99 protein-coding genes, 1 tRNA gene and 15 pseudogenes are annotated in these 113,334 nt (G+C 69.8%); 70 read left to right on the top strand and 45 right to left on the bottom strand.

All coding sequences use genetic code 11. From position 1 onward, the window contains the following. Positions 1–256 precede the first annotated feature (256 nt). Complete coding sequence (locus ACFYUS_RS22735) at positions 257–964, top strand: NADPH-dependent F420 reductase (protein WP_388854836.1); 708 nt, start codon at positions 257–259, stop codon at positions 962–964. Positions 965–1,605: 641 nt separating this feature from the next. Here the strand turns inward: ACFYUS_RS22735 and ACFYUS_RS22730 are convergent. Continuing rightward, positions 1,606–2,352, bottom strand: a complete 747-nt coding sequence (locus tag ACFYUS_RS22730) for a DUF2071 domain-containing protein (protein WP_388854834.1) — start codon at positions 2,350–2,352, stop codon at positions 1,606–1,608. Then, positions 2,349–2,678: a metalloregulator ArsR/SmtB family transcription factor gene (locus ACFYUS_RS22725; RefSeq protein WP_388854831.1), complete on the bottom strand. Its 330-nt coding sequence runs from the start codon at positions 2,676–2,678 to the stop codon at positions 2,349–2,351. The genes ACFYUS_RS22730 and ACFYUS_RS22725 overlap by 4 nt, the downstream gene beginning before the upstream one ends. 266 nt (positions 2,679–2,944) lie before the next feature. On the opposite strand from ACFYUS_RS22725, the gene ACFYUS_RS22720 reads away from it, so the two are divergent. Continuing rightward, positions 2,945–3,421, top strand: a complete 477-nt coding sequence (locus ACFYUS_RS22720) for a RidA family protein (protein WP_388854829.1) — start codon at positions 2,945–2,947, stop codon at positions 3,419–3,421. Between the two features lie 65 nt (positions 3,422–3,486). Here the strand turns inward: ACFYUS_RS22720 and ACFYUS_RS22715 are convergent, their stop codons facing one another. The 5 genes from ACFYUS_RS22715 to ACFYUS_RS22695 all read right to left on the bottom strand — a co-directional run bounded on the left by ACFYUS_RS22715 (position 3,487) and on the right by ACFYUS_RS22695 (position 9,863). Next, entirely contained in the window at positions 3,487–4,326 is an 840-nt protein-coding gene (locus tag ACFYUS_RS22715) for a PhzF family phenazine biosynthesis protein (protein ID WP_388854826.1), read from the bottom strand. Between the two features lie 98 nt (positions 4,327–4,424). After that, positions 4,425–5,255, bottom strand: a complete 831-nt coding sequence (locus tag ACFYUS_RS22710) for a proline hydroxylase (RefSeq protein ID WP_388854823.1) — start codon at positions 5,253–5,255, stop codon at positions 4,425–4,427. 45 nt (positions 5,256–5,300) lie between these two features. Continuing rightward, positions 5,301–5,492 (bottom strand): hypothetical protein, encoded by a 192-nt coding sequence (locus ACFYUS_RS22705; RefSeq protein ID WP_388854820.1) that lies wholly within the window; start codon positions 5,490–5,492, stop codon positions 5,301–5,303. A 119-nt stretch (positions 5,493–5,611) separates the two neighbouring features. Further along, complete coding sequence (locus ACFYUS_RS22700; RefSeq protein WP_388854817.1) at positions 5,612–8,653, bottom strand: alpha/beta fold hydrolase; 3,042 nt, start codon at positions 8,651–8,653, stop codon at positions 5,612–5,614. A gap of 1,021 nt (positions 8,654–9,674) precedes the next feature. Next, entirely contained in the window at positions 9,675–9,863 is a 189-nt protein-coding gene (locus ACFYUS_RS22695; RefSeq protein WP_388854815.1) for a hypothetical protein, read from the bottom strand. Positions 9,864–10,553: 690 nt separating this feature from the next. Between ACFYUS_RS22695 and ACFYUS_RS22690 the strand changes: the two genes are divergently transcribed. Together ACFYUS_RS22690 and ACFYUS_RS22685 are read left to right on the top strand one after the other, a co-directional pair. Beyond that, the gene (locus ACFYUS_RS22690) at positions 10,554–10,988 is read left to right on the top strand and encodes a barstar family protein (protein WP_388854811.1); all 435 of its coding nucleotides are present in this window, start codon (positions 10,554–10,556) and stop codon (positions 10,986–10,988) included. Positions 10,989–11,200: 212 nt separating this feature from the next. Continuing rightward, positions 11,201–11,674, top strand: a complete 474-nt coding sequence (locus tag ACFYUS_RS22685; protein ID WP_388854808.1) for a diadenosine tetraphosphate hydrolase — start codon at positions 11,201–11,203, stop codon at positions 11,672–11,674. Positions 11,675–11,889: 215 nt separating this feature from the next. Here ACFYUS_RS22685 and ACFYUS_RS22680 read toward each other — a convergent pair whose 3' ends face one another. After that, entirely contained in the window at positions 11,890–12,456 is a 567-nt protein-coding gene (locus ACFYUS_RS22680; RefSeq protein WP_388854805.1) for a TetR/AcrR family transcriptional regulator, read from the bottom strand. 152 nt (positions 12,457–12,608) lie between these two features. Here ACFYUS_RS22680 and ACFYUS_RS22675 point away from each other — a divergent pair, with 152 nt between their 5' ends. The 4 genes from ACFYUS_RS22675 to ACFYUS_RS22660 all read left to right on the top strand — a co-directional run bounded on the left by ACFYUS_RS22675 (position 12,609) and on the right by ACFYUS_RS22660 (position 16,227). Next, positions 12,609–14,081 carry an MFS transporter gene (locus ACFYUS_RS22675; RefSeq protein WP_388854802.1) on the top strand — a complete coding sequence of 491 codons (1,473 nt, stop codon included), beginning with the start codon at positions 12,609–12,611 and terminating at the stop codon, positions 14,079–14,081. 170 nt (positions 14,082–14,251) lie between these two features. Next, positions 14,252–14,908, top strand: coding sequence for a CatB-related O-acetyltransferase (locus ACFYUS_RS22670; protein WP_388854799.1), 657 nt, complete (start codon positions 14,252–14,254; stop codon positions 14,906–14,908). Between the two features lie 35 nt (positions 14,909–14,943). Then, positions 14,944–15,813 (top strand): virginiamycin B lyase, encoded by an 870-nt coding sequence (locus ACFYUS_RS22665; RefSeq protein WP_388854796.1) that lies wholly within the window; start codon positions 14,944–14,946, stop codon positions 15,811–15,813. A 66-nt stretch (positions 15,814–15,879) separates the two neighbouring features. Next, the gene (locus ACFYUS_RS22660) at positions 15,880–16,227 is read left to right on the top strand and encodes a YciI family protein (RefSeq protein WP_388854793.1); all 348 of its coding nucleotides are present in this window, start codon (positions 15,880–15,882) and stop codon (positions 16,225–16,227) included. A 76-nt stretch (positions 16,228–16,303) separates the two neighbouring features. Here ACFYUS_RS22660 and ACFYUS_RS22655 read toward each other — a convergent pair whose 3' ends face one another. From ACFYUS_RS22655 to ACFYUS_RS22635, 5 genes and pseudogenes are all read right to left on the bottom strand, one after another. Beyond that, on the bottom strand, positions 16,304–16,492 hold the full coding sequence (locus ACFYUS_RS22655) for a hypothetical protein (protein WP_388854790.1): 189 nt from the start codon (positions 16,490–16,492) through the stop codon (positions 16,304–16,306). A 7-nt stretch (positions 16,493–16,499) separates the two neighbouring features. Beyond that, complete coding sequence (locus ACFYUS_RS22650; RefSeq protein WP_388854787.1) at positions 16,500–16,931, bottom strand: hypothetical protein; 432 nt, start codon at positions 16,929–16,931, stop codon at positions 16,500–16,502. Positions 16,932–17,016: 85 nt separating this feature from the next. Next, a pseudogene (locus ACFYUS_RS22645) lies at positions 17,017–17,737 on the bottom strand (transposase); the annotation flags it as partial. Between the two features lie 156 nt (positions 17,738–17,893). Then, positions 17,894–18,619 (bottom strand): hypothetical protein, encoded by a 726-nt coding sequence (locus tag ACFYUS_RS22640; RefSeq protein WP_388854784.1) that lies wholly within the window; start codon positions 18,617–18,619, stop codon positions 17,894–17,896. Positions 18,620–18,950: 331 nt separating this feature from the next. Continuing rightward, the gene (locus tag ACFYUS_RS22635; protein WP_388854781.1) at positions 18,951–22,577 is read right to left on the bottom strand and encodes an endonuclease/exonuclease/phosphatase family protein; all 3,627 of its coding nucleotides are present in this window, start codon (positions 22,575–22,577) and stop codon (positions 18,951–18,953) included. 732 nt (positions 22,578–23,309) lie between these two features. Here ACFYUS_RS22635 and ACFYUS_RS22630 point away from each other — a divergent pair. Beyond that, positions 23,310–23,456: pseudogene (locus tag ACFYUS_RS22630) on the top strand (IS5/IS1182 family transposase); the annotation flags it as partial. A gap of 999 nt (positions 23,457–24,455) precedes the next feature. On the opposite strand, the gene ACFYUS_RS22625 reads toward ACFYUS_RS22630, so the two are convergent. Then, positions 24,456–25,226: a GNAT family N-acetyltransferase gene (locus tag ACFYUS_RS22625; RefSeq protein WP_388855175.1), complete on the bottom strand. Its 771-nt coding sequence runs from the start codon at positions 25,224–25,226 to the stop codon at positions 24,456–24,458. Positions 25,227–25,793: 567 nt separating this feature from the next. Here ACFYUS_RS22625 and ACFYUS_RS22620 point away from each other — a divergent pair. Both ACFYUS_RS22620 and ACFYUS_RS22615 read left to right on the top strand, forming a co-directional pair. Then, a pseudogene (locus ACFYUS_RS22620) lies at positions 25,794–26,083 on the top strand (IS5/IS1182 family transposase); the annotation flags it as partial. Between the two features lie 225 nt (positions 26,084–26,308). Further along, positions 26,309–27,574: an alpha/beta hydrolase gene (locus ACFYUS_RS22615; protein WP_388854778.1), complete on the top strand. Its 1,266-nt coding sequence runs from the start codon at positions 26,309–26,311 to the stop codon at positions 27,572–27,574. A gap of 495 nt (positions 27,575–28,069) precedes the next feature. On the opposite strand, the gene ACFYUS_RS22610 is transcribed toward ACFYUS_RS22615, so the two are convergent. The 5 genes from ACFYUS_RS22610 to ACFYUS_RS22590 form a co-directional block, all read right to left on the bottom strand. Further along, complete coding sequence (locus ACFYUS_RS22610) at positions 28,070–28,945, bottom strand: IS5 family transposase (RefSeq protein WP_388854775.1); 876 nt, start codon at positions 28,943–28,945, stop codon at positions 28,070–28,072. Positions 28,946–28,958: 13 nt separating this feature from the next. Next, positions 28,959–29,126 carry a transposase gene (locus ACFYUS_RS22605; RefSeq protein ID WP_388855172.1) on the bottom strand — a complete coding sequence of 56 codons (168 nt, stop codon included), beginning with the start codon at positions 29,124–29,126 and terminating at the stop codon, positions 28,959–28,961. 345 nt (positions 29,127–29,471) lie between these two features. Continuing rightward, positions 29,472–29,849: a fic family toxin-antitoxin system, toxin component gene (locus ACFYUS_RS22600; RefSeq protein WP_388854772.1), complete on the bottom strand. Its 378-nt coding sequence runs from the start codon at positions 29,847–29,849 to the stop codon at positions 29,472–29,474. Further along, the gene (locus ACFYUS_RS22595) at positions 29,849–30,088 is read right to left on the bottom strand and encodes a hypothetical protein (RefSeq protein ID WP_388854769.1); all 240 of its coding nucleotides are present in this window, start codon (positions 30,086–30,088) and stop codon (positions 29,849–29,851) included. The genes ACFYUS_RS22600 and ACFYUS_RS22595 overlap by 1 nt, the downstream gene beginning before the upstream one ends. Positions 30,089–30,897: 809 nt before the next feature. Next, positions 30,898–31,530, bottom strand: a complete 633-nt coding sequence (locus ACFYUS_RS22590; protein WP_388854767.1) for a M15 family metallopeptidase — start codon at positions 31,528–31,530, stop codon at positions 30,898–30,900. A gap of 447 nt (positions 31,531–31,977) precedes the next feature. On the opposite strand from ACFYUS_RS22590, the gene ACFYUS_RS22585 reads away from it, so the two are divergent. The 5 genes and pseudogenes from ACFYUS_RS22585 (at position 31,978) to ACFYUS_RS22565 (ending at position 35,536) form a co-directional block, all read left to right on the top strand. Further along, the gene (locus ACFYUS_RS22585) at positions 31,978–32,565 is read left to right on the top strand and encodes a hypothetical protein (RefSeq protein WP_388854764.1); all 588 of its coding nucleotides are present in this window, start codon (positions 31,978–31,980) and stop codon (positions 32,563–32,565) included. Positions 32,566–32,800: 235 nt separating this feature from the next. Next, positions 32,801–33,225 (top strand): annotated as a pseudogene (locus ACFYUS_RS22580) (IS982 family transposase); the annotation flags it as partial. A 50-nt stretch (positions 33,226–33,275) separates the two neighbouring features. After that, a pseudogene (locus ACFYUS_RS22575) lies at positions 33,276–34,142 on the top strand (IS5 family transposase); the annotation flags it as partial. Between the two features lie 432 nt (positions 34,143–34,574). Beyond that, positions 34,575–34,994, top strand: coding sequence for a hypothetical protein (locus tag ACFYUS_RS22570; RefSeq protein ID WP_388854761.1), 420 nt, complete (start codon positions 34,575–34,577; stop codon positions 34,992–34,994). 53 nt (positions 34,995–35,047) lie between these two features. Then, on the top strand, positions 35,048–35,536 hold the full coding sequence (locus ACFYUS_RS22565; protein ID WP_388854758.1) for a hypothetical protein: 489 nt from the start codon (positions 35,048–35,050) through the stop codon (positions 35,534–35,536). Here the strand turns inward: ACFYUS_RS22565 and ACFYUS_RS22560 are convergent. Beyond that, positions 35,488–36,465 (bottom strand): ArsR/SmtB family transcription factor, encoded by a 978-nt coding sequence (locus ACFYUS_RS22560; RefSeq protein WP_388854755.1) that lies wholly within the window; start codon positions 36,463–36,465, stop codon positions 35,488–35,490. The two genes, ACFYUS_RS22565 and ACFYUS_RS22560, sit on opposite strands and share 49 nt — an antisense overlap. 89 nt (positions 36,466–36,554) lie before the next feature. Between ACFYUS_RS22560 and ACFYUS_RS22555 the strand changes: the two are divergent. The 3 genes and pseudogenes from ACFYUS_RS22555 to ACFYUS_RS22545 all read left to right on the top strand — a co-directional run. Then, a pseudogene (locus ACFYUS_RS22555) lies at positions 36,555–37,841 on the top strand (MFS transporter); the annotation flags it as partial. A gap of 213 nt (positions 37,842–38,054) precedes the next feature. After that, complete coding sequence (locus tag ACFYUS_RS22550) at positions 38,055–38,672, top strand: DinB family protein (RefSeq protein ID WP_388855169.1); 618 nt, start codon at positions 38,055–38,057, stop codon at positions 38,670–38,672. A 126-nt stretch (positions 38,673–38,798) separates the two neighbouring features. Beyond that, positions 38,799–39,245: pseudogene (locus tag ACFYUS_RS22545) on the top strand (IS5/IS1182 family transposase); the annotation flags it as partial. A 17-nt stretch (positions 39,246–39,262) separates the two neighbouring features. Here ACFYUS_RS22545 and ACFYUS_RS22540 read toward each other — a convergent pair. The 5 genes and pseudogenes from ACFYUS_RS22540 to ACFYUS_RS22520 all read right to left on the bottom strand — a co-directional run bounded on the left by ACFYUS_RS22540 (position 39,263) and on the right by ACFYUS_RS22520 (position 43,687). Beyond that, positions 39,263–40,092 (bottom strand): annotated as a pseudogene (locus ACFYUS_RS22540) (IS5 family transposase). Between the two features lie 218 nt (positions 40,093–40,310). Further along, a pseudogene (locus ACFYUS_RS22535) lies at positions 40,311–41,773 on the bottom strand (IS1182 family transposase); the annotation flags it as partial. 83 nt (positions 41,774–41,856) lie between these two features. After that, a complete protein-coding gene (locus ACFYUS_RS22530) occupies positions 41,857–42,414 on the bottom strand; it encodes a hypothetical protein (protein WP_388854752.1) in 558 nt (185 codons plus the stop codon). Between the two features lie 139 nt (positions 42,415–42,553). Beyond that, positions 42,554–42,736: a hypothetical protein gene (locus tag ACFYUS_RS22525; protein ID WP_388854750.1), complete on the bottom strand. Its 183-nt coding sequence runs from the start codon at positions 42,734–42,736 to the stop codon at positions 42,554–42,556. A gap of 180 nt (positions 42,737–42,916) precedes the next feature. Next, positions 42,917–43,687 carry a transposase gene (locus tag ACFYUS_RS22520; RefSeq protein WP_388854747.1) on the bottom strand — a complete coding sequence of 257 codons (771 nt, stop codon included), beginning with the start codon at positions 43,685–43,687 and terminating at the stop codon, positions 42,917–42,919. A 95-nt stretch (positions 43,688–43,782) separates the two neighbouring features. On the opposite strand from ACFYUS_RS22520, the gene ACFYUS_RS22515 reads away from it, so the two are divergent. Further along, positions 43,783–44,163, top strand: a complete 381-nt coding sequence (locus ACFYUS_RS22515) for a DUF6221 family protein (RefSeq protein WP_388854744.1) — start codon at positions 43,783–43,785, stop codon at positions 44,161–44,163. Between the two features lie 74 nt (positions 44,164–44,237). Beyond that, positions 44,238–45,113 (top strand): IS5 family transposase, encoded by an 876-nt coding sequence (locus ACFYUS_RS22510; RefSeq protein ID WP_388854741.1) that lies wholly within the window; start codon positions 44,238–44,240, stop codon positions 45,111–45,113. 9 nt (positions 45,114–45,122) lie between these two features. Here the strand turns inward: ACFYUS_RS22510 and ACFYUS_RS22505 are convergent, their stop codons facing one another. Together ACFYUS_RS22505 and ACFYUS_RS22500 are read right to left on the bottom strand one after the other, a co-directional pair. Beyond that, positions 45,123–45,581 carry a GNAT family N-acetyltransferase gene (locus ACFYUS_RS22505; RefSeq protein WP_388855166.1) on the bottom strand — a complete coding sequence of 153 codons (459 nt, stop codon included), beginning with the start codon at positions 45,579–45,581 and terminating at the stop codon, positions 45,123–45,125. A 133-nt stretch (positions 45,582–45,714) separates the two neighbouring features. Then, positions 45,715–46,101 (bottom strand): hypothetical protein, encoded by a 387-nt coding sequence (locus ACFYUS_RS22500; RefSeq protein WP_388854738.1) that lies wholly within the window; start codon positions 46,099–46,101, stop codon positions 45,715–45,717. 100 nt (positions 46,102–46,201) lie between these two features. On the opposite strand from ACFYUS_RS22500, the pseudogene ACFYUS_RS22495 reads away from it, so the two are divergent. From ACFYUS_RS22495 to ACFYUS_RS22485, 3 genes and pseudogenes are all read left to right on the top strand, one after another. Further along, positions 46,202–47,472: pseudogene (locus ACFYUS_RS22495) on the top strand (IS701 family transposase). Next, a pseudogene (locus ACFYUS_RS22490) lies at positions 47,388–47,735 on the top strand (transposase family protein); the annotation flags it as partial. The pseudogenes ACFYUS_RS22495 and ACFYUS_RS22490, both read left to right, overlap by 85 nt. Positions 47,736–47,872: 137 nt before the next feature. Continuing rightward, a complete protein-coding gene (locus ACFYUS_RS22485; protein WP_388854735.1) occupies positions 47,873–48,688 on the top strand; it encodes a hypothetical protein in 816 nt (271 codons plus the stop codon). A 42-nt stretch (positions 48,689–48,730) separates the two neighbouring features. On the opposite strand, the pseudogene ACFYUS_RS22480 reads toward ACFYUS_RS22485, so the two are convergent. After that, positions 48,731–50,022: pseudogene (locus tag ACFYUS_RS22480) on the bottom strand (NF041680 family putative transposase); the annotation flags it as partial. Positions 50,023–50,416: 394 nt separating this feature from the next. On the opposite strand from ACFYUS_RS22480, the gene ACFYUS_RS22475 reads away from it, so the two are divergent. Beyond that, positions 50,417–50,878, top strand: a complete 462-nt coding sequence (locus ACFYUS_RS22475; RefSeq protein WP_388854732.1) for a hypothetical protein — start codon at positions 50,417–50,419, stop codon at positions 50,876–50,878. Positions 50,879–51,003: 125 nt separating this feature from the next. On the opposite strand, the gene ACFYUS_RS22470 is transcribed toward ACFYUS_RS22475, so the two are convergent. Beyond that, entirely contained in the window at positions 51,004–51,627 is a 624-nt protein-coding gene (locus ACFYUS_RS22470; RefSeq protein WP_388854729.1) for a hypothetical protein, read from the bottom strand. A gap of 1,091 nt (positions 51,628–52,718) precedes the next feature. Here ACFYUS_RS22470 and ACFYUS_RS22465 point away from each other — a divergent pair. Beyond that, positions 52,719–53,789 (top strand): helix-turn-helix domain-containing protein, encoded by a 1,071-nt coding sequence (locus ACFYUS_RS22465; RefSeq protein ID WP_388854726.1) that lies wholly within the window; start codon positions 52,719–52,721, stop codon positions 53,787–53,789. 425 nt (positions 53,790–54,214) lie between these two features. Here ACFYUS_RS22465 and ACFYUS_RS22460 read toward each other — a convergent pair whose 3' ends face one another. Continuing rightward, positions 54,215–54,850, bottom strand: a complete 636-nt coding sequence (locus ACFYUS_RS22460) for a transposase (RefSeq protein ID WP_388854723.1) — start codon at positions 54,848–54,850, stop codon at positions 54,215–54,217. A 433-nt stretch (positions 54,851–55,283) separates the two neighbouring features. Here ACFYUS_RS22460 and ACFYUS_RS22455 point away from each other — a divergent pair, with 433 nt between their 5' ends. From ACFYUS_RS22455 to ACFYUS_RS22440, 4 genes and pseudogenes are all read left to right on the top strand, one after another. Then, positions 55,284–55,499, top strand: a complete 216-nt coding sequence (locus ACFYUS_RS22455; RefSeq protein WP_388854720.1) for a DUF6243 family protein — start codon at positions 55,284–55,286, stop codon at positions 55,497–55,499. A 497-nt stretch (positions 55,500–55,996) separates the two neighbouring features. Continuing rightward, positions 55,997–56,524: pseudogene (locus ACFYUS_RS22450) on the top strand (IS5 family transposase); the annotation flags it as partial. Further along, entirely contained in the window at positions 56,512–56,754 is a 243-nt protein-coding gene (locus tag ACFYUS_RS22445; protein ID WP_388854718.1) for a transposase family protein, read from the top strand. The pseudogene ACFYUS_RS22450 and the gene ACFYUS_RS22445, both read left to right, overlap by 13 nt. Before the next feature lie 111 nt (positions 56,755–56,865). Continuing rightward, positions 56,866–57,300, top strand: a complete 435-nt coding sequence (locus ACFYUS_RS22440) for an SMI1/KNR4 family protein (RefSeq protein WP_388854715.1) — start codon at positions 56,866–56,868, stop codon at positions 57,298–57,300. A gap of 107 nt (positions 57,301–57,407) precedes the next feature. Here the strand turns inward: ACFYUS_RS22440 and ACFYUS_RS22435 are convergent, their stop codons facing one another. Beyond that, the gene (locus ACFYUS_RS22435) at positions 57,408–57,767 is read right to left on the bottom strand and encodes a transposase (protein ID WP_388854712.1); all 360 of its coding nucleotides are present in this window, start codon (positions 57,765–57,767) and stop codon (positions 57,408–57,410) included. A 311-nt stretch (positions 57,768–58,078) separates the two neighbouring features. Here ACFYUS_RS22435 and ACFYUS_RS22430 point away from each other — a divergent pair, with 311 nt between their 5' ends. The 4 genes from ACFYUS_RS22430 to ACFYUS_RS22415 all read left to right on the top strand — a co-directional run bounded on the left by ACFYUS_RS22430 (position 58,079) and on the right by ACFYUS_RS22415 (position 60,131). Beyond that, entirely contained in the window at positions 58,079–58,261 is a 183-nt protein-coding gene (locus ACFYUS_RS22430) for a hypothetical protein (protein ID WP_388854709.1), read from the top strand. A gap of 17 nt (positions 58,262–58,278) precedes the next feature. Further along, complete coding sequence (locus ACFYUS_RS22425) at positions 58,279–58,416, top strand: winged helix-turn-helix domain-containing protein (RefSeq protein ID WP_388854706.1); 138 nt, start codon at positions 58,279–58,281, stop codon at positions 58,414–58,416. Between the two features lie 417 nt (positions 58,417–58,833). Further along, positions 58,834–59,007 carry a hypothetical protein gene (locus tag ACFYUS_RS22420; protein ID WP_388854704.1) on the top strand — a complete coding sequence of 58 codons (174 nt, stop codon included), beginning with the start codon at positions 58,834–58,836 and terminating at the stop codon, positions 59,005–59,007. A 191-nt stretch (positions 59,008–59,198) separates the two neighbouring features. Then, positions 59,199–60,131: a hypothetical protein gene (locus ACFYUS_RS22415; RefSeq protein ID WP_388854701.1), complete on the top strand. Its 933-nt coding sequence runs from the start codon at positions 59,199–59,201 to the stop codon at positions 60,129–60,131. A gap of 381 nt (positions 60,132–60,512) precedes the next feature. Here the strand turns inward: ACFYUS_RS22415 and ACFYUS_RS22410 are convergent, their stop codons facing one another. Both ACFYUS_RS22410 and ACFYUS_RS22405 read right to left on the bottom strand, forming a co-directional pair. After that, positions 60,513–61,721, bottom strand: a complete 1,209-nt coding sequence (locus ACFYUS_RS22410) for an FAD-dependent oxidoreductase (RefSeq protein ID WP_388854698.1) — start codon at positions 61,719–61,721, stop codon at positions 60,513–60,515. Continuing rightward, entirely contained in the window at positions 61,718–62,176 is a 459-nt protein-coding gene (locus ACFYUS_RS22405) for a hypothetical protein (RefSeq protein WP_388854695.1), read from the bottom strand. Before ACFYUS_RS22405 ends, ACFYUS_RS22410 begins: the two co-directional genes overlap by 4 nt. 100 nt (positions 62,177–62,276) lie before the next feature. Here ACFYUS_RS22405 and ACFYUS_RS22400 point away from each other — a divergent pair, with 100 nt between their 5' ends. The 11 genes from ACFYUS_RS22400 to ACFYUS_RS22350 all read left to right on the top strand — a co-directional run bounded on the left by ACFYUS_RS22400 (position 62,277) and on the right by ACFYUS_RS22350 (position 80,958). Further along, positions 62,277–62,891, top strand: a complete 615-nt coding sequence (locus ACFYUS_RS22400; RefSeq protein WP_388854692.1) for a PadR family transcriptional regulator — start codon at positions 62,277–62,279, stop codon at positions 62,889–62,891. 149 nt (positions 62,892–63,040) lie between these two features. Beyond that, positions 63,041–63,202 carry a hypothetical protein gene (locus ACFYUS_RS22395; protein ID WP_388854689.1) on the top strand — a complete coding sequence of 54 codons (162 nt, stop codon included), beginning with the start codon at positions 63,041–63,043 and terminating at the stop codon, positions 63,200–63,202. A gap of 1,222 nt (positions 63,203–64,424) precedes the next feature. After that, positions 64,425–66,446 (top strand): ABC transporter ATP-binding protein, encoded by a 2,022-nt coding sequence (locus tag ACFYUS_RS22390; RefSeq protein WP_388854686.1) that lies wholly within the window; start codon positions 64,425–64,427, stop codon positions 66,444–66,446. Then, positions 66,443–67,054, top strand: coding sequence for a hypothetical protein (locus ACFYUS_RS22385; protein WP_388854683.1), 612 nt, complete (start codon positions 66,443–66,445; stop codon positions 67,052–67,054). Before ACFYUS_RS22390 ends, ACFYUS_RS22385 begins: the two co-directional genes overlap by 4 nt. Beyond that, the gene (locus ACFYUS_RS22380; protein ID WP_388854680.1) at positions 67,051–68,472 is read left to right on the top strand and encodes an NUDIX domain-containing protein; all 1,422 of its coding nucleotides are present in this window, start codon (positions 67,051–67,053) and stop codon (positions 68,470–68,472) included. Before ACFYUS_RS22385 ends, ACFYUS_RS22380 begins: the two co-directional genes overlap by 4 nt. Further along, entirely contained in the window at positions 68,469–68,978 is a 510-nt protein-coding gene (locus ACFYUS_RS22375) for a GNAT family N-acetyltransferase (RefSeq protein ID WP_388854678.1), read from the top strand. The genes ACFYUS_RS22380 and ACFYUS_RS22375 overlap by 4 nt, the downstream gene beginning before the upstream one ends. Further along, positions 68,975–69,478, top strand: coding sequence for an NUDIX domain-containing protein (locus tag ACFYUS_RS22370; protein WP_388854675.1), 504 nt, complete (start codon positions 68,975–68,977; stop codon positions 69,476–69,478). Before ACFYUS_RS22375 ends, ACFYUS_RS22370 begins: the two co-directional genes overlap by 4 nt. Before the next feature lie 67 nt (positions 69,479–69,545). Continuing rightward, positions 69,546–71,915 carry a methyltransferase, FxLD system gene (gene fxlM, locus ACFYUS_RS22365; protein WP_388854672.1) on the top strand — a complete coding sequence of 790 codons (2,370 nt, stop codon included), beginning with the start codon at positions 69,546–69,548 and terminating at the stop codon, positions 71,913–71,915. Positions 71,916–71,963: 48 nt separating this feature from the next. Next, positions 71,964–72,560: an NUDIX hydrolase gene (locus tag ACFYUS_RS22360; RefSeq protein ID WP_388854669.1), complete on the top strand. Its 597-nt coding sequence runs from the start codon at positions 71,964–71,966 to the stop codon at positions 72,558–72,560. Positions 72,561–73,117: 557 nt separating this feature from the next. Beyond that, positions 73,118–80,353 (top strand): DNRLRE domain-containing protein, encoded by a 7,236-nt coding sequence (locus ACFYUS_RS22355; RefSeq protein WP_388854666.1) that lies wholly within the window; start codon positions 73,118–73,120, stop codon positions 80,351–80,353. A gap of 140 nt (positions 80,354–80,493) precedes the next feature. After that, a complete protein-coding gene (locus tag ACFYUS_RS22350; RefSeq protein WP_388854663.1) occupies positions 80,494–80,958 on the top strand; it encodes a DUF4240 domain-containing protein in 465 nt (154 codons plus the stop codon). A gap of 71 nt (positions 80,959–81,029) precedes the next feature. On the opposite strand, the gene ACFYUS_RS22345 is transcribed toward ACFYUS_RS22350, so the two are convergent. Beyond that, entirely contained in the window at positions 81,030–81,902 is an 873-nt protein-coding gene (locus ACFYUS_RS22345; RefSeq protein WP_388854660.1) for an oxidoreductase, read from the bottom strand. A 57-nt stretch (positions 81,903–81,959) separates the two neighbouring features. On the opposite strand from ACFYUS_RS22345, the gene ACFYUS_RS22340 reads away from it, so the two are divergent. Further along, positions 81,960–82,622, top strand: coding sequence for a DNA-binding response regulator (locus ACFYUS_RS22340; protein ID WP_388854657.1), 663 nt, complete (start codon positions 81,960–81,962; stop codon positions 82,620–82,622). 154 nt (positions 82,623–82,776) lie between these two features. On the opposite strand, the gene ACFYUS_RS22335 is transcribed toward ACFYUS_RS22340, so the two are convergent. Continuing rightward, entirely contained in the window at positions 82,777–83,769 is a 993-nt protein-coding gene (locus ACFYUS_RS22335; protein WP_388854654.1) for a LuxR C-terminal-related transcriptional regulator, read from the bottom strand. Positions 83,770–83,932: 163 nt separating this feature from the next. Between ACFYUS_RS22335 and ACFYUS_RS22330 the strand changes: the two genes are divergently transcribed. From ACFYUS_RS22330 to ACFYUS_RS22290, 9 genes are all read left to right on the top strand, one after another. Continuing rightward, on the top strand, positions 83,933–84,289 hold the full coding sequence (locus tag ACFYUS_RS22330) for a hypothetical protein (RefSeq protein ID WP_388854651.1): 357 nt from the start codon (positions 83,933–83,935) through the stop codon (positions 84,287–84,289). Positions 84,290–84,433: 144 nt separating this feature from the next. Beyond that, positions 84,434–84,595, top strand: coding sequence for a hypothetical protein (locus tag ACFYUS_RS22325; protein ID WP_388854648.1), 162 nt, complete (start codon positions 84,434–84,436; stop codon positions 84,593–84,595). A gap of 62 nt (positions 84,596–84,657) precedes the next feature. Continuing rightward, positions 84,658–85,497 carry a hypothetical protein gene (locus ACFYUS_RS22320; RefSeq protein WP_388854645.1) on the top strand — a complete coding sequence of 280 codons (840 nt, stop codon included), beginning with the start codon at positions 84,658–84,660 and terminating at the stop codon, positions 85,495–85,497. Positions 85,498–85,760: 263 nt separating this feature from the next. Continuing rightward, positions 85,761–87,041, top strand: a complete 1,281-nt coding sequence (locus ACFYUS_RS22315) for an FG-GAP-like repeat-containing protein (protein ID WP_388854642.1) — start codon at positions 85,761–85,763, stop codon at positions 87,039–87,041. Positions 87,042–87,174: 133 nt separating this feature from the next. Continuing rightward, on the top strand, positions 87,175–88,350 hold the full coding sequence (locus ACFYUS_RS22310) for a transglycosylase family protein (protein ID WP_388855163.1): 1,176 nt from the start codon (positions 87,175–87,177) through the stop codon (positions 88,348–88,350). Positions 88,351–88,503: 153 nt separating this feature from the next. After that, positions 88,504–89,811, top strand: coding sequence for a peptidoglycan DD-metalloendopeptidase family protein (locus ACFYUS_RS22305; RefSeq protein WP_388854639.1), 1,308 nt, complete (start codon positions 88,504–88,506; stop codon positions 89,809–89,811). Between the two features lie 9 nt (positions 89,812–89,820). After that, positions 89,821–91,566, top strand: a complete 1,746-nt coding sequence (locus ACFYUS_RS22300) for an FG-GAP-like repeat-containing protein (protein WP_388854636.1) — start codon at positions 89,821–89,823, stop codon at positions 91,564–91,566. Positions 91,567–91,923: 357 nt separating this feature from the next. Continuing rightward, positions 91,924–92,895, top strand: coding sequence for a formylglycine-generating enzyme family protein (locus ACFYUS_RS22295; RefSeq protein WP_388855160.1), 972 nt, complete (start codon positions 91,924–91,926; stop codon positions 92,893–92,895). Between the two features lie 26 nt (positions 92,896–92,921). Further along, entirely contained in the window at positions 92,922–94,184 is a 1,263-nt protein-coding gene (locus ACFYUS_RS22290) for a cation:proton antiporter (RefSeq protein ID WP_388854633.1), read from the top strand. A 112-nt stretch (positions 94,185–94,296) separates the two neighbouring features. Here ACFYUS_RS22290 and ACFYUS_RS22285 read toward each other — a convergent pair whose 3' ends face one another. From ACFYUS_RS22285 to ACFYUS_RS22275, 3 genes are all read right to left on the bottom strand, one after another. Further along, positions 94,297–94,704, bottom strand: coding sequence for a hypothetical protein (locus ACFYUS_RS22285; RefSeq protein ID WP_388854630.1), 408 nt, complete (start codon positions 94,702–94,704; stop codon positions 94,297–94,299). Between the two features lie 247 nt (positions 94,705–94,951). Continuing rightward, entirely contained in the window at positions 94,952–95,353 is a 402-nt protein-coding gene (locus ACFYUS_RS22280; RefSeq protein ID WP_388854627.1) for an SHOCT domain-containing protein, read from the bottom strand. Between the two features lie 28 nt (positions 95,354–95,381). Further along, positions 95,382–95,954 carry a hypothetical protein gene (locus ACFYUS_RS22275; protein WP_388854624.1) on the bottom strand — a complete coding sequence of 191 codons (573 nt, stop codon included), beginning with the start codon at positions 95,952–95,954 and terminating at the stop codon, positions 95,382–95,384. A 392-nt stretch (positions 95,955–96,346) separates the two neighbouring features. On the opposite strand from ACFYUS_RS22275, the gene ACFYUS_RS22270 reads away from it, so the two are divergent. From ACFYUS_RS22270 to ACFYUS_RS22260, 3 genes are all read left to right on the top strand, one after another. Next, positions 96,347–96,631 (top strand): hypothetical protein, encoded by a 285-nt coding sequence (locus ACFYUS_RS22270; RefSeq protein ID WP_388854621.1) that lies wholly within the window; start codon positions 96,347–96,349, stop codon positions 96,629–96,631. Positions 96,632–96,999: 368 nt separating this feature from the next. Continuing rightward, a complete protein-coding gene (locus ACFYUS_RS22265; protein WP_388854618.1) occupies positions 97,000–97,143 on the top strand; it encodes a hypothetical protein in 144 nt (47 codons plus the stop codon). Between the two features lie 864 nt (positions 97,144–98,007). Further along, positions 98,008–98,089: transfer RNA gene (locus ACFYUS_RS22260), tRNA-Ser, on the top strand. A gap of 679 nt (positions 98,090–98,768) precedes the next feature. Here the strand turns inward: ACFYUS_RS22260 and ACFYUS_RS22255 are convergent. Beyond that, positions 98,769–99,674: a S41 family peptidase gene (locus ACFYUS_RS22255; protein ID WP_388854615.1), complete on the bottom strand. Its 906-nt coding sequence runs from the start codon at positions 99,672–99,674 to the stop codon at positions 98,769–98,771. A gap of 56 nt (positions 99,675–99,730) precedes the next feature. Here ACFYUS_RS22255 and ACFYUS_RS22250 point away from each other — a divergent pair, with 56 nt between their 5' ends. Next, a complete protein-coding gene (locus ACFYUS_RS22250) occupies positions 99,731–100,273 on the top strand; it encodes an ArsR/SmtB family transcription factor (RefSeq protein WP_388854612.1) in 543 nt (180 codons plus the stop codon). A 193-nt stretch (positions 100,274–100,466) separates the two neighbouring features. Then, positions 100,467–100,877, top strand: a complete 411-nt coding sequence (locus ACFYUS_RS22245; protein WP_229315252.1) for a RidA family protein — start codon at positions 100,467–100,469, stop codon at positions 100,875–100,877. A gap of 57 nt (positions 100,878–100,934) precedes the next feature. Here the strand turns inward: ACFYUS_RS22245 and ACFYUS_RS22240 are convergent, their stop codons facing one another. Continuing rightward, complete coding sequence (locus tag ACFYUS_RS22240; RefSeq protein WP_388854609.1) at positions 100,935–101,519, bottom strand: IS5 family transposase; 585 nt, start codon at positions 101,517–101,519, stop codon at positions 100,935–100,937. 97 nt (positions 101,520–101,616) lie between these two features. Between ACFYUS_RS22240 and ACFYUS_RS22235 the strand changes: the two genes are divergently transcribed. After that, the gene (locus tag ACFYUS_RS22235) at positions 101,617–102,879 is read left to right on the top strand and encodes an ISL3 family transposase (RefSeq protein WP_388854606.1); all 1,263 of its coding nucleotides are present in this window, start codon (positions 101,617–101,619) and stop codon (positions 102,877–102,879) included. Between the two features lie 33 nt (positions 102,880–102,912). On the opposite strand, the gene ACFYUS_RS22230 is transcribed toward ACFYUS_RS22235, so the two are convergent. Beyond that, complete coding sequence (locus ACFYUS_RS22230; RefSeq protein WP_388854603.1) at positions 102,913–103,755, bottom strand: hypothetical protein; 843 nt, start codon at positions 103,753–103,755, stop codon at positions 102,913–102,915. 28 nt (positions 103,756–103,783) lie between these two features. On the opposite strand from ACFYUS_RS22230, the gene ACFYUS_RS22225 reads away from it, so the two are divergent. The 4 genes and pseudogenes from ACFYUS_RS22225 to ACFYUS_RS22210 all read left to right on the top strand — a co-directional run bounded on the left by ACFYUS_RS22225 (position 103,784) and on the right by ACFYUS_RS22210 (position 105,790). Next, a complete protein-coding gene (locus ACFYUS_RS22225; RefSeq protein WP_388854600.1) occupies positions 103,784–104,008 on the top strand; it encodes a hypothetical protein in 225 nt (74 codons plus the stop codon). A gap of 109 nt (positions 104,009–104,117) precedes the next feature. Then, positions 104,118–104,396, top strand: a pseudogene (locus ACFYUS_RS22220) (transposase); the annotation flags it as partial. A 265-nt stretch (positions 104,397–104,661) separates the two neighbouring features. Beyond that, on the top strand, positions 104,662–105,573 hold the full coding sequence (locus ACFYUS_RS22215) for an ISAs1 family transposase (RefSeq protein ID WP_388854597.1): 912 nt from the start codon (positions 104,662–104,664) through the stop codon (positions 105,571–105,573). After that, the gene (locus ACFYUS_RS22210) at positions 105,542–105,790 is read left to right on the top strand and encodes a hypothetical protein (protein ID WP_388854594.1); all 249 of its coding nucleotides are present in this window, start codon (positions 105,542–105,544) and stop codon (positions 105,788–105,790) included. The genes ACFYUS_RS22215 and ACFYUS_RS22210 overlap by 32 nt, the downstream gene beginning before the upstream one ends. A gap of 131 nt (positions 105,791–105,921) precedes the next feature. Here ACFYUS_RS22210 and ACFYUS_RS22205 read toward each other — a convergent pair whose 3' ends face one another. Further along, positions 105,922–106,410, bottom strand: coding sequence for a hypothetical protein (locus ACFYUS_RS22205; RefSeq protein ID WP_388854592.1), 489 nt, complete (start codon positions 106,408–106,410; stop codon positions 105,922–105,924). After that, complete coding sequence (locus ACFYUS_RS22200) at positions 106,410–107,639, bottom strand: cupin domain-containing protein (RefSeq protein ID WP_388854590.1); 1,230 nt, start codon at positions 107,637–107,639, stop codon at positions 106,410–106,412. Before ACFYUS_RS22200 ends, ACFYUS_RS22205 begins: the two co-directional genes overlap by 1 nt. A gap of 179 nt (positions 107,640–107,818) precedes the next feature. Here ACFYUS_RS22200 and ACFYUS_RS22195 point away from each other — a divergent pair, with 179 nt between their 5' ends. Genes ACFYUS_RS22195 through ACFYUS_RS22185 form a run of 3 tightly spaced genes read left to right on the top strand, consistent with a single transcriptional unit; the run spans position 107,819 to position 108,880 of the window. Continuing rightward, positions 107,819–108,304, top strand: a complete 486-nt coding sequence (locus ACFYUS_RS22195) for an Imm21 family immunity protein (RefSeq protein ID WP_388854588.1) — start codon at positions 107,819–107,821, stop codon at positions 108,302–108,304. Positions 108,305–108,344: 40 nt separating this feature from the next. Further along, positions 108,345–108,722 carry a hypothetical protein gene (locus ACFYUS_RS22190; RefSeq protein ID WP_388854585.1) on the top strand — a complete coding sequence of 126 codons (378 nt, stop codon included), beginning with the start codon at positions 108,345–108,347 and terminating at the stop codon, positions 108,720–108,722. An 11-nt stretch (positions 108,723–108,733) separates the two neighbouring features. Next, complete coding sequence (locus ACFYUS_RS22185; RefSeq protein WP_388854582.1) at positions 108,734–108,880, top strand: hypothetical protein; 147 nt, start codon at positions 108,734–108,736, stop codon at positions 108,878–108,880. Positions 108,881–109,643: 763 nt separating this feature from the next. Here the strand turns inward: ACFYUS_RS22185 and ACFYUS_RS22180 are convergent. Beyond that, positions 109,644–110,192, bottom strand: a pseudogene (locus ACFYUS_RS22180) (peptidoglycan bridge formation protein FemAB); the annotation flags it as partial. Between the two features lie 3 nt (positions 110,193–110,195). Further along, positions 110,196–110,840, bottom strand: coding sequence for a hypothetical protein (locus tag ACFYUS_RS22175; protein WP_388854579.1), 645 nt, complete (start codon positions 110,838–110,840; stop codon positions 110,196–110,198). A gap of 402 nt (positions 110,841–111,242) precedes the next feature. Here ACFYUS_RS22175 and hemG point away from each other — a divergent pair, with 402 nt between their 5' ends. Then, the gene (hemG, locus tag ACFYUS_RS22170) at positions 111,243–112,718 is read left to right on the top strand and encodes a protoporphyrinogen oxidase (protein WP_388855157.1); all 1,476 of its coding nucleotides are present in this window, start codon (positions 111,243–111,245) and stop codon (positions 112,716–112,718) included. Positions 112,719–112,960: 242 nt separating this feature from the next. Beyond that, complete coding sequence (locus tag ACFYUS_RS22165; RefSeq protein WP_388854576.1) at positions 112,961–113,116, top strand: hypothetical protein; 156 nt, start codon at positions 112,961–112,963, stop codon at positions 113,114–113,116. The last annotated feature ends 218 nt before the right edge of the window (positions 113,117–113,334 follow it).

Here is a 113,334-nt window from a genome sequence, read left to right as displayed (position 1 = left end):
CGCAACGCCCACACCACGCATAAAGCGGGCCCGCAAAATAGCAGGTCAGGTGCCATGAATCCTTGTGCCACCACGCCCCCGGCCGAAGCATCTCGCCGAACGCCACCGGAGAGCGCGACAGTGTCGGAAGTCTGCACGCTGCGAGCGTGCGGCTCCCGGCGCCGGGTGGGACGGGCGGTCTCGCGCTCGGGACACGGAGAGTTCCCGCGTCCATGGCGGGGAATAGCGGGTGGGGGTGGCCCCGTTGCGGACTGGCATGACGGCGCACCGCGCCATCCGTTCACAAGGAGGGACTGCCATGAGGATCGGCATCATCGGGGCAGGCAACATCGGCGGCAACCTCACCCGTCGTCTCACCGCCCTCGGGCACGAGGTGTCCGTCGCCAACTCCCGGGGCCCGCAGACGCTCACCGCCCTTGCCGAGGAGACCGGCGCCATTCCCGTGCCGGTCACGGAAGCCGCACGGGACGCTCGGATCGTCGTCGTCACGATCCCGCTGAAGGCCATCCCGGACCTCCCGGCCACCGGGCTCTTCGAGGGCGCCGCCGAGGGCTTCGCCGTGATCGACACGGGCAACTACTACCCGCGCGAGCGCGACGGGCGCATCGCGGCCATCGAGGACGAGGGCCTGACCGAGAGCCGCTGGACCGAACGCCACCTGGGCCACCCGGTGGTCAAGGCCTTCAACGGCACCTACGCGCAGGACATCCTCGACCGCCACCGCCCGGCCGGCGACCCCGAGCGCATCGCCCTGCCGGTCGCCGGCGACGACGAGCAGGCGAAGAAGGCGGTCCGCGAACTCATCGACGAGCTCGGCTTCGACACGGTCGACGCGGGCGGCATCGACGCCTCCTGGCGCCAGCAGCCCGACACCCCGGTGTACGGTCTGCGCGGCGGCGTGGAGGCGGTCGAGCGCGCCCTGGCGGAGGCGTCGCCGGAGCGCCCGGAGGCGTTCCGCGGCTGACCGACGGCCGGGACGGGCCTCCCGACGGGTCCTAGACGAGTCATTCCGAATGATCAGTGGTCGTAGGCGATCAGTGATCGTGTGACCGGTCGGCGGGACTTGTGGTTGTGCCAGATGGCGGCGACCATCGCGAGGATGCGCTGGGCGGCGCCCTCGAAGGTCCGGCCTCCGTGTTGTTCCAGGTCGAGCCGGCCTTTGAGGCTGCCGTTGAGCGACTCGATCGGCTGCCGTACCCCTTCGGGAGGCTCTCGCCCTTGCTTTTCTTCTCGTGCTTGGACAACGGACGCAGCAACTCGGCACCCCGCAAGGCCAGGTCGACCTCTCGGCTTCTTGGCCAGCGGCAACGCGGCCCGCAGCGGCTTGTGCCAGACCGGCTGCTTGGGGTGCGTGCGGGAACATCGTCCCCAGACGGGAAGCCACAAACCGCGGCCATCCCGACTCCGAGGTGAAACCCAGCAGCGCCGCCTGCGCGACGGCGAGGGTGACCGGCTCGGAATCTGTCGACCTCGGCGGTCGGCCCAGCCACCGGGCGCCTCCGATCTCGTCATCGAGCTTCACGTACAGCGCGGTCAGCAGGGCGTCCAGGCCGTCCGTCGCACAACGATCCTGGACACCCTGCCCGTGTGCCCGATGTGACTGATTCAGCAGGCGAGTTGAGTGCCTGCCTTGACGTCCATGGCGGCGAGGGGCCGCCAGTCGACGGGGACGTCCCGCATCACCAAGGCGCTGTCCAGGGTCGCGGTCCCGGGTGGGAAGCGGTCCGGGTCGTCGAAGAAGGAGGACGTGGCGGCGTGGACCTGGACGGGTTCCACGTGCCAGGCGTCGGTGTGGAGTTGCACGCCGTCCAGGGAGCGGCCGGACGGGGTGACCGAGAAGCCCCTTGCGCCGTCTTCGAAGAAGCGGGAGGCCTCGGCGAGATCGGTGAAGAGGCTGCTGCCTCGCAGTTCGTCGGCCGGCTCGACGGTGACGTCCACCCGGGTGTGGCCGTCCCGCGTGGCCAGCGCGATGCGCATCCGGTCGGGTGCTTCGTGGACGTCGAAGTCGGCGAGGCCGTGTTCGCCGGGGAACATGCGCCCGCCGGCCCAGGCGACGATGCGTGACGCGGTGTCGCGGCGTGGGATGTAGACGCCGCTCTCCACACCGTCGGGTCCGTCCCATTCGACGGCGATCCGGTGCGCCGCGTTCTCGCTTCGCAGGCCCAGCGCTCCGGGTGCCCACGTGGGCCGCACCGTGCCGACGCGCAGCAGGCAGATACCCGCGACGGCGTGGCCGCGCACCAGTTGCGGGCGCAGCGGGCCGGGGAGCAGACGTGCCGCGGCGTCCGGGGCGACCCGATAGTTCACCAGCAGCCGCCGTTCCACGACGCTGGACAGGCGTGGTTGCCTCATGACTCCTCGTTCCCCGCCGCGGGGCGGCGGTTGTGACGCATCACTATCTGCTCGGGGCACACGGCGCTGAGGAACCGCCCGACGGAGTTCGCCAGGCGATCGGCGACCAGTGTGTAAAGGATCCGGTTGCCGTCCCGGCGTTCGGTGATCAATCCCGCACTCTTGAGCACGCCGAGGTGCCGGGAGACGGACGGCGCGCTGATGGGAAACCTGCTCGCGATCTCACCGGCCGCGAGTTCACCGCCTCGAAGGTCTTCGAGGATCTGACGCCTGGTCGGATCGGCGAGGGCGCGAAAGGCCCCCGCCTCGTCATGGAAACCTGCCATGGCCCATATTTAGCAGATTCGCTAAGCACCTAACAAGGTGGCAGGCCAAGCCCCTTCCGCCCGCGCCACCCGCCGGTCATCACGCCCGCACTCCCCGAGTGGCGCCCTCACCGGCCGGGCGAAGCACTCACGCCGAACACATCGTCAGCATCCGGAACGGCTCGTCTAGCAGAAGCGTGCCGCTGCCGTACGCACAACCGGCGAGGCCGTCCCCCGGGGAGCGGTGCGGTGGGACGATCGGGCGTCACCACCCACCAGGAGGGGTCATGGGCAGGAACATCCGCGAGCGACTCGCCGAGCTCGGTCTGACGCTGCCGGGGGCGAGCGCCCCGAAGGGGGCCTACGTGCCCGCGGTGCGCAGCGGACGTCTGGTCTTCATCGCGGGCCAGATCCCGCTGACCGACGGGGAGTTGACGGCGACCGGGCGGGTCGGGGCGGAGGTGTCGCCGGAGTCGGCGAAGGAGCTGAGCCGCCAGTGCGCGCTGGCGGCCTTGGCGGCGGCCGACTCGGTGGTGCCTCTGGAGGCGGTGACGGGGGTGGTGAAGGTGGTCGGATACGTGTCCTCAGCCCCCGGTTTCCTGGGGCAGCCGACGGTGGTCGACGGGGCGAGCGAGTTGCTGATCGACGTCTTCGGGGACGCCGGCCGGCACGCGCGCAGTGTCGTCGGCATGGCTGTGCTGCCGCTGGACGCCCCCGTCGAGATCGAGATCGTGCTCGAGGCCGCGGAGGACGTCGCCGTGTGACGTGAAGGGCGGCGTACCGCCCTCCGGCACACCGCCCTTCCGTCGCGTCCCCTCCCCCGGCTCCGTCAGCCGATGGGGACGGCGGTGCCCGTCACCTCGATGCCGCTCGACCCGTCCGCCGGGACGCCCACGGTGAGGAGGCTCGGACGGCCCATGTCCGCACCCTGGTGCACTGTCAGGACGGCGGGCGTGTCCACGAGTCCGAGGGCGCGGAGGTAGCCCCCGAGCGCGGCGGCAGCGGCGCCCGTCGCGGGGTCCTCGACGACTCCGCCGGGCGGGAAGGGGTTGCGGACGTGGAAGACGGTGTCCGACTCGCGATGGACGAGGGCGATCGTGACCCAGTCGCGTCGTGCCATCAGGGAGCCCAGCGCCGCCATGTCGTAGGCGAGGTCGCTCAGCCGGGACCGGGTGGCGGCGGCGATCACCGGGTGCCAGGCGCCGGCGTAGGCGGCCCGGGGCGGCAGGGCGGGATCGAGGTCGGACACGGACCAGCGCAGGGCGGCGAGGAGCTCGGCCAGGTCCGCGTCTCCGATCGCCTCGGTGCGCGGGGCGACGCTGACCAGGGTGGCGACGACGGTGCCGTCCGGGCGGGCCGAGGTGGTCACCGGGACCGGTCCGGCCTTGGTGTGCAGGAGCAGTTCGCCGACGCCGTGCCGGTGCGCGTGGGCGACGGCGGTGGCGATGGTGGCATGGCCGCAGAACGGAACCTCGGTCTGCGGGCTGAAGTAGCGGATGTCGAGCGCCCCGTCGGCGCGCGGGACGGCGAACGCCGTCTCCGAGTAGCCGACCTCCGCCGCGGTGGCGGCCATGGTCGCCTCGTCGATGCCCGCGGCGTCGAGCACCACACCCGCCGGGTTCCCGCCGAGCGGGTCGGTGCTGAAGGCCACGTAACGCAGGATGTCCATCGCCCGAACGTATCCGCTCCGTCACGCGAGCGTCAAAGCCCTTGTGTCGGAAGGCCTTTGGCGATCAGCCGTTCGGAAGCAGCCGGTCGAAGGGGTTTTCAGGCCCAGGTGAGCAGCTGCCCGGTCGCCGCGACGCCCACCGCGAATCCCAGTGCGATTCTACGGGCGCCCCGGCTCGGGCGTACCGCGTGGAAGTAGCGGGGGTCGATGAGCAGGGCTTCGCCGACCTTCGGGGTGATCTCCAGTGACTCGGCGTCCCGCACGACCGCCTCGTCGTAGCCGTACGAGGCGGGCAGCCGGTAGGTCTCGTCCTCGGGCTGCCAGCGGTGCCGCCACAGGACCGTCTCACCGCCCGAAGGCGGCACGCTGAGATAGAGGTTGAAGGCGAACTGGCCGATCAGAGGCGTGTCGAGGAGGTCGTCCTCGTACTCGCGCAGCGAGTCGTCGAAGTGCACCCGGAAGCCCTGGTTCGGCTCCCTGGCCACCCCGGCACCGAGCTCGCGCCCGCCCCTCCGGCCGACCTCCACACCGCCCGGCCAGTGGGCGCCGAGCCCCTCGCGGCAGAGGGCGAAGGGGTCGACGGAGAGGCCGAGGCCCTGCCAGGCCTCGCGATGGCGCTCCAGCGCCGTCCAGTAGCTGTCGGCGACCCCGCCGTCCGCCATGTGGTCGCTGATGCCGACGCCGAACCGCATCACCCGCGGCTGGACGCGGGCGCTGCCGTACGAGTCGAAGGCCCGTTCCTCCAGGGCCGCGAGCACCTCCGCGCACCGCTCCGCGGGCAGGAACCCGGGCACGCGGACGGCCGCGTACCGGCCGGCGGCGAGACCGGTGAGCAGCTCGCGGGTGAAGGCGGACGCGCTGGCGACGCGGAAGAACGGATCGTGCAACGCTGTGGACGGCAGGTCCCGCGTGAAGTTCCCTGTGGTCATTCGTCGGCCCCCGGCAGTCTGAAAGACAACGGAAAACGGTGGCGCCTATCCGGGATGTGCTCCGCTGGTGGTGCGGAACGCGGTCTTCGCGTCGAGTTCGAGTGCCTGGCGTCCGGCTTCCAGGGCCTCCATCGCGACCTGCCGGCCGAACTCGGCCTGCATCTCCTCCAGCTCGCTTCCCGGCGCCCCCCAGGTCGGGGACTCGTCGTCATAGGAGTCGGCGGGGTGAGAAGTCATCGGCGGACCTCCGAACGTTTCAGCAAGGGACGCGTCACACAGGGTGAGGCACGGTCAGGCTACGCGCAAGCCCGCCGGGGCCGGTGCGGTTTCCCGGCATTCGCCGCGACGTGGAGGTTTCAGGAGGGCATCTCCCTCAACCGGTCGAGCAGCGCCCTGACCTGGAGCAACAAAGGATGATCGGAGGGCACCACCCGCTCCAGGTCGCGCTCCAGCGCCCGCAGTGTGTTCACCGCTTCGGGGGTACGCCCGAGCATGCCCAGGCGCACCAGGGCGTGCGTGTAGCGCAGCCGCATCACGAGGTTGGAGTCCTGCGCCTGGGAGGCGTCGCGCAGGGCTCCGCCGATGACCTCCTCGGCCTCCTCCGCACGGCCCTGGGCGAACAGCGCGTACGTCAGGGTCTCCCGGACCCGGAGGGTTTCGGGGGTGGCCGGCGGCCAGTGGTCGCGGCGGCTGATGGCGAGGATCTCCCGGGCCTCCGCCTCGGCCTCGCGGTGGTTCCCGAGGGCGTGCATCGTCCGGGCCAGGGTGTGGCGTACCACGAGGGTGTCGTAGTGCTCGGGTCCGCGGACCTGGTTCTCCGCCTCGACGATGGAGCGCAGCAGGACCTCCGCCTCGCCCTCGCGTCCCTCCTGCTCGTTGATGGCGCGGGCCAGCTTGTGCCGGCTGGCGAGGGTGTCGGCGTGGTCCTCCCCGAGGATCGCCGTGCGCGCCGCCACGACCAGGGTGAGGACCTCCTCCGCCTGGCCGAGCTGCTCCCGGTCGAGGTGGATGCGGCCCTGTTCGTGGCGCAGACCCAGGATCTCGCGGTCGTCGCGGTGGAAGCCGTACGAGGCGCAGTGGTCGATCAGCGGAACCACCAGGGCGGACGCGGGGCTGAGGAGTCCGGCGGCGATGAGGTAGCGGGCGGTCAGCCGGGCGAGTTCGAGGGCGTCGGTGCGTACGGTGCGGTCGTTCAGCTGGAGATCACCGAGCAGGCAGGTCCGCGCGACCTCGAGGGCGTGCGGGGAGAGCGCGGCCCAGAGGGGCCAGTTGGCCGGGTGGTCCGGGTTCCGCGAGTCCGTGGCCGCGAGCAGCATGCGCAGGGCCAGGCCGTGGTAGTCGGCGGGCCTCTCACGGACCTCCGCGTCCTCGCGCAGGACGCCGTGCACGACGGGGTGCAGGGTGAGCAGGCCGGCCAGATCGGGGTCCGGCACGTCCTCGCGTTCATAGGCGTCCACCAGGCCGAGTTCTTCGAGGCCCTTCAGGGCCGGGCTCAGCGAGCCGACGGCACCGGGGAAGAGCGGGGACTGCGCGAGGGCGGGTCCGGAGAGCAGGTGGCGGTACGGGATGGGGGCGATGCTCAGGCAGGCGAACACCTTCAGCAGTGTCGGGGCCTGCGGAAGGTCGTGCTGGGTGAGCAGGTCCATGCCGATGCCGCAGACCTTCTCCACGATCTCCCGGCCCAGGAGCTCGCCGAGCTGGGGCCCGTCCTGGCCGAGGGCGGTGCCGGCGCCCGGCTCCACGACGCGGCGGAAGGTCTCGAAGTCCCTGATGTCGCTGTCCAGCCGGATCCGGCTGTCGTGGACGGCCTTGATCACGTCGGCCGCCTGGCGGAGGGCGAGCGGGAGCCCGCCGAGCTGCCGGGAGAGCCGGCGGGCGTCCTCGTTGGTCCCGCCGAGGCCCGCGGTGCGTTCGAGCAGCATGGAGGCGCCGTCGTTCTCGTCGAGCGGCAGGACCTGGTGGATGCGGCCTGCGTCGCCCCAGGCGTTCCGGCTGCGCACCCGGCTGGTGACGAGCACCGTCCCGTTGGCGTTCTTCGGCGTGCGCAGCCAGCCGGTGCCCCGGGACACCGGTCCGTCGGGCGGGCCGAGCCGCTCCGGATCGTCGGCGTTGTCGAAGATCAGCAGCCACGGGTCGGGGCAGTCGTCGAGCAGGGTCCAGACGAGGTCCATGGCCGTGCCGACGAGCCAGGCCCGTTCCACGGTGATCGACGAGGCGCCCAGGTCCCGGGCGATCATCCGCATGCGCAGGTTGAGTTCGGGGGTCGACACCCACCAGACCCGGTATCCGGCCCGCCGGGCCCGGTCCGCGGCCTCCAGGGCGATCCGGCTCTTTCCGGAACCGCCGAGTCCGGCCACGACATGGACGTGCTGCCGTGCCTCCTCGGACAGCAGGTCCGCGACCAGAGCCAGCCGGTCCTTGCCCTTCAGCTGCCCGTCGGCGAGCTGCCCGAACGGCGGCGGAGGGAAGGCCACGAAGTCCGGGAGCAGTGGTGTCGGGGGAACGGCGAGGCCGGGCCGGGGACGCGGAACGTCCAGCGCCCTGGATTCCGGGGCGGATCCGGCGCCCCGACCAGGGACCTCCCCGTGTTCGCCGATGGACCGGGCGGGGGCACCGGGGGCGACGGCTTCGTCCTGGCCGGGCCCGTCCGCCTCCCGCGCCGCCTGCTCCCCCTGTTCCCGCCGGGCCTCCTCGGCCACCTTGATCAGGGCGCGCTGGACGGCCTGGTAGGCGGCGGCCTTCCGGTCGGCGGGCTGGACGATGCTGAAGTGGTCGGCGGTGACCACCCCGCCCTTGGGGAAAGCGCCCCGGGCCACGACCGGCGGTACGACCTCGTCCGCGGTGCCCCCGTAGGCCAGCACGGGGATCGGGCACTCCTGGTCCGAGTACCCGCGGGCGTGCACCACCGAGCTGAGCACGGTCCGCTGCGCCTCGGTCACCGCGCGGTCGAAGGGGCGCAGCTGCCGCTCCTGCGGGTTGCGCCACAGCGGCAGGGCCTTGCGGACGGTGAGGAAGAACCCGGATCCGGTGTTGGGGCAGGCGAACATGGTGAAGTGCTTGATCCGGGTGAGCTCCCGGCCCTCCCCGTTCCACAGCTTCCGGGCCAGGAACCGCTGCACGACCAGCCCGCCCTGGCTGTGCGTGACCAGGACGATCCGTTCGGCGTCGGCGAGCTCCGTCTCCAGGAACGTGCCCAGCTGGTCGGCGACGTCGTCGGTCTCGGCGACCCGGCGGTCGGGCCGCAGCCGGACGAAAGGGGAGTCGTACTGAAAGGTGTGGACGCTCACCCAGCCGGCGAGTTCCGGGTCGTCCGCGATGAGCGCCTCGAACGCCTGCCACACCTTCCCGGAGGAGAACAGCCCGTGCACCAGAACGAGGTCGACGCGCGTGGAAGCCATCGCGAACCTCCGCAATCAGAAGGGATGCTGAAATGGAGTCAGTTCGATCGCAGATGAAACGGTTGCCGTGTCAATGATGCACGAGGGGCGACTGATGGGGCCACAACGAGACAACGCGACCCTCTGCCACCCCTCCTGCTCACGAAGTACCCCCCACGCACCCCCGACCGTCGCCGGCTCCCGGCCCCCGCAGCCGCGCAGGTGCATATGGAACAGGGGGTCGCGCCAGCCGCGTGGCGGTGATGGTGCGCAGGGGGGCGCGGCGCGGGGTCTGCGTGTCCATGACGGCAGTCCACCAGAGGCGCGGGGCGCCGTGCACCGTGCGGGGTACTCAGGCGGACGGGCGCCGGTACTCATTCCCGGAGGGCCGCGGGCCCTCCGGCGCCCGCAGGACCCTGAGGTCGGAGCCGTACCGCTGCACAGACTGCCCACCGCCGACGCCGATCCGCTGCCGGACGCGGTGCCCGAAGGCCCGCTCGCGGCCCAGTGGCACCGGGACGAGGCCGCGACGCTGCCGGCCGGCGCGGTGCCGTTGCCGACCGAGGACGGCTGCCCACCAGAGGACGTCCGGCCACGTTCCGGCGCGCGCCGCTGAGGACGTGCCCGGGGTGCCGAAATGATGGAGTGGTCCGTGCGCATGCGTCCGCGTGGGCACGGACCGCGGTGAGGATCCGAACGCAAACGGGCGGTGCACGAGCCGGCCGCCGACGAGCAGGAGGGGGCCTTGTTCACGGACGGCATCCGCTGCCCCGTCCATGCCGCCGATCCCGCGGTCGGCCTGTGGAAGCTCGCGGCCTCGGACGAGGCCGACGTCTTCCACCTCGTCGGCACCGACACCCTCAGCCGCCACCGCCGGGCGTGCTCATCGCCCGCCGCGACGGCATCGCGACCTCCTTGCTGCCCGCAGACCGTCGTGCGGACACTCGGCTGCCGGGAGCACTGGACGTGCGCCTCACCTCGGCGCGGTCGAGTGTCTCGGGGTCCAGGGGCAGGCGGGCGAGTTCCTAGACGATCTCGTCGATCAGGAGCCGGGTGCAGCCGGGAAGCTGAAGGGCGGCCTGGTCGATGTTTCGGCCTGCCGCTGGACGGTTCCATCGCCCTGCGTCCAGGCCGGGACCGTGGCGGCAAGCCGCTCGTGGGTTTCGCGGGCGAGCGGGAGGTCCTTGCCGTGCTTGGCAGTGGGGTCGTGGACGACGCTGCCGTACGCCATCTCATCGCCCCGTCAGGATGATGTCGAGCATCGAGGCGCCGGAGGCGAGGCAGATCCCGTGGCGGCGGAGGAACCGACGCTCGGCCTGCCACTCCTGCCAGGTGAAGCCGGCCCGTCCGGGGGACGGCGATGCCGCTGATGCGGGGCTGTTCGGCGAGAGTGCGGATTCGGTCCCGGCCGGGACGGGACTGCGGAGGCTGGGTCAGCAGGCAGTCGTCGAAGACGGTGCCGTCGTCGGGACGGTCCAGCCGTGGTGGTCGGTCCAGCCGTAGTGGTCGGCGACGGCGGCCGCGGCCGCGAGCATCCCGCGTACGGGATCGGGGTTGGGGTCGGGGTCGGGGTCGGGGTCGGGGTCGGTCGCCTACGAGGCAACCGTGGCGGTCGGCGGTGCGGGTTGGTCAGCGCAAGACATGACCGGCTCCTGGCGGCGGGTTCCTCCGGGTGCTCAGGCAACCGTGACGAGGCCGGTCGGGTTCAGAACGAATGCCGGGCATCACCCGGATCAAGCTGCACCAGCTTCAACCTGACTACTGCGAAAGCGAATTAACACAGCTCTCTGCCTCCACTCGAACCAACAGCGCCTCACGGCGCACACAAAAGTTGAGCCAGAATCCGAATCCGAATCCGACCTCCCGCTGATCAGCGGGAGCGATCCGAACCGGAAAGACGCACCGGGGTACAGTCCTGAACATGGTGATCGGCAGGGGCTTCCACGAGGTTTCCGGCGCGGACATCGCCGGGATACTCGACGAGGCCGCCCGACAGGGCATTCCCGCGTTCACGCTCTCCACCGCCGGGCGGACCGACAAGGAGGCGTTCTTCAGGGCGGTGCAGGAGGCGCTTCCCCTGGACCCGCCGCTCGGGCCCCACATGGTGTGGGACGCCCTCTCGGATTCGGTCTGGAGCGGGCTTCATGAGCTGGACTCTCCCCGCGTGGTCATCGTCTGGCCCGACGCCCGGCCCGTCGCGGACGCCGAGGGCGATTTCCGGATCGCGCTGGACACCCTCCGCGACCTGGTCACGACCCTCGCCGAAGCCCGACATACCTGCGGAAGGCCGACCCAGGTCTCGGTCTCCATCGCTCCGGCCCCGAGCGATGGAGAAACCGTGTCGGCGAAGGGCTGAGCGACCGCCTCACCCACCCCCGTCACTCCGTGAAGCGGTCGCCGCCTGGCCTCCAGAGCCGGCTGAAGAGGTCACGGCGACGGCATGGCTGGTGTGACGCTGCCCGTGCTCATGAACAGAGCCGCCCCCCTAGCGCACCCGTCCTTCCGGGCCGGCCGAGGTCGAAGGAAGCGCGGCCGGTCGATCCTCCGCCGGCGTCGTAGGTTCGGCTCATGACCGATGGATGGCGGAGGGACCGGATCGGGGCGGCCCTGAAGGGCGAGAACCCGACCGTATTACGACGGCTGACAGCAGGGTTCGCGGTGATCGGCGACGTGCAGTTCCTGCCGGGATACTCGGTTCTCCTCGTGGACGAGCCAGGTGTGCAGCGGCTTTCCGACCTGCCGCGCAGGCGGCGGCTGTCGTTCCTGTCCGACATGGACCAGCTCGGCGAGGCGGTCGAGCGCGCCTGCCGGCGCATGGACCCGGCTTTCCTGCGGGTCAACCTGGAGATCCTCGGGAACAAGGATCCGTTCCTCCACGCCCATGTGTGGCCGAGGTTCGGGTGGGAGCCGGCCGATGCCGCGTGCGCTCCGGTCTGGCTCTACCCACGCGACCGGTGGAGCGACGAACAATTCAGGCTGGGCCCCCGGCACGACGCGCTCCGGAAAGCGATCACCAGCGAACTGGACCGGTTACGCGCCTGACCGCGCCCAGGCGGTACCGATCGGTCCGGGGTGATCGGACCATCCCTGCGCGAGCGGGGGGACAGCGGAGGGCGGCGGAGTCTCTGGGTGGGCGGATCGCCAGAGGCCGAAGAACCGCGTCCACCACGTGGGCCGCGCTGCGAAGTACCCGGAGTGCCCTCCTCACGGAGCCCTGGCACCGCGTCCGAGGGCCGATCGCGGGAGCCGGGTCGAGGTCACAACAAGCGGCCGACCAGCCCGTCGATGTAGTCCGGGGTGAGCGGGATCATGCCGAACAGGACGCGGATGTACATCGGGGCCAGGATGTGGTCCAGCACGTCGAACGCGTCGGGTGCGTGCTCGCCGCGTTCGCGGGCGCGATCGAGCATGGACTGCAGTTGCCGGGTGCGTTCGGCACGGAGGTCGGCGCCGGCCTGCTGGCCCTGCTGACCGCTGCTCGACAGGGCGACGGCCAGGTGCAGCACTGCCGGACCGTCGGGTCCGGTGATCTCGCGGGCCACTTGGGCCGCGTAAGTGCGCAGGTCGCCGGCGAGGCTGCCGGTGTCGGGCATCGGCGACTGCGCGTTGAGACGGGTGAGCACCACGTCGGTGAGCAGGGTTTCCAGGTTGCCCCACCGGCGGTAGATGCTGCTGTCGGCCACGCCTGCGCGGGCTGCGACCTCGCCGACGGTGAAGTTGCCGTAGCCGCGCTCACCGATCAGGTCGGTGACGGCCTGGTGCACCTGCGCGCCGACGCGGGCGCTGCGCCCGCCGGGCCTCCGGGCTGGCTGTCGCTCGTTCATGCCCTCCACCTTAACGCAGCTATCACTTGCGTTTACGAGACAACCCTCCCTACAGTCTCCTAACGCAGTCGACGACTGCGTTAGAGCGTTCAGGTGTACCGCCGCCCGCGTCGACCGCGGCGGGGCGCGGCTGACGATGGAGAGGAATCCTCATGGCTGTATCGCATGCGGGCTTAGGCAGTCGATCGAACCGGGCCGTGCTGCTCGCGGTGACCTGCCTGGGCCCATTCATGGTCCTGCTCGACAACACGATCGTCGGAGCGGCGCTGCCCGATATGCAGCACCGGCTGCACACCCAGTTGACCGGTCTGCAATGGATCGTCGACGCGTACGTACTGCTGGTCGCCATGCTGTTGCTGTCCGGCGGTATCTTCGCCGACCGGTTCGGCCGCAAGCGGGTGTACCTGACCGGCGTGGCGGTGTTCACCGCCGCGTCGGTGCTGTGCAGCCTCGCGCCCTCGCTCGGCTGGCTGGTCGTCGGCCGGGTGCTGCAGGGCATCGGGGCCGCGGCGCTGAGCCCTGCCTCGCTGGCCCTGCTCGCCGCCGCCTACCCCGTACCGCAAGAACGGATCAAGGCGATCGGACTGTGGGCCGGACTCAGCGGAATCGGTCTGGCCGCAGGCCCCGTGGCCGGCGGCGTGCTGACAGACGCCTTCGGCTGGCCCGCCATCTTCCTGGTCAATCTGCCCATCGGCGTGGTCCTTCTGCTGGTCGGTCTGCGCAGCCTCGAAGAGGCCCGCAATCCGAGCGCCCCCGCGATCGACGTCCCGGGGACGGTGCTGTCCGTTCTGGGGGTGGGGGCGCTGACCTACGGACTGATCGAGGGTGGCGCCCGCGGCTGGACGTCGCCGGTGATCCTGGGAAGCCTCGCCGCCGCGGCGATCCTCCTCGCCGCCTTCGTCGCCGTCGAAGCCCGTCGCTCCGCACCGATGCTGCCGCTGCGGCTGTTCCGGCAGCGGCTGTTCACCGTGTCCAACACCGCCATGATCGTGGTGGGGTTCGCGCTCATGGGCTCGTCGTTCTTCTTCTCCCAGTTCTTCGTGTACGTCCAGGGCAGCTCGATCCTGCGTGCCGGCCTGCAGACCCTTCCCCTCTCCCTCGCCATGGTGATCGTCGGCCCGTACGCCGGCCGGCTCGCCGCCCGGTACGGCTTCCGCATCGTGGTCACCACCGGCCTGGCCCTGGCCGGCCTGGGCCTCCTCGCGCTCGGCATGGTGCACGCCGACACCGGCTACGGAAACGTGTGGTGGCGGCTGGGAGTCGTCGGCATCGGCTTCGCCCTGACCATGTCCCCACTGACGGGAGCCGCCATCCAAGCAGTCAGCCCCCAGGAAGGCGGCCTCGCATCAGGCATCAGCAGCACCACCCGGCAGATCGGCGCGGTGCTCGGCGTGGCAGCACTCGGAGCCGTCGTCCGCACCCGGCAATCCGGTGGCGCTTCCTTCGAGACCGGCCTCGACAGCGCCTTCGTCGCGGCAGGCGCCGTCACCTTGGCCGCCGCCGTGTTCACCGGCCTGTGGCTGGCGAGGTCCAAGCCCGCGGAAGGCTCCGCGGCCCCGCGACGCTCCACCGATCCGGATGCGGTCACCACCTCGAACAAGGCGGCCGCGAGCAGCCCGAACTAGACCAAGATCATCCCATGGCCCGTTTCTGCCGCATCCGGGTCACACCCCAGCGGGACCGGCACGCCTCCGGCCTGACCCTCACCTTCACCGCCACCGGCATCGAGGGTGAGGAGGAACGAACTGCACGCCCAGTCGAATCCGAACCCTGCCCCGGCAAAGGAGCGCGCACCTTGTCGCCCGACCCGACCACCGTCCACCCGTTGCCCGCCCATGAGCGCGTGGTGTTCCTCAGACCACTGGTCACCTCGCCGAACATCGACGTGGGCGATTACACGTACTACGACGACCCGGACGGCGCCACGGACTTCGAGCGCCGCAACGTCCTGTACGCCTACGGTCCGAAGCGTCTCGTCATCGGGAAGTACTGCGCGATCGCCTCGGAGACCACCTTCCTGATGGCCGGCGCCGAGCATCCGACGACGGGGGTGTCCACCTACCCGTTCACCATGTTCGGCGGCCGGTGGACCGAGCAGACCCTGGACATCGTCACCTCCATGCCCAGCCGCGGCGACACGGTCGTCGGCAACGACGTCTGGTTCGGCCACCGGGCGACCGTCATGCCCGGCGTACGGATCGGCGACGGCGCCATCATCGCGGCCGGAGCGGTGGTCACCGCCGACGTCCCGCCGTACACGATCGTCGGCGGCAACCCGGCCAGGCCGATCCGGCAGCGCTTCGACGACACCGACGTCGAGCGACTGCGGCGCGCCGCGTGGTGGGACTGGCCCGTCGAGCTGGTCACCGAGCACGCCCGCACCATCATGGCCGGAACCCCGGCCGACATCGAACTCCTCTCCACCGAGCACGGATTGGACAAGTCCCTTTGAGTCATTCGCTCCAGGTATCCATCGAAGAACACGCGGTGGCCGACTGCGCGGCCGGACCCTACGCCCTCACCACGGGACCGGACGGCGCGCTGTGGTTCACCCTCGTCCACAGCGGCCGGATCGGTCGTCTCGTCCCCGGCGAGGAGCCGACGAGCCGCCGGCTCGACCCCGACTGCGGGCCGACCGTCATCACCACCGGCCCCGACGGCGCCCTGTGGTTCACCGAGTACCGGGCGGACCGGATCGGGCGGATCACCACCGGCGGTGTCATCTACGAATTCGCCCTGCCCACACCCGGCTGCGGACCGTTCGGCATCACGCCTGGCCCCGACGGAGCGCTGTGGTTCACCGAGACGGCCGCCGACCGCATCGGCCGCATCACCGTCGACGGCCGCATCACCGAGTTCCCGCTCCCCGTCACGGGTGCGTTCCCCTCCGCGATCACCACCGGTGACGACGACGGGATGTGGTTCACCCTCAACCAGGCCAACGCCATCGGCCGGATCGACATGAACGGCGCGGTCACCCTCCATCCCCTGCCGACGGAGGCAGCCGCCCCCGTGGGGATCGCGACAGGCCTCGACGGAGCGCTGTGGTTCGTCGAGATCGCCGCCGGCCAGATCGGACGCATCACTCCGGACGGGCACATCACCGAGTTCCCCCTCCCCGACCGCACCGCACGGCCACACGCCGTCACCTTCGATGGCGACGGCACCGCCTGGTTCACCGAATGGGGTGGCAACCGCGTCGGCACGATCACCCCCGACGGCTCCGTCACCGTCCACGACCTGCCCACTCCCCGCTCCGAACCGCACGGCATCGCCCTCGGCCCCGACGGAGCCCTGTGGACCGCGCTGGAGATCGGCGCGCTCGCCCGCATCACCCCGGTGGACAGCGCCACCTGAACAAGCCCGCCCTCCTCACAGCCCATCAGCAACGGTCGCCCGCACGGCGACCGGAGAGGAGCCTCCATGAAATACGCACTCGTGATCTTCGAGACGGGCGAGTCACGCCGTCGGATCCAGGCCGCCCGGGCCGCGTACCGCAAGGAACACGAAGGCTGGATCGGCAGCCTCGCCGCGGCCGGGAAACTCGTCGGCGGCGAGGCCCTGGAGACCGAGCACACCACTCCCGAGACGGTGCGGACAACAGTCGACGGGACACCGGCAGCGGCCGACGGGCCCGCGCAGGCCGGCGAGGAGACCCTCGGCGGCTGGTTCATCATCGAGGCAGCCGACCGCGAGGAAGCCATCGAACTGGCCGGGAACCTCCCCACCCCGGAGACCATCGAGATCCGTCCGATCCTCGAATCCGCCTGAACAACACGGGGTACCGTCCTGACGACACAGCGCCCGGCCACCAGGTCGCCACTGCGTACCGCCCGGTTTCGCATGATCATGCCGCCCGGGCATCACCGTCAGCCGTGACGGGGCGTTGCGTGCGATGACGAGTGATACATGGAGCCTTTTCCAACCCCCACGATGACGTGTGGTGAAGGAAGAGGATGGCCTTCACGATGTCGGTGATGCGGTGGATGCTGCACCGGGGCTTCCGTAGAAGCCGCCAGCTCTTGAGGGTGGCCATGGCCTGCTCACCCAGACAGCGGATCTTGGCGTGAGTGCTGTTGTGCCGACGCTTCCACCGAGGCGATGCCCCGGCACAGGACCCGGACGGGATGGCCGGCACCCTGATATGCTTTTTCGGCATCGCCGATGGCGGTCCAGAGCTTCAAGACCTTGCCCTGCCTCAAGGCAGCGTAGGAGCCGGGCTCCCTCTCAACCGTGTCGGGGTGGGCGGCGTCGAAGGTCACTTCGAGGGAGCTTTGCTCCTTGTTGAAGCCTTGCTCCCAGGTACCTGTTCCGGACCAGGCCAAACTGTCGTACCAGGAGACGGCGACGCAGACTTTGTCGGCGACGAACGTCCCGTCCTTCCTCGGCGTGATGGTGCCGCCGTCAGCATCGCTCCACGTAGTCGTGAATTCGGCCGGCTTCAGGATGACCGGTTCACCTTCGGGCGGCGGCATGACGGTGAGCCTGCCTCAGGCCGTCAGAGGGAGGGTCGAAGCGAGCAAGATCAGCGCGGTACGACGGGAACGCAACACACTCCACGGCGATGCCGTAGAGGCGTGTGTCGGTGACGGTGAGGGTGTCGGGGCGCCCCAGGCGTCGGGCCGCCCAGAGACGAAATCACCGCAGTTCCGGGGAGGCCGGCCCCTGGTGTGGGGCGGCGCGGGCCTGCGCGAGACGCGGTCCGAGCGCATCCGGGCCGGGACCTTCACCGGCAGGTTCCGCAGGAGGTGGGCCAGGCGGAGTGCGTCGTATCCGGCGTCCACGATGACGAGGACGTCCGGATCGCCTTCCTGTCACTGACCCGCAGCGGTCAGCCGCTCGACCAGGTCGCGCACCTGCCGGGCGGTGACGGTGGCCGTGTCGTCCCCAGGCTCAAGACGCGACGCGCCCAGGGGTGCGCCCCACGAGCTGCGGCCGGGTTCCAACGTGCAGACGATCGAGCGGGGTCAGCCGGGAACGGGGATGTGCCGCTCCTTTCCGCGTCGACCCGGCCCTGGGCGAGCGCGGCGTAGAGACCTCCGTGACCAGGGTGGTGTTCGCCCACCAGCGACAGCTCGACCGGCGACCTCACCGGTCCGTCCCCGCACGGAACAGCGTCCGCCAGCTCGAACAACACATCCGAACGGTCAGTGGGACAGGAGCAGAACGCGCCCCGGAAGCCTGACGGTTCCGCCACCGGCTCTCGCCGGGCAGCGCAATGCGGCAGACCCGCCCCCACGGCCTTCGTACTGGACGTGTGTGTTCCTTGGTCGGAGCACATGTTCAGACGAAGGCCGCTTCCGTGCAAGGCGGTTACCGGACCGAGTGATCAAGTACGACGCACTGTTCGGCGGCGCACGTTAAAGATCGAGATGGGCGCTGTCCGGCTTGTCGGGGTCACCGTTCCGCGGCCTGCCGCGCGCGCCTCCGGGGTGCCTCAGCAGGGGCGGGAGGAGGGGCCGCCGAACCTAGCCCAGATCGGCGTCCAGTCGCGGGTGTAGAGGACGAGGTTGGTGTCGGCCTGGATCCGCAGCCAGGCTCCCAGATCGCCGCACCTGTTCGTGCCCGTGGCCCACATCGGGTTGCCCGCGCTGTCGTAGATGACGACGTTGCCGTCCCGCTGCATCCACAGTGACGCGTTCGAGCCACGGGTTCCGGTCTGCCACTTCGCCGTGTAGAACGGGGCGCCGTGGAAGTAGAGGACGACGTTGCCGTCGCTCTGCATCCACAGCTCGTACCAGCCGCCCGGTTCGGTGTTGACGGCGATGTACGTGTCCGGCGTCAGGCACTCGCCGGGGGCGAGGTAGTCGTGGTACCCCCAGCCCTGCGGGGGTGTGGTGCAGTTGTAATCGGGGAACACCTGAGTCGTCACGCCGCCCGCGGCCGTCGTCGGCCGCGAGAGGAGATGTTTCTGCTGGGCTTCTCGCAGGGTCGGAAGGCCCTTGAGAGACGCGGACGGCAGCGTAGGGACCTTGGTGTCCCCCTTCTTCGGCCAGTCGGACTTGGCGGGCCCCGGGTGGGCCATGCCGGAGGCCGCGTGCGCGGCCGGGTGCGAGCGGCCGGCAGACGCCGCCCTCTCGGCTCCGGAAGCAGTCGATACGCCGGTGGCGCTGAGCGCGATCGCGGCGAGCGCGACGCCCGCCATGGTTCGTCTGAGGTTCATGCCGACATGTCACCGCGTGGTGTTCAAGAGTCGGTCAACAGGCGATAAACGGACCCCGGGCGCGTCATGGCGGCATCGGCAGGGCCGCGTCCGCCGGTCTCCGTCGCCGGCCCTGGCGACATCGAATGAGGTCTCCCCTGCTCGAGCGGAGCCGAGAGCTCGGGGAAGGACGGATGAGCGCGCGAAGCTCCTGGCGGACACGGGTGGTCTTGGTCGAAAACCCGTCCACCAGGAGCTTCGTCGTTGCTCAGGACTGTCCAGTTCGCGGTCGGCTCCGCCGGCTCGGGAAAGGATCAGTACCAGGCACGAGATCCCTCGTCAGACCGCCGGCTCAGAGGCGGAAGGGATTGGCCCCCTTGGCGGCGATGACGTACCAGGCGGTCGCGCCGGTGTGCAGGGAGGCGTAGTAGCGGTCGCCCTGCCCGGTGTCGAGGCCGTCGTGCGAGGCCGCGACGATTCCCGAACCGTCGGCATTCGGGGCGTGGGCCTGAGCCTTCTGCAGGGTGGCCATCAGTGCCGCGGCCTTGTCGGAGTCCCCGGCGGCCGCGCGCGCCTGGTAGGCGGCCAGCAGGTGCGCGGTGCCCTCGAACCAGACGCCGGAGGTGTCGACGGCGCTGAAGCTGACGCCGCTGAACATCGGTTGGCCGGTGGTGGGGTCCGCCGGTCCGTCGGTTGCGGCCATGCGTCCCGCGACCCAGTCGACGGTGCGTTCGTAGGCGGGATCGCGCGTGGCGAGATAGCTCCAGGTCTGGATGTCCTCCGGTACGGCGTCCTCGTTGACGGTGACCCCGTCCAGGCCGGTGCCGGTCCACAGGTGGTTGCCGTCGGCGCTGAGCATGGTCTTGACGAACGCGAACGCGTTGTCCGAGCGGCTCTTCCACACCTGGTCGCCGGTGAGCTGGTTCAGCATGGCGAAGAAGGCTCCGACGTCGATGTTGTGCTCGGTGGCCTTCCAGGTCCGCTTGACCATGCCGCTGCCGTCCTCGGCCGGGGAGATGTCGGCGTAACCGCCGGTGTAGCCCCCGGCTCCACGGTCGTCGGCGGAGTTGGTCTGGATCCAGTTCGCCGCCCGCAGCGCGCCGTCGAGGTACCTGCTGTCGCCGGTGGCCTTGTACAGGTGGCAGAAGGCCATGCCGGCCCAGGCCATGTTCCCGGTGTAGACCGACCAGCCACCGATGTAGGGGGTGCCGACCGGGTAGTCCCGGCCGAGGATGGTGACGAACGGGTCCGGCAGGTAGGACGCCCGTATCCGGCCGTCGTTCACCGGATCATGCGCCTGGGCGTACAGCAGGCTGTTGCCCAGGATCCTGGCGCGGTCGAGGGCCTCGCTGGTTCCCTGCTGGAGGAACGCGTGGATGACGACGGCGTTGTCGTAGGTGAACGACGACTGGTAGCCGTACGGACCGAACGTGGACCCGGGGGCGAAATGGCCGCGCGCGTAACTCTGAGGCACGCCCAGCTTCAACCCCGGGACGGTCGGCGGCGCCGGTTCCGGCTGGATGGGGACTCCCCCTTCGAAGTCCGTTTTCACGATGGAGCTGGACCGGTCCTGGGCATCGATGAGGAAGTCGGCGGCCCGGTTCACCGATTCGCTCCTGTAGTTCGGGTCGTACGTGAGTGTCTGCACCGAGGGCTTCGACGATCCGGGGGTGGCACTGCACCGGAACTCCCGGCCGCCGGTGCTGATCTGGACGTACGCCTGGGTCAGGCAGCTGCTGAGTGCCTGCTGGCCGTAGGCGTTCGGGTGGATGGCTTCCTGTTGGCTGCCCTGGGCGCCCCAGGGCAGGGCCAGGTACGGCACCCAGCGCACCCACTCGGCGTCCGCCGCCGTGAGCGGGGTGGCCAGGCTGTTGGCGGCCGTGGCCTGTTTGGCGTCACTGCTGCACAACTCGTGCCCGGTGAAAGCGTTCTGCAGGTCGAGGGAGAAGGCGTCCCCGCGCCGTGCGGCGCTCTTGAGCATCGTGTTGATGGCCGGAATGATCTGGCGCCTGGCCCAGGTGGCGTCGTCGTCGTAGAAGGGGCATCCGCCCGACTGGTAGCGGTTGTAGGTCTCCCCCGGGTAGCGGTAGTGGTCGGCGTCGGCGATCGGCCCCGGATAGGACTGAGCCACCAGGCGGTAGCTCCTGCGGTCGTAGCCCAGGCCGGACATGGCGTCGTGGATGGAGTTCATCGTGTTCACCACCTTGTCCTCGACGCCGCCGAGCCGGCCCTGGAACTCGTCGTTCAGCACACTGTCGCAGTGCGCTCCGTTAGCCATGAAAGTGGCCGCGCACTTGGCCACCAGCCCGGAGAAGTCCAGGTCGTTGCCGCCCACCGAGAGCACCACCAGCCTGATCCGGTAGTTCTTCGCCAGCGCCCGCAGCTGTGCCACCTGCGCTTCCTCGCCCTTGAACCCGCTCTGGACCACGTGCTCCGTGGTCGCCCCCGAACAGGCCAGGTTGAACCGCCGCTCCCGCGGGATGCCTTCGATCTCGGCACCGGAGATCTCCGACACGTCGGAGCGATCGCACTTGTTGCCCCCGTCGTAACCGGTGTCTCCGTAGACCCGCGCCGAGTCGTGCTGACAGCCGCTCTCATCGGCGTTGCACTCGTAGGCCGCCCGGTCCGTGCCCCAGGCCGAGCCGCCGTTGCCGGTGTTGGCGTTCCCGGCCCACCGGCCGGCCTCGCCGGAGATGTAGCTGTCGCCCATCGCCACGACGGCCAGCGGCTTCTGCTGCACCGTCCAGGTCACGACGGTGTTGTTGCCGACGCCACCGCTCCGGGCGACTTTGAACGCGGACAGGTCGGTGCCCACCTCGTCGTAGCCGTTGGAGCCGATGTACGGGTTGTCCCAATGCAACTGCACCTGGCGGTTGTCATCGCTCCCGGACAGGCAGTTCTCGGTGACGTACCGGACGTACCCCTCCGTCCCGGTCATGATCCCCGCACTCTCCGACGCCCACGCCGCAGCCCGATCCCGGCTGATCAGCGGCGGAGGCTCGAAGGACCAGATGCCGTGCTGCAGGCCCCGCTGCTCCAACGTCAGGTCACAGTTCGTGAGGTTCCGGAAGCTCACACTGGTGCTGCGCACGGCGTCGGGTATCGGCGGCACACAGGGGTCTCCCTCCTCCCTCACACCGAACCCGGCGCAGGGCGGAGCCGGGGCACTGAACTGCACCGCGTAGTGATCGGAGCACGCGGGACTCACCGCGGCCCCTGCCGAGCGCACCTCAGCACTCAACGCCGGGTCGGGATCGTTGGTGACCATGTAGTCATAGTTGGAAACCGGTGCTGGTGGGACTCCGTTGCAAGGGTAGGTGTTGGTCGGGCTGCTCACGATGCGGGCTCCCGCCGGACCCGGGACCCAGGTCGGCTCCCGGTTGAAGTCGCCCATGACCGCCCAGTGCACGCCCGGGTCGGCCGCAGCCGCTGCCAGTTCGACCGTGGCCGGCCCATCGGGACCACCGGGCGAGTTGGTGTGGATGGAGTAGAAGATGCCGCGTTCGCCGGCGGCGTTGCGGATGTCCACCCCCAGCGCGGGCCGATAGTTTCGCGGGTCGGAATCCTGCGGCAACATCAGGATGTTGTCCGCCCGCACCTTGGTCACCAGCGCCAGTGCCCGATTCTGCCCTTGAGTGATCAGCTTGTAGACGTGCAACGGCTGACCGCCCGGGTTCCAGTCATAATGGAACACCCGAAGAGGAGCATTCGGGTTATTTAGCGGCCATACCAACTCTTCGTTGTAGTGCGCGGCGTACGGGGTGTTCCGCACCTCTTGGAGCGCCACTACGTCATTGTCAGCGGCCAGGTTGGCTATGTCGTCGTCCCAGCGCTCGACGGAATTACTGTACCGGATGTTGAATGTCGCCGCCCTGAAGTGGCTGACGGCCTGGATGGCGGGAGTGTCGGCCAGGGCGGGATGTCCACCCAGCACGGCGACCAGTCCGCTGATCAATGAGAGAACGAGGAGAAGACTCAAGCGTCTTGGTCTTCCCCATGGGCTTCTTCTCATCCGAGTTCACGCACCTCTCTATCGATGAGATATGACAACAGGATCCGGGTGTGACCTTGCGATACGACGCAATGAGGGATGAGGCGAAGAGGCGGGATCTGCCCCCGCCCGGACGTCGGATCTTACGAGGCGCAGAGCCGCCTTCATTCCCCACCATCAAGCCCTGCTCGAAAACAGGGGAAGCAGTAGCCGGAAAGCCGATGAATTCGCCATCGGCAGTCGTCTGCGCCCGGCACCGAATGAAGCGCAGAGCAGGCTCTCCAGGTTCCACATCGACCGCACGGCCACAAATCCGTGACACCACCCGACCAGTCGATCCGGTGGTCACGACTTCCCCGGTGCACCCCTTCGGGCAGCGGTGCATCGCCGACGACCTCCGGCCAGAGCTGCTCCGAATCGGCGTGGAACTGGCACGGTCGGACACCCCGCAAGGCCGAACTGCGCGAGTCTCATGAACCCCGCTCAGACAGATCAGCTACGCCCGCCGGCTCCCCTCGCCCGCCGGCCCCACCGACAGATCGAACCACTGCCGTAACATCACCCGTCCGGTACTTGCGTCCGGAACCCCGGCTCCACCCTTCACGCGGACCAGTATCGCGATGGCCTCTTGCGTCGGGCTAACGTCTCACTATCGCGTCGTCGCTGGTCAGAGACCCTGAACGACCTTCTTTCCGCACTGCCCTTGGCCGTCCGTGTCTCGGTCGCCGAACGAGAAACGACGCCCACCGCGGTCGCTGCTTCAAACCTCGACGTCTGCCCGTCGACAAGGCATACGACATACCTGGGTTGCGAAAATGGCTCCGAGGGACACGCATAGGCGTCTGTATCGCACGCAAGGGAATCAAGGGCGGGACTGCAGGGAATGGCTGCACGTGATCAACGCCTGCAATGTCATGGCGAACCGCAGCGTTCAGGGATCCGAGAAACTCGTTTTCAGTCTCTCAGGAGGGCCGCTCCGACCTGGCGATCTGGACACATCCCGGATCAGTCCTCCCGGCTGCGGGCCCGATGCCCACCTCGAGGGAATCCCTTTTATCCTTCTCCCGCCTGGCACACGCCACCGTGTCATCGAAGACATCGCGGCCTGCAGCTCTTCGGCCCTCACCATGCCGTCTGCCGATCCGGGGAGTTCCCGACCACGACGGTCCCGAACAATACTCCGTCCTCGATACAGGAAGGCACGGCGGTATAACTGCTCAAAGAGCCATGGGCCACCCCCTCAAGGTGGCAGCCCGGGACGGCTCCCCCATCAGCGCCTCCGGTACCGCCCGGCAGGCTGAGATGGACCGCACCTTCCTCTACCGCCACCGGGACCTGCTCGCCCTGGTTTACGCCACCGAGCTCGAACCCGCCACGCAGAACCCGGCGAGCGCCACCCCCGTCAACCGGCCTCCGTCCAGGCCGACCCGGCCGACGTCCAGGCCCGCAACACCCGACTCATGGTCCGCATACAGCAGAGGAGCGCAAGGCTGAACTGGAGGCAGTCCGGGACGCCGACCAGAGCCCTGAACCAACGCGAATGGCCAAGCTCTGGGATCCAGAAGAACCTTGACCAGGAGTCCGGTGCCTTTCCCCGAAGGCGGGGCGGCTGCGTATCGTGCTCCGGACTCCGGCTTCGGCAGATCGATCTGCACCGAGACAGGCCGACGATGTCCATGGATGCGCCGACAGCGGCGCCCCGGAGTTCAGGACCGTCCCCGCAGGCACGGGGAGCGGCGATCCGGGCGGCACCGGCGGCACGGGCGCTGCCACGTACAACCCGAGAACTCATGAGAGTTCCACTCGCGCCTGGCCCTCGACCTGAGCCTGTATCACCCCCACCCGGTCTCGGGCCTCAGCACACGGTCAACCCTTGAGGGCGAAGAAACGCATCGGCGAGTTCGGCCGGAACCCGATGCGCGGGTACACGGGCGCTCCGGCGGCGGTGGCGTGCAGGGTGGCCCGGGTCAGGCCGGTGGCCCGGCCTCCCTCGTACAGTGCCTTGCGCGTCACGGCCTCGCCGTATCCGCGGCGTTCCCACTCCGGGGCCGTGGCGACGAGGACGACGAAGAGCCGGCCCTCCGCCTCCACCGTCGCCGCGCAGGTCACGGGAACTCCGTCGCGCAGGCCCAGGTAGGCGTGCACCTGCTCCTTCCAGAGGGTGGAGCCGGCGAGGCCGTCCCGGCCGTCCTCCAGCGCGAAGCCGTACGCCCTGGAGTTGAGGTCGGCGTACGCCTGAAGGTGTTCGTCGGTCGACACGCGTACGAAGGTCAGGTCGGGGTGGACGGGCTCCGGCAGGGGCAGCAGGTCCCCGGCCATGCCCGTGCCCGGGAAGGCGTGCACCAGACCCGCCCGCTCGGCCGCCGCGTCCAGGCCGGCGCGCGCCTCGTCCTCGATCAGGTCCTCGAAGACCCACAGGAAGCCCGGCTGCTTCTTCGAGCGGATGACCTCGGCCGCTTCCCGCAGACGCCGCTCCAGGAGAGCGCCGTCCGCCCCGACCTCGGTCAGGGTGACGCAGTTCCAGAAGGCGAACCGGCAGTCGGCCCAGCGCACGGCGATCCCGGGGAGGTCACGGACGTCCGCGCCCTCGTCCCGGTCGAGCACCATGGCCCGCCAGACCACGGCCAGTTGCTCCATCGATTCGACCGAGTCCCCGAGAACTGTCAACAGAATCCCTCACTTTGCCGAGGTGCGCGGACTTGCGGGCTTTCCGACGAGTCAACCACCTTTCCTCGCTGTGTCCCAGACGGCGCGAACACCACGGCGCGGGCGCCTCGCACCGTCCTGGGAAGACGCACGACGAAGATCGACCCGGCGCCCACGGTGCTGCGGACCTCGACCGTGGTTCCGAGACGTCCTTTGGCGAAGCCTCGCAGGGCGTCCGCCTCGGCCGGATCGACAGTGAGACCCCAGCGGTGCTTCGTGGCCACCCACTCAGACAGGTACCGGCAGCGTGCGGACTCTGGTGAGGCATCCGGGTGTTCGGGTCCTGGTATGTCTTGGTCCGGTTCGACCCTGCAGTCACAGCGACGAGCGAGATCGGGGCGCTCACGTCGTCGGCTGACGTCTCGCAGCGTGCCGCTGTCCACTGAGGCTTTTTCAACCTGACGGTGTTGGCTGCGTGTTGTACAGATCGGTGGAACGGCTAAGTTCCTGGTAGACGGATTCTCTATCAAGATCACTTGCGTCTGCCAGGGGCTTCGCGTGCTCGTCTACCCGTCCTCGATTGATCTGCCCAACCGCCCTTGCGGTTCCTGACCGGGCGGCTGAAGGCCAGGCGGCAGGAGATCGGGACGCGTCGGCGGCGCCTTCCCGCTTCGCGACAGGCCCTGCTCGCCCTGGCTTGCCCGAGGTGCGGTGACACCTACGCCCAGCCGGCCTCCGGGTTCGGCATCGGGACCGTCTACCGATACATAGACGAAGCCGTCGAGGCCCTGACCAGCCCCGCCCCGTCCCTGGCCGAGGCGATGCGGACGATCCGGGAGAAGGCATTCGGAGCCGGATGACGACGCCCGGCCGAGGAGTACGGCCGCGACGGGCGCCATCCCTGCGCCCGGGCCGCGTATCCGGCGCATGGACCGCGGACCACACAGCCGGAAGCCGGCCCAACCCGCCTCCGCCTGGGGGGATTCCCTGGTTCCGGGGTGGGGCTGGCCACACGCCCGGCCCGGGGGACCGTCGGATGTCCCGGTGATCAACGGCTCCGTAGTGTCCTCGTCATGACCAACACCACGACCCGCACCCGCTCCCGGCAGGCGGTGCAGCGCAGGCGAGTACGCCGGTCCCTGGCTGCCGCGACCGCCGTCGTCCTCACCGCCCTTGCCGCCGCCCCGGCGATCGCGGCGTCCGAGCCTCGCCCGGCACAGCGGAGCACGGCGCGGGGGGCCCTTCTCGGTGTCACTCCCGTCGCCGACCTGAACCGTGCCGAGGTCGCCGCGTTCCTCAAGGACGCCGGCATCGACCCGGCGACCGTGCGCCACGGTGTGCGCGGCTATCGGCTCACGTACCGGACCCTGACGCCTCGGGGTGAACCGACCACCGCCACCGGCCTGTTGGTGCTCCCCGAGGGCGGCGAGCGCCGGCTCGACCTGGTGGCCGACACGCACGGCACGATGGTCCACCGCGACTACGCGCCGTCCGTCGCTGAGGACTTCGGCCTGTACGCGCCCTATCTGCACGCCGCCGCGGGCCGCGCCGTCGCCGCCCCGGACTACCTCGGGCTCGGCAAGGGCCCCGGCCTCCATCCGTACATGGACACCGCCTCCTCCGTCTCCGCCTCGCTCGACATGCTGCGGGCCTCCCGCACCGCCGCGCGTGCACTCGGCAGGCCGCTCACCGGAGACGTGTACGGCACCGGGTTCTCCCAGGGCGGCCAGGTCGCCATGGCGCTGGGCCGCGAGCTGGCGCGGGGCGCGGACCGGCACTTCCGGCTGCGGGCGCTCGCGCCGATCGCCGGACCGTACGACCTGCAGGGCGCCGAGATCCCCGCCCTGCTCGACGGCCGCATCAACGACATCAGCGGTGTCTTCTACATGTCGTACTTCCTCACCGCGCAGAACCGGCTGCACCCCATCTACGACAACCCGGCCCAGGCCTTCCGGCAGCCCTACGCGGGGTACGTGGAAGAACTCTTCGACACCCGGCACACCGAGGAGGACATCGTCACGAAGCTGCCCGGCTCGGTGAAGGAACTGCTGACCGACGGCTTCTACGAGCGGCTGCGGCACCCGGACGGCGGTCTGCTGGCCGCGCTCAAGGCGCAGGACGGGACCTGCGACTGGAAGCCCGACGTTCCGGTACAGCTGCACAGCGCGACCGGCGACACGGACGTGGCGATCGCCAACTCCGTCAACTGCGCGACCGATCTGGCCCGCAACGGTGTGACGGCCCCCGTGATCGACCACGGAAAGACCGGCCACAACGGGTCCTTCAAACTGGCGGGGCCTCAGATCGTGCGCTGGTTCGACAAGCTCGCGCGCCCCTGACACGCGGTTTCGTGTGCCGGTCGCGCCCCGTTCGGCAGAAGCCGGTCGACCGGCCTCTCTGTCCGCGCCGCACGCCGCCTCAGCCGCCGGCACCGTTTTTGTGAAAGCCGTTCAGATGACACCCTGCGTGGGGATACAGCGGCAGGTAACGGAGCCTGCTCCCCGCATGTGCAGGGATGGCCGGAGCGAGCTGGTGCCGCCGGAGGCGATCGGGGAGCATATGACCTGCCGGGCGTTCGCGTCGAACGTCGCCGACGGCGACGGCGACGGCGACGGCGACGGCACGCGGAATGCCGCCCTGGCGGGACATCGAGACCGCGCACGATGGTGCCTAGGCCACGCATCGAAAGTGGATCTTCACCCGTAGGGTGGCGGGCGTGGCGGAGGCTCAGATATTGTCGTTCCTCGCTGCAATCCCGGTGCTGCAAAGACGGGCGACCGGGCAACGGAAAACCGGGAGTTCCCGTTGCGTGCGCCCGTACCAACCATCTTTCGTCACAGCCATCCGTTGACGGCTGCGACGAGAATGACTGCTTCGTAGCGGACCGCGAGCTTGTCGTAGCGGGTGGCCACGGCACGGTGTCTCTTGAGGCGGTTGATCCCGCACTCGACCGTGTGGCGCTCGCGGTAGTCGACCGGGTCGAAACACGGCAACCGACCGCCGCGGGAGTCGAGCCTTTGACCGTTGCGCGCCTGGTCGGCTTTGTCCGGTATGGTGCAGCGGATCCCGCGGCGGCGCAGGTAGGCACGGTTCTTGCGGGAGGCGTACGCCTTGTCAGCCCGCACCCGATCGGGACGGACAAGCGGCCGGCCCGGCCCGGTGCGAGGCACGCGGACCTTCTCCAGCACCGTTTCGAACTGCGGCGAGTTACCGCGCTGTCCCGCCGTCACTACGATCGACATGGGCTTCTGGCCCTGCTCGACCGCCAGGTGCAGCTTGACGGTGAACCCGCCACGCGACCGTCCCAGCCCATGATCACGGGGCTCGGTGAAGATGCCGCCCGGTGGTTCCTTCCGCAGGTCGCCCTGCTTACGGGCCCCGGCCGCGTGCTGATGGGCGCGGCAGACCGTGGAGTCGACGCTCAGGTCCCACGTGATCGCGCCCTTCGCATCGGCCAGGGACTGGAGCCGGGTGAGGATCCGGGGCCAGGTGCCGTTCCGCTGCCATCGACGGAAGAGGTCGTAGACCCGGTTCCAGGGCCCGTATTCGACAGGGATGTCCCGCCACGGAACGCCGGTCCGGACCCGGAGCCGTATACCGTCGATCAGCTGACGACGAGGCCGGACAAGCGGCCGGCCCGCCTTCATCCCCTTCGACAACAACGGCTCCGGCACCGCCCACTGCCCGTCCGTGAGATCTCCCCACCCCATGAACCACGATCATTCACGCCTCAAGATCCACTTTCAGCACACGGCCAAGGACGATGCGGTGGAGGGCCGCGTCGGCCGCCCGATCACCGCCGCGGGAAAGGCGGTGCTGGTTGCCTCTGCCACTGGAGACGGGGACCGGTGCGGCTCCGCACAGGACAGCGAAGGAAGCCTCCGGCCACATCCGCTCGGGGTTGCCGCCCACCGTGCAGACCCCGCCCGGTCCGGCCGCTTGCGCGAGGCCGTCCTGGCCAAGCTGACGAGAGTGGTCCTGCTACGCAGTACCGGACTGCTCGGCGCCACGATGCTCAAGTGAGCCGGGGCGGTACAGCACCTCGTCCTGGCCACGGCTCTCATCGGCCTCGGAGCGGCGGTGAACCTGAGCGCACCGACGGGGGCCGCGGGCCGCCGCGTACTGCTTCTCGGGTTGGCGTTCTGGGCCGGGGTGGCCGGGTTGTCGTACGCCGGTGTCCTGCCGACCAGCGGGTGAGTCCGGCGGTCGCCAGGGCTCGTCCGCCTTTGACAGGCCTCAGCCGCGCGGCGTCCAGGTGCGCAGGAGCGCGGCGATCGCCCCGGCACTGCAGGTGGGGTCGCGCAGGAGGTTCCGGAGGGCCACCGCGTCCTCCCTGGTGGGGTGGACCTGGATACCGGAGGCCTCCAGGTACATGACGCCCGTCGCCGCCGCCACGGCCATGTTGGAGCGATCCAGCCAGCGGCAGCGGCCGAGGACGTGCACGAGGGCGGCCGCGCGGGCGTAGGGGCCGTCGTAGACGGGCTGGTCCAGGATTTCGGCGCGGTGACAGGCGACGGCGGCCACCGGTACTCCGTAGTCGTCGGGCGCCGGGTCGTCGGCACCCGCGAGCTCGGCGACCTGGAGGATCCAGGGGACGTCGATGTAGAGCTCCATCAGGCGGCCCGGGCCCCCGTGGCACGCTGCGCCGCGCCTTCCGCCTCGTCGAAGAACTCCTGGTGCTCATCCAGGAAGCGACGTGCCGCGTCCAGCCCACGCCGACGCATGCCGTCGGCGTCGTCCCGCACGAGAGAGGCGATGTAGTCGCCCAGGCTCAGGCCGCGGTCCTTGGCGCGGGCCCTGGCCAGTTCCGCGATGTCGTCGTCGACGCGCGCGCCCAGCTGTGTCTTTCCCATCCCCGGATGGTAACAAGTGTTACCACCGGAGGGAACCCACTCATTGCCGGCTTCGACGGCTCACGGGCCTTCGCATCGCGTGGGATGTCCCGGCCCCCGCACTCAGTCACTTGACTGCGCAGGACTCCCGGAGAGCCTGCCTCGGCCGCACCGACAGCCAGAGCGGGCACGCGGGAGGGGTACCGGGGCGCCCGGATCCGAGTCATTCGACGTTCCGCGGGGACCTTCCCAGCCCCGAATCCGGACTCACAAGCCCAGCACGAACACGAAGGCAGCATCTCGTCGCCGTCCCGTGCCCCCCCCCATCACCGCTCCGGCACACCATGCCGACGACGGCCCGGCATTCCGTGCCTGCCCCCATCACCCCGTCCGAGAGGGAGCGAGCATGCCGTTCATCACCGTCGGCCAGGAGAACACCACCGCGACAACCAGGAACCTCGCCTCGTCACCACACCCTCGCTGACCTGATATTTCGCCCCACAGAAACAGGATGAAAACGACTCACTGGGCACGTTCACGTGTACGCCGACATGTGGCGACGGAGAGCCCCAGAGCGCCCGCCGTCAGTCCCTTCATACTTGCGCTGTACGTAATACTCGCAACCACCCGCCCAAACGGCAGCGTCATCGATCGCACATCGCCGGGGCCGTTGTCCGCCGACCCCACCTCCTTCGTCTACTGCGTCCACGTCGGAAGCCGGCCTTCGTCGGTTCCGCGGCGGACGACTCCGGCTCGCAGCCGCTCCGCCAGATGATCGATTCCCGGGGATGTCGGTGACCGTGTACTGGGGTCCCGCTGGTTCCAGGTGGTCAGGCCGGTCCGTAGATGGCGCTGTCGGCCTTGGTGATCAGTGCCCAGTACCGGTCGCCGTAGGACCAGTGCCACCACTCGGTGGGGTAGTTGACGAAGCCGGCGCCACCCATGGCTCGGGCCAGGAGGTCGCGGTTGCGGCGTGCTCGGGCTGATAGTCCTGAGGCGTCCAGCGGACAGTACTTCTCGTCTCCGGTGCGGTGGCCGTTCACGGCACCGCCCATGTCCAGCTCGACGCCATCGGCATCGATGAGCGTCAGGTCGAGGGCCGCGCCGGCACAGTGTGGTGCCACCTCGACCGGGGAGACGAAGGCGCTGGCCTGGCGCCGCAGGTCGGCAGGGTCGGTGATGCCGGAGCGGCGCAGGCGGTCCTCGTAGAGGGCAAACCGCCGCGCCTGCTCGGTGCTACTGCGATGCCCTTCTATGACGAGGAACCTGACGCCATCGGGAAGCCTCTCGGATGCTGAGCGCAGACGCTCAAGCACGCCGGTCCTGACGCGGCCGTAGGCCCCGGCCTGGTCTCGCTCCCGGGGGTCCAGTGCGATCGCCGGAACCGAGGCGATCTCTGCGAGAGGCTCGCCGCAGTCGTGCACCAGAATAACGATCACCTGGGGATCGCTCAGCAAGAGCATGGATCCTGAGACTAACCGTCGGGGGCCTGCGGCGAGATCCGGCCCCGCGTGCTGCCGGCACGACCGGCCCTCAACGCCGGGCCTGCAGGCCGGGACCTGCCGTCGATCGCGGAAGCGGCCGTTGATGAGAACTCCCGAAATTCCCCGCGCATGCCGACGTTCCCCATTTGGTTGACGGGGCAACGGATGTACGGTCAGCCGGTTTAGGTGGGTGCGTGTGGGTGCGCGACCGAAGGCGTACCGGCCGACGGCCGTGAAGGACGACGGCCAGGCCGGTCGCCATACTTCGGGTGGTCGCGCACGGACACCCGTAAGCCCTGAGAGGGTCGGCGGGCTCCACCTGGAGACGGAGGAGAATACGTCCGCAGAGCGATCCGCCTGCGGCCGACAAGCTGCGATCTTCGATGTCGAACGGGCCACTGGGCTTGCTGGATCGAGGAGGCACATATGTCCCGCAGCGTCGTGGGCGCGCCGATGGGTATCGGACGGCTTCGAACTGCGTGGAAGGCCGCGCACGAGTCGGTGCCCGGGGTCTCGGTGTGGACGCGGCGGCTCGCGTACGCCGTTCCGCTGGTTGTGCTGCCGTCCGGCATCTGGCGGTTGCCGGCAGTGTTCGACAGCGGGTTGAGCGTGGGTGAGCGATTGTACGTCCCGATGCTGTCGGTGGTGTCCGAACTGTTGGCGTTCACGACGATCGGGCTGGTCGCGCGCTGGGGCGAGGTGTTCCCTGGGTGGCTGCCCGGGCTGCGCGGCCGCCGTGTGCCGGTTGGGCTCGCGGTCGTGCCCGCAGCGGTGGGGGCGACGGTGCTGACCGTGCTGTTCTCGCTGTTGACTCCCATTACGACGATCATGGGGAAAACCATCCGCGGCGACGAACTCCCGTCCGACGCTCCCGGGCAGGCCACCGGGATCGCGAGCGTGTGGTTCTACTCCTGCTACACGCCACTGGTGCTGTGGGGGCCGCTGCTGACAGTGCTGACAGTGGCGTACTGGCGGCGCCGACGCGGGGGTGGCGTGTCGGCAGCTGCTCGCTAGTGTCCGGCGTTGGCGATGACCTCCCTGAGGGCTCGGCTCGTGCGCGGCGTACCCGCCCCGGTCAGCGCCAGGAGGGTGGGGAATTTCAGCGAGCAACTCCGGCCCATCACCGAGCAGGGGGTGGGGAGGTTCGAAGAGTTCCATCACCGTGAACGGGAAATCGCCCGCACACCGTGAACGGGAAATCGCCCGCAGGCCCCTGCGCGGAGGCGGCGAAGGAGTCCGGCATCGGTGCGTGAAGACAGAGTCGGACTCCTTCGCGACCGCACTCCGTGTAAAGACCGACGACCTGCTGAAGGATTCGCCACAACTCGCTCCCGGGCGGCCGGCCGTGGGCATCGCGCCGCAGCTCAGCGACGCGAAGCTGGTCACCTTGGCGATGATGCAGGCAAGGTCCGGCTTCACCTCCGAGGCCTGCTGGCTGCGGAGCGCACGCGCCCACCTCCGGCACCTGTTCTCCCCTACCTACCCGAGCAGCCCGGCCGCAACAAGCGGCTACGCAAGGCCGCCGACCTCATCCGCCGCGTCACCCGCTTACTCACCCACGTACTCGCCCGCGACACCACGCTGTGGACCGACGACGTGTGGATGGTCGACTCCACTCCGGTCGAATGCGGACGCTTCCGCGAGACCGTCGAACGCTCCGAGCCGGCCGGGTGGGTCTAGGGCGTGTCGTGAAAGTGGATCAAGGTCTTAGATGATCACGGTTCGTGGGACGTGGTGATCTGACGAACGGCCAGTGGGAGCGGCTGGAGCCGTTGCTGCCGACGGGCAAGAAACCGGGTCGGCCTCGCACCTGGACCCGGCGGCAGCCGATCGACGGGATACGGTGGCGGACCCGGACCGGCGCGCCGTGGCGTGATCTCCCAGAGCGCTATGGGCCGTGGGACCGGGCCTACGACCTGTTCCGGCGGTGGCAGCGCGACGGCACCTGGAAACGGGTCTTCGAGCAGTTGCAGGCCGAGGCAAAAGGTCTGATCGCGTGGGGCGTAAGCGTGGACCCCACCGTTGCACGCGCTCCACCAGCATGCTGCTGGAGCGCGTAAAAAGGGGATCTTCAAAAGGAGCCTCCCGGGGGCGTCGACGCCGAGCCCGACGACCACGGGCTCGGGCGCTCGCGCGGCGGGCTGACCACGAAGCTGCACCTGGCGGTCGAGCAGGGACAGAAGCCGTTGTCCCTGCTCGTCACCGTCGGCCAGCGTCATGACAGTCCCCGGTTCCAGCCGGTCCTCGACGGTATCCGAGTGCCCAGGACCGGACCCGGCCGGCCTCGCACGAAGCCGGACAGGGTTCGCGCGGACAAGGCGTACGGCTCCCGCGCGAACCGCTCCTACCTGCGCCGACACGGCGTGAAGTGCACCATCCCGGAGAAGGCGGACCAGATTCGCAACCGCCCAAAGCTCGGCTCCCACGGTGGCCGTCCGCCCAAGTTCGACAAGGACGACTACAAGCAGCGGCACGCGGTCGAGTGCGGGATCAATCGACTCAAGCGCCACCGTGCGGTCGTGACGAGGTACGACAAACTCGCCGTCCGCTACCACGCGACGGTGCTGGTCGCCGCGATAAACGAGTGGCTGGGAGACACCTGCCGCTGCGACCATGCGGCAGTGAACGCAGATCTCCCTGACGGATGGACGATCGAGCGGGTCCGTTGCGTATCGGGCGACGCCAAAGCGGACCTGCTCTCGCTTGAACGACTCGTCGTTGTCGAGCAGTACGGCTCGGCCGACTACGACGTCCTCCGGCCTGACGTCATTCTGTCCTTCCATGACCTGTGCCTTGCACGCGCCGACGACGACTGGTTCATGGGACAGCTCGACACCGACGGTTCAGTCATCTGCTGGGCTTCCTATGGCCCTGACCTGGCCGAAGCCATCCGCGGGTTGTGAGCTGTCAGGCAGCGAGCTCGATCATTTTCACAACACGCCCTCGTACGGCTACTGCGCCGGCCACACACGGTACTTCTGGGGCCTGCGGCTGCACCTGGTCTGCACCCGGGGCGGCCTGCCGTGGCATTCGCGCTGACCGAGGCCAGGGCCGACGAGCGCGAGACCCTGCTTGACCTGCTCTCGGTTGAATCGCAGCTCACCGCCGAACGCCCGGGGCAGGCGCTGATCGGCGCCAAGAGCTGCTTCGGCCGCGAGTTCGAGCAGCAGTGGGCCGAACTGAACATCCGGCTGCTACGGCCAGCCCGGAAGGGCGGGCCCGAGCGGATCGGATCACAGCTGTTCAAGACGCTGTGGGAGGTCCTCGAATCGAACTACGAGACCTTCAAGGGCCAACTCGACCTCGAACGACACCGCGGCCACACCCCCGGCGGAGTGGCCGTCGAGGTCCTGCAACCCGTCCTCGCGCTCACCGCCGCGGTCTGTCACAACGACCCGCACCGGCCAGCACGTCATGCGCGCCCTGATCGCTGCTGCTGGTAGTGAAGCGGCGCTACCGCTGTCCCGGACGTAAACGGCTTGGCCAGCGCAGAGCCATGTGCGGGATCCGGTGGGAGTTCCTGCCGCAGGAGCTGGGCTTCGGCTCCGGGATGCCCTGCCGGCGGCGACTGCGCGACTGGAAGGAGGCCGGCGTGTGGCAGCAGTCGCACGAACTCCTGCTCGCCGAACGCCGAGCCGGCGACGCCTTGGGCCTGTCCTGCGGCTCCGTCGGCGGTTCCCGTCTACGGGTCCTGAAGGGCGGAGACGCCACCGGGTCCGCGTCAGTGGACCGGGGCAAGACGGGCAGCAAGTACCACATCATGGTCGACGTCCACGGCATGCCCCTGGCCGCCACCGTGACCGGTGGCAACCGCAACGACGTCACCCGACGCCTGTCCCTGATCCACGCCGCACCGACGTCCACCAGACCTTCCCCGCCTTCGGCTGCGCGGTCATCTGTCGGCGACGCCTCGAAAAGCAGTGCTAGTCTGAGCCCTCAGCCCGAACCGGCGACCAGTGCCTCGCCGAGCGGGGTGCGCCGGTAGAGCACCGATCGTCCGGACCGGGCGCGGACGAGCAGCCCCGCGCCTCGGAGGATGGCGAGGTGGCCTCCTACCGCGCCGGGTGCCATGGCGAGGCTTCGGGCGAGGTGGCTGGTACTGGCCGGGGCGTCCAGCGCCAACAGCAGTCGGGCTCGGGCCCGGCCGACCAGAGCGGTCAGCGCGTCCGGTTGGAGGGCGGTCTCCTGTTCGCCCCACAGGGCGGCGGTACCGCGGGCAGGATAGACCAGGGTCCTGGGCCAGGGGTCTTCCAGGTGGGCGGCGACATGCCCGACGAAGACCGAGGGGATCAGCAGGAGACCGTCACCGGCGAGGCGGACCGTTCCGCCTCGGAAGAAGCCGATCTCGATACCGCCGTCGTGCCAGGCGATGCCCGGGTGCAGGCTCTCGATGGTCGTGGCCCATCCGTGTTCGCCGATCACACCCACCCGGTGCACGACATCGCGCTCACAGATCGCGCGCAGCTGCGGCCAGTCCGCAGCGAGCAGCTCATGCCACGCCCGGTCCATCACCTCGGCGATCCTGGAGACGGCGTCCGGCGAGTCCAGCACTGCGCGTACGCGGGGATCACGGGCGGACGGGCCGGTCGCGGTGGCGGCGAATTCATGGCGCGCCGCTTCCAGCGATGTGGCCCGGATCATGGCCAGGTCGTCTGCCCAGGTCTGGTTGAGGCCGCGCGGGGGCGGGGCGACGAAGTTCGGTCCGCCTTGCGGGGTATGCAGGGCGAGGGCGGCGTCCAGTTCGGTCTCGCGGCGAAGCCGTTCAAAGGCCGGCATGAGCCGGGCGGCCCAGGCTCGCGGCAGCGGTCGGCCTTGACCGACGAGCGAGCGCAGCAGCAAGCAGAGGTCCAGCGCGGGCGACAGCGCGAAGCGGCTGCGCAGCAGGCCCTCGACGGAGACTTCGAAGCGCAGCACCCTGCGATGCTACCGCGGGACGCCTGTTCAGATTCGTCCAGCGACGAATCATTGGTGAGTGGCATGGGCGTACGGCGAGGCTGGGCATCATGCCCCCAACCGCCGAACCCGCGCAGCTCAACCACCGCGCCACCTACCGGGAGGTGCTGGCCGAGCCGCGATTCCGACTTCTCTTCTCGACCCGCACCGTCGCTATCACCGCGGGCGCGCTGCGGATCACGACGTTCTCGTTTCTGGTCTTCGCGGCCACCGGCTCCGCGCCGTTGAGCGCACTGGCCTTCGGCATCGGCTTTCTCCCGCAGTTGTTCGGCTCGCTGCTGCTGGGCTCACTGGCCCACCGACTGCCGCCCCGCGCGCTCATCGCCGGCGGCTACACCTTGGAGTGCGCCGCCGCTCTGCTGCTCGCTCTGGTACGGATGCCGATCGCGGCAAGCCTCGGTGTCGTAGCGCTGGTCGCCCTCGCCACACCGGTGTTCAGCGGCGCGTCGAGTCGGCTGGTCGCGCAGTGGCTGAAGGGCGACGCCTACGTACTGGGCCGTTCACTGAACAACATCGCCGCCTCCGGCGCCCAATTGTTCGGTCTGGCGCTGGGCGGTGCGGTCGTCGCGGTACTCGGCCCGCGCCGGGCGCTCGCGGCAAGCGCCGCCCTCTACCTCGGCTGCGCGCTCGCCATCCGCATCCGGCTACCCCCACTGCAGCCGGGAAAGTTCGGCGGCACGCCCGCCGACGCTCGGGCCGATGGCGGGGCCGTCCGGGCAAGCCTGTACGGTGCCGGCCTACTGCTGCGCGGACACACGGTGCGACGACTGATACTGGCCCAGTGGCTACCACCCGCGTTCACAGCGGGTGCGGAAGGCCTGATCGTCGCCTACGCGGGAGGACGCCACTTCGCGCCCGGCTGGTACGCGGTGCTGATGGGCTGTCTGCTGGTCGGCATGCTTGTCGGTGACCTGCTGGTGGGGCGCCTGCTACGGCCGCCCGCACGGGAGCGACTGGTGATCCCGCTGATTGCACTGATGGGACTGCCACTGGTCGGCTTCGCCGCCGAGCCCGGAGCGGGCGTCTCGTCCTGTCTGCTGCTGCTCTGCGGCTTCGGATTCGCCTACGGTCTCGGCCTGCAAAGGCCCTTCCTGGACGCCCTGCCGGAGGATGGCCAGGGCCAGGCCTTCGGCCTGCTCGGCTCCGGAGGCATGACGCTTCAGGGCATCGGGCCGGCCTGCTTCGGCGCGGCGGCCGCAGGCATCGGAACAGGCGGCGCAATCGCCCTGGCAGGCGGCGCGGCGGCGCTCACCGCCGGCTGGATTCTCACCTGGCACCCGCCCGCCTCCCCGCTCCCGTCCCGAACTCCTCCACGGGATCAGAGAACGGCACCGAGCAGCATGCGTGTAGTTCTCCTACGCAGTAACCGTCCAAACGTCGCAGGTCGGGCCGGCCGCGAGCCGTCACGCACCCCACCCCCGCACCTCTCCGACAGACAGTCATTCCCGGTAGCTCCTTGTACGAGAAGTCCTCAGCCTCGGCTCTGCCAGCCGCTGCGGAGCACGTACGGGATCTTGAGACCACGAACAGCCCATGGAAGGTTCATGCCCATGATCGATGAATTCGCGAAGGACAACCTGCACACAAGACTGCGGCGGGACCGCAAGGCGCTGCTCTGGAAACTCGACGGCTTGTCCGAATACGACGCCCGCCGGCCTTTGACGGCGACCGGGACCAACCTCCTCGGCCTGGTCAAGCACGTGGCCACCGTCGAGGCCAGGTACTTCGGCGAGGTCTTCGACCGCCCTTCCCCGGAACCGCTGTCCCGGTGGCAGGACTCCGACGGCAGCGATCAGTGGGCGGCCGAGGACGAGTCCCGCGATCAGATCATCGCGTTCTACCGGCGCACATGGGAACACTCGGACGCGACGATCGACGAACTCCCCCTCGACGCCCCCGGCCACGTGCCGTGGTGGCCGGAGCCTTGCCCCAACACGAACCTGTTCGCCGTCATGGTCCACGTCCTCGGCGAGACCAACCGGCATGCCGGGCACGCCGACATCCTGCGCGAGGGCCTCGACGGCCGGACCGGGATGCGCCCCGAACACGAGAAGCGGATCGACGAGGAAGCCCGTGCGGCTCGCTGGGCGAAGATCGAGCGGGCCGCCAGGTCGACCACACCCATCAAGGTTCAGCAAGGATCTTCAGAGGGATCACCGATCGGGTGACGGCCAAGGGCGGATAGCAGGCGAAGCCTTCGGGCAGTGGTTCGAGATACCTGACGTCTCAACCACCTTGACCGGAGGCCTCGTTGGTTCCACATCCTGCCGCACGCATTCGTGGAGTGGGTCACGATGCCGATCGTCTCCCGAAGGAGAACCGCCGGCGCAAACTGCGGCCCTCGCAACGCGCCGTCATCGCCCCGGCGTACCCACGCGAGCACACCACCTACGCGAAACTCGCCGCAGGCTTCCGGATCAGGGCACCGCCCACGCCTACGTACAGAGCGTGACCAGAATCCTCTCCCCAAGAGCACCGTCCCGACCCGGGCACTGCGCCGCGCCCGTCCCGAGTACGTCCTGGTGGACGGCACCATCGCCGAGTGCGACCGCGTCGGCAACCATGAGCGCGACTACTCGGGCAAGGCCCGACGGCACGGCGTGAACATCCGAACCGTCACCGGCCCGGCGGGCGAACTGATCTGGTACTCACCAGCGCTGCCCGGCCGCACGGCCGGCATCACCGCCGCCCGCACCCACCGCATCGTCACCGTCTGCGAACGACTACGGATCCCCGTCCTAGGTTCTGTCGTCAAATGTCACGCCCACATCAGGAGTGAGGCGAGGGTGACGGCAGCTTCGTAGAACTCGGCGGTCTTGTCGTACCGGGTGGCGATGCCACGCCACTGCTTCAAGCGGTTGAAGCACCGTTCCACGACGTTGCGACGCTTGTAGATCTCGCGGTCGAAGGCCGGCGGGCGGCCTCCTCGGCTGCCGCGCCGGGCCCGGTTGCGGACCTGATCGGCCCGCTCGGGAATCGTGTGCGGGATGCCGCGGCGGCGGAGCCAGGTGCGGATCGCTTTCGAGCTGTAGCCCTTGTCGCCCAGGACGTGATCGGGCCGGACCCGGGGCCGCCCCGGTCCGGTCCGGGGCACCCCGATCGCCTCCATCACGGCGGTGAACCGGGTGCAGTCGTTGGTGTTGCCGCCCGTGACGACGAAGGCGAGGGGACGGCCCCGCCCGTCGCAGGCGAGGTGGATCTTGCCGGTCAGGCCGCCTCGGGACCGGCCGAGGGCCGGGTCGCGGAGCCCCCTTTTCGGGCCCCGGCCGCATGCCGGTGGGCGCGGACGATCGTGGAGTCGACCGATACCAGCCAGTCGATGTCGCCGGCCGCGTCCGCTTTCGCCTGGGCGGCCCGCAGCATCCGGTCGAACGTCCCGTCCGCCGCCCACCTGCGGAAACGCGTATGCGGCGTGGCCCACGGACCATAACGCTCGGGCACGTCCCGCCAGGCCGTCCCGGTCCGGAACTTCCACACGATCCCGTTCAGGACCCTGCGGTCGTCCAGCCGCTTCCGCCCCCGCAACGACTCGGGCAGCAACGGCCGGACGAACTCCCACTCGGCATCGGACAGCTCATGACGACGTATCACGACACCATGATTCACCAGCCAAGATCATTTGAAGACACCGCCTAGGAGCATGTCCCGGTAACAGGCAAGCGGCTCCGCTCCCGTGATGGGCGGATCGGTCGCGGCGGTCCCGTCAGGGCCTGTGTGGGGCTCCGGCGGGGGCCTGCCCGCCGGGCGTCCGGCCGGCGGGGCTCGCGACGTGGCCGGGGAGGCCCGGCCGGCCAGTCGGCCAGGACGGCGGGCCCTGCTGTCCCGGCGTGGCGGAAGATCTTGCGGAGGTTGTGGCAGGCGGCGAGCAGGCGCCACTCGCCGTGGGCGCCGTCCTCGCCGCGCAGGAGGAGCTGGCTGCCGTTCTGGCAGGTCATGATCTGGCCGAAGACGGGTTCGACGATGGCCTTGCGACGGCTATAGGCCTTCCGGCCGGGCTTGGTCCGCAGCTTGCGGACCATGCGCTCCTTCAGGGTCGCGTCCTCGGGATGCGTCCGCGTGGTGCGGGTGGGACCTGTTCGTCGTGACCGAGTCGGCTGGTGGCCATGAACGTGCTGATGCCGCAGGCTAGTTGGCGATCCCGAGCGGCCTCAAGGTTCGTCTCGGAGCAGTAGCCGGCGTCGACCAGGGCCTGCTTGGGACGGGTGCCGGTGTTCTGCGCGGACTGGCCGAGCATGGCGGTGTGGTTCGGTGCGTCGGAGGCGTTGCAGGTGACGTCGGCGGCGGTGATGACCTGGTGGGCCTAGTCGACGACGGTCTGGGTGTTGTAGGCCTGGATGAAAGCGCCGTCGCTGTTCTTCACGATCCGCGAGTAAGAGTCGGTGGAGTTGGCCTGCGCCTTCGGCTTCGGCCGGGCCTTGGCGGCGGCCTCGCCGGTCTCGGCGACCGCCTGCTCCTCGCTGGCGTGGGCGCGCTCCTGTCGGCGGCGCTCCTTGTCCTCGGCATGCCGGCGGGCCTTGTCGGCGGCCTCGGCCTCGATCTGGGCGCGGGCGGTCTGCAGCCTGGCCAGGCGCTTCTCGCGCCGGTCGTGTTCGGCGGGCAGGTCCATGTCCTTGCCGTCGACACCGAAGGTCGCGTCCTCGGCTTTGTCGGCTTCGTCGGCGTCGGCGAGCAGGGCGGCGGTCTTCGCCTCCAGGTGGGCGATCTCGGCCTCGATCCGTTCTTCCTTGTCGACGAGGCGGCCGTAGCTCATCGCCTTGCGCTTGGAGGCGTTGGCTTCGAGCTTGGTGACGTCCAGGGCGACGCGCCCCACCTTGACCATGCCGGGCTTCTGGGCGAGGCGCAGGGACTGGGTGAACAGGCCGGCCAGGGCGTTCAAGTGGCGGCAGCGGAACCGGGCGATCGAGCGGAAGTCCGGGGCCTGGCCGGCGGCCAGGAACCGGAACGCGACGTCGTCGGCGCACTTGCGCTCGATCGCCCGCGAGGAGCGGACGCCGGTGGTGTATCCGTAGATCAGCAGCCGCACCATCAGCCTGGGGTCGTACGGCGGGTAACCGCGCTTCTCGGTGTAGTCGGCCATGATCGGGGCGAGGTCGAGTACCTCGTCGACCAGGTCCGCGACGAACCGGGCGAGGTGACCCTCCGGCAGCCAGTCGTCCAGCGACGGTGGCAGCAACAGGACCTGATGCGGGTCGAACGCCCGGAAAGTCTTGTCTGCCGCCGCCGGACGGCGCTGCGGCCGCCTCGCCTCGACCTGCTCGGCCTCGACCAGCCCATCCTCACCACGCATACCGGGAGCATCCGGCGCGAAAGATCACGAGACGCAGGCTGGTTGCCGGTCACAGAGGCACGCTCCTAGCGGCGCAGGAAGGTCCCGCCGTCGATGACCCAGAGGTTGGCCGGAACCGCGCCGCACTTGACGACTTCGGAGTGCATCTGGGGGCTGGTCCGGGCCCAGCCGACCCGACGCTGGTGCTGCTCGTCGGTCGGGTAGAAGGTGAGACCAGCCTCGGGGTGCCGGCCCTCCTCGAAGAGGTACGGCTCACCCCCGAGCGGGGTGATCACGGTCTGCGAGATGGGCCCGGTCACGGTGATGGCGCCGTTCCCGTCGACGGTCAGACAGTCGGCGTCGAACTCGGCCCGGACGGTGCCGGACTCCTCGAACACGTGCTGCACCACGACGTGCCCCCGGATGTGGCCGTTGACCGTACGGGCGCTGACCCGCGCGGTGAGCCGCTCGCCCGGGTTGGGGCCCGGGCCGTACTCGTTGAGCAGGGTCCAGCTGTGCAGCGCGAGGTGCTGGGCCGGTAGGGGGTTAGCCGGCGCGGGCACGGCCGCGGCGGTGCCCGCCGTCCCGGCCGCGAGGGCCACGGCCGCAGTGGTGAGCGCGATGGCGGTGGTGAGCTTTCGCATGGTCAATCCTCAGCGGAGAGAAGGGAGTCGGGCTGTTTCCCGACTGCCTCCAACCTCCCATCTCACCCCCGGTCGCGGCCTCCGCCGCAAGGAGGGACCAGCTCCTCCCGGCGGGGGAACCGCTCATCCCCCGCCCGACTCACCGCGCGGCGTGGTGTATCGCGTCGAGGGCGAGGGTGGCCGCGGCCAGGGTGGTGGCGAGGCCCGCTGCCGCTGCCGCTGCCGCTGCCGCTGCCGGGGCACGCTCCCCGGTGACGCCGAGGAAGTCCAGCCCGGAGACGTGGTTGACCATCCCGTACCAGAGCATCGGGTCACCGGCCACATCACGAGCCCTGCCGACCGGACACCCGGCGGGCAGGCCCCCGCCGGGCCCGCCGCGACCGATCCGCCCATCACGGGAGCGGAGCCGCTTGCTTACTACTGACCCACTCTCCTAAGGGTTGTCCCGTAAATGATCTTCGAGTCGCCTCGGGCATGCTCGGTGGTCGTGCAGCCCGCGGGCCTATCCGGCGAGGGCGAGGTTGTGTATCCGGGCGATGCCGAGCATGGCGTGGTGGACGCCGTCTCCTTTGAGGCGGCAGTCGCGGAGGATCTTCCAGGTCTTCATGCGGGCGAAGACATACTCAACCCGGGCCCGGACCTGCTTGTGGGACCTGTTGTGTTCCTCTTTCCAGTCCGGGAGCTCGGTCTGGCCGCGCTTTCGGCGGTGCGGGATGACGAGTCCGGTGCCCGGGTAGCCGCCGTCGGCGATCGTGAGGGTCTTGCCGACGACGGCCTTGGCACCGGACTCCTCCCACGCCTTGCAGTCGTTGCGGTTCCCGGCCAGCGGCCGGCCGACCACGACGACCAGCCGGGTGTCGGCGTCGATGACGACCTGATGGTTGGTGGAGTACCGATAGTTCTTCGACCGCTCGGCAACGGTGTGGTCCCGGGTGGGGACCAGGGCGCCGTCCACGATGAGCACGGTGTCCTTGGCGAACCGTTTGCGGGGCTGGAGCGCGAGCATCGGCCCGAGGTGGTCGATGATCCGGTCCGCTGCCGACTTCGAGATCCCGAAGAGAGGGGCGAGCTGCCGCATGGTCAGGTTCGTGCGCCAGTACGCTGCGACGAGCAGTGCCCGGTCCTCCAGCGGAAGGCTCCACGGCCGGCCCCTGCGGACCGCCTCCGCACCCTCACGCCGCAGAACCGTCACCAGCTTCCCGAAGGCACGCGGGCTCAGCCCGGTGAACGGGGCTATCCAGGACGGCGCCGACGCCGTGATCACACCAGCCACATCAAGATCATCCCAGTTGCCGGTCGGCCGACCAGAGCTGGCTGCACCATGAAAATCGGGCGACCGGGCCCCGGCGCATCGTCCAGGATGACCCCATGAGCCAAGATCTGGTGACGTTCCTCCACGCACGGCTGGACGAGGAGGCCGACCTGGCCCGACGCTGCAACGGTGACGGATGCGGGGAGTGGACCGCTCAAGGGCACACCGTCGACTTCTGCCAAGGAGAACTCGCCGGATTCCATCCCACGATCGCCCTGCATGTGGCGCTGCACGACCCGGCTCGCGTCCTGCGGGAGGTCGAGGCCAAGCGACGCGCGCTCTCCCGTCATGTGCTCAGTCCTGCCACGGGCGACCCCGAACTGCCGTGGGATAACCGCGATGACTGCGGGTATGACGGCGATCCCTGGCCGTGCGATGACCTGCTCGACCTCGCGTCACCTTACGCCGATCATCCTGACTACCCCCGACGTCCCTGAGGCGGAGATCGTTTACGGGACAACCCTTAGGCCCTGTATCGAAAGTGGATCTTGAGCGTGGATGATCACGGTTCATGGGGCGGGGAGATCTCACGGACGATGAGTGGACGGTGCTGGAGCCGTTGTTGCCGAAGGAGAGAAAGCCGGGGCGGCCGCCGGTCTGGCCTCGGCGGCGGCTGATCGACGGCATACGGTTCCGGGTCCAGACCGGTGTTCCATGGCGGGACGTGCCCGTCGAGTACGGACCGTGGAACCGGGTCTACGACCTCTTCCGTCGATGGCAGCGGAACGGCACCTGGCCCCGGATCCTCACCCGGCTCCAGTCCCTGGCCGACGCGAACGGTGCGATCACGTGGGACCTGAGCGTCGACTCCACGGTCTGCCGCGCCCATCAGCACGCGGCCGGGGCCCGCAAGCAGGGCGACCTGCGGAAGGAACCACCGGGCGGCATCTTCACCGAGCCCCGTGATCATGGGCTGGGACGGTCGCGTGGCGGGTTCACCGCCAAGCTGCACCTGGCGGTCGAGCAGGGCCAAAAGCCCATGTCGATCGTAGTGACGGCGGGACAGCGCGGTAACTCGCCGCAGTTCGAAACGGTGCTGGAGAAGGTCCGCGTGCCTCGCACCGGGCCGGGCCGGCCGCCTGTCCGTCCCGATCGGGTGCGGGCTGACAAGGCGTACGCCTCCCGCAAGAACCGTGCCTACCTGCGCCGCCGCGGGATCCGCTGCACCATCCCCGACAAGACCGACCAGGCGCGCAACCGCCAGAAGCTCGGCTCCCGCGGTGGCCGGCCGCCGCATTTCGACCCGGTCGACTACCGCGAGCGCCACGCGGTGGAGTGCGGGATCAACCGCCTCAAGAGGAACCGTGCTGTCGCCACGCGGTACGACAAGCTCGCGGTCCGCTACGAGGCGACCGTCCTCGTCGCGGCCATCAACGAGTGGCTGTGACCAGCACGTCTACGACTCGGGCAAGCGTGGCGAGTCGGTCAGCGACTTGAACAGGTGCACGTCTGCGTGCCCGCCAGGGACACCCGGCGTCCGACCGGTCTCGACAAAACCATGGCGCTGATAGAAGCCAGGAGCTTGGAATGTGAAGGTGGAGGTGGAGAGGTGATCGCAACCACGCCGCCGTGCCTCAGCCTCGGCTGCCTGCAAGATCCTGCTACCCCAACCATCCTTGCGACTGTCCTCGCGCACCCACAACAGCTCGATGCCGCAGAGGCCGCCCCAAGTTCGCGCGGTCAACCCACCGACCAGTTCACCTGCTTCATCGATGACCTTGATGGAGAACGTACCGCGGTCGGGAGCGCCTGTGGCGGCGCTGTTGAAGGCGATCAACGCTTCGGTCAATCGGTCGTTGAGCTCAGAGTCACGCTCGCTGATAGTCAGGGCCAGGCCGGAGCTGTGGTCAGTCATCACGGCGCGGAGTATGTCAGTCAGCCTGGCTCCGGAGCACGCGATTACTCAGGACCTTGATCTTCTTCCGATACACGCCCTAGTACTCCAGTGTGACTTCGTGATTCCACGTCACGTTGGGCAGGCGTGGTGGCTACCGGGCGGTGTCCTGCCCGATCGCACGGAGGACATCGGCAAGCCAGACCAGGTGGTGGCCCACGGCCCGATCCGGGTCGGCGAGTAGATCCTCAAGGTGCTGCCATGACTCGGAGAGCTGGCCGATTGTGATCGTGCGCGGTTCATTGGGGACGGCGTAGAGCTCGTCGCCCGGGACAGACCAGAAGTAGTCACGTTCGAGTGCCACTGTGCTGCCGGCCGACGCTTCGATGTGTTGCAGCGCCAGCTCGAAGACGTACCGAAGCTGGTCAAGCGGGATCTGAAGAGGTTCGCTGTCCATACGCTCATCTTGCCGATCAGAGCCGTCGGGCCGAGCGAAGAGTTCGGCACTGCCTTGGACCTGGCCGGGGATGGGAACGGCCACCGCGTGATCATCGGGGGTTGTGTGGACTCCTGAAGATCGTGCGGTGGCCGCGGGCCATAGCGTAGAACCTGCCCGCTGGCGGGCGATGTTCGACCAGGCGATGGCCCGGATCGCGGGGCGGTTCGGACGAGTGGAACCCCGGGCCACCGCCCGCGCGTACCTGCTCGGACTACTCTCCGGCGTCGAGCGCAAGAACTGCTGGCGGCTGGCCGAACAAGCTGGTCATGCGCGGCCCGGGCCGATGCAGCGTCTGCTGCGAAGCGCCCGCTGGGACGCCGATATGGTCCGCGACGAGGTCCGCGCCTACGTCGTGGACCACCTCGGCATCGCAGGCGGGGTGCTGATCGTGGACGAGACCGGCTTTGTGAAGAAGGGCCGCGCATCGGCGGGCGTGCAACGGGAGTACACCGGCACCGCAGGACGGATCGAGAACAGCCAGGTCGGCGTGTTCCTCGCCTACGCCACCAGCAGGGGACGGACACTGATCGACCGCCGGCTGTACCTGCCCGAGCACTCTTGGTGCCAGGACACTGAGCGCCGCCGCCGCACCGCGGGAATCCCCGGCGATGCCCAGTTCGAGACCAAGCCCCGCCTCGCCGGGCAGATGATCACTGCCGCGCTGGACGCCGGAGTCACCGCCTCGTGGGTGACCGGCGACGAAGCCTACGGACAGGCCCCCAACTCCGCGCCGCCCTGGAGGCACGCGCGACCGGCTACGTCCCGGCCGTCGCCTGCTCCACCCGGGTGCGGATCGAATCCGGCCGCACCCTCGTCCGCGCGGACACCGTCACCAGCCTTCTGCCCGCCACGGCCTGGCACCGGCAAAGTGCCGGAGCCGGGGCGAAAGGCCCGCGCTGCTACGACTGGGCCTGGATCCAGGCCGGCAAGGGTGACCACCGCCACCTGCTCATACGCCGCAACCCCGTCACCCAGGAACTCGCCTTCTACCTGCGCTGGTCACCCACCCCGGTGGCCCTGTCCGAGTTGGTGCGCGTGGCCGGCATCCGCTGGTACGTCGAGGAATGCTTCCAGGCCGCCAAGGGCCAAGTCGGCCTGGACCACTACCAGATGAGGCACTGGACGGCATGGCACCGGCACATCGCTCTCGCCATGCTCGCCCTTGCCTTCCTGACCGCCGTCGCCACCAGCACGACACCGCCCCGCGCTGTCGACCCGGATCACCTCGCCCGAAGCAGTGAACCACTCGACCTCACAGTCCCGGAGATCCGCCACCTGCTCGCAGCCGCATTCAACCCACCGCTCCAGTCCCCAGTCAGGCTCCTGCACTGGTCAAACTGGCGCAGACGCCACCAGGCAACAGCCCGACGCAGCCACTACCGAAGACGGCTCACCCCCGCAGTCCGCACATAGATCGCGAAGCCAGACTGGAGTACTGGCCGACAAGCCCTACGCCGACACCGGCGGAACCTTCCAGGTGCCCTTCAAACGCCACCTCGGACGCCCCCCTCACGCCCAAGCAGGCTGCCGTCAACCGGGCGCATGCCCGACTCCGCTCCCCCGTCGAGCGGACCTTCGCCCGCCTCAAGGCCTGGCGGATCTTCCGCAAAGCCCGCATCGGCCCCGATCGGCTCACCTCAATCACCAAGGCCGTCCTCACCCTGGAAAGGCAACGCTCTGGAAAGGCAACGCTGAAGATCCTTAGCTTTTTCTTCAAGGTCGGACCGGGCCAGTGGTGACATGCGGCAGGATCGCCAACCGCCCCGAGCAAATCCGATGGCACCGACAGTCTTCCGACGACAAGACTGCACCGGTGAACACCCTGCCACCACCGCCCGACCCGCTCCTCCTGCCGGTACGGGACCCGCGCGCCCGCGACCTCGTTCTCGACTATGCAGACATGCACGCCCTGGTTGCCGACCTGGTTATGCCAGGCGATGCTTCGATGTACGTCATGAGCGCACTGGAAACCTCCCGCGAGCTCATCCGACACTCCTACTACCGGTACGAGTTCGCCACCGTCGCCGTCACGCATTCCCTTTTCGCCCTGGAACACGTACTCGCCGAGCGTCTGGCCATGAACGAGCCGCTCCACGACCTGATTGAGCGGGCCACCGACGCAGGGCTCATCACGGCCGGACTGGCCGCCGAACTCGACCGCAGCCGACTGCTGCGCGACAGGCTCACGCAGGGCGCCGAGTCAAGTGCCGCCCTCCGCCCGATCCAGGCCGTCGCAATGGTGCGTGCCGTCTTCGATGCCGTCTCCCTGCTCCTTCGCCCACCGTCCGTGGCAGAGGCGACCGCCGCCGACGTGGGCGGAACACAGCCCGAAGGCCGACTCGCCCGACTGTGGGAGAACCACCTGCGCGCGCTGTTCCCCGACGGCTTCCGCGGCGTGGACTTCGACGGCGTGGACCTGGTCCTCCTGGATGCCGACGTCGCAGGCCTCGTGCAGAGGGAACTGAAGGGCGGACTCGACGACAGCGGCATCGCCCACCTCTGGGGCTGCATAGCCGACCTCGACAAGGTCGTGCCCCTGATCAACGAGGAGTACTGTGCCTCCTACTTCACGAAACTTCGGACAATGGCCCAGGTCGCAGCAGTGCGCTACATCCCCACCGCGACCTGACCGCCAGTGTGGAAGCAGAATCGGGGTCTCCCACGGCCCTCGTCAGGGTCTGGCTCGGTCCCGTTCGATCAGGCTCTCTGGGCGTTTGACGGTTCTGCCCACGTCGTAGTGGGTTGCGGGATGCCGGTTCTTCGAGCCGGGCGGGTGTCCGGGGCCGGGCCGGTCGGGTTTCGGCGCACGGGCCGGACAGGGCAGGTTCGGGCGGAGGTTCCTGAACGCCGGCGGACCCGGGCCGGGGTGAGCCGGCCGGGCTCGGCTGGCTTCTCCCACGGACGACGAAGGTCGACTACCAGGGGCCGGGCGAGGCGGAGTTGAGTGTGGGCGGAGATGATCAGCCAGGTCCACCGGTCCGCCGCCGCGGGGGTACGGAGCTTCGGACGGGTCCAGCCCAGCGTCTGCTTGATCATCCGGAAGGCGTGCTCCAGATCGAACCTGCGCAAGAACGCCTGCCGGCGCAGATCGACGTCCTCACCCGACAGGCCGGTCGCCGACGACCGCAGCCAGACCGGCAGCGGATCGCGGCCGCCGGGCAGACGGTCGACCTCCAGAAGGATCAACACGCCTTCTAAGACAAGGAGTTCGCCGGTGTGATCGACCCATGCCGAGCGCGTGGTCAGCCTCGGGTGAAGGCGGTCCCAGGCCATCACGCGAGCGGTGCCATAGCCGTCGGTGACCTGCACGGTCTCCGCGTCGGGAACGCCCCATGAGTCCGGCTTGGCGAAGCGGAACTCCTTGCCGTGCTTCAGCGGTCGCCCTCCCTGCGGCGGAGAGATCCACGGGACTGGGACGGGCTTGCGCATCACACGGCCCGTACGCCTCCGCCCCAGGACCTCCCCCGGCAACCCGGCCAGGAGACGGGACATACGCGGAGCGTCGTATCCGGCATCGAAGACGACCAGAATGTCACGGTCACCCGGTTTCCATCGGCCCATCTCGATGAAGTCGGTGACCACCCGGCGGACCTGAGCGGCGGTGACCTCGACGACACCATCGGCCGACCCTAGCCGGAACGCGTCCAGGATCTGACACCACGAGGTCCGGCCCGACTTCAGCGTGGCGACGAACGAACAGGACCAGCCGGGGACGAGCTGGTCCGACGAGCGTCCACTGCGGCCGTAGACGTGACAGAACAAGCGGTCCGCGCTGGTCGGCGCGTCCGACCGTAGTCAGTGGGTGACATCCACGGCCAGGACCAGACGCCCGTCAGCGGCCTCGGGCTGCGGCAGCCCGGCCAGCGCCTGCCGCAGCCGCGGCACCTGGACGTTCCCGCTGTTCAAGGCTTCGTACATCGCGCCGTGTCCGCGGCGGTGCTCGGCGGTCAGCGTGAGGTCGACGGCCCGGCCGAGGCCCTGCCACAGGTGGAACCGGTCGGTAACCTGCCCAGCATCGGGAGCGCCGCGCCGGGCGTCTTCCGCGTAGGCACCGGCCCGGTCCCGGGTCCGGTTCCCCGCCGACGAACGGCGCCGAGGCGCCCGGCCAGGGCACGCTGCCGTCTGGTCTGGCGCTGCAGGAGCCCGCGCGGGCATGTGTGCCGTGCGGGCAGCCGGTGGCGCGGAGCCCGTACGACAGCTGAGGTCACCGCCCACCCGTGCGCGCGGACGGTTGAGTCGGCACGCATACGCAAGCGATCGCGCGCGGATCGCCAAGCCGACCGGTGCGGGCGTGGTCATGATGGGCGCGCATCGCTCACCACAGACCGATCACCCTGCAGAGAAGAGGACTTCGCTCATGTTCAGCAGGAAAGCGTTCGTACTGGCAGCCGCCTTGGTGATGGCGGCGTTCCCGCTGGCCGGCACCGCATCGGCGGCCACGCCCCTGCCGTGTGGTTCGGGCTTCAGCTGTGACGAGTTCGATCCCGGGCTGGCGAGCTGGGACCAGAAGGACACCGACGACCGGGTCAACGGCTCGGGCTGCTCGACGATGGAGCTGCGCTCCGGCAAGAACAACGGCATGTGGTACGCGTGGGCGAGGGCTACGGTCGGGTCCGTGTGCGGCAAGTACGACGTGTGGATCGACCGCAGCTTCGACGGCGGCAGGAGCTGGAAGCTGATGGGCTACTTCGAGATCGACGACTACAAGGGGTCCGATTTCGGGAACATGGTCTACTGGCCCGACAACGCGGTGGTCAGGCTCGGCACGAAGGGCCACTGGGAGCCGTTCAGCGCGTCCAGGCTGACCCGCTGGCACTGATCCGCGCGGTGTCTCCGCCTGCTCGGCGCACGACGTGGCCGCCGCGCGCCCCGAGGGCAGTCCCGAGTGGAGCCCGAGGGGGTGCGGCGGCCACGGTGCCGCAAGCACCGAAGGGGTGTCGAAGGTCAGTTCCAGCCGGTGCAGTTGATGTTCACGCCCCACTGGGGGCTGCCCCAGGGATCACCGTGACTCCAGCTCACCCCGCAGGCCCGGACCCAGTAGCCGGGGCCGTCGTAGGTGGCGCTGTTCGTCACGAAGAGGGCGTCGTCGCCCGTCCAGCCGAAGCCTCGCTGCGCACGCCACGGCCAATGGCCGTTGCCCGACGTGTTCGACACGTCGAGATACAGCTCATCGCTGGTGTGATAGAGGTACGCCTCACCCCACGCGTAGTCGTGCAGCTTCCCGTCGGGGCCGTAGTCCAGGTAGACGTGCATCCGCACCCTCTGTGTCAGGCCGTCGGGGGTGGTCCAGTACGCCCATCCGGTGGTCCATTCGCTAGCACCGGAGATGCGTCCGTCAGCGCCCTTGGCGCGGGAACCCTCCTTGATCTGCTGGGCGACCTGCGGCGAGACCGGCCGCGGAGCGATGGTCACGTGTCGCAGCGCGGGCCGCGCCGTGTCGGCGGGTCCCACCCGATCGGCCGCGCTCGCCGGTGCCACCGCGCCACCGACCAGTGCAGCGGCGGCGATCGCCCAGGCGGTAAGGGCGCGCCGCCCGCCGCGTACGGTCTTCCATGAGAAGCCGGACATCGTTCCTCCCCGTTTCGTTCCGCTGCCGCCCTGAACCCGGGAGCGGGCGGGCGGCGTATCTGATGGATGCTCACATCGTGAGGGAGGGCCCTCTCCTCGGCTTGGCTCTGAGCGCTGGGTGCCTTGGCGTGGAGCGCTGATCGCCCCCTGGGCCCACGGAGCGACCGAAGACCCGCAGAGATCCGAGGCGAGGTGCTCACCGGTCTCCTGCGGGGAAAAGACGGGGTGGGGCGGAAGCCGGAGCGGAAGGCCGTCGCAGGGCGGTGGAGTCCGGCCCGCTCACCTGTCACAGAGTCAGCCAGAGCGGGTCGTCGAAGCACATGTCCGTAGAGGTCGCGGGCTCCAGGGAGCCCTGCCGGACTCGACGACGACGGCGTCGTACGACTCTGGGGCCGCATCGCCGACCTCGACAAGGTCGTCCCTCTGCTGAACGAGGGATACTGCGCTTCCTGCTTCACGAAGCTCCCGGCCGTGGCTCGCATCGGGGCGGCGCCCTACGTACCCACCGCGACCTGACGACCGGGGCCGCGGCAGGCCGGGACCGTTCGCCGTGCGGGCAGGGGCCCAGCGGTCCACAACCATACTCCTGCTGGTCACGCTGCGACGTACCGTCAGGCGGTACGTCAGGCGGTACGTCAGGCGGTACGTCAGGCCCCGCAGGTGTGGTCATCGATGACGGCCACCAGTTCCTGAGCCGCCGTCCGCACGGCGACGTTCCTGTCACCGGCCAGCCTGTCCGTCAGGCTCCTGTCCTTCCGTACGGCCTTGGTGGGAGGCGTACGGAACGCCGAGGCGCGAAGGGTTGACCTGCTCCAGGATCGTCAGGAGAAGCCGCGTCGCATCGGCGCGGACGGCGACCGAGTCGGTCACCGCGAGATCCCACAGGAACGGCACCGTCACGGCAGTCGCGCCGAAGACCGACCGCTCACTCGTTGGCGCCCGCCGAGCACCGTCTCTCGTTCCAGCTGACGCCCTCACGGCGCGGATCGACCGCGAGCCCAGGCCGGGGCGCGGGCACTGCGGGGGTCGGTACCCGGTCTTGACCGGAAGGATCCTGGCACACTCGCGCGCGCGTTCCCTACCGTGTGCGGGTGTTCGCTGACCGCCCTGTAGAGCCGTCCGGTTCTTCCTCCGACTCCGACCAGGAGTGCGCCGATGACGGTGTGCCGGTGGTGACGCTGAGCAGTGACGCCGTAGAGGCGAGGGACCGATTCGCCTGGTACTCCGACCAGGTCCAGGAGTACATCTTCCCCATCACTCTTACCACCCCGCACACCGAGGACTTCCGGTCCGAGGTGTCCGCGCTCCAACTGGGTGCCGTGCAGGTGGCCCACTTCACGTTCCCGCCGCTGCGGGCGGCCCGTACGGTGCGGCACATCCGGCGGGCCGATCCCGATACGTACCAGTTGGGGTGGATCCGGCGCGGGACCATGGGCTGCACCCAGCTCCGTAACGACGGGTTCTTCACCGCGGGCGACCTGGTCCTCTTCGACACCTCCCACCCCCTGGAGGCCGACATACGGAACCGGGCCGCCGCGGCGGAGGTGACCGTGCTCCGCATCCCGAGGAGCTCCCTCTCTCTGCCCGCCGCGCAGACCGACCGGCTCCTCGCCCGGCAGTTGCCCCACGACAGGGTGAGCGGTGTACTGCTCCGCCAGCATCTGGACACCATCGTCACGCAGGCGTCCCGGCTCGGGCCTGCGGAAGCCCACCGACTGGGCAACGTGACCGCCGACCTGGTGACCTGCTTCGCCGCCGACGTCCTCGACAGAAGTGGGCTCGCGTCGCCCGAATCGCGTACGGCGGAGCTGCGCGCCCGGATCGTCGCCTTCATCGGCCTCCACCTCGCGGACCCCGAGCTGCAGCCGGCTTCCATCGCCGCCCGCCATCACATCTCGCTCCGGACCCTCCACACCCTGTTCCGGCACGAGCCCACAACGGTCGCGGCGACCATCCGTCGCCTCCGGCTGGAACGGTGCCGCTCCGATCTCGCCGACCCCCGACTGCGCGACCTGCCGATCGCCGCCATCGCCGCCCGCTGGGGGTTGCTGCTGCCCGCGGGGTTCAGCCGATCCTTCCGGGCCGCGTACGGGATGACGCCGGGCGAGTTCCGCGCGGAGGCGACCCGAGCGCACGGGGCCGGCCGTCGACGACCGCGGTGAGCACTACCGCCGCACGCGGGGCTGAGCCCGCAGGGACCTTGGCCCCCGGACCCCGAACCCCGGAACTCAGAACTCGGACTGGGGTCACGGATGTCGGATTGTGGCAGAGGGTGGAGCGAGAGTACCTCCGTCCCAAGGATCGGCGATGGCGGATCCTCCGAGTGCCCCCTGAGTTGCCGGAGCGCGTCCGCTGGGCCCGGGCCGGCCCCCTCCCCCTCTTCATGGGCACGGACACCAAGCGCAAGATCACTGCTTCCCGTGCACGCAGGAGACCTCCGTGGAGGAGGTGTTCGATGCGCTGCTGGACGAGCCAGGCTTCCCTGAGGTTGCCCGCTCCGCACTGCAGCCATGAGGAACGACGTCTAAAACGTGTTGCAGAAGGTTACGTTCGGGCAGGTCAGGGCTGGTTTCCGGGCTGGCCTGCTTCATGCTGCCATGGCGAGGTTGTTCATGTGGGCGACGGCCTGGACCGCGTGGTGGAGGCCGTTGGCGCGCTGGCGGCAGTCGTGGAGGATCTTGCAGTGCTTCATCCGGGCGAAGGCGTGCTCGACGCGGGCCCGTACTCTGCGGTGCTCGGCATCGTCCTCCTCCTTGCCGGGCAGCAGGGCCCTGCCCGGGCGTTTGCGGTGCGGGACGACGAGCCCGGTGTTGATGTAGGCGCCGTCGGCCAGCATCGTCAGGCCCTCGCAGACGGCGGCCGGGCCCGAGTCCCGCCGGGCTCTCGCGTCCGCGGTGTTGCCGGGCACCGGCCGGGCCTCAGCGGTCACCAGCTTCGTGTCGGCATCGATGATGACCTGCACGTTCGCCGGGAACCGGTAGTTGCGTGAGGAGATGCCGGTCTTGCGGTCGCGGAACGGGATGAGGGTGCCGTCCACGATCCACAACCGCTCCACCGCGTCGGCCGGGCAGACAACGGACTCGATCGCCGGCAGCGGCCGCAGCCGCTGGATGACCCGGCACACCGTCGCCGGCGAGACTCCGAACAGCGGCGCGAGCTGCCGCATCCGCAGACCCGTGAACGTCTCCGCCCACAACGGCTCAGCCCTCAGCACCCCACCCATACAGGGAAAACGCCCGAACCGGAGCCTTCTGCGACGCGCTGTAAAGCGTTGCCCTGAAACGGCGGGTCGCAGGTGCGATGACCGGCTCCTGCCGTCAGTGTGCTCGCGGACTGCTGACAGCGCCCGCGGCGGCTCAGTTACGCCCATCTGGACCTGCCCCGGGCGGGAGGCGACCACTGGCGGGTGTGGGCGGTCCTGAGATTCTCGGAAGGAAACGGCTGGCAGCGGGGGCTCGCTGAAGGCCCAGCCGACGCTGAGCGGCGAAATGGTGGCGTGCGGGATCGACGGAACAGGGTAACGTCTTTGTCATGTTCTTCCAGACGCCGATTCACGAGTGAGAGCGTGACGGGCCCCTGCTGACGTTCTTCGACGTCGCTGCCCGTCCCCCACCGCTGAATCCATAGATCACTTCACATCATTACCGGGAGAACCCGTGACCGACAGCAAGAACATCAACAACCCCGTGGGCCAGGGCGGCGGCCAGCGCAAGAGGCTGTCCCGCGCCGAACGGCAGAACAACGGTCCGCACCGCAACCTCGACCGCCGGAACGCAGCGGACAAGAAGGCGGAGCTGGTACGCAAGATGCGCGAGAAGACAGGCGCAGCTGAGGGCGCCGGGCAGACGGGCGACGAACCCGCACAGAGCTGACGCACCGCCGCCGCAGGGCGGCACCGCACGGGGCAGGGCCCGGACCGCGACGCGCGGTCCGGGCCCTGCTGCCGTACCGAGCGTGGCCGATCCCGCTCACCGGACCACGTCCACCCCTCTGGCTGGGCGGATTCGCCTCGTTCGAGATCGTGTACACGTGGCGTTGCGAAGAAGGGTGGCGGGTGCACCGCGTTGCCGAGGCTGTTGGTTCGGTGGAACCATCGGGCTCATGGTGGAAGCCGGCAGGCTCTATGGAACGGCTTCGCTCCTGCTGGCCCCGGCCAGTCCGCACACAGTCCGCAGAGCACCCGATCACGACCGTCGCCCCCCATCGCCAGTCAATAGCAAAAGGCCAGGTCAGAGACCTTCGTCCATCATCGCCGCAGGTTACCGACCCGCCCCGTCACTGAAGCGTGTTGCAGAAGGTTGTGTTCGGGCAGGGCAGGATCGCTTTAGCGGTCATCTCATTTGGCCAGCTCAGTAGGCTGCGGGCTGTGATGGGGGTTGTCGAGCGGGTGGTGCCGGAGGTTCCTTCGCGACCCCAGGGCGGCGGCCGGCGTCGGCATGGTGACTGGGAGGTGCTCGCCGCGATCGTGTTCGTGGCCACGCCGGGCTGCACGTGGCAGCAGTTGCCGTCCGCGTCGTTCGGGCCGTCGGGAGCGACGGCCCACCGGCGCTTCTCTGAGTGGACGAGGGCCAGGGTGTGGGCCAAGCTCCACCGCCTGGTCCGCGACGAGCTGGGGTCCCGAGGCGAGCTGGACTGGTCCCGCTGCGCGATCGACTCGGTGAACATGCGGGCCTTGAAAAGGGGGACCTGACGGGTCCGAATCCTGTGGACCGGGGCAAGTACGGCTCGAAGATCCACTTGATCACTGAGCGGATGGGTCTGCCCATCTCTGTCGGGATCTCGGCGGCGAACCTGCATGACAGCCCAGGCCCTGATCCCGCTGGTGAAGGGCATACCGCCGATCCGCTCCCGCCGCGGGCCCCGGCGGCGCAAGCCGGGCGGCTGTTGTGGGCCTCGCCCGCGCTGCCAGGCTCGACGCATGACCTGACAGCGGTGCGTAAGCACGGCATGGTCGACGTACTCGCTGCGGCCGACCTGAAATGCCGGGCGGACCGGGCCTATCAGGGCGCCAGCCGCCCGGTCCGGGTGCCGTTCCGGGGAGGTCGGCTCAACCGGTGGCAGCGTCGATACAACAGCACCCGCGCCAAGGTCCGTTGCGTCGGCGAACAACTGAAGCTGAACTCGTGATGTCGGCGCAGGCGGGCGGGGGTGTCCGGCTGCAGGCTGCGGTCCCGGCTTGGCGCGTGGGCCGGGCACCTTCATTCAGGAGCCAGTTGGCCGCTGAGTAGTCTTCGGACCATGTGGAGAGAAGCGATCCTTGAGGTCTTTCCTGGGGCAGGGTTCCGGAGTCCTGCGCAGGTGGCGGCCCTCGCTGACGCAGAGCGCCGTCTCGGATGCGGGCTGCCTGCCGAGCTGAGGCAGCTGCTCTTGGAGAGTGACGGGATCATCGGGCATACCGCAGTGGACACCGTGTGGCCCGTCGAACGAATTGTCGACCGGAACCTCTTCTTCCGATCTGACAGGTCCTTCGCTCAGCTGTATATGCCCTTCGACGCTCTTCTCTTCTTCGGAGACAACGGAGGCGGGGACCAGTTCGCGTTCGTTCAGACACCCCAGCGTCCGGACATCTTCGTCTGGGAGCACGAGACCGACAGTCGCCGGTGGGCGGCAGGAGACCTGAGGGACTACCTGGACCGTTCACTCTCCGAGGGCGGCGACGACTGGTACCAGTAGGTCGTCAGTGTCGTCCCGGGACGCTGACCGGACGACTCGCGATCCGGACCTCGCAGACGAGAAGGATTACGACGAAGGCGGTCGGGGATCGGATGGAGCTGTCACGTTCACTCCGCCGGGGCGTTTCGAGCACCTTCGCGGCCCACGTTGCCCATGATCAGGCCGGTGCCGGTGAGGCAGCCGTCGGCGAGGTGGGGGCGGTACTGGATCTGCTTGAGCTTGCGCTTGACAGCTCGGGTCAGTTGGCCAAGGTCAGCGCTGGCGAGGTTGCCGATGTCGCGCTTGACCAGCGACCAAATGCCCTCCTGGGGGTTAAGGTCGGGCGCGTAGGTGGGCAGTTGGAAGACCGTCAGCCAGTGGGTACTGGCCTCGAAGAACGCCTTCAACGGCGGCACGAGGTGGATCCGGGCGTTGTCCCAGACGAGCACGATCGGGCCGCCGAGCTGGATGCGGGCGCGGACGACCAAGTCCCGGAAGTCGCGCCAGGAGAAACCCTTTGGCTCGTCCTTGCGGCCCCGGTACTCGCGGATGGCGTATATCAGCCGGGACCGTTCGCCTGGTCTGTACTGAACTTGATTGGGTGATGTCGGAGCTGTTCGCCTGACGGCGGCCGGTCCGCTCCGGTAGCCCCTGGACCGTGAGATACGCACAGGGCGGCTGGTTGACCGACACCAGGAGGGCCGCGAGGGAGCGGGTCCGGCCGCAGGCCGTGGAACGCTTCGAGGGCGGGTAGAAGAACGGGGAGATCGCTGCCGCGCTGCGGGTCAGTGAGCAGTCCGTGGGGCGGTGGCGGCGCCAGTGGCGCGGGCGTGGCGAAGCGGGGGTCTTGTCGAAGGGATCGCCGGGGCGGCCGAGGCTCAGCGACGCGCAGATCGCGAGGCTGGAACGGGAGCGGGAACGCGGCCGCTGGTTCGCGGTGGGGCCGACCAGTGGTGGACGCCGGCGCGGATCAGGACGTTGATCGGCCGGCTGTGCCACGTGAGCCGCACGGTGGAGGGCACGTGGCTGCGGCTGAAGCGGCACGGCTGGTTCTGGCAGCAGCCCGTCCGGCGGGCGGTCGAACGTGACCAAGCGGCGGTCGTGGTCTGGAAGAAGGAGACCTGGCCGCGGGTATGAGCGCGGCGGCGGCGCGTGACGGCTGGATCGTCTTCGAGGACGAAGCCGGCCAGTCGATGACGCCGCCGCGTGCGAGAAGCCGGGGCCGCAGGGGTTCCACGCCAGTGGTCCGCGGCCGGGACTCGGGCCGGATGCCCATGGCCGGGCCGACCTGCTACAGGCCGGCGAAGCGGTCCCTGATGTTCTACTCGGTCCGCGAAGTACCGGGGTCGCAAGGGCGAGCCGAAGGGCATCGGGTGGCGCGACCCGTGCGGCCTGCCGGTCGGAGCGCGCATCCAGCTCGGCGGCCCGGTCGTGCTGGTCTGGGACGGGACCGCCTGCGCATGCACCCGGTCGAAGCGATGCGCGAGTTCATCGCCGACCACACGGACCGGCTCACCGCCTTCCGGCTTCCGGCTTCCGAGCCGTTCAGCGGACTTGAACCCGCAGGAGGGCATCTGGTCGCTGGTCAAGCGCGGCATCGGCAACCTCGTCGCGGTCGGCCTCGGACAGATCACCCGCGCCGTCAGGCGCAGGATCAAGCAGATCCCGTACCGCCCGAACCTGGTCGGCGAGTGCCTGGTCCGCACCGGCCTGAGCGTGGACGACTGACCGGCATCACGCATGCGGAGTCGGCACCGTCCACCGCATGGCTGTTGGAACATGATCACTGCGCCACTCCAAAGGGCATGCCCGCGGCGCCGGCCCCATCCTGTCGGCACGCCTTCACTCTCTGGACGCCGGAGCCTCGAAGCCGCCGAAAACGGATGGCCGGCAGCCTCCCGCCCGGTCATCCTGACTCGATGGGAGACAGAGCCAACGTCATCGTGGTCCGCGGGAACGGCACACACGAGCTGTACCGGACCGGCTGGGCGGTCGGAATCGACCTCGACCTGTTGGAGGGGCCGGCGCCGGTTCTCGCCATGCTTCCTGGACTCCGCCAAGACGGCTGGTGGTTGGACGACACCATGGCTCAGGGCGGGATACTGCTCGACCTCGGCCGGAAGGTGCTCCTGTTCTTCGCCTGGGAGGGGCCCAGCACTGAGCTCCGCCACCGCGCGGCCATGTTCGAGCTGATCCGAGCCGCGTGGCCGGGCTGGGAGGTCCGCTGGCTGTACGACGGCCCGGCCGAACTGCGTGAGTACGTCGGGCTGGACCCGGAGTACGTCCGCTGCCGCGATTCGGACCTCTCTTTGGCCCCGCTCCTCGCCCCCGACGAAGAGGACTTGGCCGGGCCCGACCCAGGCGGTGTGGTGATCACGGTCAGCACCGGCCGCTGCCACGTCGCCTCCGACGCCTTCGACCACCCTGTCCGCGAGGGCGCCGCCCTGCTCGACCGCCTGGCGGACGCCCCCGGGCACGGAGACTGCGACCTGCACGTCAACTCCGGCATTCACCTCGACCCGGAACGCCGCCACCTGGGCTGGTGGTCCCTCTACTCCTCGCCACAGGCTTACCAAGTACCGGAGTTGTGGCCGGGATGGACGGTGGAGTTCTGGCAGGACGACTGGGAACGGCACGTCGGAGCCAGCGACCGCTTCTCTCCGGCGGCGTTCGACGCCGGAGAGGGAGCCAGAGCCGCGGTGCTCACCGAGGCCGGGGAGCGCCGGGCCGTCCGGGCCCAATCGCGCCCGGGTCACCCGTCCACGGACCGCACCGGCTTGATCCCCGGCGGGATGACCTCAACCGGCCTGGTCATGGACGGCTGGCCGACCTCACGCATTCAAGCTCAGTAGCGGAAGCCGAACCTGACTCGCTACGTTCCAGCTACCTTGCCGATCCCTCGGGAGGACGTGCTGTCCTGCGGGGTTCGACGGCTCCAGCTCTCGTCGCCGACTGAAATCAGCAACCCGGCGGCCTTTGGCTGCCTGAGTCTTCCGCGCAGGTGCCTGCCCGCATCGACCCGATGGCTGTGTCTGCCTCATCGCCGAGGAGGTCTACGGCGTCACGCCACCAACCAAGTACGAGCTGTCCGGCGGGAGTCCGGACGAACGGCAGGGAGCCGGTCGCGGCCATAGCCCGGATCAGTGACCGATCGGATCCCACCCGGCAGGTGCCGGGCGCGGTGCTGGACCTGTGCGCGGGCACCGGCCGGGTCCCGGCGGACGGGCTGGAGTTCATGTGAGCGGGGCGGTCGTCGCGTCCCAGTCGATGTGGTGGTCGAACTGCCAGGCCATTTTCTCCGGGTTGATCAGCTTCATGGTGGCCGGCATCACGAGGTCGCGCAGTACGCGGCCGATCGGGCCCGCGGTCTTGTTGCTGTTCGTGCGGGCGCCGAGCTTGATGATGCGTTCGACGCGGGGGCGGCGCAGTTGTTCGTACGCTGCGAAAGCCTGGTCGTAGGGCAAGTCCCTTAGACAGCGGGCCAGTTCGACGGCGCTTTCGGCGGCGATGGAGGCACCCTGCCCGGAGCTGGATGAGGCGGCGTGGGCCGCGTCGCCAATCAGGGTCATGCGGCCGCGGGTCCAGTTCGCGACCCCCGGCATGTTCTCCATCGGGCCGGTGATGAGGAGGTCGTCGGCCTTGGTGCGGCTGATCATCTCGAGGGCGGGGGTGCGGTCGTCGGCGAAGGCGTTCCGCAGGATGCGCATCCACTCGTTCGCGCCGATGGCCTGGGCCTCGGAGAGTGTCATCGGGGCGCGGTGGGGCAGGTTCACGAACCACATCGCCGAGGAGTCTTCGAAGACCTGGTAGCCGAAGAAGGCGCGCTTGCCGAAGCACATGTACATGACGCCGTCGGTGGAGGGCATCCCTGACTGGTGCATCCGCGCTCCGAAGCAGACCAGGCCGGCGTAGTTCGGCTGCGCTGCGGCCGGGTCGATCAGGGAGCGGACCGTGGAGCGGATGCCGTCGGCGCCGATGAGGACATCGGCGCTCGCCTCCGTACCGTCCGCGAAGTGCGCGGTGATGCCGGAGTCGGTTTCCGTCGTGCCGGTCAGCCGCTTGCCGTGGTGGATGGGGACGGAGCGGCGCTCCGCCTCGTCGTAGATCGCCCGGTAGAGATCGGCGCGCCAGACGAACTGCAGGGACGGGAGGCGGGAGGGCGGGGCGAACTGCGCGAGGTGTCTGCCCGTCCAGCTCCGTAGCCCCATGGCGGTGACCGGTGTTCCGATGGCGCGGACGAGGTCGCCCGCGCCGATCGCATCCAGGGCGTTCTGGCCGTTCGGAGCGATGGTCATGCCGCCTCCGGCCCCATCGGCCGTGGAGTCGTACGCCTCGTGGACGGAGGCCTCGATCCCTGCCTGGCGGAGGGCCATCGCGGCGACCGGGCCCGCGATGCCGCCGCCGATGACGAGCGCGGTGCGGGTCTTGCCGGTGCGGGTCACGACTGGTGTCCCTTCGGGTCGTCGATGGTCGGTACGCCGCCGCTTCTGTGTGCGTGGCGCACATCCTGGAAGTACGCGCGGGAGAACATCGCCGACAGGATCGCGACGCCACCGCGGTGGATGCGGATCTCACTGTTCGCCGCGGAGCCGGACAGACGGACACGGCGGCCGGCCGTCGCGTTGCGGGTGGACGAGGGCTGGGAGTCCTTGACCTTGCCGCGGGCGGTCCACCTCAGGTTCCAGTGGTCGATGGCGGTGGCGTCGTCGACGAGCAGCTTGACCACGGCCCGGTCCATGTCGAGGTGGATCTCGACGTCGTCGGGAAGGTCCGGGGAGCGGAGGTCGAGGACAGCGGTGCCATGGCGGGCCTTGATCTCGAAGTGGCCGGCCTCGGTCCAGTTGCCGAGGTGCTTGACGAGGTCGTGGTCGGAGTGGATGCGCTCGGTGAGGGACATCTCGGTGGTTCCTCTCGGGGCTGCGTCGCGCTGACGATTTGATAGTTGCACTGAAACTAGTTTCTCGTCAACTAGTCATTCCGGGGCTAAAATCGTGTCCATGACCGCATCCGCTCCCCGCAGCTCCCCCCTCGCCCTGACCGTCCTGGCTCTGCTGCACTACAAGCCGCTGCACCCGTACGGCATCCAGCGACTGGTCAAGGACTGGGGAAAGGAGCAGGTCGTCAACGTCAGACAGCGTGCGAGCCTCTACCGCACGATCGAGAGACTCAACAGCGACGGGCTGATCACGGTCCGCGAGACCGGGCGCGATCAGCAGTACCCCGAGCGGACCGTGTACGAAGTCACCGACGCGGGGCGTGAGACCGCCCGCGCCTGGCTGGAGGAGATGCTCTCCACGCCCAAGCAGGAGTTCCCGGAGTTCCCGGCCGCTCTCTCGAATCTGCTGCTGCTCGCGCCCGAAGAGATGGGGGACGTACTGCAGCGGCGGGCCGACGCCCTCGCGGCGCAGCTCGACGGACTGGAAGCGGCCATGACCGCAGAGGCGGAGCAGGGGCTGCCGCGCATCACCCGCCTGGAGACCGAGTACCTGCGGGCGGTGACGGCCGCGGAGCTGGAGTGGGTACGCACGGTGGTCGAAGACCTGCGAGCCGGCCGGCTCTCGTCGTCGAAGGAGCAGCTGGACGCCCTCGCGGCCGGGTCGGCGCAAGAGTGAGCGACGCTGCCGGGGTCTTCAGTTGTCGGGCCACTTGCCCTGCCGCCACCGGCATTCCAGCTCGGGCTGCGGGAGGCGGGGCGCTTCTGGAAGGCCGTGGGGGGCTGGGACTGTGGACGTGGACGGGTGCGCGTGAGGCGAGACGCTCGATGTCGATGTCGATGTCGATGTCGATGTCGATGTCGATGTCGATGTCGATGTCGATGTCGATGTCGATGTCGATGTCGATGTCGATGTCGATGTCCATGGTGATGGCGATGGCGATGCCGGTCGGCACGTGCTGGACGCGGGTTTCGCGGAGGGCGTGGTAGCGGCTGCGGCGGGCCCGGTGGCCGTTGTCGAGTTCACGGATGGTGCCTTCGACTCCGGACCGGGTGGCGTAGAGCCGTTTCCACCAACGGGTTGCACGGGGTGGGATGGAACCGGGCGACCGTGTGCGTGGGGGGCATGGCCAGGGCTTCGATCCAGTTTCCGCTGGTCCGGCCGTCGGGCAGGCGACCTGGCTGCGGTCGAGGTCGATGGTGAAGTCGTGCCTGGTAAAGCCGGTCTGTTCTTTGCGCTGCCAGGCGCCGCCGACTTGGCCGGTCCGATGAGCTGGACCTCGTGGTCTCGTGCGGAGCGGCCGAGCGGGGCGGGACGATCCGGAGAGCGCCCTCGGAGTGTCCGTCCTTCTCGGTGCGGGGCCGAAGGGTGCCATGGGTGTCGAGGAGGAAGTTCCGCACCATGATCTGCCGCAGGGCCTCTGCGCGGGGACCGCGCCGACGGGGCGGCAGGCGTTCGAGGAGTCGGCGGGCATGCGTCCCGGCCTGCCGCATCCGGTCCAGGGCCAGGGACAGGAGCGGGTCCGCGCGGTCGTCCTGGGACAGCCGGTCCCGGAAGTCTGTCGGCACGCTGTGGTGACAGCCGGGATCGTCCGTTCCACGGCCAGGGCGTACGTGAAGTCGATGCGGCACCGGACGGCCTCGGCTGCTCGCCGGTCCGGGAGGTCGAGCAGGAACCGTAGCCCGCACACGGTGGCCGGCTGAGCCGGTGAGAGGCCGGGCCGGTCGAGGCGCGGATGCCAGCAGACGAAGACGGAGTCGCTCACCGGCAGCCGCCGCACCGGCAACGCCACGCGTGGGACGGTCCCCGCACACGGGAGTGCTTGAGTTCGGCGGCGGACGACGGGTCCCGGCGGTGATGGTTCCGGCGGCCTGGCATGTGGCGCTCCCTGAACGTCGGCGTTTCGGCCAAGCCCGCCTCAGCACCGTCCTCTTGTGCCGCAAGGGTCGGTGTAGCACGCACGTTCGCTGCTCCCTGCAATGCGGGGAGGGCGCTCCGACCGAAAGACGTGTGTTCGAAGTGCCGGGCCGCGTCGTTGGGCCACACGAACACGCGATCCCTCTTCACGGAGCCCTCCATGTACCCCCTGCCCTGTCTCGAGACTCCTCTGCCTCCAGCTGGCCTTCCCGGTCGGCGTCGGGCTGTCGCAGCGCCCGTCCGGCGCATGGCCGGTGCCTTCCGCGCGGCACGTCCCGATATGAGGTGGGGGGCGTGACGAGCAGTGACAGTGACCCGCTGGCAGCCGCCGCAGGAAGCCCGTCGGACTCCGAGCAGCTGCTGTTCGGGGGCGAGCTCACCTACGACTACGGGTGGGGCGCCCACGACGGTGCCTGGCTGAAGCTGGGGCTGCGCGCGATGGCCGGTTCGCTGCCGAGGCAGGTCGCGGTGGCGGTCCGGCTGGCGCGCGAGGCCGACCCGCGGGCGTTCACCACGGTCGCGGTGAGCGAGGTCGTCCGCGGCATCGCCCAGGCGGTGTCCCTGATCGCGGTCAACTCCCTGCTCGTCGAGCTGCTCGCCGTCGGCGACATCACGGACCGGCTGCGTGCGGCGCTGCCTTCGCTCGTACTGGTGGCCGTCCTCGCGGTGATCGGCTCGGTGTGCCGGTCGGCCTCGTCCGCCGCCACGGGGATCCTGGAGCCGAAGGCCCAGCGGGTGGCGACCGAGCGGTATCTCGGCCTGGTGGCGCGGGTGGAGCTGGAGGCGATCGAGGACGACGCCTTCCACAAGCTGATGGACTCCGCCCAGTGGGGCGCCGACTCGGCACGGCGGATGGTCGGTTACTGCACCGCGGTGGTCACCTCCGCCATCTCGCTGATCGCCGCTGCCGGCGTGCTCACCGTCCTGCACCCGGTCCTGCTGCCGCTCCTGGTCCTCATGGCACTGCCGAGTGCGTGGGGGTCGCTGACCATGGCCCGGCACCGGTATGTCAGCTGGCACCGTTTCGTCCAGCACGTCCGGGCCGCCAAGCTGATCAGCCAGCTGCTGATCAATCAGCAAGCAGCCGCCGAGATCCGCGTCCACGACGCGGCCCCGTTCCTCCTGAAGCACTTCCGGCAGATGGCCGAGACCAGCGAGCGGGAGCAGACCAGGCTCGCCTGGACCGGCGCCCGCACCAGCGTGGTCGCCGACTCGACACGCGGCGTCGCGACCGTCGCCACGTACGGCGTCCTCGGGCTGCTGTTGTGGAACGGACAGATGGGCCTCGCCGTCGCCGGCACGGCGGTGCTGGCGATCCGTACGGGAGCGGCGAGCATCACGGACCTGGTCCTGCGCGTCACCGACGTCCAGGAGGAAGCCCTGTTCGTCGCCGACCTGGAGAAGCTGTGCGAGGAGGCGGTCCGGCGCGCCATCCCCTCCGGCGGGCTCGCCCTGCCTGAGGACGCGGAGCAGATCAGGTTCGAGAAGGTGACCTTCACCTACCCGGGCGCCGACAAACCGTCCCTTGACGAGGTCGACCTCGTCATCCCCCGGGGCAGGACCGTCGCCCTGGTCGGGAGGAACGGCTCGGGCAAGTCGACCCTCGTCCGCCTGCTGAGCGGCGCTCGGCTCCCCGACTCCGGCCGTGTGCTGTGGGGCGGCGTGAGCACCGCCGAGGCCGACCGCGCGCAGGTCTTCGATCGTGTCGCGATGGTCGCCCAGGACTTCTTCCGCTGGCCCTTCACCGCCCGCGTCAACATCGGCATCGGCCGCAGCCACGCCGCGATGGACGACCGGGCCATCGAAGCGGCAGCGGCCTACGCGGGAGCCGACGAAGTGGTAGAGGGTCTCCCCCGCGGCCTGGACAGCCTGCTCGCCCGCGGCTACAAGGGCGGCCAGGAGATCTCCGGCGGGCAGTGGCAGAAGATCGGCCTCGCCCGTGCCCGGCACCGCAACGGCACCGTCCTGATCGTGGACGAGCCGACCAGCGCGCTCGACCCTGCTGCCGAGCAGCGGGTCTTCGACCAGATCCATCAGCTGGCCGGCTCCGGCCAGACCACGGTCCTGATCACCCACCGCCTCCACAGCGTCCGGCACGCGGACCTCATCTACGTACTCGACGAGGGCCGGGTCGTCGAGTACGGCACCTTCACGGAGCTCATGGATCCCACCACCGGGGCCGGTGCGTTCCGCGAGATGTACGAGCTGCAAGCCCGCCAGTTCCTGAACCCGCCGGTGCCGGCGCAGTCCGCCCCCACGGAGGAGAGGTCGAACCAGTCGACCGAGGCCGTCGGCGAGGGGCAGGCGCGGTCATGACACCGTCCGTCTCCGAGTACCCGATCTCACGGGTGGCGTTCCTGCTCGCCACCGACTCCGGCATCGTCCCCGCCTCGGTCGCACCGGGCCACACGGGGACCGCGACACGCGACTGCGTCGCCGTCGAGCCCGACGGCACGAGGCGGTTCGCCATGGCCTGCCCGGCCGGCACCGCGCCGGGACGTGTCGGCGCCGCCGCCCGACTCGGCGAGTACGCGGGCCTGTGCCGGATGCCGGTCGCCGCCGCTCGCCCCACCACCGGCCAGGACCGTCAGGCCGCCGCCCTCGAACCGCTCCTGGGCGAACGCTCCGTCGGTCTCCACGCGGTGGCGGCCGAGGCCTTCGCCCTCGCGTTCGACGGCTACCGGGCAGACCAGGTCACCGGGCTTGCATCCCGGGTCCGGCGTGTCTGGATGTCCGCGAAGGTGGCCGGCTGCCTGCGCAGTACGGGGTTCGCCCGCCCGGCCCTTCTCGGCGGCAGCCATGCCCGCTTCGAAGCCGAAGCCTGGCGACTGTCGGAGCAGCGCGGCGAGCGCAGCAATCGCGGCGAGGACGCGGTGTTCGCCGTGGCCGTGCTGCTCGCCCGGCGTCCGGGAGGCGGCGCGTGAGCGGCGGGCGGCACACCGTGCCGGTGGACGTACACCTGCTCGCCGTCCGCGACGGGGAACAGGGCCCGGAGGTGCTGCTGTCCCGGCGGGCCGGGGACGTGTACGCGGCGGGCCTGTGGCACGCGCCGTCGGGGCACCTGGAGCGGGAGACCGTCGTCGCCGCCGTCGTACGCGAGACGCTGGAGGAGACCGGGCTCGTCGTGGATCCGGCCGATGTCCGCGCGGCCGTCACGGTGCACCACCGGCCCCCGGGCGGACAGGCGAGGGTCGGCTTCTTCTTCGAGGTCCGCCGCTGGCACGGCACACCGCAGGTGCGCGAACCGGACAAGTGCGACGCGATCGGATGGTTCCCGCTCGCCGACCTGCCCGAGCCGATGGTCGCCTACTGCCGGGCCGGGCTGGACGCCTACCGGGCCGGTGCGCCGGTCGCACTGCATTTCCAGGATCCCGGTGACCCGATCTCCTACGACCCGGCCGTCGACCGGCTGCTCCTGGTCCCCGGCCACGGCATCCGCGGCGCCGCCCCGGAGGAGGCGGTGCGCGCCTTCACCGAGCGGGCCGTGGGCCGTGTCGCCGGCTGGACGGACGTCTCCTGGGCCCGCGAGGAGAGCCGTGTATGGCAGGCGCGTGGTGCCGGAGGCGGCACCTGGTACGTCAAGATCCACCAGAACGACCGCTTCCACCGGCGTGAGGTGACGGCTCTGCGCGAGTGGGTCCCGGGCCTGGGCGGCGGCGGTCCCCGCCTCGTTGCCGCCGACCCCGGTCTCCTGGCGGTCGTGGTGACCGCCGTCGAGGGCCGTCCCCTGCACGGTGCGGTCCTGCCCGGTGTCGAGGAACGCGCTGTGTTCCGGTCCCTCGGCGTGCTCGCGGCCCGCATCCACGCCAGCGCCCTTCCCCCACCCCCACCGACACCGACCATCACCCGTGCGGACCGGTACGGGAAGGTGGACCGGCACCTGGAGGCGGCCCGGCCTCATCTGGCTCCCGGTGACGAGGAGCACGTGCGTGCGGTCGTGGAGCAGGCCAGGCGCCTGGAGCCGCTGCCGCTGGTGGTGACCCATGGGGACTTCCAGATCCGGAACATCCTGCGTGCGGCCGACGGCAGCCTTCGCATCGTGGACTTCGAACGCTCCGAACCTCAGCCCGTGGTGCGGGACCTCGTCCGCCTCCTCGACCGCTTCGACGGCCGGGAAGACCTCTGCCGGGCCTTCTTCGACGGATACGGCCGGCCCTTCACCGCGCTTGAGCGGGCGCATCTGGCGACGGAGGCGGTCCTGGACGCCGTGTCCGGCATCGGTTACGGCGCCGCCCACGGTGATCCCGAGCTGGTGGAGCGCGGTCGCCGCACCCTTGCCCACAGCCGCGCCGGCACGCTCGCCCCTTCCCCGACACCACCCGACGGAGGCACCCCGTCATGACGCCCGACACCGGTACACCCGCCGCGGCTCCCGCCGTTCGGCCGGCCACGCCGGACGATGCCGCCGAGATCAGCCGACTGCGCTCGGCCCATGTCCTGTCCGAACCCCTCGACGAGGAGTGGCTCGACAGGACGCGCGATCACCTCGCCGGACGGCTCGGCCCCGCGGGCGACGCCCGCGCCTACGTCGTCGACGCACCGACCGGCGGGCTCGCCGCCTGCGCCCTCGGCCTCATCCACCCCGTCCTGCCGGGCCCGCGCTACCCCAAGGGTCTGGCCGCCCGCATCCATCTCGTCGCCACCGACCCCGCGTACCGTCGCCGTGGGCTCGCCCGGGCGGCCGTGTCCGCGCTGCTGGACCACCTGGGGCGGGACGGGGTCACCCTCTTCGAGCTGCACGCGAGCAAGGACGCGGCGCCGCTGTACGAGGAGTTCGGGTTCGCGAGCGAACCGGCCCTGATGCGGATGACCCGGCTCGCCCCCGCGCCCGGAAAGGAGAGGGCGTGAGCTCGACGTGGCTGTCTCCCGAGGAGTACGCGGCGACGCCGCCGGAGGCCACGCTGTTCGGCAGCGTGGCCTCCGGCGGCGAGTCCGACCGGCCGGTGCACCTGCACGCCGTCCACAGCGCGGAGCACCCCTGGCAGTGGCCGGGCGGCACGGCCGAACCGGGCGAGCCGCCGTGGGACACGGCCGTCCGCGAAACCGCCGAGGAGACCGGGCTCGTGGTGCCCGGTCCGCCGCGCCTGCCGACGGCGGTCTTCGGACTCCCCGGTGCGGCATGGCCGTTCGCGACCTCGGGCCTCGTCTTCGACTGCGGCCGGCTCACGGACCGACAGCTCACGGGCATCACCCTGGCGCCCGACGAGCACGACGAGGTCCGGGTGCTGCCGCTCGCGGACTGGCGGGGGCTGATGCCGGAACGGGACTTCGCCCGACTGGCCGCCGTCATGGAAGCCCGCCGCACAGGGATGGCGGCCCACTTCGACACCTGGGACTGGGACGCGTAGCAGACGGGGCCGGCGCCCGCCGGCCCCGAGCCGGCTCGACTGGATTTGCCGAGTGAGGAGATGACGGATGTATGTCGTGCGATCCGAATGGGAGGAGCACTATGCCGACGGGAGGGGGTTCCGGCTGCTCGGTGACGACGAGCGGGAACTGCTGGCCCGGCGCGTCCCGGCCCCCGGCGGTGGCGGCCGGGCGCTGGACGCCGGCTGTGGGAAGGGCGACCTGGCCCTGTTCCTCGCGTCGGCCGGGTACCAGGTGGACGCGGTCGACTTCGCCGACAGCGCTCTGACCCGCGCGCGCGAGGAGCACGGCGGGGTGCCGGGGCTGCGGTGGCTGGCCTTGGACCTGGAGCAGGACGACTGGGCCGAGCTGGGCGAGGAGGGATACGACCTCATCGCGATGCGCCTCGTGGTCCCGTTCCTCAAGGACCGGGCCAGGATTCTGCACGCGCTGGGCGAGCGGCTGCGGCCCGGCGGAAAGCTGCTGATCATCACGCCGACCGTCGGATCGGTGCCGGTGGAGAAGCGCGGGATCGCCCTCGACGAGGAGGAGATCGCGCTGATCGCGTCGGGCTGGGAGCGGTGCACGCGGGAGGACCTGGACGGGTTGGCGGTGCTCACCCTGCAAGGGCCGTGTCACAGCGCCACGCGTGCGGTGGAGCACCGGCTCCCGCCCGCCGGGCCGGCGATGACCGCGGCGTGCGCGGTGGTCACGGACGCGGCCGGGCGGGTGCTGCTGGGCTCTTCCCGGCGCGGGCATCTGGAGCTGCCGGGCGGGAAGACGGAGCGGTCCGAGTCCTTCGAGGCGGCCGCCGTGCGCGAGCTTCTGGAGGAGACGGGGCTCGTCGCGAGGGTCGAGGACGCGCACGTGGTGGCGATGCTCGCCGACGACGGCCGGGGCGTCCCCCGCCTCTCCGCGGTCGTGCGGGTCACCGCGTGGTCGGGAAAGCTCTCCGACCCCGAGCCGGAGAGGTTCGCCGGCTGGCAGTGGTACGACCTGCACGCGCTGTCCTGTCTCGGAGAGGTGTTCGCGCCGAGCGCGCAGGCGCTCGAGGCGGTCTGGCCCGGCACGATCCCCGGTCTGCCGCCGGTCCACCGCTACCCGGTCGCGTCGGAGCAGCCGCCGGTGGCCGGGGAGCCGGCCGAGGCCGTCCGGCGCCGGACCCGCATGGCACAGAGGGTCATCGACGGTGGATGGGCGCCCTCGGCGAGCGTGCAGGAGGCGCTGCGGACGGTGCCGAGGCACCGGTTCGCTCCCGAGGTGTCCCTCGAGACCGCCTACGACGACGACCTCGCGGTCGTCACCCGTCGCGACCGGACCGGGCGGGCGACGAGCTCGGTGTCCGCGGCCTGGCTCCAGGCCGACATGATCGAGGGCCTGGATCTCGCGCCGGGCGCATGCGTGTGGGAGGCGGGCTCCGGCGGCTACAACGCCGAGCTGCTCGCTCATGTCGCCGGCCCCGGCGGGCGGATCGTCACCAGCGACATCGACCGGACGGTCGTGCACCGCGCCCGCCGCCTCCTCGCGGAGGCAGGAAGCGGCCGCGTCACCGTCGTCCACGGCGACGCCGCCCGGGGCCTGCCCTCCGGCCTGGTCCCGCGTGACGGCTTCGACGCGATCGTGATCACGTACCGCTGCCGGGACATCGCGCCGGTCTGGCGTGACCTTCTCGCCGACGGCGGACGTCTGGTCCTGCCGCTGGACATCCGGGGCTACACCCGTTCGATCACCTTCCAGCGCGACGGGAACGTACTGAACGCCCGGAAGTTCACGCACTGCGGGTTCGTCGCCGCCCAGGGCGAACATGCGCACACCACACCCGTCGTCGACCTCCTGGACGGAGAGCTCCGGCTCTGCTTCGAGGACGGCCCGGCACGCCCCGTCGACGGGCTGGAAGAAGCCCTGCGCGGGCCCCGGTCGGAGACCGCCACCGCCGTCACGATGGGACCGGACGTCTCCTTCGGGTCGCTGCAGCTGTACGCGGCGACGACGCTGCCCGGCTTCTGCCGTCTTGCGGTCCCGGCCGGCTGTGAGACATCCGTCGCGACGATCGCGGCCGGATCAGACGTTCCGGCGCTGGCCGACGGCGGGTCGCTCGCATACCTCACGCACGTCCGGACACGGCAGAGCGAGGTCCGGGAGGAACGGCGATGGGAGTGGTTCGTGCACGCGTTCGGCGACCAGGGGGACGCCCTCGCCGACCGGCTCGTCAGCACCGTCCGGGCGTGGGACCAGAACGTGCGCAGCGACGGCGGGCCGACGGAGGATCCAGCCCTGTCCGTGCATCCGGCCGACGCCCCGGACCGGCTCCTTCCTGCCGGCGATGTCGTGTCGACGCCGCATGGCCGGATCGTCGTGCAGTGGCCCGGCCGTGACGCCCTCCTGCCCGCCCTCGGTGGCCAGAAGGCGGTTCGGCCTGCTGCAGGGGAGGGCGCGTGAACGCCGAACTGCCGCCATGGGCGCCGGAGATGATCACGGTTCCGGCTCGTGCCACGGGGCCGACGCGCAGGCGGTGTGTGTTCACGCCGGCGGCTCGCCGTCTCCAGGCCACAGGGGCGGGACCGGAAGTGGTCGCGTGAACGGCCCTCAGCCCTCTGGCGTTCTGGTCCGTTCCTGTGCGGTCATCGTCAACGCCGGCGAGGTCTGCCTCATCCATCGCCGTCGCGCAGGGGGTTGGACCAGTACACCCTGCCTGGTGGCTTGCGTCACGGCGGCGAGGGAACGGCAGCGGCCCTCGCCCGCGAGCTCGAGGAGGAGCTGGGACTCGACGCCGCCCGGTTGCCCGCGCCACCGGTACTGCGCTGGGTCCAGGACCAGATCACCACACGCCCCGGGTCCGCCGAGCCGTTCCAGCGGCTCCACCTCATCCACACCCTCGACGTCACCGACAGCACCCGCAGCCTGATCGCCGCCACCGAACAAGACGCGGACGACACGACCCAGGTCGTATGGATCCCTCTCGCACAGGCAGCCGTCCTCCACCTGTATCCCGCCGTCGGGGCCGTGCTCGCCGACCTTTCCGACCTGCCGGGCGGGCCCGTCGGACTGCCACCGATGGTGGACGGGACCTACGTCTGGCGGTGACTCACCCTTTGTCCGAAGGACCGCGGCGTGACCAGCCCGGCCTGTCCCGAGAAGGAGTGCCTGTGTCCGTGAACAGGGCGAGTGCTGAACCCCGACCGGCGAACGTCGAGGTCGCGGCGCTGGCCCTGCGTCCCGAGCGCGGCCGACCGAGGGGGGGAAGTCGACTCTATCCATGGGGAATTACGCAAAGTTCCACACGCTCGCGGGCGTCGGTTCCCGAAAGTTGATCACACTTCGATCACGAGGACCGTGCGCAATGCCGCTTCTGTTCGTCTATGCATCCTCTGGTGTCTTCCCGCCTTCCTTAAGTTTTACCTGATCAACACCATCTGATGAGGGAACACATGAGGGGCATGAGACATCGGAGAGTCGCCCTCTCCGAGCGGCATCCGCTGCCGTCACCTGGACGACTGAGACGAATAGCCCTGGCCACGGCCGTGGTGATGACGTTCGGACTGCTGGAGGGGGTCGCGTCCGCGGAGCCTCCCGGTGCTCCCGTCGCGGAGCCGCAGGTTCAGGGGCCGGCCGAGGCCGAGGATGCCGCTTCGGCATCGCTGATGGCGCGGTTGCAGAACCGACGGATCGAGGTCACCGGTGAGCGGACCGAGGCGACGACGAGCTGGGCGAACCCCGACGGCTCGATGTCGCTGGAGTCGTACACGGGGCCGGTCCGGTTCAAGGACGACAACGGCACCTGGCGCAAGGTCGATCCGACTCTCGCCGAGGCGCCGGACGGCGGGGTCCACGCGGCCGGGCATCCGCTCGACCTGACGCTGGCCGGCAAGTCGTCGGCCGCGGATGTCGCGCGGATCGAGGCGTCGGGCGGCGAGCCCGGCGAGAAGACGACGCCCGCCGTGCCGCTGGTCTCGCTCGACAGCGGCGAGGGTCACGAGATGACCCTTTCGTGGCGTGGGGCCCTGCCCGACCCGACCGTGCGGGGGACCGAGGCTCGCTACCCGGGCGTGACGACCGGCACCGACATGGTGATCGAGTCGACCCGGACGGGCTTCGAGCAGTTCCTGGAGCTGAAGGACCGCAGCGCCGTCGACGCGACCGGTTCGGTGACGATGACCCTTCAGGCCAAGGGCCTGAAGGTCAGGGCGAACACGGACCGTTCGGTGTCGTTCCTGGACCCGGACACCGACAAGAGCGTGGGCGTGCTGCCCGCTCCGGTGATGTGGGACGCGACGGTCGACCCGAACACGGGCGAACACGAGAACAAGGCCGACGTCGGCCTGAAGGTCACCCAGAACGGTGACACGGTCGACCTCACGCTGACCCCGGACGCCGCCTTCCTCGCCGATCCGGCGACGAAGTTCCCGGTGACGGTCGACCCGGCCGTGAACCTCGGAACGAGCTTCGACACCTTCGTACAGCAGGGCTACACCTCCGACCAGTCGACGTCGACCGAACTGAAGCTGGGCAACAACGGCTCGGGCCAGATAGCCAAGTCCTTCCTCTCCTTCCCGATGTCGAAGATCACCGGCAAGGTGATCAAGTCGTCCAGCCTGAACCTGTGGAACTTCCACTCCTGGTCGTGCAGCGCGCGCAGCTGGGAGGTCTGGGACACGGGCTCCGCCTCCACCAGCACCCGCTACACCGCGCAGCCGAACTGGAACAAGAAGTGGGCGACGTCCACGGCCACCAAGGGCTACTCGTCGACCTGCGCCGACGGCTGGGTGAGCACGGACATCACCAGCCTGGCCGCCACCTGGGCGGCGAACGGCGGCGCGACCAACACGCTCGGCATCCGGGCGACGGACGAGACCGACGAGTACGCGTGGAAGCGGTTCAACTCCGGTAACGCGGCCTCCAACACGCCGTACATCTCGGTCACGTACAACACCAGGCCGGGCGCGGCCACTCCGCTGTCGCCGCTGACCGGCACGGCGACGAACGACACCACACCGACGCTGTCGGGCAAGGCGACCGATGCCGACGGCAACACCGTCCGGCTGACGTTCGAGGTCTGGGCCTCGAACGGAACGGCGGCCCTGCAGTCCGGCACGTCGACGTACGTGGCCTCCGGCGCCACCGCGACCTGGACCCCCGGCACGGCGCTCGCGCCCGGCTCGTACAAGTGGCGCGCCGCGGTCTACGACGGCCAGGACTGGAACGGCACCTGGTCGGCCTGGCAGAACTTCACGGTCGACACCACCGCGCCGGGCGCGCCCTTCGTGTCCTCGACCGCCTACCCCCAGGACGGTGCCTGGCACGGCAGCGGCGGTACGCCGGGCTCGTTCACCTTCACCCCGGCCGTCGGCACCACCGACCTGGCCGGATACGTGTACTCGCTGGACGGTGCCGCTCCGGTGACGGTGTCGGCGACCGGCACGACCACGGTGTCGATCACCCCGTCGGCCGACGGTCACCGCACGCTCAAGGTCCAGACGAAGGACAAGGCGGGCAACGTCTCGACGGCGGTGCTGTACGACTTCCTGGTCGGCCAGGGCGCGATGGTTCGGCCCGCCGAGGGTGCGGTCAGCGCGCGGCGCGTGCAGATCGCGGTCGACGCGCAGCCGAAGTACACGCGCGTGACCTACCAGTGGCGCCGCGGACCCGGTGCGAGTGTCTACGACGTTCCACTGGCGAATCTCACGAAGCAGGACAACACGCCGATCACTTCGGTGAAGGCGCGCCTGTCGGAGGTCGGCGAGTACGCGAACTGGTCGGTTCTGGAGACCCTCGGCCAGGTCGGAGGCGTCGTCCAGGTCCGGGCGATGCTGTACACCGACAACGACGCGGACGCCCCCTACATCAGTGAGTGGCGCGGTTTCACGGTCGACCCGAACGCGGACGGTGCCTCCTCCGACGAGATCGGGCCGGGTTCGGTCAACCTGCTGACCGGCGACTACTCCGTCAACGTCTCCGACGCCGACGAGTTCGGCCTGGCGTCCTCCCGTACGGCCTCGTCCCGGGGCACGGACCGCGGATGGATGCCGCAGGGCCAGCGCCTGACGGCCAACCAGCAGGACGTCTCCACCGACACCACCGGCTTCACCGCCACCACGGCGACGCTCACCCGGGACACCGCACTCGGCCAGGACGGGTCCCCCGACTCGCTGAAGGTCGTGCCGACCACCAACGCGAACGGCGACTCCTTCGCCATGGTCGGCGGCGACCAGACCGCCCTGCGGCTGGGGATGAAGCCCGGTAGGACCTACCGGTTCTCGGCCTGGGCGTACGTGCCCTCCGCGACGGGCCTCTCCCCGCAGCACACCCGCGGCCTGCGGCTGTACGCGGGCTTCTCCACGCCGGGCGGCTTCGTCGAGCCGACCTCCCGGAAGGTGCCGTACACCGACGCGTGGGCGGAACTCTCGCTCGACTTCACGGTCCCGGCGGACGCCACCACGGCCTTCCTGCGGCTCTACAACGGCTTCCCGGCGAACTCCGGCAAGGCCGTGTACTTCGACCACCTCTCCCTGCGTGAGCTGGTCGCCCCGTTCGGCCCGGAGTGGGCGGGCGGCGCCGCGGGCGGCGTGACGGACAACGAGCTGAACTCGCTCACCTTCCCGGGCAAGGACGTCGCGGTCCTCACCAACTACGACGACTCGACGATCACCTTCGCCAAGAGCTCGGACGGGTCGTTCAGCCCCGAGCCCGGTTCCGAGGGTCTGCTCCTGAAGGCGTCCGGCAGTGACTACCTGCTGACCGAGGACGACGGCACGCTGACCCGCTTCAAGAAGCAGACCGGGTCCGACGTGTATGTCGTCGACAGCGTCTCCGGTACGGACGAGGCGTCCACCAGCCGGTACGTGTACGACACGACCGACGGCCGCACGCTCGTCAAGCGCGTGATCGGCGAGGCCGAGCCGGGCGTCGACGACGCCGGGCAGTGCGCGGGGAGCGTCCCGGCGCGCGGCTGCGAGGTCCTGGAGTACGTCTACGCGACGGCGACCACCGCCACGGCCACCACGCCCGGCGACTTCACCGACCGGGTGAAGGCGGTGCGGGTCTGGTCCTGGGACCCGGGCGCCGGTGCCGAAACGGCCGTCGACGTGGCCTCGTACCGCTACGACTCCCTCGGCCGGCTGGCCGAGGCGTGGGACCCGCGCAAGGGCTCGGCCGACGACACCGCGGTCTTCAAGACGCTCTACGCGTACGACAGCGGCAACCGCCTCACCAAGATCGACACCGCGGGCGAGCTGCCCTGGTACTTCGACTACGGCCCTGCCGGCGCCGACCAGGACCCGGGCCGTCTGCTCCGGGTCCGCCGTCCCGCGCTGAAGCCGGGCAGCAAGGACGTCGCCGAGGGCGAGACCGCCTCCACGGTGGTCTACGAAGTCCCGCTCACCCGCGGTGCCGGCGGGCCCTACGACCTCGACGGTGCCAGCGCCGCCAGATGGGGTCAGGCGGATGTGCCCACGGACGCGACCGCCGTCTTCGACGTCGAATCCACCCCCGCGACGAACACGGCCACGGCGACGACGCCGGGCAAGGACGGCTACCAGCCGGCCACGGTCCACTACCTCAACGCCTCGGCGCAGGAGGTGAACACCGCCACCTGGTCCCCGACCGGTGCCGGTGACATCGACACCGCGGAGTTCGACCGCTTCGGCAACACGGTCCGCACCCTCGACGCCACGGGTCGTCTGCTCGCCCTGGGCCTGGGGGAGAACCTCGACGAGAAGGTGATCGAGCTCGGACTGCCCGACGACTCCGCCGCGCGCGCAGGCCTCCTCGACGCGCGGAACGTCTACAGCCGTGACGGCCAGGACCTGCTGGAGGAGACCGGGCCGGTCTTCCGCGCCCTCCTGGACGAGCCGGTGCCGGCGCAGGCCGACCCTCCCCTGCCGGCGCTCGCCGTCGGGGCCTCGGTCGTCGTGCGCGAGCACACCGTCCACAAGTACGACGAGGGCAAGCCCGACGGCGCGGCCTACCACCTGGAGACCACGGCCCTCGACGGCGCCAGGATCGAGGGCTACACCGACGACGTCGAGGTCCGGGTCACCAAGACCGGCTACGACACCCCGATCGGCGGCACCTCCGGCTGGACCCTGCGCACCGAGACCTCGGTGACGACGGACGCGGTGACCGGCGGGGCGAACCTGACGGCGCTCATCAAGTACGACGCGGCCGGCCGCGCGGTCGAGTCCCGCAGGCCGGGCTCGAACGGCACCGACACCGGCACGGTGAAGACCGTGTTCTACACGGCCGGCGCCAACCCTGCCGACGCCGCCTGCGGCAACCGTCCCGAATGGGCCGGCAACCCGTGCGTCACGCTCCCCGGCGGGGCGGTGACCGGCGCGGACACCGCGCGCATGCCGGACACCCTGCCGGTCAAGCGGATCACCCGCTACTCCCGCCACGGCGACATCGAGGAGGTCACCGAGACCAACGCGGGCAAGACCCGCACGTCGACCACCGTCTACGACGCGGCCGACCGGATCGTCTCGACGAAGATCACCGGTGACCTCGGCCAGGACCTCCCCGAGGTCACGACCGAGTACGACCCGGTGGCCGGCAACGCCGTCAGGACCACGGCCGGCGGGAAGACCATCACCAGGGTCTTCGACGCGCTCGACCGCCTGCTCTCCTACACGGACGCGGACGGCGGCACGACCACGACCGAGTTCGACAAGTTCGGCAAACCGGTCAAGGTCAGCGACGGCACCGGCTCCACCACCTACACGTACGACCGCGCTCAGGAACCGCGCGGCATGGTCACCTCGGTGACCGACAGCATCGCGGGCACCTTCACCGCCAAGTACGGCCCCGACGGCCAGCTCACCGAGCAGACCTACCCCGGCGGTTACGTCCGCAAGGACACGTTCAACGCGAGCGGCGCCGCCACCGGCCGCACGTACAGCCGCGTTTCCGACGGCGAGGTCGTCTACGGCCAGCACCTGGACATGACGACCCAGGGCGCCGTCGCCGCCGACACCAACTCCACCGACAGCAAGGAGTACACCTACGACCGCCTCGGCCGCCTGACCAAGGCGACCCAGACCACCGATGCCGGCTGCACCACCCGCGCCTACGCCTTCGACGAGGCCGGGCGCAGCATCGCCGGCCGCATGAACCGCACCTCCAAGACGGTCTTCGCCGCCGCCGAGGACGGCTCGTGCACCAGCACCGGCGGCACGGTCACCGCCAGTTCGTACGACAGCGCCGACCGGCTGCTGACCGGCGGCTACACGTACGACGCCTTCGGCCGCACCACGGCCACCGGCACCGGCTCGGTCAACACCTACTGGGACAACGACCTCGTCGCCTCCCAGACCGTGGGCGACAAGCGCCAGTCCTGGTCCCTCGACCCGGCCCACCGCTTCACCGCCTTCACCACCGAGATCAAGCAGCCGGACGGCACCTGGGCCAACTCGACCAGCAAGCTCAACCACTACGGGGACGACTCCGACGAGCCCCGCTGGATCATCGAGGACACCACCCAGGGCACCCTGACGCGCAACGTCTCCGGCCCGGACGGCGACCTCACGGCCACCACCTCCGCGACCGGCGACACCGAGCTGCAGTTCGCCAACCTGCACGGCGACATCGCCGTCGCCCTCGACACCGCGATGACCGCGCCGAAGGTCTTCACCTTCGACGAGTTCGGCATCGCCGCCGAGGGGCAGACCACCCAGCGGTACGGCTGGCTCGGCGCCAAGCAGCGCTCCTCCGAGGCCCTCGACGAGGTCATCCTCATGGGAGCCCGCCTCTACAGTCCCGAGCTCGGCCGCTTCCTGCAGGTCGACCCGGAGCCCGGAGGCAACGCCAATCCGTACGACTACTGTGCGGGCGACCCCGTCAACTGCACCGATCTCGACGGGAACTGGGGCTTCAGCTTCAAGAAGATGTTCAAGCGCGTCGCCCGCGTGGCGGAAGTCGCCTCGTACATCCCCGGCCCCATCGGAAACATAGCCTCCGCCGTCGGAGCCATCTCCTACGCCGCCACCGGCAACTGGCGCAAGGCCGCCGAGATGAGCGTCGGCATCGCCTTCGGCTCGGCCGGCCGCCTCGCCGTCAGGGGATTCAAGGCGGCACGGGCCCTGCGGAAGGCGAACCGGGTCAGACGCTGGGCCTCCCGCGCGAAGCGGGCGTCCCGGTACACGGGGTGCAAGCGCCGCTGGAACTCGTTCGCGCCGGACACACCCGTCCTGATGGCCGACGGCACCTACAAGCCGATCGGTGACATCCAGGTCGGCGAGTACGTCACCGCGACCGACCCGGAGACCGGCGCCTCCGGTCCGCAGCCGGTTCTCGACGTCATCACCGGTTTCGGGACCAAGCACATCGTCGAGATCGACACCGATCTCGATCCGACGACGCCTTCGCTGCACGCCACGGCGGAACACCCCCTGTGGGTGAAGGGCCGCGGCTGGACGAACGCCGTCGACGTCGAACCCGGCGACCTGCTGATGTCGTCCGACGGGAAGACGAGTTCCGTCACGGAGGTCGACGACCGCGGCGAGGTCCCCGACCAGTTCGTCGTCAACCTCAACGTCGGCAACGTGCACACCTTCAGCGTGCAGAGCGGTTGGGGAGAGATCCTCACCCATAACTCCGCGTGCGGGTACCACGGAAATTCGCTCAAGTGCACGTGCCCGGCCTACGTGTATTCCATCTACCGCAACGGAAAGGTCTGGAAGTACGGCGAAGGAAAGGGCAACCGCGTCCAGAGCCAGGTCAACAAGAAGAAGCGGACGCACCCCCAGCACTCCTGGTCGTACAGAATTCACCACACGTACTCCTCCGGGAAGAAGGAGGCGCGGTGGATGGAGGGCTGGCTGATCCGGAGATGGAAGCGGCTGAACGGCGGCAATCGCCCGCCGGGTAATCCGGTCGACAGATAGCACCGATCAGCCCCGGTAGTCCTGTAGTGCCTGGTGAGTCGGAGGGGTGCCCCAGCGGCGCCCCTCCGACTCCCTGGTCCCTTGTTCCGTTTCGGCGTGTCGAGTAAGTTGCCTCGCAGCCGTGATCCAAGGAGTGAAAGTTGAACGAGTCCGAGTTCTGGGAAATCATCGAGACGTCCACCGACGCCGATGCCTCGATCCACTGCGGAACGATCTCGGCCAGGCTGGCCGACCGTTCACCGAGCGAGATCACCGCGTTCGCCGACGCACTGGCCGAGTCACTTTTCCGGCTCGATCTCAAGATTCTCGCCGATACACCGGTCAAGGGGGCCGTTTCCCGGTCAGGGCGGCCCGTTCCGCTGTCCGAGGACGGATTCCTTTACGCCCGCTGCGCCGTGATCCTGGCAGGCAGGAAGGCGTACGAGGAAATCCTCGCGGATCCGGCGGGGGCCGACTTCTCTCCCTACACGAGCGACGAGGCCGCCGCGGCGGAAGAGTTGCTCGAAGCCGCCCCGACCGCCTTCGGGCGGGTCACCGGGACGGAGTGGGAGCACGTCGAGCCCTTCGACTACGAGACCGGCAGCAACGAGGACGGCTGGGCCTGACCCGACTGCCGGAGCTGTTACGAAGGCCCAGGTCAAAGACCCGGGCCTTCGTCGTCGTCCGGGCCTGTGACTCAGGCCGACAGCGCGTCCAGGGCGGCGAGGTCCTCCGGGGCGAGACGCAGGTCGGCTGCCGCGGTGTTGTCCTCCACATGGGCCACCGAGGAGGTGCCGGGGATGGGGAGGACGACCGGTGACCTGGCCATCGTCCAGGCGAGTTTGACCTGTTCGGGAGAGGCTCCGTTCCGGGCGGCGATCCGGGCGAGCGGCTCGGACGGTTCGCGGCGGCCCAGGGTTTCCAGGGAGAAGAAGGGCACGAAGGCGATGCCCTGCCGGGTGCAGGCGTCGAGGACGTCCGGGTGCCGGCGGTGGAAGAGGCCGTACATGTTCTGCACCGCCACCACCGGGGCGATCCGCTGTGCCCTGGCGAGCTGGCCGGTGGTCGTGTTGCTGAGGCCGAGGTGCCGGATCAGTCCCTCCTCCCGCAGGGCGGCGAGCGCACCGAACCGTTCGGCCACTGTCTCGTCGTCGTCCTCGTGGAGCCGCAGATGGACGAGGTCGAGACGGTCCCGGCCGAGTTCCCGCAGGGTGCGGTGGACCCCGGCGACGAGTTCCCGGGGGCCGGCCGGGGCGCCCCAACTGCCGTCGGGGTGCCGGACCGGGCCGACCTTGGCCGCCAGGACCAGGTCCTCGGGGTAGGGGTGCAGGACGCGGCGGATCAGGCCGTTGGCCGAGAGCCCGCCGTGGAAGTAGAACCAGGCGGTGTCGATGTGGTTCACCCCGAGCTCGACGGCCCGCCTCAGCACTGCCGCCGACGTCTCCGGGTCGTTCGCGGGACCGGCGATCTCGCGGGCGGGAAGCCGCATGGCACCGAAGCCCATGCGGGCGACGGGAAGGTCTCCGCCGAGAAGGAAGACGGCGGACGGATTCTCATGGGCTGTGGTCATGCCTCCAGATCCTCGGGAAGCCTCGCGCCGGAGGCCAACGACTGGCAGTTTGATGCCATGACGGCGAAAGACATCGTGACGCTACGGGGCGAGGCCGAGCTGGCACGGCGTGCGGGTGCCCTGTTCGAGGGAGCGCGGCGGGAGTTCCTCTGTGCCGCCGGGGAACCCGAAACATGGTCGGCCGCCGCCCCGCGCGCACGTCGCCCGCTCCCGCCCGGTCTCGTGCTGCGCAAGCTGTACGGGCCCGGCGTCTTCCAGGACCTCGGCGGCCGGGAGTTGCTCGACCGCCTCGCCGGGGCCGGCGCGGAGATCCGGATCTCGCCCGCTCCCCCGGCCCACGAGGCGATCGTCATCGACCGGCGCCTCGCCGTCCTCGCGGCCCCGCGGTCCGCCACAGGCGAACCCCGTACGTACAGCGTCGTCCAGGAGCCGGACGTGGTGGCCGGGGTGCGCGCCCTGTTCGAGACGGCCTGGGAGACCTCGACGGACCTCGCCACGTACCGCCGCACCCCGTTTCCCCAGCTCGGCGAGGCCGAGCGGACCGTGCTGCGGTCCCTGGCCACCGGGCACACGGACGAGACGGCGTCCCGCCTCCTCGGCGTGTCGCTGCGGACCTACCGGCGCCGGGTCGCCGCCCTCATGGAGGCCCTCGGCGCCCGGTCCCGTTTCCAGGCCGGCCTGCGGGCCCGCGAGATCCTCGGCCGCCGCACGGACTGCTGACAAGTGCCGGGGCGGCCGACGGCGGACACCACCTGTGCCACAACGTGCCGGCAGGGGCGGCGGATCGAAGAGCGGGCGCTCGGTTCGGCGACGGGAGCTCCCGGCCGGACAGGAAGCGTCCCTTTCACACCACCCCGCGGTCCGCGCCTCCGGGTCAGCGGGCGGGGAGCCAGCCTTGCTGGACCGAGCGGACTCCTGCCTCGAAGCGGCTGTGTGCTCCCAGGCGCTCCATGAGATCGCTGGCCAGGCGGCGAGCGGTGCGCGGTGAGACACCGAGCCGCTTGGCGATGGTGTCGTCGGTGTGGCCCTTGGAGAGGAGGTCGATCACGCTCTGCTCCTGGGGGCTGAGGCCCAGATCGCTGACGTCGGCCGCCTCGCCCAGCGGCCGCGCGCTCTCCCAGACGTGCTCGAAGAGGGCGCAGAGCGCCGTGAGGGTGCCCTGGCCGGTGAGGACGACGGCGCCGGCGGCGGTGTCGTCGCTGCTCACCGGGATCACGGCGATGGTCCGGTCCATCAGGATCATCCGGGTGGGCAGCGAGGGAACGGTACGCACCCGCCCGCCGAGTTCGGTGAGCCAGTTCAGGTACGCGACGGTGTGAGGACTGTTGCGCACGCTGTCGAGGTAGACGGTGCGCATACGGACGCCGCGCTCCAGCAGGTCTCGGTTGAGAGGCCGGGCCGCCTCGACGTGCTCGGGTTTCTGGCCGCCGTCGGGCGCGAACGTCATGACCTCCTCGCGGAGGTTCCGGGTCAGCCGCGCGAGGCCGTCGCGGATCTGGTCGATGCCGATGAGCTGCTCGACGCCCGGGTGCATACCGGTGGGCCGCAGATCGGCGTACTCGGCGATGAGCTGGGCCGCGGCGGCGCGGGAAGCCTCGATCCGCAGCTGCTGGGCGGCGAGCTCCTCCTGCTGTCGCGCCATCAGGATCTCCATCCCGATGTCCGGGGAAACGGCCCGCAGCGTTCCCTCGTACTCGCCGGAAGGGCGCAGCAGAGACAGCTCGCTCAAGGTGTCCAGGGAGTGGCGTATCGCCGTCTCCGTCGTCCCGAGACGCGCGGCGAGGGCGCTCACCCCCTCCTGCGGGTGCGCGAGCATGCTGCGGTATACGGCTTCCGACATGGCATCGAGGCCGAGTGCGGTGAGCATTCGGTTCCCCCCTTGTGACAGCTGGCGACTACTCCAGCCCGGGATCATCGCATGAATGCGCGATATTGCCGCCCGAGCGGACGGTGGACGGTTACGGCCACTGCCGGAAACGGCACCATTTATGACCTGTGAAGCTGTTGGCCACTTTGACAACCTCGCTCACATGTATCTGATTCACACCGCACTCAGGCCGCTCGGGCCGGACGCGGTACTCCCCCCACGCCTGAGCGAGTTGGTCCTCTCCATCGCCCGCGCCGACGAGCGTGTCGAGCACGTGGTCACGCACGCCCACGCCCGACCGCATCCCGTCATCGGCGTCTTCCTCCTCGCGGGCTCGCTGGGCGAGGCGGAGGCACGAGCGGAGGCGCTCTGCCATCGCGTCCTCGAAACCCAGCCGTCCCTTGCGAGGTGGGAACTCGTCAGCGCCACGGTGCCCTTGGTGGCCCCTTTCCACGAGCGTCTCCTGTCCTCTCCCGGCCACGGTGGACAGAACCGTCCACTGCCCTTTCCGTCCACCTGATTACTCTTCCACCCCGTCTGAACTGCGACGAAGCTGTACTCGTCAGCCAGGGACACCACCCCGGACGACACCACCGGAGCCCAGCGCCACCGCGGAACGCGAAGCACCGGAAGCCAACCCCCGTCGCACAGAAGGACCACGACCATGCTTCGCATCATCCTCGTCAAGGCCGCCGCGGTCGCCGCCCTCTCCCTCGTCGCACTCGGCACCGTCCACGGGCTCCAGTCCGAGCGGGCCGAGAGCGACTCCTCCGCCTCCGTGGCCTTCGTCGCCTCCGGCCCCAGCGGCGACGTCATCTGGGGCTAGTCGCCGGGGCAGCGCCCGACACCCACCTGTCATCGGCCCTCGTGCGGAGGAAGCAAGTCATCATGAAGTCCGTCAACTCCGACCCTCGTTCGTCCCGGCGACTCGCCGCCGCCGTTCTGCTCGTCGCCGGGCTGATCGGCTCGCTCGGCGCCTGCGCCGGTTCCGACCCGACCGTTCCCCAAGCCCGTCACGCGGCCGTCACGGCCACCCCGGACTCCGGCGCCGGCAGCGCGGACCACGGGGCGGCCGCCCAGGCCTCTCAGGCCCCCAAGCCCCTGGATGCCGGACCGACAGGCCGCGCGTCCGATCCCCTTCCGACGCCGAGCACGGCATCGGGAACTCCACACCGCGCGGAAACCCCGCAGAACCCGTCTCCCCCCGCGTCCACCACTCCCCGACCCACCACACCCCCGTCCGCCGGGCAGCAGCACCTTCCCGAAGACCGGCTGACCGTGACCAAGGCCGCGCGACTCGCCGTGGACATCACCGGGCTGCCCGCCTCGCCGCGGTTCGTGCCCGGCGGTGCACCGGTCGAGTTCACCGTGACCATGCGCAACACCGGTGACACCGACTACCCGCTCATCGCACCCGTGGTCCGCTTCGACCAGTACGACGGAGGCCTCGCTCCCCTCGGCTCGGTGGCCGGACGCCTGGAGCGCCTCGACCCCGCCACCGGCAGCTGGCAACCCGCCTTCCTGCCGCAGGCCTCGGGCATGGACTTCCTCCTTGCCGCCACCGGCGGAGCGCCGCTGCCCAAGGGCGCCACGACGACGATCCGCTACCGGGTCGCGGTCGACACCGGTCTGCGCGCCGGAGTCACCGAACTCCAGGTGTACGCCGTTTCGCAGCCGGCCAACCAGCAGGCCGGGATGGCCGCGGCGAAGGTGACGATCGCGCCCTGAACGGCATCGCCTGATCCACGGGACCACCGCAGGCCGCACCACCTCTGATCGACGACACCACCGTCGACCGCACCACCCCTGATCGACAGCACCACCGTCGACCGCACCACCCCTGATCGACGGCATCACTGCCCGATCACCGCGCCTTCCGCGGCGCGCCCCCTCCTCACTTCACCCGGCACACACGTGCCGAGGACTTCAGCATGCCTACTCATAGGAGACATGACGTGTCAAAGGTTTCGATTCGACGCACCCTGCAGGGAATGCTCGCCACCGCCCTGCTCGCTCCCGCCCTGATGCTCTCCGGCGCCCAGCCCGCCTCCGCCAGCGTGGGTTCCACGATCATGGGGATAGCGGAGCAGAACCTCGGCAACGGCCCGTGCGACACCAACAGCGCCGGAGGGTCCGGTTACTACGGGAGCTGCGGAGAGGCCTGGTGCGCCGACTTCGCGAAGTGGGTCTGGTCCCAGGCCGGCGTCGACGTCGCCGGCCTCACCGCGGCCGCCGGAAGCTTCGGCCAGTACAACGGCGGCCTGAAGAGCACCCCGCACGTCGGTGACGCGGTGGTCTTCAACTACAACGGCGCCGGATACGCCGACCACGTGGCCCTCGTGAAGTCCATCAACGCCGACGGCACGATCACCACGGTGGGCGGCAACCAGAGCGGCGCCGTCACCTACGGCACCATCACGGCCGACGGCTACTACTCCAGCCAGCGCGTCAGCGGATACGTCTCGCCGATCGGCGGTGTGGACCGGGACCCTGCGATGGCGGAGGGGATGTCGCCGATCATCGGTGTCGGCGACATCAACAAGACGGGCGTGGCGGATTTCGTGGCACGCGGTTCGGACGGCCACCTCTACACGTACATGGGCATCGGTGACGGGTCGTTCTCCGGCCGCACCGACCTCGGCGGCGGCTGGAACCAGTACGACATGGTCATCGGCGCCGGCGACATCAACAAGACCGGCGTGCCGGACCTCCTGGCACGCGACAAGACGACCGGCCACCTCTACTCCTACATGGGCACCGGCGACGGCAAGTTCTCCGGCCGCACCGACCTCGGCGGCGGCTGGGACCAGTACAACCTGATCGTGGGCGCCGGCGACATGAACTCCACCGGCGTCGCCGACATCATCGCGCGTGACGGCAACGGCGACCTGTGGATCTACATGGGCATCGGCGACGGCAAGTTCACCGGCCGCACCAAGATCGGCTACGGCTGGAACCAGTACGACACCATCGTCGGCGTCGGCGACATCAACAAGACCGGCGTACCGGACCTGGTCGCACGCGACAAGGCGACCGGCCACCTCTACTCCTACATGGGCATCGGCGACGGCACCCTGTCGGGCCGCACCGACCTCGGCGGCGGCTGGGACCAGTACACCGCGATCGCCGGACCCGGCGACATCAACTCCACCGGCGTCGCCGACCTGATCGCACGCGACGGCAACGGCGACCTGTACACGTACATGGGCATCGGCGACGGCAAGTTCACCGGCCGCACCAAGACCGGCTACGGCTACAACATCTACAGCTGAGGGTGACCGGCAGGCGCGCGGGGGTCTCTCCCGCGCGCCGATCCTCCCCTCCCCCCTCCCCTCTCTTTCCCCTCTCGTCCTTCCCGTGCCGTGGTTCCCCGTGCCCGGCGCCCCCGACTTCCCGGAGATCTCCATGCAGCGTCACCTGCCCCTGTCCCGAGCGCGCAAGGCCGCCGGTGTCCTCGTCGTCGCCGCCGCCCTCGCCGCTTCCGCCCTGGGCGGCGGCACCGCCGGCGCGGCTTCGCTCGCCACGTGGGACAAGCTCGCCGAGTGCGAGAGCGGAGGCAACTGGAGCCTCAACTCGGGCAACGGCTACTACGGCGGAATCCAGTTCAGCCTGAGCACCTGGCAGTCGATGGGCGGCACCCAGTACGCCGCCTACCCGCACCAGGCCACGAGGGAGCAGCAGATCACCATCGGCGAGAAGCTCCTCGACACCGCCGGCGAGAACCAGTGGCCCGTCTGCGGCCCGCAGGTGGGGCTCGGTTCCGACCCCGCCGACCCGTTCCCCACCACGCCGTCCGAGCCTCCGATGGCGGAGGGGATGTCGCCGATCATCGGTGTCGGCGACATCAACAAGACGGGCGTGGCGGATTTCGTGGCACGTGGTTCGGACGGCCACCTCTACACGTACATGGGCATCGGTGACGGGTCGTTCTCCGGCCGCACCGACCTGGGCGGCGGCTGGAACCAGTACGACATGGTCATCGGCGCCGGCGACATCAACAAGACCGGCGTGCCGGACCTCCTGGCACGCGACAAGACGACCGGCCACCTCTACTCCTACATGGGCACCGGCGACGGCAAGTTCTCCGGCCGCACCGACCTCGGCGGCGGCTGGGACCAGTACAACCTGATCGTGGGCGCCGGCGACATGAACTCCACCGGCGTCGCCGACATCATCGCGCGTGACGGCAACGGCGACCTGTGGATCTACATGGGCATCGGCGACGGCAAGTTCACCGGCCGCACCAAGATCGGCTACGGCTGGAACCAGTACGACACCATCGTCGGCGTCGGCGACATCAACAAGACCGGCGTACCGGACCTGGTCGCACGCGACAAGGCGACCGGCCACCTCTACTCCTACATGGGCATCGGCGACGGCACCCTGTCGGGCCGCACCGACCTCGGCGGCGGCTGGGACCAGTACACCGCGATCGCCGGACCCGGCGACATCAACTCCACCGGCGTCGCCGACCTGATCGCACGCGACGGCAACGGCGACCTGTACACGTACATGGGCATCGGCGACGGCAAGTTCACCGGCCGCACCAAGACCGGCTACGGCTACAACATCTACAGCTGAACCACACCTGACCCACGGCTGAATCTCCGGCCTCACCGCCGTCGAGAACGCCGTTCCTCCCGTGGCACGGGCGGCGGGACCACGCGGACCGCTCCGGAACCCCGCCGCCCGCTCCACCCTTCTCCCCCGACTCTCCTCAGCGAAGGATCCTTCATGTCCATACGTCGCTCGCTCCATGCCGCTCTTGTCGTCGCGATCTCGGCGGGAACGCTCACCCTCGGCGCGTCCGGTGCGCACGCCGCCGAACGCCCCGACTTCCAGCTTCCCGCTCCCTGTGGAGAGACCTGGACGGCCAGCACCTACGCCGATCACAACCCGGCGAACTCCGTCGACCTCAACCGTTATCCCGGTGACGACACCGGACTGCCCGTGGCGGCCAGTGCCGCCGGCACCGTCGAGGTGGCCGGAGACAGCGGGGGCTGGGCGGGCATACACGTCCGCATCAACCACGGTGGCGGCTGGACCACCCACTACGCGCATCTGTCCGCCGTCGACGTCACCGCCGGTGCCTCGGTGAGCGCGGGGCAGACCATCGGCAGGGTCGGCAACACCGGCAACTCCCAGGGCGCCCACCTGCACTTCGAAGAGACCCTCAACGGCGCGGGCCAGACCGTCACCTTCGACGGCGTGACGTACAACGGCGGGACGCAGGAGTTCGTCAGCAAGAACTGCGGCGCGCCGGAGCCGGCGATGGCGGCGGGGGTGTCCCCGATCATCGGTGTCGGCGACATCAACAACACCGGCGTCGCCGACTACCTCGCCCGCGGCACCGACGGCCACCTCTACTCCTACATGGGCAAGGGCGACGGCACCTTCACCGGCCGCACCGACCTGGGCGGCGGCTGGAACCAGTACGACATGGTCATCGGCGCCGGGGACATCAACAAGACCGGCAACCCCGACCTCCTCGCCCGCGGCACCGACGGCCACCTCTACTCCTACATGGGCACCGGCGACGGCAAGTTCACCGGACGCACCGACCTCGGCGGCGGCTGGAACAAGTACAACCTCATCGTCGGCGCCGGCGACATCAACAACACCGGCGTCGCCGACATCATCGCCCGCGACGCCAACGGCGACCTCTGGGCCCACATGGGCATCGGCGACGGCACCTTCACCGGACCCACCAAGATCGGCTACGGCTGGGACCAGTACGACACCATCATCGGCGCCGGGGACATCAACAAGACCGGCAACCCCGACCTCCTCGCCCGCGGCGCCGACGGGCACCTCTACTCCTACATGGGCAAGGGCGACGGCACCTTCACCGGACGCACCGACCTCGGCGGCGGCTGGAACCAGTACAACGCCATCACCGGCCCCGGAGACATCAACAACACCGGCGTCGCCGACATCATCGCCCGTAACGCCAACGGCGACCTCTACTCCCACATGGGCATCGGCGACGGCACCTTCACCGGAGCCACCAAGATCGGCTACGGCTACAACATCTACAGCTGAGGACTCGTCATGCGCATTCGTCGAACCGCGATCGCCGGCGCCCTCGCTGTGGCGGGTCTGATCGCCCCACTCGCCCCCTCCGCCCAGGCGGACACCGTCAACACGGCCTCCGCGCCCGTTCTGCGCTTCCTCAGCTACAACATCTGTGGCAGCTGGGAAGGGTGCAGCTCCACCGCGGACGAGGTCGCCAACCGCGTCCAGAAGGTGTACGACGAGACCGTGGCCTGGAAGACGGACGTCGTCCTCCTCCAGGAGGTCTGCCGCACGCAGTTCACCGGGTTGGAGCAGAAGCTGGGCTCTCTCGGCTACACGGGCTCCTTCACGGTCACCCAGACCCCCGCCGGGGACACCTCCCAGGACCTCTGCAAGGACAACGCCGTTCCGAACGCGGTGGAGGGCGACTACGGCCTCGCCGTGTTCACGAAGGGGACCGCCACCAACCCTCAGGTCGTCGATCTGGCCACGGGTCTGGAGAAGGGCACGGAGCGCTGGACGACCCTCTGTGTGGACGCCCCCCTTCAGGGACGCGTCACCCGGAGCTGCTCGGTCCATCTGTACTCCGACAGCACCTCCGTCGCGAAGCAGCAGGCCGAGACGCTGGCGGCCACCGCGAACTCCTGGATCGACCAGGGCATCCCCGTCGTCCTGGGCGGCGACTTCAACCCCCGGTACAGCGGGGGCCAGGCCAACGCGCCGCTCTCCCCGGTCCTCGACTCCTTCTACAGCCACTCCGGTGGCACCGGCCGCTTCACCGAGGTCGACGAGACGGACGCGAGCCGGTTCACCGCCGCGTGCTCCTCACTCAACCCGCCTTCGGGGCACTGCCGTTCGGGTGCTCCCACACTGATGGCGAAGAGCCCCGACCCGGAGGCCAAGCTCGACTACATCTTCCTCAGCAAGGACCATTTCAAGAACGTCGCCGGCGACGCCCTGCCGCAGGTCTCCTCCATCTCCGACCACTACGCCTACCGAGGCGCAGCGACCTGGTCGTTCTGCAACAACCCCGATGACGGCATGGCGGACATGCTCCGCCGCGACGCGGCGGGTGATCTCTGGCGTCACTTCGGACGTTCCAACGGCGTACTGGCCCCCATTCCCTGCAAGGTGGGCGCCGGCATGGGCGATCTGCGCCTGATCGGGCGGGGCGTCGACCACGACGGCGGCGGCGAGGACCTGTACTCGATCAACAGCGCCGGGGACCTCTTCTTCCACCCCGGCCACACGAGTGAACTGTTCTTCTCCACTCCGCAGAAGGTCGGCTGGGGGTGGCAGGCGGCGACGGCGCTGGACTCCAGCCCCGACATGAACGGGGACGGCAAGCCGGACCTGCTCGTCGCCTTCGACAACGGCGACCTCTACCTCGTCCCGGGCAACGGTGACGGCACGGTCGACGCCAAGATCCGCATCGGGCAGGGCTGGGGCGTCTACGACACCGTGCTCGCCCCGGGCGACGTCACCGGCGACGGCAAGGCCGACGTCATCGCACGCGACACGGCCGGAGCGCTGTTCGTGTACCCCGGGACCGGCACGGGGACGCTGGGGACGCGGACGCAGATCGGCCACGGCTGGCAGATCTTCAACACGGTGTTCGCCCCGGGCGACGTCAACGGGGACGGCAAGCCGGACCTGCTCGCCCGGGACGACGCGGGAACCCTCCAGTTCTACGCCGGAAGCGGGACGCTGAACGGAAACGCCACCTTCGCCGCCATGGTCAAGGCCGGTTCGGGCCTCTCCAGCACCGACCTGGTGCGCTGAGACGGCGGTGGCACGGCGGCAAGGTCATCGCCCGTGCGGGCGATCTGAGGGACGGTGATCCCCCAGCTGATGGCGCGGGTTCCATTCCCGTCATCCGCTCTTGAACGAAGGCCCAGGTCAGCGACCTGGGCCTTCGTCATTGTCCAGACCTCCTGGGGTCCGCCGTGCCCTCCGCCTGCCCATCTCGCGAGAATGCCCGGCCCAGAGGGCACACGGCGCACCGCCTCGCACCGCCCGCGTTCAGGAGGCCGTCGACGCCAGGGGCAGGTGTGCGCGCCGTGTCGATGCCGGACGGGAGCGGGGCGAGACCCGATCATGAGCGGATCGGCCCGCTCACTCTTGATTGGTACGCCGCCCATGCCGGACCGTGGACCAGGTAGGAACTGCTGCTCCCCGTCCCGGGGCGGGACGGGACGGCGTACGGTCACGCCGGGGGCTGCGGTGGCCGCGGCCGGCGGGCGCGCCGACGGCATGGTGCGGATTCCCGGGGGCGAGTTCCTGATGGGGTCGGAGGACGGCTGGGCCGTGTCCGGGGAGGGGGAGGGGCCGGTTCATCCGGTGCGGCTCGCGCCCTTCCGGATCGGCTCCTGTGCCGTCTCCGACGCGGAGTCCCAGGATTTCTCCGACGCCACCGGATACGTGACGGACGCCGAGCGCTACGGCTGGTCGTTCGTCTTCACCGGGCCGCTGCCCGCCGACTCCCCCGGCACCCGGGCGGTCGCCGAGGCGCCGTGGTGGCGACAGATGGACGGGGCGTGCCGGCGCCACCCGGAGGGTCCCTCGTCCGATGTCCGCGACCGCGCCGATCACCCGGTCGTCCACGTCTCGTGGAACGACGCCACGGCCTACGCGGCCTGGGCGGGGAAGCGGCTGCCGACGGAGGCGGAGGGGGAGTTCGCCGCGCGGGGCGGGCTCGAACGGCGCGCGTTCCCCCGGGGCGACGAGCTGGAGCCCGGCGGCGGGCACCGGACGAACGTGGGGCAGGGCGGCTTTCCCGCCCCCAACACGGGCGCGGACGGCTGGTACGGCACAGCGCCCGTCACCGCGCATCCGCCGAGCGGTTACGGCCTGCACCCCATGTGCGGCAACGTCTGGGGGCGGTGCGCGGACCGGTACGCGCCCGGCTGCTACCGGTCCAGTCCCCCGGACGACCCGCAGGGCCCACCGGTCGGCCCGGGCGGGGTGATCCGCGGCGGATCGTACCTGTGTCACGCCTCCTACCGCCGCCGCTACCGTGTCTCGGCCCGGAGCTCCGTCGGGCCCGACGGCGGCACCGGCAACCAGGGTTTCCACTGCGCCGCCGATGACACACCGGCGGGGGCCCGGTGAGCGGCGGCGGGTGGGCAGGGCCGGCCGTGGCCGTCGTGACCGCGGGGTACGCGCTCGTGTCCCGGCGGCTGTCGACGACCGCCGTGTCGGCGCCGATGGTGTTCACCGGCTGCGGGGTGGCCATCGGTCCGCTCGGGCTCGGCCTCCTCGACCTGGGACACGACGCGGGAACGATCCTCCCTCTGGTCGAGGCGGCCCTGACGCTCGTCCTCCTGACCGACGCCATGTCCGTACGCGGTCGTGACCTGCGTGCCGGGGGCTTCCTTCCGGGCCGGCTGCTGGGCATCGGACTGCCGTTGACCATCGGGGCCGGCTGGCTCCTGGCGTGGCCGTTGCTGCCGGGGCTGACGGCGTGGGAGATGGCGCTGGTCGGGACGATCCTGGCGCCGACCGACGCGGCTCTCGGCAAGACCTCCGTCTCCAGCCCGCGGGTCCCCCCGCTCGTGCGCCGTGGCCTCACCGTCGAGAGCGGCCTCAACGACGGCATGGCGCTGCCCTTCTTCGTCATGTTCCTCGCGGCGCTGCCCGGAACGACGGCTTCGGAGGAAGGGGTGACGGGGGTCTTCTGGCGGGCGCTCGTGCTCAGCTCCGCGCTGGGTCTGGCCGTGGGAGGGGGCGGCGGATGGGTGCTGCGCCGGTCGTACGAGAAGGGCTGGGTCACCGACGAGTGGCGGCAGATGTTCGTCCTGGCCGTGGCAGCGGGCTCGTACACGCTGGCGGTCGTCCTCGACGGGAGCGGATTCATCGCGGCCTGGGTGGCGGGCTTCGCCCTTGGCGTCTCGCTGAGGCGGAGCACCCCCACGGTCGCGCCGTCGGGCGGCGAGGACACCGCCGGCCTCGCCGAGCATCTCGCCGAACTGCTCGCCTCTCTGAGTTTCCTGGTCTTCGGCGCCGTCCTGCTCGGTCCGGTGCTCGAGCACCTCGACTGGCGGATCGTCACCTATGCCGTGCTGAGTCTCACCGTGGTGCGCATGCTGCCCGTCGCCCTCTCCCTGGCCGGCACCGGTCTGGCCCTTCCCACGGTCGGCTACATCGGGTGGTTCGGACCGCGCGGCCTCGCCTCCGTCGTCTTCGGGCTGCTCGTGGTGGAGGAGCACGTCCCGGGCGTGCAGCTCCTCGGTCGCGTGGTCACGGTCACCATCGCGCTGAGCGTCCTCCTGCACGGCGCGTCGGCGGTCTTCCTCGCGAACCGGTACGGCGCCTGGTACGACAAGGCCGCTGCCGCGCGGCCACGACTGCGCGAAGGTCTGCCCGGAGGAGACGGAACCGACTCCTCGCCCTCCGGATAGGACCCGCGTGACGGCGTCCCGAGCCGGCGCCGGCGCATGCGCTCCGGCGAGTGCCGGGAATCCGCGCGTCCGGTGCGCGGCGGTCTCCTCGCCGCGCCGGAACGGGGAATGCTCACATGTACCTGTGCCCCCAGTCCTTGCACAGTCCCCAGATGACGAAGACGCTGATGCCGATCGCGATGATCGCCCAGCCGGGCGCGTACGGCAGCCACATGAAGTTCGCGATGATGATGAGAGACGCCATCACGATGCCGCCCACCCGGGCCCAGTTGAGGCCCCACAGCAGTCCGAGGCCGACGGCGACGGCGATCACGCCCAGGGCCAGGTGGATCCAGCCCCATGCCGTCAGGTCGAACTTGAAGACGTAGTCGCCGAAGTGGGCGTAGACCTCGTCCTTGGAGATGGCGGCGATTCCCTGGAAGATCTGCACGACGCCCAGGACGCTGAGCAGCACCCCGCCGAGCACCGTGCTCCCGGCCGCCCAGGCGTGGCCGGTCGCCGGTTGCGGTTGTTGGTTCATGGCACGACTCCTTCCGAGACCCGGGGCCTGTCAGCCCCTCGCCATGCGGTCCGATCTCGCCGTCGGCGTCCTTCTTGACGGACGTCTGACCGAGGATCCGCACCGTGCCGCCGGTCACGAGGCCCCGCGGCTCCGGTGCGATGCCTCTCCTCGGAACCGGTTGCCGGGAAAGGCGTCGACGACGTACTCGACAGTCCCGCGTCCATGGCTGTGCCCTTCTTCCCGCCGTCAGTCGGCGAGCACGTCGTCAGTCGGCGAGCACCTTCTCCTTGGCGCGCGCGTACTCCGCCTCCGTGATGTCGCCGCGGTTCCTCAGGTCGGCGAGCTTCGCCAGCTGGTCGGCGTGCCCCGTGGACCCGCCCCCGGTCGTGGTGGCGGCGGCCCGGATGTACTCCTGGAACTCCCGCTCATTCATGCGTGCCCGCTGCAGCTCGCGCTGCCCCATGCCCTTGCCCCGGGCGATCAGGTACACGAAGCAGCCGAGGAACGGCAGGATGACGACGAAGACGCACCAGCCGGCCTTGCCCCAACCGTTCATGCTGTCGTCGCGGAAGATGTCGCCGATGATCCGGAAGAGCAGCATGAACCACAGGACCCACAGGAAGACCCACATGATGGTCCAGAAAGTGTTCAGCAGCGGATAGTCCACAGTTCCACTCCTCTCGCGACGCCCCGGGTCACTGACGGCCCATGGCGATGCGGATGCGGTCCTCCGGCCGGATGTGGCGGTCGGCGTCGTTGGGGCCGGCGGTGAGTTCGACCCAGTGGTTGTCGCCCGTGAAGGCACCGTGCTCGGTGTCGTAGTCGGGGACGACCGGTGTGCCCGCGTCCACCCCCACGTCCGCGGTCCCGTCGGCGGAGAAGATCAGCGGGAGCGTGCGCTCGGCACGGCCCTCGCCCACGGTGTCGCCGTCGTAGTACAGCGACACGGTGCCGCCCTGGGCGAGGATGGCGCCCGATACGGGACCCCCGGCGAAGGCGATCTCGGCGCTGAACCGCTCGGCGGTCCGGTCGTCCAGCGGCAGCACGTCGTAGCGGGTGGCCTCGATCAGCTCGACAGCGCGCCCGCGCTCCTCGCCCCTCCCGGGTGGCGTGCGGCGGGACGTGAGCCCCCGTTCCGTCCACGTCGACCGGCTCGACGACGGGCGTGCGCACCAGGGCTCCACCCAGTCGTACGAGAAACGAGCGGTCGAAAACGCGCGGCGCAGGTCCGCACCACGAGGCCGCCCGGCGGCCGGAGAAGAGGGCACCGGTACGGAATGATCAGAGGGTCCCGGGGCAGCGCGGCCACCCCCGGCCGTACGCCCCGATGAGGATGCGGGATCCGCTCGGGCACTCGTGAGACACATGGGCAACACCGCCGAAGAAGCTGGACGGGTGTGTCTTGGCGGATCCTGCCTGGACCGCCTCCCCGATGGAACTGGCCGTGTCATCGATTCTGCTGCCTCCACGATCGCACGGTTGGCCGCATGCCGCCTCGTGGTGGGCCGGGACGGACCGACAGGCGCTCCATTGGGCCCAATGGGCCCCCTGATCTGCCCTTCCGGCCTCTGGCGGCCCCGCACGCACCGCTCCGAGGATCAGGGGTGAAGGTCAGACCGCCTCACTGGCGCGGAGGCGAGAAGGCGAGGAGGCGAGAACGATGGAAGATCTCGGGCGAGCGGAGTGGTTCGCCATCGGCGTGGCCGGCATGGCGCTGGCCGCAGCGGCTCATGCCGCCGTCGGTACGGCACACATCGCCAGGGAGATGCTGCGGGCCCCGACCAGCGGAAATCCCGGATCGGGCGACTCCGACTTCCACGTGGACAGCGGCCCCGGCGGCTGGATCCTGTTCGGCACCCTGCTCATGGCCGTCGGAGCCATTCAGCACTTCGTCTCCGGCGCCAGGACGACCGTAAGGGAGATCGTGCACGTAACGGCTCAGTGACCGGGCCCGACCCGACGCGAGCACCACGAAGCCGGCCACAACGTGCCACGGGGGCGGTGAACAGCGGTCGGGCGCGGGCCTCCAGGAACCGCCAGGACTGCGTCCACGCCTACCGCTTCCACCGGTCGGGCATGATCCTCCGGGGCGACGTGCCCTCCGCGTGCCGCATCTCGCAGAAATACCCATCCCCGAGGGCACGCGGCGCACCACCTTGCACCACCGCTCCAGAGTCCGGCCGAGAGAGACACTGCCCGTATCGGGAGTCGCCCCATACATACGAGGCCGACCACCTGGCCGGCGTGTGAACTCATGGCTGATGCCGCACCCACGCGCCAGCGGGTCGACGCCGAGGCGGCACCCTGGCCTGCGTGATCGCCGCCACCGACGGCGAAGGCCGCATCGAAGGCGTCAAGGGGCCGAACCTCAAGGTGCCGGCCGACCTACTGGACCGGGCCGGCATCCCCGTCTCCCTCGCCCCGGCACGATCACCGTCCACCGGGCCTGTGCCGTGAGCGGACGACCACCGCGGGCGGTCGTCTCGCTGTCCCCCCTGACGGTCTGGACGCCGACTTCGAGCCCGCTCTGATGGCCCTGGCCCTCACCCTGTCCGGCCGAGGGCCGCGCGGTCACATTCCGCGCCCGGAGAGGCGACGATCATGCTTGTGCGTCCACGCGCAAGGATGTGCGCGCCACAAGCGGCAGTACTCCATTGAGCGATCACGACTACACGCCTGGTCGCGCGGCGAAGGGGCAGACAGACGCCCACCTCCCGCCACGCTGCGAACCATCCATGCCACCCCGCAAGAGCCGCACACTCGGGACTCCCGCGTAACCCTCGTCGGCTCTGCCGGCCCGCCGCACCGCTCACAGCCCGATGGGAAGACCGTGTCTGGACAACCCCGATCCTCGTGCCCCCTCCGTGCCCTTCAGGGCGGTGAACAGCGGTCGACACGGGTGTCGCCGAGGCCTCGGGGAACAGCACTCCAAGAGCACGTTTCCCCTAGATTCAGACACCAGGTGATCCAGGTTGACGTCAGTGATTCCCGAGCTTATGGCGCAGCTTCGACCCCCGTCATCCGCTCTTGAACGAAGGCCCAGGCCGGCGACCTGGGCCTTCACCGTCGCCCAGACCACTCAAGGCCCGCCACGCCCTCCCCGTGCCCTGTCTCGTGGAAATGCCCCGCTCGTAGGACACGCGGCGCAGCTCGGGCCGCGCTCAGAGGCCGAGGGCCGCCCCCGCGAGTTCCGTGCAGCGGAGACTGGCCTCGATCTCGGCGAAGGCGAGGTGGCAGAGGTGGAGGTGTCATCGGTGAACGGCGCGAAGCCGTCGTCGCAGGTGCCGAGCCGGACGCACTCGCGCAGGTCAAGACGCACTCGCGCGGGTCCAAGTGACCTTGGCCCCACCCACCAAGTGCCTCCTAAGCATTTGGCCGCAGGTTCGAGTCCTGCCGGGGCGCATGGGCCAAGACCTCCTTCAGGAGGGTATTTTTGCCGGGCAGAGGCGGTTTTCGACCGGCGGCGGGAAGGGCGGGGGGTACCTCTTCCAGCGAGATGCCGGCCAAGAGTCCGGGTGCGAGGGCGACGGTGTGCGGTCGGTCGATGGCGCGAGTCCGCCCCTGGGCCCCCTGGGCACAGAACGCCGCGACGACGATCTCGGGCCCGTCGAAGGAGAACGCGGGTTCCACGCGGGTGTCACGGGCGGCCGGCCGCGTCCGCCGGCCTGCCGACGAGAGGGCCACGCCGACCTGGTCGGCGAGAACTTCGCCGTCGCCTGCCAGGTGGCGACGGGCCCCAGCACATCGGGTCGGCTGGAAGGAAGCGTCGCGATGATGCAGGTACAGGGCGTCTTCATGCGGTTGGGGTTCTGAGCGGTCGTCCGCGTCGGCACGGACGCGGAGGCGTATCCCGTCCCTTGGGCTTCTTCCTGTCCGCCTCCGGTGAACCGCGTCCCTTGTCATCCGATCCAGGCATTCGACAGCGGACCCCGCACTTTCGGCTTCCACGACAGTGGATCTGGTCGTGCGGGGTGAGCACGCTGCGGGCCGTCGGAGACTGGAGACTCCGCCGCCGGCACGGGTGGAGAGAGGCGCTGCGCGCCGTGCTGTCGCTGAGCCGGGCCGGACCGGACCGGACCGGGTCAGCCTGCCAGTCGGGCGAGGGCCAGTGCGTGCGCGCGGTCGAGGGAGTCGGCAGCGGCGCAGGGGATGTCGGGCTGCACGCCGGTGCCCTCCCAGTTCGTGCCGGAGACGGGGTTGACGGCGCGGCCGACGGGGACGGTGGCCTCCAGGTGCGGGTGCACGGTCCAGCCCTGGCACGGATGTGCGCCGCCGCGGGTGGGCTCGCCGACGACTTCGGCGCGGCCGAGCTGCTGGAGGTCGTACGCCAGTTCCTCGGCGGCGGAGAAGGTGCTGTCGCTGGTCAGCACGTACAACGGCTTGCTGCCGCCGAAGCGCGCGCCGGGAACGTGCGGCAGGCTCCAGGACTGCTCGCTGCGCTCGCCGTCGCGCCAGTACATGGTGTTGAGGTGGGTGCGCTCGTCGAGCAGGTAGCTGCAGGCGAAGGCGACCGTGTCCGGGTCGCCGCCCCGGTTGGCGCGAAGGTCGACGATCAGAGCCCGGGCCCGGGAGGCCAGGGTGAGCGCGGCGCTCAGCGGTTCGGCGGCCCACTCCAGCGGAAACAGCATCGGCGCCAGCTCCACCACGGCGACCCCTCCGTCGAGCAACTGCACACGGGGTGCACCGCCCAGCGAGGTGTCGAAGTCCCGGCGCATGGCCTCCAGGGTGGCCGCCCCCCGCTTCGGGGGGACCTGATCGGCGTGGTGCTTCAGTCTCAGGTGTCGGTCGCCGTTGACGGACTGCAGGTCCACGGTGACCAGCCGGGCGAGCTCCTCGGCGTCGTCGACGTCGTAGGCCCCCTCGGCGAGGCGTCGTCGCAGCAGGCCGGCGAGCTGCTCGGCTATCTCGGGGAAGACGTAGTGCTCGGTCAGCAGCCGGGCCGTCTCATCGATAACAGGGCTCGGCGAAAGCTTCGTTGAAGTCGTCATGGCAGGAAGTAGAGCATCGCCCTTGCGAAAGCGTCAAAGACTTTAGACACTTTGGTATGCGTGATCAGCCTCCCTATCCGCCGCCTCCTGAGGACGTCCTGGAGATCGGTGCGCCTGAGCAGTTCGCGGCGCTCTCTCATCCCTTGCGCCAGCGGTTGCTCTTCGCCCTGGGCCACCGGCCCGCCACCACCAGCCAGCTCGCGGCACAGCTCGACGCGAAGAAGGGCAACGTGGCCCACCACCTCAAAGTGCTCCGCGAAGCCGGGCTGGTCCACATCGCCGAGACCCGCCAGGTCCGCGGCGGCACCGAGCAGTACTACCAGCGCACGGCCCGCCACATGGTCGTCGCCGAACCCCAGGCGGCGGGCACCGCCGCGATGCTCGCCGCGGTCGCCCAGGAGCTGCACCGCTCTCCCGCCGAACCCCACCTGACCCTGCGCCACCTCCGCCTCAGCCCCACGAAGGCAAGAGAGCTCGGCGAGACCCTCGCCAAACTGGTCGACGAGGCCGAGGAAGACGCAGAGGACCAACCCCTGCACGGTGTACTGGTGGCGCTCTATCAGCAAGCCCTGCCGACCAGCACCACCGGTTCCGCCTAGCGGCACCAGCCACACGAGACAGCACACCCGGCCCACGCGAGACCAGGTGGCGCCTCTTCGATCACGTGAGATCCATTCGGCGGCTGACGGCAGCGGCCCGTCACGGGAGTCGACGGCCAGAAAAATGTGTCGAACGCGGAGTCGTCCTCTGAGAAGGTCGTGAGTGCTTTGGAACTGCTGCGAAAGGAAGCCCGTGCCGCGTGCTGTCACATTGATCCGCTCTGCCTCCCTGTCCGATGTCGCGGAGTACGCCTACGCGGCCACGGCTCCGGCCGAGTCGCGGCTGATCTTCCTGGCCGGAGCATGTCCGCTGAATGAGGATGGCTCCACTGCGGCGATCGGAGACGTCGCGGGGCAGGCGGCCAGGGCCGTGGAGAACATGCGGACCGCTCTGACGGACTCCGGCGCGTCGCTGCACGATGTCATCAGCACCCGCGTCCTCGTCGCCTCCCACCGACGGGAGGACCTGGTGACCGCGTGGGAGGTCGTCCGGGACGCGTTCGGCGACCACGACGTGCCCAGCACATTGATGGGTGTCACCGTGCTCGGCTATGACGGCCAGCTCGTAGAGATCGAAGCCGTCGCCGCCGTGCTCGATTCCTGAGCCGACGTCCATCCCCGCCGGGGGCGGACAACCGCCCGGCCCAGGTTTTGGCTCCGGTCACGATCGGAGCCAAACGAGGAGGGCGACAGCGGTGATGGTGCCGAGATGGATGCGTCCGCGTATGTCATAGCGGGTGGCGACGGCTCTGAACTGTTCGAGCTTTCCGATGGCCCGCTCCACCGTGTCGCGACCTTTACACCGGTCCGTACTGAAGCCCGGGGGCCGTCCGCCACCTGACCCCCGGCGCAGGCGGGCGGCTTTCTGGTCCTTCTTCTCCGGGATCACGTGCCGAATACCGCGCTTGCGGAGGTGGGCGCGGATCTTGCCCTTGCTGTACGCCTCGTCGACGCTCACGCCATCCGGGGCGCGGCGGGGACGCCCGAACCCCGCGCGGGGAACGCAGATCTTGCCCATGACCGGCTCGAACCGGGTGCAGTCAGCCCGTTGTCCCGGGGTGATGAGCAGGGACAAAGGGCGGTAGTGGCCCTCCGCGGCCAGGTGGATTTTGGTCGTCGGTCCGCCGCGGGAGCGACCAAGGGCTTCACCCCACGCACCGCCTCCTCCAGGAGGAGCCCCAGGGTGATGTGCGCGTGCAGCAGAGCTGATCTTCGCGGAGCCCCTTTTGAGGCTCTTGTGCTCCATCTGTGGGTCGGTCCAGAGCGCCTGACGCAGTACACGCCGTCCCCTGTGCAGATCTTGAGGTGTCTAGGCTCGAGATCGGTCGCGCAGGGAGAACGGCGTGCGGTTCACCACGCTGTTGAAGTCGCTGGTCGGATGCGAGCAGGCGGTGCCGGAGGCTGCCTGGTTCGACGAGGAATCCCAGGTCATGGTGGTTGCGGTGCGACCGAGGTCCCAGGCGCGTCAGCGGTGCGGAGTCTGCCGCGACCGCTGCCCCCGCTTCGACGCAGGAGCCGGCCGCAGGCGGTGGCGGCACCTGGACGCGGCCGGGTTGCCGCTGTTCCTCGAGGCGGATGCGCCGCGGATGTCCTGCCCGCGGCACGGGGTGGTGGTCGCCGCGGCGCCCTGGGCCCGCCACGACGCCGGACACACCCACGGCTTCGACCAGCAGGTCGCCTGGCCGGCCACCGAGTACTCCAAGACGGCCACCGCCCAGCTGATGCGGATCGCCTGGCGCACCGTCGGCACCATCGTGCCCCGCTACCAGTGTGACGCGGACGCCGGGATCGACCGCCTCGCCGGCCTGCGGCGGATCGGCGTCGACGCGATCTCTTACCGCAAGGGACAGAAGTGCATGACCGTCGTGGTCGACCACGACACCCGGCATGTCGTCTGGATGTCCGACGGCCACGGCAAGGACGTCCTGCGGTCCTTCTTCGATGCCCTCGGCGAGGACAGAGCCCACCGCCTCACGCACATCAGCGCGGACGGCGCGGAGTGGATCGCCGACGTGGTCGCCGAACGCGCACCGAACGCCGTGCGCGCCATGGGCCCTTTCCACGTCGTGGCCTGGGCCACCGAGGCACTCGACGAAGAACGCCGCGAGAGCTGGAACCGGGCTCGCCGCCACGCCGCGGACCCCGACCTGGCCCGCCGCCTCAAGCACTCCCCCCACGCGCTGTGGAAGAACCCGGAGGACCTCACCGACCGGCAAACGGCCAAGCTCGCCTGGATCGCCACCAACGACCCGCGTCTGCACCGCGCCTACCTCCTGAAGGAGGGCTTGCGCACGATCTACCGGATCGCCCGGACCGGGGGCGCGCCCGCCGCCGCCCAAGCGCTGCACGGCTGGCTGTCCTGGGCCAGACGCTGCCGCATCCCGGCCTTCGTCGAGCCGGCCAGGAAGGTCCGGCGCCACCACGACGCCATCCTCCACACGATCGTCGAGGCGTTGAGCAACGGGCTGATCGAGTCCACCGACACCAAGACGCGCCTGATCATCCGACGAGGGTTCGGCTTCCACAGTGCCGACGCCGTCACCGCGCTCGTCATGCTCTGCCTCGGCGGCAACCGCCCCATCCTGCCCCGCCGTCAACTCGCCTGATCACACCCACAGGTCCAGCAGAAGAGCCCTTTTTCACGAGTGTGGTGTTTCCTGTATGCCGTCGACCGGAGGGCTCATGGTGCGTTTCCTACGGAGTTCCTCCGCGACGTCGTGTGCCCCGGCCGGGTCGTAGACAGTTATCGTTTTGGACGGCGAGGACAGCGCGGCAGCGCGGGGTGTGAACGTATAAGTGTCGATGCCGTGGCGGACGACCAGCGCATCGACCTCGCTGGCGGGCACGTGCCACAGAGCGGCCAGACCTGCTTCCGAGTACCACTCGTCGGGGCACACGAAGTTGCGGTCGATCTCCGTCCGGTGCTCCACCGCTATGCCGACCGGGCTTAGTTGGCTGGTCAGCCAGTCGAGCAGTGCCTCCGCACCGACTCGGGACATCGGGCCCAGAGTTCCCGGCTTGCACGTCACCTTGCCTCCGCGCGTGTGCAGCACCACTTCGAGCGACTTTCGTTGGTCCCCTCTGAACCGTTCGGAAAGGACGACGCGCTGCAGATCAGCCGCCGCAACGGTGGAGGAGCGCAGGAAGTACGCGATCACGAGTTGCTTCGTACTCCCGTGAGGGCGGAACTCAATCCACCGCACCGCTTCGGTCAACTTCATGAATACCACGGTCGGGACGACCACGGTCATGGCCAGGGCTATCAGCCCAAGGGCAGCCCAGAGGATGGCCCAGGAACCGGTGCCCAGGGCGATCCCCAGGATCGGTATCAGGAGGGGGGTCGCGATCACCGGCGGTACCAGGACGCCGAGGACGATTTCGGTACCGACTTCCAGGACTCGACGTGGCACGAACACCAGCCGCTCACCCGCTGCGATCGTCGATACAACTCCCGCCAGTGGGTGCGTATTTGGGGCGGTCATGAATCAAGTGTAGGCAGTAGCCGACAAATTGGTAAGGACCTGGACAAGGCAGCTCCGCGCCCGCGAGGGACTCCTCCACGCCTCGACGACCACCAGGCCGGGGCAGCTCGCGTCCCTGCTCGACGAGGCCACCGTCTCCCAGGTCGTCGACTGGCTGGAGCGCACCCGCGAAGCCGCCCTCCACCTGGCACCCGCCCCCGCGAGGCCCGCCTACCGCCGTCCCAGGCCCGACAGTCGGCCCCAGCGCACCTGAAGGGCGGGCACCCGCGGGCCGGTCCTGCGGGCCCGCCGACCGGCAGGGTCCGGCGGCCCGGCTCAGCTCGTGGTGAAGACCCCGTCGGCGACCAGGACGCCGGCGCGGCCGTCGACGCCTGGACCGGTGGCTGCCGTGGGCACAACGCAGCCGCATCGAGGCGTTCGTCGGGCTCGGCCGCAGGGTCCGCCGCCACCGCGAGGCCATCGTCAACGCCCTGGTCGAGATGCTGCCGAACGGGCTGATCGAGTCCACCAACACCAAAACGAGGCTGATCATCCGCCGGGGCTTCGGCTTCCGCACCGCCGACGCGGTCATCGCCCTGGTGATGCTCGCCCTCGGCGGCGAACGCCCGACACTGCCGGGACGCCAAGTCGCTCCAGCATGACCCACACATCAGTCACAAGAGCCCCTTTTGAGGGGCTGGGCGGGGCGGGTGGCGGGTTCTCGGGTGTGCCGACGGCGTGCCGGCGGGCCCGCACGGAAGTGGAATCGGCGTTGATGTTCCAGTCGAGGTCGCCCTCGGCATCGGCGGCGGCCTGGGATGTACGGGAGGGGCCTCTCCCGGGTGTCGTCGGCGGAAGACCGTGCCTGCCGAAGCCACATCACTGATCCCACCTGCCTTTGGCCAACTCCGCGAGCATCGTGAGGCCGTGCCCGAGGATGTCCCGGGCCTGCTGGAGCGACTGGGCGAGGTGCCCGACCCGCGCGGTCCGCGCGGTGTGCGCTGTGTGCGGCGCTCTCTGGTCGCCGTGCTCGCGCTGACCGCGTGCGCGGTGCTGACCGGAGCGACCTCCCTGCTGGCGGTCGGCGAGTGGATCGACGACGCCCCGTCCGCTGTCCTGGAACGCCTTGGCGTACGGCCCGGTCCGCTGTGCCCGAAGCGGTGCCTGCCTGCGGAATCGACGGTGCGGCGGCTGCTGGGCCGCTTCGATGGCGACGCGTTGGACCGGACGGTGGGCCGCTGGTCGGCCGACCGGCGTGCCGGCGTCAACGGCCGGCTGCACGGCCTGGCGGTCGACGGCGAGAGCCTGCGCGGAGCGGCCAGGACCGAGGGCCGGAAGATCCACCTGCTCGCCGCCTGCGGCCACGTCCTCGGTCTGGTGACGGCCCAGCTGGATGTGGGCGAGAAGAGCAATGAGATCACCTGTTTTAAGCCGCCGCTGGAGACCGTTGCCGACCTGGCGGACGTGGTCGTGACCAGCGGCGCGACGCACACCCAGCGCGCGCACGCCGACTACCTGCTCGGCCGGGGCGCGCACTACATCGTGATCGTGAGGGGGAATCAGAAGAAGCTCCGCGAGCAGCTCAAGTCCCTTCCGTGGAAGCAGATTCCGCTGCAGTCACGCACCCTCGACGCCGGGCACGGTCGGGGCGAGATCCGCCGGATCAAAGCGTGCACGGTGAACAACCTGCTCTTCCCCCCGGGCCCGTCAGGCCGTCCAGCTCAAGCGCCGCCGGGTGGATCGCAGGACCGGGAGGATCAGCATCAAGACCGTCTACGCGGTCACCGGTCTCACTGCCGAGCAGGCCATGCCCGCCGAGCTCGCGAGCTTGATCCGTGACCACTGGAAGATCGAGGCCCTGCACCACGTCAGAGACGTGACGTTCGCCGAGGACGCCTCTCAACTGCGGACCGGCGTCGCACCTCGCGCCATGGCCGCCTGGCGCAACCTCGCCATTGACGCTCTCCGCCTCGCAGGGAGCACCGACATTGCCGCCAGCTTGCGGCGCAGCGCCCGCAACGCCGGCAGGCCGCTCGCCCTCCTTGGACTCGCATGATCACGAAACGGGCGGCACATCACTTCGCCGAAGACCTGGCCGGGGCCCGCCCCGCTTCCTCGGCAGGACGGGCCCGTGGCAGTTGACGCGATCAGCGTGCTATCGACGTGGAGGACAGGTCGCTGCGACGTTCAGCCGTCCTTCGTGTGGTCACCTCGGTCGGGATTCCACTGTAGATCGACCGGGTCGCCGTAATCGCTGAAGTCATCCGTCCAAAATCCGCTCATAGCCTCCTTCGTGGTCCGCGACTGCAGGAATTCGCGCAGCGGTGCGGGCCGGTTGCTCGTCGTTCCGGCCGGAGGAGGAAGGACGATGTGCAGGGTCTGGTCCGTGTTTTCCCAGAACCTGACAGTTACGCCGTTCGGCAGATCCAACCGGGACTGGAACTCGTTCAGGACGTTCTGGGTGTCGTTGACGAGTCTCCAGCGAAACTCGTCGTCGGCCATGGCCACCGCGATCAACTTGAACAGGCCTTTATTCTCATACCGGGCGTCTTGAACGATCAGACCCTGCTGGAGATGACGCAGCATGAATACGTCATCCTTGTTCATGGCGTTGCCCGATGAATAATTTGCGGGGCGTGAATCCCGCGATCCGGCGCCACCTTGATCAGCGTCCATCACGTTTCTCCTTGGATTTCCTGGGTGATCCGGAGCAGACCCTCGCGAACCAGCCTGCTGACGAGGTCGAGTTTGTCTTCGACGGAGAGCGTGTCGGGAAGCTCGCGCACGGTGAAACGCTCACGCTCCGCGATGAACCGGAGTGCCGGTTCCAGAAACTTCGGTCCCGAGACGAAATTGGTGGGAAATTCGATCAAGGCCTCGTCGGAGGTGGACCGCACCCGGCAGAAAAGACTGGGGGTACGGTAGACCTGCGAGGCCTCGGTCAGCCTCGAGATTTCATCCAGGGAGCGGAAGTTTCCCGCGCCCATGGCCTTGGTCCCCCGGAACAGCCTCGTGCCGAGCCGTACTTTGGCGAGCTCCGCCAGCGCTCCGTCCTTCAGTGCATCGGCGAGGCGTTCTGCCAGCTCGGATGCATGTTCGGGCTTCAGGTGATCGTGCAGGAAGCCTGGCGGCAGCGTGCGCCTGAGCCGCAGATCCTCGCCGGCCAGTGCGTCGAGGGCCTCGGCAATGAGATCGACCCATCGATAGGCGTTGATGCCGACTGTCAGATGGACCGAGGAGGAGGTTGACGTCAGGGCTTCATGCGGAAATCCGCGCGGAAGGTAGAACGTGTCGCCGGGGTTCAATGTGAACTCTTGGAAATCGCGAAGTTCGACCGGGCTCTTCTCCGCATCGGCGAGCGGCAGTTCCTTGGGCGGGCTGCCCACGTGCCACTTCTTGGTTCCGTGCAACTGCAGGATGAAGACGTCGTGCGTGTCCACGTGGGGCGGGAGACCTTGCCCGCACTTCGGAGTGAAGTACAGGTTCACGCCCACCGGGTGGTGGAGCACGGCTTCCAGGTTACGGCTGAGATCTGCGATCACGGCGGACCGGCAATGAATTCGGTTGACGACGACCGTGAAGCCGTCATGATAGGCGCCGTAGACGTCCTGGATGTCTGGAATACCCTTGGCATCCAGCCTGATTCCGCGCTCTCTCGGGGTGCCGTGCTCGCTGCGAATGAGATATGCGTCTTCTTTCGACCGGGTCCTTCCGGCCGATGTTGCGGTGATCAACTCCTCGATCGAGTCCAGTCCCGGCAGGCCAGCAAAATAGGCCGGGTCTGTTCGCTCGACCAGGAGGGGCTCACTCTCCCAGTTGGTCCGGAAGAAGTCGGATTCCGCAACGGGATGCAAGAGCCAATCGAGGCTCAACGGTTGCACGGCTGGGGAGCTGCGAGTTGCCATGTTCACAACTTCTAGCCGCACAGTTCAGTGGATGCATTGACCGACCCGGCGCGGTACAGCGGAACCACCCGTTTGCCGAGGCCCTGCCTGGACGACCTGATCAGCAGAGCCGGGCAAGCCGGTCAGATCCGAACCTTGCCGAAGCCCTGCTGTCAGACGCGGGTGTCATGATCCGCTGCATGGCTACCTGGCTCGACAGCACCGACTTCGCCCGCTACGCGCTCATCCCGGAGGAACTCCTTCCGACATGGGAGGGGAGCGAGACGGACGACGTGATCGACGAGTACGTCTCGGCCCTGCGGCTGGCCAACCACGACATCCTGACGCTCGGCGCCGAATCCCTGTCCGTCACCTGGCTCGCCGAGCACCTCACATTCGCACGCTGGTGCTACGCCGACGACGACACGGGGCTGCTGCCCGCCGTGCACGCCGCCGGATCCGCCGACGGCTGGAAGGATGTCCTCTCTCTCGAACTCGGCGGGCGATACGTCCTGACCGACGCCGTCTACGAAGCCGGCAGGATCCTCGACTCGCTGCGGGACACACAGCGGCCGGCGGAGGCACTCCGCGTCGAACTGCCGCCGGGTCGCTATCGCGTCCAGTCGCTGGTCGTCGATCCCGACCCGAACACGCAGTTCATGCTGGACCGGTTGCTGCCCGAATAATCGGTCCGTCGGCGGGCCCTCCCTCTGGTGGGATGCGGTCATGTACTACGACGATCCCAGCCCCTACGCCTACCTCACCGCAGAGGACGGCGATGTGTTCACCGAGGTCGGCACCGGCCTGCGGTTCGTCACCGTGCGGGATGCCTACCGACGGCTCAACATCGGCTGGCTGGAGACGGGACGGCCCTGGCCCGCCGGGCCTGCACCCTCGGAGTTCACGCCCAAGCTGCTGACCGTGCTGGAGACGCAGGCCGTGAACGAGGCCCTCGGCCTGCACGAGTGCGACCTGTGCCCCGAACCGCTCGACGACGCCCGTCCCTGGCACGAGCCCCGGCGGGGCACCGGCGCGCCGGCGCCGGTACGGGCGAGACCCGGGTGCCCAGGGAGCCGGGGACCGCCTACGCGGCGCCGCATCTGATCGGACACTACGTGGTCGATCACGGCTACCTGCCACCCCGGGAGTTCATCGAAGCAGTCCTCGCCTTCGACCTCCAGGACCGCTCGGCCGCATACCCCTCGATCGCCTTCCCTTGGATCCCCGACGACGCCGAGCTGTACGACGCCGGGTTCGAGTGACGGCACGCTCCGGGACCACGGGCGAAGGACCAGGATCACGGAGACACAAGCAGGGTCGGCTTCGTACGAGCGGTGCTCACGGGAGCCGGAGAGCCGACGGTGCAGGGGAGCGTCCGGGGTTCCTCGATGCGTCGCTGGAGCTCGGCGATCTGGCCGGTGACGTATCGGGCGTACGTGGAGAGCAGGACGGGGACACTGTTGCGGCCAAGTCGGTGACCTGTACGGGCGGGATGCGCCGTTGTCGAGCCAGGTCGTCAGGCGGGTGTGGCGGAGGTCGTACACGCGCTTACCGATGAGCGACTTGAACCCATGCTCGGACAGGAGGGCCTCACGGGCCTTGGCCCAGGCCCGCCGATAGACGGAGCTGTCGAGGAGGCCGTCCCTCTCGCCGGGAAAGAGGAGATCGCCCGGCCCGTCGCGGGCCGCCCCGGCCGGCCCCGTCGCAGGCCCGACGTCCTGCTCGGCGGCAAGGGCTACAGCCCCCACACCCACCGCGCCGAGCTCCTACAACGGCGGATCCTGCCTGTCATCTCACACAAGGGAGCACCGAACTTCATGGCGCCTTCGTCTCCCCCGCCCGCAGCCTCATCTGCTGGGGACGTCTCATGAAGACCCCCTCCTGATCGCGCCCCAAGTGATCACGCGCAGCGCAGTACCGTGAGAGGCCCCAGGGCTACCGGTGCGGCACGTACCTGGTTCCGGTGATGCCTCGGAAGTCACAGACGCCCGCTCCGAGTTCGTGGGCGTCGGACATCATCCGTCACTGGATGGCGTTGTTCTGAGGCTTCTTGATGTTGCGGTGCCACTGCTGGTTGAAGTCGCGCCGGATCTCCTCCGACGACCGCCCGGCGGAGGGAACCTGGAAGACGTAGCGCGGCTGGCCTGCGGCGAGGCCGTCCTCACCACCGGGCTCGGTCTGCTGCCAGCCCATCCGGCGCGGCCGGTCGGTGACGCCGAAGGCCCACGGCTCGTGCACGGTGGCTTCCGCATCCCGTAGTCTCCGGGCCTGCGGGGCGGCGATCGCGGCCTTGACCGCCTCGGCGCTCCAGCGGCGGGCGCCGACGGGCGGTCCCGTCTTCACCGAGAAGGCGCCCTGCTCCTTCGGGTACGCGAGCATCGGCTCGAGCCGCCGCTCCCGATCCGCCGCGGCCCAGTCGGTGACCGGGCCCTCGGGCAGACAGGCGAGGGACCTCTTCAGGTTCGGCAACGGCCTCAGCAGTACCAGCCCAGCCTCGACGAGCCGGTCGCCGTCGTCGTCGAACCAGCCCAGACCCTCCGCCCGTCAGCCCGGCTTCGTATCTCCACGGAGGGGAGTTCAGCCGAGCTGAGCGGCGTCGAGGGTCTCGGCCGCGGGCGGCACATGAAGGGTGAAGGGCTTGCCGTACTCGCTGAGGACGACGCCGGCGGGATCGCCCTCGTCCATTCCGTGGATCTCCAGGGGATAGGGCTCGCCGGTCCGGGCGACATAGAACTGGGAGCGCCCTTCCCGGGGGTCGGTCCTGACCAGTTCGAGCGCCGGGAGCCCCCGCACCTCCCGCTGCGCGCCCTTGCTCACGGTGACGCCGCCGGAGTCCTCGGTCATGGAGTCGGCGACGGCCGCGATGTCGCAGGTCGCCGCGAGCGAGCCGAACTCGGCATTGCTGGAGTCGGTGACGATGTAGCGATTCCCGACCAGCGCCTCCACCTGGGCGGCCTGAGTGCCGACCGACTGGACCCAGAACGCGTGATCGGGCTTGAGCCAGACCTTCTCGCCCTGCTTGACGAGATCTACGTTGGTCCCGCCCTCCGTGATACGCCCCTCGCAGTTGCCGGAACTGTCGATGCGCAGATCGATCTGACTCTTGTTCACCGTGCCCGCGAGATGGACGGACGGTGCTTTCCGCAGCGCCTCGGAGGCGGAACGGAGCACCTGTGCCCCGGTGAGACCATCGATCCCGTTGAAGTTCGGCACGGTGGGCACGGGCGCCGACGGAGAAGGGTACGCAGGCCCCGGCTTCGCACCGAGGGCCGAGCATCCAGAGGCGGCTGCCAGGGCACAGATGGAGGCGACGGCTATGCCCGCCCTCCGGGTGATCTTCATGCTCTTCCTTACTCACATCACACGAACACGGCCCGCGCTCACCCCGGAGGTCAGATCAGAGGGGTGAGCGGCGTCCGACCCCCGCCAGACTGCTGGCTCCTGGCGGCTTTCGCATGAGTACTCCCTACTCATGCGGCTCGATCCTCGACGGCAGAAACGGTGACCACGGCCTGCCAGGCGTTCAGGCCGGCGGTGAGCTTCGTCGGGCTGACGTCACCGGCACGCCGTGTCGATGGGGCCGTTCGGCCCCTTCTGCCAGGGCAGGCCGCTCGCGTTCACTGCCTGTGGACCTCCGGCCCGCCGAGGCTCCGGAACGAGGCCGGGGGTCCGCCGGGCAGTTCTCACGCGAAAGGCACGTACATGGGCGGTCAGGTCACACCGGAACCGGGACACATCGTCGTCGTCGGGGGAGGCGTCTCCGGTCTGGCGGCCGCCCACCGGCTCGTCGAGGCCGGCGCCCGGGTGACGCTCCTGGAGGCGTCCGGGCGGCTGGGCGGGAAACTGCGGGCCGGGGAGATCGCGGGCGTGCCGGTGGACCTGGGCGCTGAGGCGCTGTTCGCGCTGCGGCCCGAGGCGGTCGACCTGGCGCGTGCCGTCGGGCTCGGGGAGTGCCTGGAGCCGGCCGTGACGACCTCGGCGGCCGTGTGGAGCCGCGGCACGCTCCACTCCCTGCCCCGGGGGCATGTGATGGGGGTGCCGGGCGACGGGGCGGCGCTGGGGGGCCTGGTCTCCGCGGAGGGGGTCGCGCGCATGCGGCGGGACCGCGTCCTGCCGCGTACGCCGATCGGGGACGACGTCGCGATCGGCACGTATGTGGCCGAGCGGTACGGGGCGGAGGTCGTCGACCGGCTCCTGGAGCCGCTGCTCGACGGCGTGTACGCGGGCGACGCCTACCGGATCTCGATGCGGGCGGCGGCACCCGCCCTCTTCGAGGCGGCCCGGAAACACGCCTCGCTGCTCAACGCCGTCGCCTCCCTGCACCGCGAGCCCGCGCCGTCCGCGTCCTTCGGCCCGGTGTTCATGGGGATCACGGGCGGCGTCGGCCGGCTGCCGGGCGCGGTCGCCGATGCCGTACGGGCCCGGGGCGGGGAGATCCTCCTCGACGCCCCGGCCCTCTCGCTGGCCCGGACCGAGGACGGCTGGCAGCTGCGCACCACCGACCGTTTCTTCGTGGCGGACGGGGTGGTCCTGGCCGCGCCGGCGTGGTCCGCCGCGGGCCTGCTGGCGGCCGAGAGCCCGGCCGCGGCAGCCGAGCTGTCCGGGATCGAGTACGCCTCGCCCGCGCTGGTGACGATGGCCTTCCGCCGGACGGACCTGCCCGTGCTGCCCGGCGGCAGCGGATTCCTGGTCCCGCCGGTGGAGGGGCGCACTATCAAGGCGGCCACCTTGCTGACGCACAAGTGGCGCTGGCTGCGGGAGACGGCCACCGGTCTGTTCGTCCTGCGGGCCTCGATCGGCCGGCACGGGGACGAGCAGGCCCTCTACCTGGACGACGCGGATCTCGTCGAGGCCGCGCGGCACGACCTGGGCGAGATCCTGGGCCTGACCGCCGCGCCCGTGGCGTCACGAGTCAGCCGCTGGCACGACGGGCTGCCCCAGTACGCGGTCGGTCACACGGCGCGGGTCGGGCGGATCAGGGAGGCGGTCGCGAAGCTGCCGGGGATAGGGGTGTGCGGAGCGGCGTACGACGGGGTCGGCATCGCCCACTGCGTGGCGAGCGGCCGGCGCGCGGCCGACGAGGTGCTGGGCACCGCGTGACGGCGCGAGCCCATTGAGCCGGGGGACCGGCCGTCCGGGACGGAGTGCCCGTCGTCTTCTCTCCCTCCCCCGGACCGCGCGATGCGGTCGTCCCCGCAGCGGAACGCTCCGGGACCCGAGAGGGCCCGGAGCGTTCCGCGTACCAGAGCGGCGCTCTGCGTGACCCGACCACCGTCTCCCGGCCGGAGGCGCCGACCGATCATGCGACCGGAGCCCCCCTCCCCCGCGTCTTCGCGTGGCTCGTGGTGACCACCGGGGCGCTCGACGTCCTCGCCTCGTTCGTGATCATGCTCGACGAGTTCCGCCTGCTCCAGGCCCCCGTGTTCGTGCCGCCCTGCGACCTCGGCCAGGTGCTGTCCTGTGGGTCGTACCGGCCGTCTGGTGCGGGAGCGTGCTGATGGCGACCCGCTTTCGGGACTGCCGGCAGGGCCTGTTGCGAGTCGGCGGGGTGGGGCCCTTATGGCACCACCCCGCCGCGGCCCGGGCGTACCGGCCACAGGCCTGGGGGACGGCCGGGCCGCACCGGGGCCGGCACCCCGGGTCGCGGAGGTGAGTCGATCACAGGGGGGCGGACCGCCTGATAGGGCCGAACGGCCCTATCCGATGGGGCCGGACG

The organism is Streptomyces sp. NPDC004284 (assembly GCF_042874035.1).
Classification (GTDB): Bacteria; Actinomycetota; Actinomycetes; order Streptomycetales; family Streptomycetaceae; genus Streptomyces.
This window is presented reverse-complemented; position numbering and strand designations above follow the sequence as displayed.

Excerpts from the sequence above, each read along its gene's own strand:
- ACFYUS_RS22735 (WP_388854836.1), top strand. The coding sequence starts at position 257 with ATGACGGCGCACCGCGCCATCCGTTCACAAGGAGGGACTGCCATGAGG.
- ACFYUS_RS22385 (WP_388854683.1), top strand. The coding sequence starts at position 66,443 with ATGACACCGTCCGTCTCCGAGTACCCGATCTCACGGGTGGCGTTCCTG.
- ACFYUS_RS22510 (WP_388854741.1), top strand. The coding sequence starts at position 44,238 with ATGGGGCGGGGAGATCTCACGGACGATGAGTGGACGGTGCTGGAGCCG.
- ACFYUS_RS22345 (WP_388854660.1), bottom strand. The coding sequence starts at position 81,902 with ATGACCACAGCCCATGAGAATCCGTCCGCCGTCTTCCTTCTCGGCGGA.
- ACFYUS_RS22615 (WP_388854778.1), top strand. The coding sequence starts at position 26,309 with ATGACCAACACCACGACCCGCACCCGCTCCCGGCAGGCGGTGCAGCGC.
- fxlM (WP_388854672.1), top strand. The coding sequence starts at position 69,546 with ATGTATGTCGTGCGATCCGAATGGGAGGAGCACTATGCCGACGGGAGG.
- ACFYUS_RS22515 (WP_388854744.1), top strand. The coding sequence starts at position 43,783 with ATGAGCCAAGATCTGGTGACGTTCCTCCACGCACGGCTGGACGAGGAG.
- ACFYUS_RS22695 (WP_388854815.1), bottom strand. The coding sequence starts at position 9,863 with ATGGCGTACGGCAGCGTCGTCCACGACCCCACTGCCAAGCACGGCAAG.
- ACFYUS_RS22720 (WP_388854829.1), top strand. The coding sequence starts at position 2,945 with ATGGGCAGGAACATCCGCGAGCGACTCGCCGAGCTCGGTCTGACGCTG.
- ACFYUS_RS22585 (WP_388854764.1), top strand. The coding sequence starts at position 31,978 with ATGTCCCGCAGCGTCGTGGGCGCGCCGATGGGTATCGGACGGCTTCGA.
- ACFYUS_RS22240 (WP_388854609.1), bottom strand. The coding sequence starts at position 101,519 with ATGGAGCACAAGAGCCTCAAAAGGGGCTCCGCGAAGATCAGCTCTGCT.
- ACFYUS_RS22595 (WP_388854769.1), bottom strand. The coding sequence starts at position 30,088 with ATGGGAAAGACACAGCTGGGCGCGCGCGTCGACGACGACATCGCGGAA.
- ACFYUS_RS22340 (WP_388854657.1), top strand. The coding sequence starts at position 81,960 with ATGACGGCGAAAGACATCGTGACGCTACGGGGCGAGGCCGAGCTGGCA.
- ACFYUS_RS22660 (WP_388854793.1), top strand. The coding sequence starts at position 15,880 with ATGAAATACGCACTCGTGATCTTCGAGACGGGCGAGTCACGCCGTCGG.
- ACFYUS_RS22400 (WP_388854692.1), top strand. The coding sequence starts at position 62,277 with ATGACCGCATCCGCTCCCCGCAGCTCCCCCCTCGCCCTGACCGTCCTG.
- ACFYUS_RS22650 (WP_388854787.1), bottom strand. The coding sequence starts at position 16,931 with ATGCCGCCGCCCGAAGGTGAACCGGTCATCCTGAAGCCGGCCGAATTC.
- ACFYUS_RS22530 (WP_388854752.1), bottom strand. The coding sequence starts at position 42,414 with ATGCGAAAGCTCACCACCGCCATCGCGCTCACCACTGCGGCCGTGGCC.
- ACFYUS_RS22395 (WP_388854689.1), top strand. The coding sequence starts at position 63,041 with ATGTCGATGTCGATGTCGATGTCGATGTCGATGTCGATGTCGATGTCG.
- ACFYUS_RS22725 (WP_388854831.1), bottom strand. The coding sequence starts at position 2,678 with ATGGCAGGTTTCCATGACGAGGCGGGGGCCTTTCGCGCCCTCGCCGAT.
- ACFYUS_RS22405 (WP_388854695.1), bottom strand. The coding sequence starts at position 62,176 with ATGTCCCTCACCGAGCGCATCCACTCCGACCACGACCTCGTCAAGCAC.
- ACFYUS_RS22460 (WP_388854723.1), bottom strand. The coding sequence starts at position 54,850 with ATGGGTGGGGTGCTGAGGGCTGAGCCGTTGTGGGCGGAGACGTTCACG.
- ACFYUS_RS22320 (WP_388854645.1), top strand. The coding sequence starts at position 84,658 with ATGAAGTCCGTCAACTCCGACCCTCGTTCGTCCCGGCGACTCGCCGCC.
- ACFYUS_RS22505 (WP_388855166.1), bottom strand. The coding sequence starts at position 45,581 with ATGACTGACCACAGCTCCGGCCTGGCCCTGACTATCAGCGAGCGTGAC.
- ACFYUS_RS22730 (WP_388854834.1), bottom strand. The coding sequence starts at position 2,352 with ATGAGGCAACCACGCCTGTCCAGCGTCGTGGAACGGCGGCTGCTGGTG.
- ACFYUS_RS22305 (WP_388854639.1), top strand. The coding sequence starts at position 88,504 with ATGTCCATACGTCGCTCGCTCCATGCCGCTCTTGTCGTCGCGATCTCG.
- ACFYUS_RS22655 (WP_388854790.1), bottom strand. The coding sequence starts at position 16,492 with ATGGCCACCCTCAAGAGCTGGCGGCTTCTACGGAAGCCCCGGTGCAGC.
- ACFYUS_RS22705 (WP_388854820.1), bottom strand. The coding sequence starts at position 5,492 with ATGACTTCTCACCCCGCCGACTCCTATGACGACGAGTCCCCGACCTGG.
- ACFYUS_RS22310 (WP_388855163.1), top strand. The coding sequence starts at position 87,175 with ATGCAGCGTCACCTGCCCCTGTCCCGAGCGCGCAAGGCCGCCGGTGTC.
- ACFYUS_RS22210 (WP_388854594.1), top strand. The coding sequence starts at position 105,542 with ATGCCCGCCGAGCTCGCGAGCTTGATCCGTGACCACTGGAAGATCGAG.
- ACFYUS_RS22190 (WP_388854585.1), top strand. The coding sequence starts at position 108,345 with ATGTACTACGACGATCCCAGCCCCTACGCCTACCTCACCGCAGAGGAC.
- ACFYUS_RS22315 (WP_388854642.1), top strand. The coding sequence starts at position 85,761 with ATGCTCGCCACCGCCCTGCTCGCTCCCGCCCTGATGCTCTCCGGCGCC.
- ACFYUS_RS22285 (WP_388854630.1), bottom strand. The coding sequence starts at position 94,704 with ATGAACCAACAACCGCAACCGGCGACCGGCCACGCCTGGGCGGCCGGG.
- ACFYUS_RS22710 (WP_388854823.1), bottom strand. The coding sequence starts at position 5,255 with ATGACCACAGGGAACTTCACGCGGGACCTGCCGTCCACAGCGTTGCAC.
- ACFYUS_RS22375 (WP_388854678.1), top strand. The coding sequence starts at position 68,469 with ATGACGCCCGACACCGGTACACCCGCCGCGGCTCCCGCCGTTCGGCCG.
- ACFYUS_RS22330 (WP_388854651.1), top strand. The coding sequence starts at position 83,933 with ATGTATCTGATTCACACCGCACTCAGGCCGCTCGGGCCGGACGCGGTA.
- ACFYUS_RS22690 (WP_388854811.1), top strand. The coding sequence starts at position 10,554 with ATGGTGATCGGCAGGGGCTTCCACGAGGTTTCCGGCGCGGACATCGCC.
- ACFYUS_RS22475 (WP_388854732.1), top strand. The coding sequence starts at position 50,417 with ATGTTCAGCAGGAAAGCGTTCGTACTGGCAGCCGCCTTGGTGATGGCG.
- ACFYUS_RS22300 (WP_388854636.1), top strand. The coding sequence starts at position 89,821 with ATGCGCATTCGTCGAACCGCGATCGCCGGCGCCCTCGCTGTGGCGGGT.
- ACFYUS_RS22335 (WP_388854654.1), bottom strand. The coding sequence starts at position 83,769 with ATGCTCACCGCACTCGGCCTCGATGCCATGTCGGAAGCCGTATACCGC.
- ACFYUS_RS22550 (WP_388855169.1), top strand. The coding sequence starts at position 38,055 with ATGATCGATGAATTCGCGAAGGACAACCTGCACACAAGACTGCGGCGG.
- ACFYUS_RS22675 (WP_388854802.1), top strand. The coding sequence starts at position 12,609 with ATGGCTGTATCGCATGCGGGCTTAGGCAGTCGATCGAACCGGGCCGTG.
- ACFYUS_RS22440 (WP_388854715.1), top strand. The coding sequence starts at position 56,866 with ATGTGGAGAGAAGCGATCCTTGAGGTCTTTCCTGGGGCAGGGTTCCGG.
- ACFYUS_RS22715 (WP_388854826.1), bottom strand. The coding sequence starts at position 4,326 with ATGGACATCCTGCGTTACGTGGCCTTCAGCACCGACCCGCTCGGCGGG.
- ACFYUS_RS22355 (WP_388854666.1), top strand. The coding sequence starts at position 73,118 with ATGGCGCGGTTGCAGAACCGACGGATCGAGGTCACCGGTGAGCGGACC.
- ACFYUS_RS22270 (WP_388854621.1), top strand. The coding sequence starts at position 96,347 with ATGGAAGATCTCGGGCGAGCGGAGTGGTTCGCCATCGGCGTGGCCGGC.
- ACFYUS_RS22600 (WP_388854772.1), bottom strand. The coding sequence starts at position 29,849 with ATGGAGCTCTACATCGACGTCCCCTGGATCCTCCAGGTCGCCGAGCTC.
- ACFYUS_RS22470 (WP_388854729.1), bottom strand. The coding sequence starts at position 51,627 with ATGTCCGGCTTCTCATGGAAGACCGTACGCGGCGGGCGGCGCGCCCTT.
- ACFYUS_RS22565 (WP_388854758.1), top strand. The coding sequence starts at position 35,048 with ATGTGCGGGATCCGGTGGGAGTTCCTGCCGCAGGAGCTGGGCTTCGGC.
- ACFYUS_RS22625 (WP_388855175.1), bottom strand. The coding sequence starts at position 25,226 with ATGGAGCAACTGGCCGTGGTCTGGCGGGCCATGGTGCTCGACCGGGAC.
- ACFYUS_RS22640 (WP_388854784.1), bottom strand. The coding sequence starts at position 18,619 with ATGAACCTCAGACGAACCATGGCGGGCGTCGCGCTCGCCGCGATCGCG.
- ACFYUS_RS22325 (WP_388854648.1), top strand. The coding sequence starts at position 84,434 with ATGCTTCGCATCATCCTCGTCAAGGCCGCCGCGGTCGCCGCCCTCTCC.
- ACFYUS_RS22610 (WP_388854775.1), bottom strand. The coding sequence starts at position 28,945 with ATGGGGTGGGGAGATCTCACGGACGGGCAGTGGGCGGTGCCGGAGCCG.
- ACFYUS_RS22250 (WP_388854612.1), top strand. The coding sequence starts at position 99,731 with ATGCGTGATCAGCCTCCCTATCCGCCGCCTCCTGAGGACGTCCTGGAG.
- ACFYUS_RS22680 (WP_388854805.1), bottom strand. The coding sequence starts at position 12,456 with ATGAACGAGCGACAGCCAGCCCGGAGGCCCGGCGGGCGCAGCGCCCGC.
- ACFYUS_RS22605 (WP_388855172.1), bottom strand. The coding sequence starts at position 29,126 with ATGTGGCCGGAGGCTTCCTTCGCTGTCCTGTGCGGAGCCGCACCGGTC.
- ACFYUS_RS22415 (WP_388854701.1), top strand. The coding sequence starts at position 59,199 with ATGGGAGACAGAGCCAACGTCATCGTGGTCCGCGGGAACGGCACACAC.
- ACFYUS_RS22230 (WP_388854603.1), bottom strand. The coding sequence starts at position 103,755 with ATGACCGCCCCAAATACGCACCCACTGGCGGGAGTTGTATCGACGATC.
- ACFYUS_RS22195 (WP_388854588.1), top strand. The coding sequence starts at position 107,819 with ATGGCTACCTGGCTCGACAGCACCGACTTCGCCCGCTACGCGCTCATC.
- ACFYUS_RS22590 (WP_388854767.1), bottom strand. The coding sequence starts at position 31,530 with ATGCTCTTGCTGAGCGATCCCCAGGTGATCGTTATTCTGGTGCACGAC.
- ACFYUS_RS22255 (WP_388854615.1), bottom strand. The coding sequence starts at position 99,674 with ATGACGACTTCAACGAAGCTTTCGCCGAGCCCTGTTATCGATGAGACG.
- ACFYUS_RS22205 (WP_388854592.1), bottom strand. The coding sequence starts at position 106,410 with ATGGACGCTGATCAAGGTGGCGCCGGATCGCGGGATTCACGCCCCGCA.
- ACFYUS_RS22700 (WP_388854817.1), bottom strand. The coding sequence starts at position 8,653 with ATGGCTTCCACGCGCGTCGACCTCGTTCTGGTGCACGGGCTGTTCTCC.
- ACFYUS_RS22295 (WP_388855160.1), top strand. The coding sequence starts at position 91,924 with ATGCCGGACCGTGGACCAGGTAGGAACTGCTGCTCCCCGTCCCGGGGC.
- ACFYUS_RS22200 (WP_388854590.1), bottom strand. The coding sequence starts at position 107,639 with ATGGCAACTCGCAGCTCCCCAGCCGTGCAACCGTTGAGCCTCGATTGG.
- ACFYUS_RS22685 (WP_388854808.1), top strand. The coding sequence starts at position 11,201 with ATGACCGATGGATGGCGGAGGGACCGGATCGGGGCGGCCCTGAAGGGC.